Raw genomic sequence first — 115,343 nt, forward strand, 5'->3', positions numbered from 1 at the left:
AGTAGTCGGACCCTCGCTCAGTGTCATGCTGATATTCGGCGGCGCGTAGCCCTGTACGAGCGATATATCGACACAGTCGCACGGGGCCGTATCACACCCGGGCTGTTTACTGCAGTTACTCCCGTTTATAGCGACCTCCGCCAAAGACGGCCCGGTACCCGGGGTAGGACCGCAGGGCTGTGTAACTACCCCTGCGTTAAACGCGAAGTTGATCGAGGTCAGGCATCCCGACTGCACCGGCAGAGTGCATGTGTCGCCCGATGCGATAGGGAAGCTGCATATGGAGGCGTTGGCCGTAACGGTGCACGTGGTGTCTCCTGCGGTTGTGCAGGAAATCGGCGAGCCTGTTGACCAATCACTAATCGTAGTGCAGCTGTCAGAGCTGAATACCGCGAAAACGGTAGTCGCATCCCCCTCGTTAAATACATTCAATGTCGTCGTAGCGCCTCCGCCGTTCAGGTCGTCATCGCCGTCGCCGTTCGCGCCGTTTCCTCCGTTATTGTTGCACCCGCCGCCGGCTCCTAAAGAAATAACAATAACAATTGCAAAAAATACACAGGTACTGAGAAGCTTATTCTTGATCATGGAAATATCCCCCTGTTTAAGCAATTAAAATCTTTGGGCATTATAGCATATTTACGCTAATAATTTCCATTTGATCTGTTTTTAAAATTACCTGAATTATGAGTTACCGAATGTTGTGTTAAATCCGTGGTAAATCCGGTATAGCTTTGATGAGGACTAGATTTACTTCGAACTAGATATACCTGAGCTTGAAGAGAAATAGATGGTGGAGGCGCCGGGAATCGAACCCGGGTCCGAGAAAGAGACTCACTCAGCCTCTACATGCTTAGTCTATCGTTTAATCTCGCGCTGAAGTTACCGATAGACAGGGTTTTCAACGCCAGCCCGGAATGAAGTCTCGTCCTCAGGCGTCCCAGGCATCGCCATCGGACCAGCCCGTTTAGTCGTCGCCTCATTTAAACCCACGGGCAGGGTTTAAGGAGCCGTCGCCGCTCTATTTAGGCAGCGAGTGCAAAGTCATTTTCGGCACTTGTGTGTGCTCCGCCAGTTTAACGAGTTAGTCGGAAGCTCGGCATGCAGCATAAGTTATCCCATTCCCCGTCGAAGCCAGATCGCCCCCATGTCAAAGAACGTATCCCGAATGCAGGTGCCGGAATCAGGGCCGTCTGTATTCTATGGCCTCTTTAAGATCCCGCGCCCTCGAATTAATCCGGGTTTATAAATTGGAACGAAAATAGTTTACCTTATTCGGGAGATCATTTACAGGTATTAATAACGCCTCTTGATTGCCTTTTCCATCTCCCTGTCCGCCTCTCTCCGCTTAATATCTTCCCGTCTGTCGTGCACCTTCTTACCCTTCCCGAGCGCCAGATCGACCTTGGCGAGACCCTTCTTGAAGTAAATCTTGGTAGGTATCAGAGTGTAACCCTTTATCAGTGTCTTTCCCATAAGCCGCTTTATCTCGCCCTTGTTCAGAAGAAGCTTTCGCTCCCTGCGCGGTTCGTGGTTGAATACATTCGCCGATTCGTAAGGGGCTATATAGCTGTTAATCAGAAACACCTCTTCGTTCCTGATCATGGCGAAGCTCTCCTTTATGCTCGCCTGATTTCCCCGCAGGGACTTAACCTCAGAGCCCATAAGCTCGATACCCGCCTCGTAGTTCTCTTCCAGATCGTAGTCTCTCTTGGCCCTCGGATGTGTGCAAACTACCTTTTCCATTCAATTAATATAATGCTTGATTGAGGGAATTCAACGTGTGACGGCTGATCAAACGCCTCCGGCTACCCCTAAGCCGTCATTGCGAAGGGGCGAAGCCCCTGCGGCAATCTCAAATCCGTCATTCTGAACTACGATTTCGAGTACACGAGGAATCGGGTCCATCAGCAAATTGCAAGTAAATAAGTGTTCCACGTATATATCTATCCAAATCCAAAACTTTCAGAATCTCGTCTTTTGTCCTTAATTCCTTTCCCCTAATAGGGGAACGGTTCTGAGTGTATCGAAGAATCGGACGCCTTTACCTATTAAGCACTGATGCTCCTTAACTTCCGGCATAACGCGCCCAAACTCAACACAGGTTAGGATGGGGGTGTCTAACTTTCTTATTTGAATATTACGTTTGCGGACATACTCAAAACTCCCTCTTACTATCCAGCATAAGCGTAACCGGCCCCCAATTTGTTAAGTGTACGTCCATCATGGCGCGGAACCTTCCCGTCTGGACTTTAACCCCGTGTTCTCTAATCTTCGCTACGAATAAATTGTACAGTTCTTCGGCAAGCCCCGGCGGAGCCGCTTTGTCGAACGACGGACGCCTTCCCTTCCTGCAGTCGCCGTAGAGAGTGAATTGTGAGACGACGAGGACTTCCCCGCCTGTATCTGTGACGGACAGGTTCATCTTCCCCTCCGTGTCCTCAAAAATACGCAGGGCCAGAATTTTATCAACGAGATAGGTTACATCCTCCGCCGTATCCTCCTTCCCCGCCCCGAGAAGTACTAGCACCCCCTCCCCTATCCTGCCGACAGCTTCTCCGTCAACCTCAACCCTCGCTTCTTTTACCCTCTGAATTATTGCCCGCATCGTGGATTTTTAAGTTTAATAAGCTGGATAGCATTCTATCATACTTTAAATTAATGGCAGCTTCGACCGAGGGATTTCCATAGTCTTAAAACAGCATATTCGCGATAATAATCCTTTACAATCTGGGAATATAGAGAATATAATTACAAAGGCCGATGAATATGAATCTGTTTAAACCAATAATAATATTCCTGGTGGTTTTGGGATTGGCTGCGCCAATGGCAAACTCTATCGAGTTCCCACCGGAGCCTCCGAAAAAAGTAATCACCCATACGGTCAAGAAGGGCGAGGAGCTTCATCTACTCGCGGGTTACTATTATCTCGACTGCAGGCAGTGGGTCAGGATATACCACTCGAATACGGGCGCTATTGCGAATCCGAATAAGATTTACCCCGGTCAGGTGCTTTACGTATACGTGGATGAGGACTGGGAGCCTCCCTTCGACCTCGACGCGTACGTCGAGAAATGGAGACCTTACCTCTTAAGCGGCACAGTACCCTAAACCAGTTCCCTTAAGTAATCCCCCAGGTAAGAGGAAGCGATTTTATCGAGCGCGGATTTTTCTATCTGCCTGATGCGCTCGCGCGTGACGCCGAACATATCCCCTATCTCGTTAAGGGTGTAGGTAGTCTCGATGCCTATGCCGAAGCGCATTCTGATTATTTCCTGCTCCTTGGACGTAAGCAGCGAAAGTATGTCCTCTATTCTATTCTGAACTGTTTTCTGGAGTATTGCAGAGTCCGGGGGAGGAATCTTGTCATCCTGGACGAATTCAACGTATGTCCTCTGGTCGTCGCTCGAAATCGGGGAGTCGAGGGACTGTACGTTATTCATGACGTCGGCCGCGGTCTGCATGATCCTTTTGACCACCGAAGGCGTTGTATCCAGCTCTTTTGCTATTTCCTCGAATGTGGGCTCCCTTCCAAGCTCCTTTTCAAGCAATTTCGATACCGCTTTAACCTTGCCGGCCCATTCGTAGAGATAAACCGGTATTCGTATGGTCTTGGTTTTTTCAAATGGCGCTCTGAAGACGGCCTGCTGTATCCACCAGCTCGCGTACGTAGAGAATTTGTAGCCGAGAGTGTAGTCGAATTTTTCAACGGCTCTCATCAGCCCCAGGTTTCCCTCCTGAATCAGGTCAGCAAGCGGAAGACCCCGGCCCATATAGTTCTTGGCTATGCTTATTACGAGCTTGAGATTCGATTTTATGAATCTGTTCTTAAGCTCTTCGGATCTCTTTACATACGCGTTTGAGAGCCTATTGAGTCTTTCTATGTAATTGAGCAGGTCGTTCCCGGTGTAAATAGGGTATTTGCGTAATCTGTTCTTTCTTTTGGCCGTGTCTTTGGATATTTCAAGCAGGATTGATCTTATCGCATCGGCCTTATCCTCGCACTTCCTGATATTGGCCGCAATCCTCAGCTCTTCCTGAGGCGAGAGGAGCGACGTCTCATGCTCCAGGTCCCTGAAATACACGTGAAGAAGCCTCAAATGCTCTTCAAGATTCTTTTTGACGGTTTTTTCCCGGCGTTTACGGGGTTTATCCGTATTAAAAGCTGATTCCACCTCATCCGCCTCATACTCAAAGCCCTCTTCAGAATCAAAAGCAGCGATTTGCTGCTCTCCCTCGGAATCCTGAGTTTCAATTTCCCCGATCGTAGAGGGAAGTTTGTCAAAGCCTTTGTTTTTTTTCATATTCCCCTTCGTCGCTTCAGTCAGTGGAGTTACCGTAAAAGAGTCAAAGGTTTACGTTCCTTATAGTATCTGCACAGATATGAGGATACCCGACGGATATTAGATTGCCCTGAAATTTTGATAGCGCCGCAAATTCCCCACGCGTGAATCAGATAGTTTGTGAAATCCGAACCGGCAGGTAAATCGGGAGAGTCGAAAAAACGCTCTCCCGATTTTATACTCTTTACGGTTTAGACCGCGCTATATTTTTATCGAATCCAAAGCTTCGTCGAATATAGAGAAAGCCTTTAATACGTTACTCTTCGTAAATTCGTGGCTTTCCGCAGCTACGCTATCTGAAATACCCTTGATAGTGTCTGCGAAGCTCTTCTGATACTCAAGCACACGGTCCCAGCCTTCATCAAAGGCCCTTGTATCGACTTTGCCGATCGGCAAGTCATCTTTCGGAAGTGTCCCGTAGAATTCCTTAACCGAACTGACGTACTCTTTCTCGGCGTCCAGTATGTAGTCCACCTGCTTGTTGAAGACCTTCTTGTTTTCCTCCGCTATAGAGAGGGAAAAATCAAGCGCGTTTAAGTACGTTTCCTTTACGAGCCTGGAAAATTCCTTTGCCGGCTCGGTAAAATCTTTTACATCATGTGTTTTCTTTTTGGTAGCCATTTTCTGACCTCCTTTTATCTTTGTTGACATTAATATAACAATGCGAGAACCGTTTGTCAAGGGAAAATCTTCGCAGATGCGAAGATTTTTATAGGTCTAATTAGCCGTAATAATTATATTTTCTAAAATCAGGCTAAAATTATCTTATGCACATGCTAATTTAATCCACCGACTGCATGTACACGGGCTACAGCTATTTGACCGGGTGATTTACCCAAAATTCCGCCCGCCCGGGCGAAATAATACGGATGGAGCCTTTACATATATATATGCAAGTGGGAATAAGCCGATTTTGAGGAAAAAACTTAAAATAGCCGGATGTACTATTTTTTACTTATTATATCCTGGAACATTGACGTCGTTGTTTTGAACTGTTCCATCCATTTTTCCTGGACCTTTTGCATGCTCCGGACATAGTCTGAAAACTGGTCCGCCGGCAAACCAGCGCCAACCCCCGCCCCCCCGGTATATTTCATAGGGTTGTCCGTCATTACCTTCAGCATTTTTCTGACAGTCTCCATGATATTCTCCATGAGCACCTTCTGAAGCTCGATTGATTCCTCAAAGAGCCTCTGCTGATACTCAAGGACGGGCTTGGACATCTCCTGCGCTTTTGCCTGGCTTTCGAGAAGCTGCCCGGAAATCTTCTCCAGCTCTTTTTTCTGTACCTCCATAATCTTCATAAACTCGGAAAAAGGGTTTTGCGTGCTTTCTGCCATTTACGTTCTCCTCACTAGTAATATGACTATTATAATTCCAGCGCGTACTTGTCAAGGTACATCCCGGATCGGGCGTTATGAATCCGGAACCAATATAAGGGAAGTATCAATAATCGGTAATCGCGGTTATCCACGAACGGGGAGCGGGGTTAATTCTTAATTATTCCCCGGCGCTATTTACCGGAAAAATTAAATTCCGTCTCTTTTGATTACTAAATAATAAATACTTCTGGCGGCGGAATGTCCGCTCCCCCCGTTATTATCGTCCGTAGCACGGACCGAGACCTGCTCAGCCCTCTAAAATAAACGTAATCCTTACGTGCGCCCTGTACTCGGAGACCTGACCGTTCTCACCGATAGCGGCGTTCATTTTTGTAACCTCTATTCCCGTGAGACCGCGCAGCGTCTGATTCGCTCTGTCGAGGGCGTTCTTAACAGCGTCGTCCCATGATTTCTCCGATGATCCGATTATCTCAGTGATTCTAGCTACAGCCATAACTTGTACCTCCTTAAGTGTGTTTTACGTCATACCTTTTACTACTATAATAAAAATATTAAAAAAAAGTCAAGATAAATATTAGGGATGACTTTGGATTTTGTTACACAAAATTTATAATCATGCTATAATCAAACACACAAAAAAAATGAAGCTGTTGAAGTACATAAAATTTATGTTGCAAGGAGGGACCTATGCCTATCGATTTTGAATTCACGGAAGAACAACAAATGTTCAGGGATACCATCAGAGACTTCGGTGAAAACGAAATAGCGCCCCTTGTTGAGGATGCGGAAAAGAACGAGAAATTCCCCAGGGAAATTTTCCCGAAACTGGGTGAAATGGGATTTTTGGGTATTTCTTTCCCCGAAGAGTACGGCGGAGTGGGCCTTGATAAAGTCACAGAGTGTATATTCGCCGAGGAGATGGGAAGAATAAACGCGGGTATTGCGATGTGCGTGAACGCGCATACCAGCCTGTCCTGCGTGCCGATTGAGAAATTCGGGACCGAGGAGCAGAAGAAGAAATATCTGGTTCCCGGTATCGAGGGCAAGATAATCGGCGCATTGGGTTTGACCGAGCCCGACGCCGGGTCCGACGCCAGGAACATAAGGGCTACCGCGACAAAAAAGAACGGCAATTATATCCTGAACGGCACGAAAACCTGGATCACAAACGGCACTATGGCCGACTTCGTGATCGTAGCCGCTTATACGGATAAAACAAAGAAAGGAACCGGTATAAGCCTGTTTGTAATTGACAGCGACGCCCCCGGGTTCACGGAAAAAAACAAGATACACAAGCTCGGACACCGCTCGGCTGACACAGCGGAGCTTGTATTCGAGAACTGCGAAGTGCCCGAAGAGAATCTTCTCGTCGGGGAAGGCGGATTCAACGGCGCCATGGCTACCTTGTTGGGCGCACGTATAACACACGCTGCGAAATCCGTAGGGCTTTCACAGGCGGCTTTCGAGTTCGCTCTTAATTATTCAAAGGAGAGGGAGGCATTCGGAAGGCGAATATCGAAGTTCCAGGCCATCAGCTTCAAACTGGCTGAAATGGCAGTCAAGATAGAGACGGCAAGACTTCTCGTGTACAAGGCGGCCTGGCTCTACAGCAACGACAAGAAGGCGCTCAAGGAAGCGTCCATGGCCAAGCTCTACGCGGCGGAGGTCGTGCAGTGGGTGGCCACCGAGGCTGTTCAGGTTCTGGGCGGCTACGGCTACGGAGTGGAGTTCCCCGTAGAGAGGTACTACAGGGACGCGAAGCTCGCCTCAATTACGGAAGGAACATCCGAAATACAGCACATCGTAATCGCGCGCGAGCTGGGTATTTAAACCTTCAAACGTAAATAAAACCGAAATCAAATTCAAACAAAAGCCTGAAAATAAAAAACGGGGAAGCATCTCGGGATGCAACCCCGTTTCTTTTTTAATCTGACAATTTTATTCTATTGTAAGATCCAATTTGCCCTTCGCAGAGCCTATGTCCAGGATGCCGACATATCCTCTGACTCGGGGTCTCTGAACTTCAGCCACTTGGATGAATCATAGTGAGCCGAAGCGTAGCAAAGTATGGCCGTCGTAGCTATAAGCTGCTCCGCTGTAGACTTTGTCGTCTCGGCCCTTTTCTTAATAATATCTAAAATTGGATCCGGTATCTGAATCGTTACTTCTGCCATGTTTTAGAACCTCCGTTATTTTCTTAATCAGTTTCCTTGATACCTCTTTCCTTCTTGTACTGATCGAGGACTTCTCTCTTGACCGTCGGATGAAGCTGGAAGTCGCTATCGGGCGCTCCTTCAGCAGAAGCTTTCACCTCTTCCTCACTAAGGGGCTCAACTTTTTTATCAATTGCCATATTCGGGTCATCAAGCTGAGACGGGGTCAGCTTCCAGTCGGTAAGGCTGTCGTCTCCAAGTCCGAATCTCTTTGTAAGCCTGTTGATTTCCTCGAGTCTTCCGGGCGTCGGTCCGGGCTGCTGAATCATTTTGAGCTCTTTCAAAAGCTCTATGGTAGCAGCGTCCCTTTCGAAAGGTTGTCCCACTTTTCCCTTGAAGAACATAGTCTCAAACGGCGGTCTTCCTCTGGTTCCGCCTCCGTTAAGGTTTTCGGCGGGATAGCCGACAGTCATGAGCCAGCAGAATACATATGAAGGGGGAAGATTGAACTTATCCTTCACGTTCCTTCTAGCGCCGCCGCTCGCGCCGTTAAGACACGTACCGAGTCCTAAAGATGTAGCGGTCAGAATTGCGTTTTGAATCGCGTTACCCAGATCGATGCAGGCGAGCCTGTGCAGAATGAAATCCGGCAGGATTGCGGGTAGCGGGAAGAGCCTGTTAACACGCTCGTATTCCCATCCGTGAGCCTTATCGAGAGCGCCTGTTCTCATAAGGTCGTGAAGCTGCTGTCCCTGTACATCATATGCGGACAAGTCATAACACCAGAAAATCAGTATCGGTGCCATCTGTGTCGTTATCTGACTCCAGTCAGAGATAAATTCCCAAATTTCGGGGTCTTCGTCCCTGTAAACAACTATTCCCCTCTGCCCGTTAAAGTTTCCCGCGGACGGGGCTACCCTCGAAGCTTCGAGCATAGCCTGCACTTTCCACTTCTCTACAGGCTTATTGGGTTCATACCATCTTATTGATCTCCTCAAACCGATTGATTCAAACGTATCAAGAGGTTTTACTTCACTAGCTTGAGGAAGACCATCAATTACTAATTCACTCATTTCGGCCTCCTTGTCAAAAATATTTTTTTCTTACCAGACAATCAACCATATTATTAAAATCGGCAAAAAAAGTCAAGTAATTCGTGTTATAAACGTCCCGTACGCTCAAAAATTTCATGATTTCACGCCCTGTATTCCCGGAGGAAATAGTTTTACCCCGATTCCCGGGAGAAGAAACAGCCCTGTTTATATATGCCTAATTTATCACAATAGACCTGAATTGTTTAATAAATCGGGGTTGAATTCGGAGGTTTCATTACTATTATTAAAGTAAAAACAACGATCAGGAGAAAAAAAACAAAATGAAATTCGACAAGCTGACAATAAAAGCGCAGGAAGCCCTCGCCGAGGCGCAGTCCCTGGCCCGCGAAGGGAGCAATCAGGTAATCGACATACCCCACGCGCTGCTCGCGCTGCTTCAGGAGGGGGGGATTCCGGGGCAGATACTGGGAAAGCTCGGAGTTAACGAGAATATAGTCAGAGAGCTTGCTCAGAAGGAGGTCAATAAGCTCCCCAGGGTTCAGGGTGAGTCGGACCAGGTATATCTAAGCCGTGAGCTCAGCAAGGCTTTCAATACCGCGGAGAAGGAAGCCAAATCGCTCGGGGACGAGTACATAAGCACGGAGCATCTGCTGCTCGGTATCGCCCAGGACTCGACCGGCGAGCTGAAGAACGAGCTCAAAAGATTGGGTGTAACCAGAGACAGCGTATTAAAGGTACTGAAAGACATAAGGGGCGGACAGAATGTAACGAGCCAGTCCCCGGAGGATACCCTCCAGTCGCTTAAACAGTACGGCAAGGATTTCACCGAGCTTGCGCGGCAGGGAAAGATTGACCCCGTTATAGGAAGGGACGACGAGATAAGGCGCGTCATTCAGGTGCTCTCGCGCCGGACGAAAAATAACCCCGTGCTCATAGGCGAGCCCGGCGTGGGTAAGACCGCGATAGTAGAGGGGCTTGCCCAGCGAATGGTAAACGGAGACGTGCCCGAGGGGCTGAAGAACAAAAAGCTCGTGGCCCTGGACATAGGCTCTCTCCTCGCTGGCGCTAAATACAGGGGTCAGTTCGAGGAGAGATTAAAAGCGGTGCTGAAGGAAGTAACCGAATCCGAAGGGGAGATAATCCTCTTCATCGACGAGATACATACTGTTGTGGGCGCGGGGGCCGCCGACGGCGCGATGGACGCGTCCAATATGCTGAAGCCCGCCCTTGCGCGCGGGGAGCTCCACTGTATAGGGGCCACCACGCTCGACGAATACAGAAAGTACATAGAAAAGGACGCCGCGCTGGAAAGGCGTTTCCAGCAGGTCTACGTCGAGGAGCCGTCGGTAGAGGAGACAATATCCATACTCCGAGGCCTGAAGGAGAAATACGAAGTCCACCACGGCGTGAAGATAAAGGACGAGGCCCTCATAGCGGCGGGCGTTCTGTCCAACCGCTACATCACGGGGAGGTTCCTGCCGGACAAGGCTGTCGACCTCATAGACGAGGCCGCGGCAAGGCTCAAGATGGAGATAGAATCCATGCCTACCGAGATAGACGAGGTCGAGAGGCGCATAATGCAGCTCGAAATCGAAAGGGAGGCGCTTAAAAAGGAAAAGGACGAGGCGTCCAGGGAAAAGCTCCAGGCGATAGAAAAAAGCATAGCCAACCTCAAGGAAGACTCCAATACGCTCAAGGCGCAGTGGACGAGGGAGAAAGACCACATCGCCGGGATACGAAAGACGAAAGAGGAGATCGATCAGCTCAAGTCCACGGCAGAGAAGGCACAGAGGGAGGGAGACCTGTCGAAGGCCTCGGAGCTAATGTACGGAACCCTGCCCGACCTTAACCAGAAGCTCGAAGAGCTGAGCAAGGAGCTCACTGAAATACAAAAAACCGGAATGATGCTTAAAGAAGAAGTTGACGCTGAGGATATCGCCGCGATCGTCTCCAAATGGACGGGAGTCCCTGTTTCAAGACTGCTTGAAGGCGAAGTAGAGAAGCTGATACATATGGAAGACAGGCTCCATGTTAGAGTCATAGGTCAGGACGACGCGATACACGCCGTATCGAACGCGCTCAGGCGCTCGCGCGCGGGGCTCTCGGACCCGAACAGGCCCATAGGGTCGTTTCTGTTCCTGGGACCTACCGGAGTCGGAAAGACCGAGCTCGCCAGAGCGCTTGCCGAGTTCATGTTCGACGACGAGCACGCCGTCGTGCGCATAGACATGAGCGAGTACATGGAGAAGCACACGGTGGCGAGGCTTCTGGGCGCGCCTCCGGGATACATCGGTTACGAGGAGGGCGGACAGTTGTCCGAAGCGGTAAGGAGACGCCCCTACTCCGTCATTCTGTTCGACGAGATAGAAAAGGCCCATCCGGACGTTTTCAACGTCCTGCTTCAGATACTCGACGACGGGCGTTTGACCGACGGTCAGGGACGCACAGTCGATTTCAAGAACACTATAATCATCATGACCTCGAACCTCGGAAGCCAGTACATTCAGGAGTACATAGACAGGCCCGAGACTATGGAGGAGAGGGTCATGGAAGTGCTCAGGGACACGTTCAAGCCCGAGTTCCTGAACAGAATAGACGAGACGATTATATTCAGGACTCTCGGACTCGCGCAGATAAAAGAGATAGTGGACATACAGATAGAGCATCTGAGGAAGAGACTTCTTGAGAGAAAGATAGAACTCGACCTCACGGACGAAGCCAAGGAAGCGGTGGCCGAGAAGGGTTACGACCCCGTTTACGGCGCGAGACCGCTAAAGAGGACTATACAGAAGCTCATACAGGACCCGCTCGCTACCGAGATACTGAAAGGGACTTACAAAGAAGGCGACCACGTTGTAGTCGATGTCGATAAGAACAAGAACCTCATTCTGACCAGTGAGGTAAAACCCTCTAAAAAGGCGAAAGAAGAAAAGAAAGCCAAAGCAGCTAACGAATAATCACAAACCGGCACTCTCTGATCATAGGGAGTGCCTATAATATAAACTGTCACAAATTATATAAGTTGTATATAATAAATCCTATACAGTAGTGGATACTCATATTATAATTATTCTTGTAGCAATACTTGGAGTAGTTGGCGCGCTGGTAGGGGCACTGAGCTCGATAGCTGGAGTTCTGATAGGTTCATTCTTTTCCTTTTTAACCTCAAGACGTCAATTTCAATCAACTGTAATATCAAATAAAAGACAAGAATGGATTAACACACTAAGAGATACCATTTCAGAATTCCAAAGTGTATTAGTCAGCTTAAATTTTTTTATTGATACTACGGGCAAGTTTAATGAAGAAAAACAAAAAGAGTATCAAGTTATCATTCAAAAAGTCGCATTTTTACGCTCAAAAATAAATCTACTAATTAATCCAGTTGAAAATGATCATAAAGAACTATCTGACTTAACTCGTAATGCTTTGGACATGGTAACGAAAAGAGATATGAAAAAGCTCGATGAATGTATGACTGGTCTCACCAGCGTTGGCCAAAGAATATTAAAACATGAATGGGAACGTGTAAAAGAAGGTAAGTGATTGCTTCATTTCTGTGAGAAAGAATTATTTAGTGCTAATCGACCCCACAACCCCATCAGGGTCATCGGCCTCAGTGATTGCAGGGCAAAAAGCCGTCACCCTGAACTTGTTTCAGGGTCTCAAAAGATTTATTTTATGCTTATGTCTTATATTTATATTATGAGTAACGCTGGCCTAAGCACTCTTTACATAGGTGTAACGAACAACTTGGAGAGAAGAGTCTTGGAGCATAAACTCGGTATTGGATCGGACTTTACCAAGAGATATAAACTAAATCGGTTGTTATATTTTGAGGAAGGTGAATTGATTGAAGACGCAATTGCCAGGGAAAAACAGCTAAAAAGATGGCACAGAGAATGGAAATGGAATTTAATAAAATCAATGAACCCTGATTTGGATGATTTGTCGGAAAGTTGGTATGATGAAGAACTGCTTAAAGAATTAGACCCTGAAACAAGTTCAGGGTGACTACTAACTACAAACCCTCCCTAACCATCCTTTTCCAAAGGAAGGAATTTAAAGACTCGAAATCGACTCCACAATCCCCTCCACAACCGCATCCGGGTCGTCAGCCTCGGTGATTGCCCGGCCTATGACGAGGTAATCGGCTCCGCTGTTGAAGCCTTATCAGGGGTAGCAACTGATTCAAAAATCTGTATAATTCATCTAAAAGAGGACTCAATTGGTACATACGACAAATCATTGCTATATCGTTAAAGACGACCAAATCCTGAGCGGCGAGCCTATTATAAGGAACACACGGACCCCGGTGCGCGCCATAGTAGAAATATGGAGGATGGGGGTTTCGCCGGAAGAAATACCGGAGCGCCTCCCTCACCTGAAACTTTCTCAAGTGTTCGACGCCCTAAGCTACTATTCCGATAATCAGGACGAAATAAACGCTTATATTGAGCGTAATCGTATCTCAGAACACGAAATAGACCCCTTAGTTCAAAATAACGGCTCTGGTAAAGAAATCTGAGAACAAACAGTATCTCCCTGTTAAGAATCAGCAATTAAGAAAGTTTTTCGAGAAAACTTGACACGCTTTTTTAAGGCTGTACCTAATCTTCTTATGAATAAGCTTTTCTCTGAGCTTTATCTTGATGAAGATGTTGACGTTCTAGTTGCCAGATTGATTGAAGCACATGGTTTTTCCGTTATAACTACAAGAGATGCCGGTCAATTGGGTAATACAGATATAGAGCAACTCAATTTTGCAGTAAATAATGGTAAAACTTTGTTAACCCACAATCGGGTTGATTTTGAATTGCTCGCTAAAAATTTTGCTGATATAAGTAGAGAGCATTCGGGAATAATAATAGCTTCACGTAATTCACCATATGAAATTGTCAGGAGATTACTGTTAATTCTTAATCAGGTAACTGCCGATGAAATGAAAAACCAGGTTCGTCATATTTAACTCGAAAAATTGATCGATTGATCACGAAATCGACCCCACAATCCCCTCCACCACCGCGTCAGGGTCGTCAGCTTCGGTTATTGCCCGGCCTATGACTAGGTAATCGGCACCGCTTGATATTGCTTCGGCGGGTGTCACCACCCTCTTCTGGTCATGAGCTTCCCCCGCGGGCCTTATGCCCGGCACTACAAGCGTAAACCTGTCCCCGAACTCCTTCCTCAGCATCTCCACTTCCCGTCCTGAACAGACAAGCCCGTCAACTCCCGCTTTGTCCGCGAGTGATGCGAGAGTCAGTACGACATCTTTTGCCAGTGAGTTAATGCCTATCTTTTTCAGGCTATCGTCATCGTGGCTCGTAAGAACGGTTACAGCGAGTACTAGCGGTTTATCCCGGTGCAGCTTTTCCGCTTCCCCGGTTACCGCGTCAGCGACGGCTCTCATCATGTCCAGGCCGCCGAGTGAGTGAATTGTAAACATCGAAACGCCGTAGCCCACAATCTGCCTGGCCGTTTTCTCCACTGTCGAGGGAATGTCGTGGAGCTTGAGGTCGAGGAATATCTCCGCCCCCATGTCGCGGAATTCCCTCAGACCTATCGGCCACGCGTCGAGGAATAGTATGGGTCCTACCTTAAAGGTCTTTATTCTCCCCCTTAGCCCCTCGACCCAGAACCTGGCAATGCGAAGCTCGGGGAAATCGAGAGCGAGGATTATACGTTCGTGGGGTTTTAGTTCCGGTCTTGCCATGAGAGTATTATTACATATTTTCTTAGCAGCCATCCTGAACTACGATTGCGAGCAAGTAAGCAATCGGGTCAATTTGTTGAATGCAACAGAGTAAGTATTCCCCGGTTATACCTGTATTAACCCTAAACATTCAGGATCTCGTCTTTAAGAGAGCAGTGTCTCCACTTCCTTCACAACGTCTTCGAGCCTCACGTTTTTCGAGATACCGCCCTTCCTGAGCTTTACCTCAGCCTCCCCTTCCTTTATCGTCCTCGGCCCTACCGCTACCTGTACGGGGATTCCGATCAGCTCGGCGTCCTTGAACTTGAATCCCGGGCCTACGTCCCTGTCGTCTATAATCACCTCGTATCCCCTGCCGGTTAATTCTTCGTATATCTTTTCAGAAGCGGACATTATGTCCTCGTCCTTTATCTTGAGCGGCAATACAGTCACCTGAAAAGGGGCGAGAGATTTCGGTAAAATCATCCCGTTCTCGTCGTGGTTCTGCTCTATCGCCGCCGCTACAGTGCGCCCGATGCCTATACCGTAACATCCCATGATAAACGGCTTCTCCTTCCCGTCGGAATCGACGAACGTCGCGTTCATGGCCTCTGAGTATTTCGTGCCCAGCATAAATACGTGCCCCACCTCTATACCCCTTGTCGAGGTCAATACGCCATCGCATTTGGGGCATTTGTCCCCGTCGGAGGCTACCCTGATGTCGTAGAACCCCTTAACTTCGTAATCCCTTCCGAGACTCACGTTTATTATGTGATAATCCGCTTTATTCGCCCCCGTGACGGAGCTTCCCATCCCTGCTACGGCCTTGTCAGCGACGGTTCTGACTTTTAGCCCCACAGGGCCGCTGAAACCCATCGGGCCGCCCGTCACGTTTTGTATAATCTCAGCCGAGGCAAGCTCCACTATCTCGGCCCCTATCGCTTTCCTGAGCTTTGTCAGACTAAGCTCGTGGTCGCCTCTCACGAGAGCTGCTATTGGCTTTCCATCAGCCTCGACTATCATTGTTTTGATTAGATTAGAGGGAGTTACATTTAATACTTGAGCAACTTCTTCAACTGTTTTCAGCTCAGGCGTATGAACCTCTTCTACCGGATCAGCCCCCCCTTGGTCCCCTTCCGGGGAACCTTCGGTCCCTCCTATCTCGGCCAGCTCCAGGTTTGCCGCATAATCGCACTTGGCGCAGCTCATGATTACGTCTTCCCCCGTAGGCGCGAGAACCATAAACTCGTGCGAGAAGCTCCCGCCTATGTTTCCCGTGTCGGCCAGCACGGCCCTGAATTCGAGACCGCACCTCTCGAATATACGGTTATACGCCTTGTACATCGCCCAGTAAGACCTCTCCGCCCCCTCTACGTCAGCGTCAAAGCTGTAAGCGTCCTTCATTATAAACTCCCGCGCGCGCATCACGCCGAACCGCGGGCGTATCTCGTCCCTGAACTTCGTCTGTATCTGGTAGAGGTTTACGGGTAATTGCTTGTAAGACTTGATGTCCCGCCTTACTATATCGGTAATTATCTCTTCATGAGTAGGGCCGATGCAGAACTCCCTATCGACCCTGTCCTTGAAACGCAGAAGCTCCTTCCCGTAATATTCCCACCTTCCGCTCTCTATCCATAACTCAGCGGGCAGAACCGCGGGCATAAGCAGCTCTATGGCCCCTGCCCTGTCCATCTCCTCGCGGACGATATTCTCGACTTTACTTATAGAACGGAGGCCGAGAGGCAGGTAGTTGTAAATTCCGGCGGCGAGCTTCCTTATCATCCCGGCCCTTAGCATAAGCTTGTGGCTCACTACCTCGGCGTCCGCCGGGTCTTCTTTGAGTGTCGGTATAAAGTATGTAGAATATCTCACAGTAGGGGTATAAATTACCGATTTCACAGTTAAATGCAATATTCGCTTAAACTGCTTTTTCGCCGTTCAACAGGGCTCTTAAAATTTAATTGACCTCAGAGAACACCGGGTTATCCTATTGAACTAAACTGGCCGCAGACAGAGACCTTGAGTTTGCTCATCACGTAAATAATCAGATTCCCATACGGAGGGACCGATGGATTTCAACAATGGAATATTCGAAATGATCAGCAAGGGCGGATTTTTCATATATCCGATCATCCTGTGCTCGGTGGTGGGCCTGGCCATATTCCTGCAGAAGATGTTTGTCCTGAGACCCAAGAAGGTGATACCCGACTATTTTCTGGGACATCTCTACAGGCTGCTCTCTCAGGGGAAGATGAGGGAAGCTCAGGTTTACGCGAGGGCGAACGATTCCTCTATCTCAAGAGTCGCCATAGCGGGGCTGGAAAACGCGGGCAGGCACAAAGAGGAGCTCAAGGAGGAAATCGAGGAAGCGGGCAGAAAAGAGGCGCTCGATCTAACGAGGTATATAGAGGGACTGGGCGCCATCAGTAACGTCGCCACGCTGCTCGGACTTCTGGGGACTATTTCGGGTATGATCAAGATATTCAGGGTTATTGCGGATAAACCCATCGTAAACCCGCCCGAGCTTGCGGGCGGTATATCCGAAGCTCTCTATACTACGGCCCTCGGGCTTCTCATAGCAATCCCCGCGTTCATAGCCTACAAGTACATTGCGGGCAGAGCCGACGAGCTTATATCGCTCATGGAAGAGGAAGGGAGGAAGATACTCGAATACGTAACGCTCGCCAATGATAAAGACTCCCAAAGAAAAGAGGAAGCAAGGGACGTATCGGTATGAGGTTCAGACCAGTCAAGAAAACCAAAAACGGTATAGGGAGCACGCTCGATCTCACGCCTATCGTGGACGTGGTGTTCAACCTGCTCATATTCTTCGCGCTTTCGCTTAATTTCGCGGCGACTTCAGGGGGCATCAACGTAAAGCTCCCTTCCGCCACCTCCGCCGAGCCTGTAAAGACCGAGCAGGTTACAATTAACATGACCAAAGACGGCAAGCTGTTCTATAACGATAAAACTATCGACATAGAGGGACTCAGGGAAAGGCTGAAAGGGATAGAGGACAAGGACTCCATTGTAATTATAAGGGCCGATGATTCCGTGCCGCACGGTAAAGTCGTGGAGGTCATGGATATAGCGAAATCGGAAGGTCTCTCCAGACTCGCAATAGCGGTGCAGCAGTCCGCATCGACGGGCGCCGAGGAAAACGGCGAATAATCCCTTCACAACCCCCGGGACGCCGCCCGCTCTGATTGACACGATTTCAAAACTAATGTAGCTTTTGCCACCAATCATATTACCTCTTATTATGAGCCTCTCTTGAAATACTTGAGTTCGATAAACAGCGCCGTAACCAGCTACTTCACTTTCTGGATTATCATTTTATCGGTTGTCGCCTACCTGGCCCCCGCGCCGCTTGCGGGCTTGACCTATCTCATAGTTCCGGTTCTGGGAATCATAATGTTCGGGATGGGAATGACGCTCACCGCAGGCGACTTCAAGAGAATACTCGAAAGTCCCAAAGACGTAGCGGTGGGCGTAGCGGCTCAGTACGGAATTATGCCCTTTTTGGGTTTCGCGCTCGCCGAGATATTCGGCCTCGGCTCAGTGCTTGCAGCGGGCGTAGTGCTGGTCGGCTCATGCCCCGGGGGGACGGCCTCTAACGTTATCACCTATCTTGCAAAAGGGGACCTTGCGCTCTCGGTTACGATGACCTCAGTTTCGACCCTACTCTCGCCCCTCATGATCCCCTTTCTTATGTACGTCTATGCGGGGCAGTGGATTGACGTCCCGGTCCTCCAGCTGTTTGTCTCTACGCTGCAGATTATTATCCTTCCCGTCGCGCTCGGCCTCGGGATCAGAACGGTCCTCGGGGACAGGATAAGATACGCCCTGCCCGTTATGCCCGCTGTGTCGTCAGTGTCTATAATTTTTATAGTCGCAGTAATAGTGGCGGCAAACGCCGGCTCCATAGCGGAAGTCGGTCTAAGCATTGGAGCCGTTGTTATACTACACAACACGCTCGGTTTATCGATAGGCTACTTTGGCGCGAGGATTTTCGGAATGGACAAGACAAGGGCGCGAGCCGTATCCATAGAGGTGGGCATGCAGAACTCGGGGCTTGCCGTCGCGCTCGCCAATGCACATTTCGGCGCGCTCACTGCTCTGCCTGGCGCCGTGTTCAGTGTATGGGCTAACATTTCGGGCAGCGCTCTTGCGTGGTGGTGGAGAAGAAATATTTCAAACGCAGGCGATTGAGCATATATCATGGCAAAAGAAATATCTGCTAATTCAAGTGAAGACAGATTTCCGCTTAAGGGATATCTCTTCCTTGTGGGTACAGCTCTATTCACGGCGATTTCCTACGCCCTTGGGAGAGCGGTGGACAGGAGTCTTACGCCCGAGGCCATAACGTTTTTCTGGTTTCTGGGTGCATTCCTCTGCGCGTTCCTGGTTGTAATGTCAGTACCCTCCCAAAGAGCCGAGATAAAGAATCTGAGAAAATACACGAGAATTTTTATATACAGCTCGATACTTACCGCGATCGGGGCCGCCCTCTGGATCTCCGCCATTAAGACAATAGGAATACCCCTCACCTCCTTTCTTATGAAGGCTCAGACCCTTTTCTCCCTTATGCTCGGTATGATATTCCTGGGTGAGAGGCTCAACAGGGGGGAGAGCGTCGGTATCGTGATAACTGTAGCCGGGGGGGTAGTGGTGGCTTATCAGAGCGACATATCTCTTCTGATCGGCACATTCATGGCGTTAGGCGCGGCTTTTTTCTATTCGACGTTGGCTTTCGCCGTAAAGAAAGTCGCGCAAAACCTTAATATGCTTACCGTGGCTACGCTCAGGGCGCTCGGAGTATCACTTGTCCTGATTATATATCTAATAGTGACAGGAACACTCGAGATGCCCGAGCCTGTAGACTTAATCTACATGGCCTTCGGTGGGATAACGGGGGCTTTTATAGCAAAGGGGTGCCAGTTTCAGGCGATCAAGCTCATTGACGTCTCGAGGACTACCGCCGTAATGCCCATGGAGTCCCTGTTCGTCGTGCTGCTGTCCTATTTCATATTCGACGAGATACCGTCTGTCTTAAGGCTCCTAGGCGGGGCGGCGATAATCACCGGCGTGATATTCCTGGTTATATACAGGGATGTTAAGCCGATTGACCTCGGCGAGGGAGAGTGAGGCAGTGTGTTCAGGGATTTAATTCAGGGAAATCGAGCGACTACAGACAGGGTCCTATGCCGCCTGAATGCCCAGAATACTTAAGAACGCATACACCCCGCAGGCAAGTATGAAGATTCCGGTTATCTTGTTTACATAGGAAAGACCCCTCTCGCCTATCCTTCCTCTCAGGTTCGCAACCACCCAGCATAGCGCGGTCCATAGAAAAAGACACCCGGCGAAAATACCCAGTACAAGTATTGAGGCAGCTCTGTAATAGTCACCCTGCTTTGTGACGCCCAGTATGGCGAAGAGAGCGAGTATCGAGAGTATGACTATCGGGTTTGAGAGCGTAAGCAGGAATGCGGAGCCGAATGTGCCGAAATGATTTACGTCGCTGTCAGGCTCCGAATAGGAAGGCGGCCTCGAGGAGTACACACGCACGCCGAAGACGAGGAGAATTATGCCGCCTATAACCCGCACCCAGACTTCGTTTTCGGCAATCAGTCCCGATATGAATGTGAGGCCGAACGCGGCTATTACCGCATAAACGGCGTCCCCTACTGATGCTCCTACCCCGGATACCATGCCCGAGAACCTGCCGTTATTTATCGTGCGCTGGACTATAAGCGCGCCTACCGGTCCTACCGGGGCGGTGATTACTATTCCTACTACGAATCCTTTAATGAAATAAGTTAAATCCATTCTTGAAAGCTCAGACAACAATATACCAGAATAGGAATCGGTTTACGTAATTTACAAAAATTAACACTTTCTTTATAAATTCCGATAACTCAACCGGGAAATGCTTTTTAATTGTTTATAGTCCGTCTATTTCATCTATGTGGCGTTTCTTTTCCACCTCGTCAAGAAAGGATGCGGTGAAGCTGTTTTTGGCGATTTGAGCGAGCTGCCGGCTGCCGAGTCCGAGGGCTTGCTCCACCGCTAGATAATTCTCTTCAACATAGCCTCCGAAATAGGCGGGGTCATCCGAGTTTATCGTAACCCTGATTCCGCGCTCCAGCAGGCGCTTAATGTTGTGATCTTTCATCTCGTCGAAAACGCGGAGCTTTACATTGGATAGAGGACATACCGTTAGCGGCAATTGCGTATCGGCCAGATACTGCATTAATTTCTCATCGCCGCTACACCTGACGCCGTGATCGATCCGCGATACCTTGAGCAAATCGATAGCCTCCCATATATACCCGGGCGGCCCCTCCTCACCGGCGTGAGCGACGGTCAGGAAACCTTCACTCCGGGCTCTATCGAAGACTTCTTTAAATTTGCCGGGGGGATTGTCGGCTTCGGCGGAATCGAGACCCACGGCGATAATACCGTCCTTATACGGCAGCGCTTGATGAAGCGTAGACATAGCCGACTCCGCGCTCAGGTCGCGTAAAAAGCAGAGGATAAGCCCCGAGTTTATGCCCAGGCTGAGGCGTCCATACTCTAGGGCGCCTGTTATGCCCTCAACCACTGCACCGAGAGGAACACCGCGCCTTGCATGGGCTTGAGGATCGAAGAAAATCTCGGCGTGCCGTACGTTTTGCGACGCGGCTTTTCGCAAATAGGCCACAGTGAGATCGTAAAAATCCTGCTCATTGAACAACACGTTTGAGGAGTTGTAGTAGATATTGAGGAAATTCTGCAAATTATTGAATTTGTAGGCTTGACCGACCTCTTCAACCGAGGCGTAAGGCAGTTTGACAGAGTTTCGTTCCGCGAGCTCAAACATCATTTCCGGCTCAAGCGTGCCTTCAATATGGAGGTGAAGCTCGGCCTTAGGCAGCAGGTGGATGTAGGTTTTGAGTCCTTGCTCCATTGAACTCACGCTCAGCTTTTATACGTTTTCAGTATGACTACAAAAGTTTAAGCCTATTTGAGCAATCGGCATATGGGCGCATACTTGTTTAAGGTTTTAAAAGACTTATTGCTTCAGTTCCCGGATACGATCTCGGCAACGAACTCCGGAGGGAATTTCTCTCCCCAGTTTTTTACGACTTCGTTAGTCGCGTAGTCCTTTATTTCCGATTCTGTTTTCAGCTTAAGGCAATTTTTTGTTATCTCCCTCGATTCCTTTTCGGTAATCGTGTTGAGGAGCTTTTTCACTTTGGGTATGGAATGGGTGTTCATGCTGAGCTCATCCACGCCCATTCCGACAAGCAGCGGCACACAGGAGAGCTGGCTCGCCATCTCGCCGCATACGCTTACGGGAATGCCTTTCTCATGCGCGGATTCGACGATGCCCCTTATAAGACGCAGGATCGCAGGATGAAACGGTGTGTAGAGGTAGGAAACATGATCGTTTATTCTGTCCACGGCCAGAGTATATTGAATGAGATCGTTTGTTCCTATACTTAAAAAATCCACCTCTTCGGCGATATCGGAGGTCAATATAGCGGCTGAAGGCGTCTCAATCATAACGCCTATTTCCCACGAGCCGTCCGTACCGGTCTCCCGGGCAATCTCGGATATAATCCTTTTTGAATCTCTGATTTCTCCGAGCGTGGAAACCATAGGAATTAATATCCTTACCTTGCCGCCGCGGGATGCCCCGAGGATTGCTCTTATCTGTGTGCGGAACGTACCCTCGTCCTGAAGTGAGTATCTTATCCCCCTCAAGCCGAGAGCGGGGTTTAAGCGGTTCGTGGGCTCCATACCGGCGGGGAATTTGTCGCCGCCTATATCAAGGGTTCTTATCGTTACCAGGGGTGAATTAAGAGCCGACATCACTTTTCTATAACTTTCCAGCTGCTCTTCTTCGTTCGGGAAATAAACGGATTTCGTGAAAAGGAATTCCGTACGGTACATCCCTATCCCCTCAGCCCCGTAGCACACAGCGTGATTGAGCTCTTCTATTATTTCTATATTCGCGTTTACTTTTATTTCCTTCCCGTCAAGGGTCCTGCCCGGGAGCTTCGCATAATCCAGAAGCTTCTTCTCAAGCGCGATGTAGTCGCTCCTCCTGCTCCTGAACCCCTCCCTCTCCCCCTCGTCGGGAGTGAGAATTACAGCGCCTTTGTATCCGTCTATGAAAATTGTGTCTCCCGGGGACGCCCTGAGAGTTATATCCTCAAGTCCCATCACCGTGGGGATACCGAGCGATCTGGCGACGATCGCGCTGTGGGAAGTGGGGGCCCCGATATCGGTCGCAATACCGGTTATATGGTGCTTGGCGTAACCCACGACATCTACGGCGGAGATGTCATGAGCGACGAGAACGGAATCGTGCGCCAGCTCGGGCAACTCATCACTTACCCCGTGAAGGTTCCGTAGAATCCTCTCGCCCATGTAGTAAATATCCGCAAGTCTCTCTTTCATATATACGTCTTCAACGTTTTTAAATGCTTCGCTCTTCTTCGACAGCACGGAGTTCACCGCCCACTCTGCGTTCACCAGCTCGGCCTCGATGAACCTCATCACCTCGTCCGAGAACAGCTCGTCCTCGAGCATCATAATGTTGATATTCAGTATTTGCAGGTGCTCACCCGTGTCGGACGACTCGAGTCTTTCCCTGATGGAAACAAGCTGTTCCTTGGATTGTCCGACAGCGGTGAGAAACCTCTCTTTCTCCGACTCTATATGCTCCGCGTCTATCGTCGTCCGCTCCACGATCATCCTGGAACGGTCGAGAAGCACCACCTTGCCAAGAGCTATCCCGGTCGATATCGGAATTCCTTTTCTTTCGACCCTCATACGCCTTCTCCGAAACCGCTTTCGATGAGATCCTCGATTTCCTTCATGGCTGCAGCCGCGTCATCCCCCCTGGTGACAACCCTTACTTCGCTTCCCTTCGTAGCAGCCAGCGACAGCACCCCAAGTATGCTTTTACCGTCGACTTCGTATCCGTCTTTGCTCAGCTTTACGTCGGAGCTGAATTTGCCCGACAGCCTGACGAAAACGGCCGCCGCACGGGCATGCAGACCCAGTTTGTTCTTAACTGTAAATTCTTTGACAACCTCTATTTCGGACACAGAGCAGCAACCTCGGGCGATGTGTGAAATATACAGTCTTTTCCCGGATCAGTATGAGCGCGATTTGTCATTAGATTTTAATTATAGTTTTCTGACGCGTGAATTTCAAATTAACGTTTTATGTGGATGGCTTGAATAATCTGCCGTCAACGTTTTTATTCAGTTCAACGTCGGGCTCGTACACAATATTTATGGATAGTTCGCCTGTCTTGAAATCTATCTCTTTCGGAAAGTAATGGCCGTCCACGAGCTCCCCGAAGTAATCATATCTTATCATGGCCCTTTTTCCGTTTGCCAGTGAGAAATCCGCTTTTTCGACGCGGTAATTCTCAGGATTGACCCATATGTGGTTCTCCGACCCGGTGCCCGCGTCTTTGTACGTAAGCTTTATATGACCGGAATCGGCGGTAAGCACAGGACTGACCGGAGAGTCGTAAATTTTGTAGGGAAGACGTCCCATCACCAGGTTTACGAGGCTATCGGCAGTTATCCTGAGGTCGAGTCCGGGGTAGACATATGAGAGATCGAACTCCTCGCGGGAATCGTAAACATCCCTTTCCGATGATGAAATAATATAAATATTTTCACCGTCGGATGAAATAAAACCGACAGTGCTTCCGAAGGGATTGAGGGCTTCAAGCCTCAGCAGATTAGGCTCTCTGGCAACAGTAACCTGAGTGTAGGAGACTTTTTCGAGCGGGGTTTTTATCCTTACCCTGGCAAGCCCTTTGACCGACCTGATAACGCCCTGGAAAAGCTCCACCCTTTTAACGATATCGGCGGCGGAAGCTCTTTGTGTATCGGCATCCGGAACCCTCGGCGCGCAGGACGCGACCAGGATAAAAAAGGACATTATGAAGAAAATTTTATTCATAGGATTTTTCACTGCTAGCTTTCGACGTTTGGATTTTGTGTTATACGATTTATTTTTTCCTGCAGTCTTTCTTTGATTTCATTTTCTTCCTTGCTGCCGGTTCCGTCACTGGCAAGCATTTTTAAACCCTCTCTGTAATATCCAAGAGCGGCGGAGTTATCACCCAGATCGCTGTACACGTCACCCAGGTGCTCGAAAATCGCGGGGTCGCTGGACTCAAGCTCAAGAGCCTCCTTCAGCGCATCTATCGCTTCCCCGTATCTGCCCTGCTTGTAATAGACCCATCCCAGACTGTCCAGTATATACCCTTTATTGGGTGAAATACTGAGGGCTTTCTTGACGAGCGCTTCAGCTTCATCGAGATTTTCCCCCTTTTCCGCATATGAATATCCCACAAAATTGAGGGCGTCGGCGTGATCGGGGTTTATCTCTATCAGCTTTTTCATCGTGGCGATCGACTTATCTTCCCGATCTACCAGATAATATGTGACGCCGAGGGAATAATATATAGTTTCGCTGACCTTGTTTGTATCCAGGAAGTTCTCATAAAGCCTGACGGCATCTTCATCCCTGCCCATTTTCCTGTAAACGCTGCCCAGATAATTCACTATTACTTCGTTATTCGGCTCCCTGGCGTATACCTCCTCCATCATTCTGAGCGATTCTTCCAGGAAACCCTGTTTCTCGAATATAAAGGCCTTTTGTACCAGACTCTCATCATAGAATTCCGAATACGCAGGTACGGAGTTCAGGATTTCTAGCGCCGATTCGTATCTCCCCGTCTCTATATAACCGAGGGCCAGATAGTATTTTGCCCTTTCGTCCTCGGGATTCCCCATGAGTATGAGCTGAAACTCTTCGATAGCTTTGTCGTACTCCCTGTTCTCGATATAAAGGAGCCCCAGCCTGAGCTTGAGGTCAGGGTTTTGAAAGTCCAGCGTTTCCGCCTTCTCGAATTGCTCTCTCGCGTCTTCCATGCGGTTTACCCTGAAAAGGAAATTACCGTAACGGACGTAAGACTCGAGGCTGTTCGGATAAAGCACTATGACATCCTTGTAAATTTTCTCCGACTCTTTAAATCTGCCCTGCTGCTCATACACAATAGCAAGCTCGACAAGGGCAAGGCCGAAGCTGGGATTTATGTTAAGCGCCTCCTTGTAACTCTCCTCCGCCAGGGCATAATCCCCTTTTTCGTAATAAAGTTTTCCCAGAAAAAAATATCCCCTTTCGTTATCCGGGTAGAGCTGGGTGATCTTTTTGAATTTCTTTTCGGCGTTCTCGTAATCCCCGGCCTCTGTATCCATTATCGCGAGGAAAAGCAGGCTTTCGGCGTCATCGGGATTGAGGTCTACGGCGCGTTCGAGAATTCCGACGGATTTCTCCCTTTCTTTCGGATTTGAGGAGGAGGCATAGACTTTGCCGAGAAGTGTATATGAAGAGGCAAAACCGGGGTCTCGCTCTATGGATTCTTCAAGCTTCGTGAGGGCTTCATTCATCCTTCCGGCCGAGATATAAAGGAGAGCCAGGTTGTATTTCAAATAGGCGGAATCCGGGTCAAGCTGCTCGGCAATTTCAAGCTCCTTTAGCGATTCAGTGAACCTGTTATCGAGAAATAGCATCCTTGAGGCCGCAAAATGGTAATAGGCCTCGTCCTTCGGTTTCAACGAGGATTCGATCGGAGAGTCGGCATCCGCCACTGCGTTTGCTTTCACATTTTTCTGCGAGCAGGAAAGAAAAGCCGGCGCAAAAAGGATTAAAGCCGCTACAATGCCGGTTGTTAAATAACTTTTTTGATTCATGTTAAGAGGCTTCAAGAATTCTAAGATTTATTTTACCGACTACTTTCATGATGCGGGAGCTTTTTTCTAAATCTCCTTCTATGAATTTTATGTGTGTCGCGTCCGCCGGTAGCTGACCGAAGGTAGGATCAGCCGCAACCCATTCACCCACGAAAACCTCATTCCAGGCATGATAGTAAAATCTGCCGTCGATGTATAGTGTACCTGAGACGGTTTTGGTTGGAATGCCCGAAGCGCGCGCAAGCGCGGCGAACAGGGCGGAATGTTCGTTACAGTCCCCCTCCCCCGTCCGAAGCACATCCAAAGCGCTCGGAATAGTAGCGGAACCCTTTTTTTTCAAGTTGGCATACACCCAGTCGTTAATCTTTGATGCAGCCCTGAGTGAATCCGTTTCACCGTCAAGAATTTCTCTCGATTTTGATATTATTTTCATGTGCGTGCTCTGAACAAGTTCATCCGCCTTCAGATATTTCCGGAATTTATCGCCTCCGTAGGGAAGCTTGTAGGTGTTTATCCCAGAAGGCTCGCCCGACTTTATCTCTACCGTCCTTCCGTCCCACGACTGCCTGTAGCCGTCGCTGAAATCAAAACCGCCGTCCGAACCGACGCCCTCAATCCTCACCTTCATATAACTCAGGTCTCTCGCATTCCCGAGCCTTGTATCAGAGGGAATAGAAGTGGTAGCGGCGACGTCCCATTCGGAGAGTTCCGTTTCCATAATATTGGATTTTGTATCTTTATACGCCGTCATTGACGGGGGGAAAATTTGTTTAATCGCCTCCCCCTTATCGGTAATCCAGGTCGTGAACTCGATATCCGGCAGGGCGGTTACGACCTTGACGGTCTCAAAGCTGCCGAGAAACGGTACATCTACCATTTCAGCGCCAGCTATGCTATTTACCGCATTCATGCTCTTTTGGCCGGAACCCGTAATTATCAACGCAGGATCGAAAATGAGCGCGTTATACGACTGCCCCGGCTCGGACTTCTGCCCGGCAAGCCACTTGGGAAGCATAGAAGGCGGAATCAGGGGTACCGAAGCCGGAAAATCAAGCTCTCTTTCTTCCGAGACGCTTTTAATTTTTATCTGAAGTTCGCCTCCCCGCCTCACGCCCTCGGCGCGGGTTACGCCTGAGGGGGATTTGAATTCGTATTCGAATTCTTCGATCCGGTAGCCGTCGAGCACATACTCTGCTCTGGTATCGATCTCCTGCGCCGAATCGAGCAGCCTTACCCTGAGCCTCATGATTTCCGTAACTTCAGTAAGCCCGTCAACCTCTTTTTGCGAGCTGTAGGAATAGCCGATCCTCTTGCCGCTCGAATAAACGGCCATCCAGCTTTCTTCGGCTCCCGTATTTTTACCGAAGGAGACTGAAAGGAGGGGCGACAATAGGAGGACGGCCAGAATACAGGCCTTTAAATAATTAGTCATTATGCAGCTATAATTTACCCTCGTTTGGTAAGGCAAACAACGGATACTTCATACGCGACGTAATTAGAGAAAGCCCGGTGAGTTTCAATTATTCGTCAAACCATTTAGGTTTAACAGGGAGAAATTACAGATTGACAGTAAACTTCATTTTAGGTTCACTAAATATGGAATGAATGTAAAAGATATATTCGGCAAGGTATTTGAAGGTGAAAGGATAAGCTCAGATGAAGGGCTTTTCCTTCTGAAAAATGCGGACACAATACAGATGGGCTCGCTTGCCGATTCGGTAAGGAGAAAGTTTCACCCGGAAGGACTGGTAACCTTCGTCGCCGATACAAACCCCAACTATACGAATGTGTGCGACACCGAGTGCCTCTTCTGCGCATTCTGGAGACCGCCGGGCGTTCAGGACGCCTACACACACAGTGTGGACAAGGTAATAGAGATGATGAGGACGTCGTACCACAACGGCGCCACTACGGTTTTGCTTCAGGGCGGGCACAACCCTGAGCTTAAACTGGATTATTACCTCGACATTATAAGGAGAACTACGGAGGAAATACCGGATTTACACCTGCACGCTTTTTCGGCGCCCGAAATCAGCGCCATAGCGAAATACTCCGACCTTACGACCGAGGAAGTGCTGAAGCGGTTCTGGGACGCCGGGCTCAGGACAATCCCCGGGGGCGGGGCCGAGGTGCTTTCAAACCGGGTAAGAAAAAAAATAAGCCCGCTCAAGATAGACGCCGACCAGTGGATGAAGGTCACAAGAGAAGCCCATCTGATCGGGTTTAAAACGACCGCGACAATGATGTTCGGACACTTCGAGGAGGACGGGGACATTCTGGAGCACCTGGAGAGAATAAGAGCGCTTCAGGATGAAACGGGAAATTTTCTCGCCTTCATACCCTGGACCTTCAAGCCCAAAAACACCTTCCTTGAGAGGAAGCTCCCGAACGAAACAAGCGGCGACAGATACCTTAGAGTGCTCGCCCTGTCCCGAATTTACCTCGACAACTTCACGCACATACAGGGCTCCTGGTTTACTCAGGGGAACAAGGTCGGCTCTCTTTCGATGCACTACGGCGCAAGCGATCTCGGCGGAACCCTTTTCGACGAGAACGTTCTGAACTGCGCGGACAATAAATACAGATCAACCGTGGATGAGCTGATTCATATGATCAGGTCTGCGGGATTTGTCCCGGCGCAGCGGGATACATACTACCGCGTGTTGAACCGTTTCTGATCAGGTCAATTTAATCCGATATTTGAGTGATATTAATTATGTCCTATGTCGGTCGGGGAAGCGGGATCTTCTATTTTAATTCTCCACGCGTTTCCGGTGAACTCCGCTATACAATCGAACGAAGAAAGATTCGCGAGCAGAAAATCGAAGAACTCGTATGCGGAGCTGGTATCAACGGGCCTCCCGGTATAGTGACCTACATCGGCTTCTTCGGGGTTCAGGCTCTCGCCGGGGGACAGCTCGAAATCCACCGATTCCTCTCCCGGGCTCCCTTCCGCCTTGCCCAGACTCTCTATCGAGATATTCCCCTGAGAGTCTTTTTTACTCACATTGAATCCGAGCGCTCCGCCTCCTGCTTCGATTAAGCGCTCCGCGAGAAAAGCGTCGATCTCAGAGATATGGATTTCTTTGATAGCACCTTCTTTCACTGTAAAAACATAATATCAGAACTGCGAGTTCAATCCATACTTAGTAATGAACCCTCAGCGCGACGCGAGAGACGACGGGGACGGGCTTATCTCCGCCCCGAGCTCGTTACGTACGATTTATTGTTGAATGATCTTGGCGAAGCGGCCCTGCCACGGGTCTTTACATTGGAGTAGTTATTATTTGTGGCCTTTGTCCCTTTATTGTTATATTTGTGGGGACCTCCGCGTTGAGCCTCTCTATTCACGTTCTTTGCCTGCGCATTATTATTTTTGGGATTGGATCTGTAGGCAGGATTATTGTTCCTGGCGCTCTTATAATTATTCTGCTGTTTCCGGGGGGCTCTGTTTTGCGCCTTTATCTTGTTACCGGGGCCGTTTTTATAGTTGTTGCGAGCATTTTGCTGATTCTTGCCCGCGCTATTCCGATCAACCGTTTGCCGTACCGGTCTTGTCTCTGTCCGACGCGCCCTTACATTAACAGGGTTCATTTCAGGTGGCTTCCGGGACTGGTAAGCCTTCTCCGCATAATTCGCGCCGTTGTTTCCGGGTTTGTAGGAGGGACCATTAGCCCTTGTGCGAATTTGCCTCGAAGGATGCGCCGTATTCCCCTGATACCGGGTGTTCCTTTCAGTCTTGCGGTCCAATACGGGTTTCCTGTTTACCTTCTGTTCCCTGATCGTACCGTAGTCGTTCTTATGGTTGCTGTAACGGGAATTGTTCCTGTTCAGGGTTTCACGCCGTTCTCGAACCGGCCCGCTGTTCAGGCTTTTATTAACTCTGCCGACCCCGGAATTCGAGTTTTTATCGCTGACTTTCGGTCTTAAAGCGCGAGTCTCTCTGACGCCCGTATTTTTGTTTCCGGAGTATCCCCGGTCGAAAGGTGTTTCACCCTTTCTTTTCTCGACTTTGGGCCTGTAAACGTTATAGCTGTTGCCTTTCACCGTATTTACGTCTTTTTTCCCTCTGACGACTGTGAGATCGCGGTCGACCAGATTTAACTTGTTCAGTTTCCTGTTGGTCGTTCTTTCTATATGGCTCCTGTCCGGTCCGTAGTTGATGACCTTGTTATTGACGACTTTTATGTTGGTGACGTTTTTAACATTCCTGATGACGGTAAGGTCATGAGGGCCTTCAAGCGCTGCAAGGCGGGCATTTTTATGCGTAAATTTATGCTCAGGGACGAAAACATAATGATCCCTGCGGGGGTAATAATCATTATCGTAGTAATGATGCCTGTCGTGATGATGGTGGTGGTGATTGCGACCGTAGTAGTAACCGCCGTAACCATAATTGATGAAGCTTATGCCGATTTCGAGAAAGAAATTATTGTCGGGCGGAAGGGGCGACCATCCTACATACCCCGGGCTCTGGTACCACGAGACCCATGCCGGCGCCCATGCGGTTCCGGGTATCCAGACCCAGCCGTAATAGTCGTCGAATATCCATCTGCCGTAGTGGTACGTTGCCCATCCCCAGGGCTCGTATGAAACCCATAGCCAGCCCTGGTCAGACCATTCCCACCTTCCGTCCGTGTAAGGTTTCCAGTAGGGGTCCGCCTGGGCCGGGTACCATGCGTATCCGTAATCCGGCACATCGACCCAATTGCCGTAAACAGCCAGAGAGTCGAAAAAGAGATCGAAGCTTACTGACGTGCGGGCGTGCGCCCGGTCATCCAATGCGGCTCCGAAAAATAACGCTATTAATAATGCCCCGACTGCCAGTCTGTTTCTCATATCACACTTCCTCCATCTGTTTTCAACACTACCATATTAAACTCGCGGAACATACAGAAAGTTTCAGAGGGCCGGATTTGGAAATGAATACATCGGATAACCGTATAAAATAAATGAAGGTTTATGAGCGTTAAGGGGGTGTGAATTCAGCCGTTATTGAGGAGATTCTTGTAAATCTGCGTATACTTTTTGCCCGAACTCCTCCATGAGAGGTCTTCTCTCATGGCCTTTGTAATGAGATGTTTCCATTCATCTTTGTTTTCATAAACGGAGATGGCCCTTATAAGCGCGTCCAGCATACTTACTGTGGAGAATTCATGAAACAAGAACCCGTTCCCGTTCTCTTTGTCCTCCGTATAGTCGCTGACAGTGTCGAGAATCCCCCCAGTGCCCCTCGCAACCGGCACGGAGCCGTATCTGAGCGCTATAATCTGCCCCAGTCCGCAGGGCTCGAATCTCGAAGGCATGAGAAACATATCGGAGCCCGCATATACTTTTCTTTCAAGCTCGTCGTTGTTAACATCCACAGTCACGGAGATGCTGCCGCTGTATTTTCTCATTGCCCTCCTGAGTGAATTTTCAAATTTGCTCGTTCCCGCGCCCACTATAGCCATTTGATATCCGAGATCCAGTATCTGGGCCAACGACTCCGTTATCAGGTCAGTGCCCCTCTGCTCGTCGAGCTTTGAAACCACACCTATGAGCGGTTTATCCTCGGATGAATCGAGCCCCAGTTCCTTTTTCAGTTTTTGTTTGTTTATTTCCTTGTTCTTTAAGTTCCGGACTCCGTAATTCCGGTAAATGCACTCATCCTTCTCCGGGTTCCAGCTTTCATAGTCTATGCCGTTCAGTATGCCTGTCAGATTGTTATGATCGCGGGAAATCCATTTCAATACCGCGTCAAGGCCGTAAGCATACTCTCGCTTTTTTAATTCCTCCGCGTATGTCGGGCTTACGGTGGTTACCAGATCGGAGTAGATTATCCCCCCTTTCAGAAGATTAGCCTTTCCGTAAAGCTCAAGCCCCTGCGAAGTAAATAGAAATTCCGGAAGTCCGAATTTATCGAGAAGCCCTCTTTCGTAGAGCCCCTGATATGATATGTTGTGGATAGTAAAAACCGTTTTTGTGTTCTTGAAAAACTCGTCGTCCTTGACGTGCTTTCTCCATTTAAGGCATATAGGCAAGAGCGCTGTCTGCCAATCGTGACAATGTATTATGTCGGGCTCGAAACCGACCTTTTTAGCTACTTCCAATGCTCCGAGCGATAAAAACCCGAACCTCATGTCGTTGTCTTCATAGTCGCCGTCGTGTGTTGAGTATATGTATCTCCTGTTGTAATACTCGTCGTTTGACAGAAGATACACCGTGACGCCGTCCGACTGAATTTCCTTTATCTCACCCTCGACAGGGAGCCAGTCCATGCACAGTACAACTCTCTCTTTACGGTCTTTGGGTTTGATTCCCAGCCTGGACAGATTGCTTTTGACGCTCCGGTAGTAGGGTATGACCACCCTGACGTCTAAACCGAGCGCGGCGATTCTCCGCGGCAGTGAGCGTATTACATCAGCGATTCCGCCTACTTTGGCAAAAGGCGCCATTTCCGAAGCTACAAAGAGGATCTTCATTGTGCAAATCTTTTATACAGGTCTAATTTAAAACTACCTGATAATTATAATGCCACGGGCGCAATCTCACGGTTTTATCGTGCCTGCTAATCCCGCGACGAATTTTCGCGCGTTTTTAGCTATAACATCGGGGTCTATCTTTTTATCCTCTCCGAGTAGAGCGCTCGAGACCCCTACCGCCGAAGCGCCCGCGTCAAAAAAATCCAGGTAGTTGTCGATTCCCACGCCGCCCGTAGTCATAATTTCTATATCGGGCAGAGGCTCCTTCATGGCCCTCACGTAAGAAGGCCCGCCGACCGAGCTTACCGGGAAAATCTTGACCATATCCACACCGAGCTTCCATGCCCTTACGATCTCGGAAGAGGTGAACGCGCCCTGTATAACCGCCATATTATTCTTCCTCGCGAACGAGACAAGCTCCCGGTCGGTATGGGGGGAAACCAGAAAACGCGCTCCCGCCTCTTTCGCTTTCCGGGCCATATCCGGGTCTAAAACGGTGCCCGCCCCCGTGAGCATCCCTTCCCTCTCGCTCAGCTTCGACATGACCTCTTCAGCGCCGGGGAAAGAAAAAGTAACCTCGATTAGTCTCAACCCGCCCGTTATGCAGCCCTCCGCGAATTGAAGCGCGGCCTCGGCATTATCCGCTCTTATTACAGCTATAACCTTATGTCTTCTGATTGCATCCAGTGGGTTCACCTCAATTAACTTACCGACGTGGGGGCTCCTTGCAAGGGCTATAGCGTTATAATTCGGCAACCCGCTCTTTAATCAGAGATTTCATACTCTCCGCAAACACAAATTCTGGATATTTTTCTAGTTATTATGTAAAATTAACGAAGGAAAAGTTCCACGATGAATTACATAAATAAAGAAATGATAGAACAAAGGGTGCACGAGTTTATCGAGCGCAGCAAGGACCTGGGCCTGAAAGTCACACCCCAGAGGATTGCCATATACAGGGAGCTCGCCAGCACCAACCAGCATCCGAGCACGGAGAATATCTACAAGAAGATAAAAGATTACTACCCTAACATATCTCTGACAACAATTTACAGGACCCTCGAGACGTTCGAGAAACTGGGTTTGATCTCGGTTGTGAACGTTCTTTACAACGCGGCGCGCTACGACGCGAACCTCGACCCGCACCACCACGTCGTCTGTACGGAGTGCAAAAAAGTAGAGGACTTTTACGATGAGTCCCTGTCGAACCTCGATGTATCGGACATGACTATGAATGGCTACCGTATTAAGGGCTATTCGATGCTTCTTAACGGTCTTTGCAAAGACTGCAGGGACGAATAAATTCGCCCGTTCTTGATCAGCAATTTCCATCTCTAGATAAAACCATACTTTTCATTTAGATAATATTTGTGTAATCCTATTCGAAAAACCGTTAAGGAGAACCGTATGAGTATCCCAGAAGGACTTAACGTCGCTCTCAATTTCGGATTTATGGACGCAGTTTTCACGAGGCGCTCCCGAAGGTTCGGACTGGGGATGGAGATAAAGGAGGGGACGCTCAAGCATCAATCCCGGCACGATCCGGTGCCCCTGTCGGAGCTTGAGGAGGCGTTTTTAATATGGGCCGGTACGGGGATGACCGGGCTCTCGCTGGGCGACCTGCCGCGGACGGGGATCTCGTGGCTCTTCCAATGGACTGGGCGGAGCTGGCCCTGCTCCTGCAATTCGCACTCTACGGAGCTTTTCTACACGAATGACGACGGGGTCTATATGGTGAGACTCCACGACATGATGCCGGCGCACGGAGAGACGACGATATTCCACGGACTGACAGAGGACAAGAAGCTGGAAAGGGTGCTCAATCTATTCAGGAAGAGCCTGGTCAGGCTCGAAGACGGAAGGGCCGACCTACCCCAAGGCGAGCCGGGTCTCTTCGACTTTAACGCCTGGAACTGCAACCGGCCGGGCACGACGTTTTTTATTCCGGTCACCAACACCACTGTCGAGTACATGGTTCTCCTGTTTATATATTTCGGCGCGAAGTACGGCTTTAATATAATCGACGAGCTTAACGGGGGGAGGTCCTGCGGGCTCGATAAGTGGATAGACAAGGGTTACATAAGAAAGGACGTCGAGCTTTCATTATTCGACCTCGAGCTCAGGGTGCTGACTACGCTCAACGTGGAGCAGGCGTTTATCTGCCAGAATATGAACCTCGCGCTTCAGACGCTCGGCCTAGGCGGATGGGCGTTCACGGGACTTCTCCCGCATTACGCCCTCGGAGTAAACCCCGAGTACAAGGGCCTGGGGTTCAGATTTACGCGGCCCGAAAAGACGCTCAGGAGCGCGACCCCGCCCGTTCCCGTGGGAAGGGACGGCGTATTCGAGGCGCTCTGCCCGCCATACGTAAATGACATGGGGGAAGCGGTCGATAAATTCCTCATGATGAGGGGAAGGTTCTGGGAGGAGGACAACCCCTACCCATATAAAAACCCGGAGGGTGTGCTTGCCGACGAGTATCATCCGAGTGAAGTGAGAATCGAGATTGTGAAGGATTTCTGCACCTACGTTTACGAGAATTACGGACGCTTCCCGGCGTTTCTGGACCCGATGTTCGCACGGCTGGTATTTCAGGCTCATCATCTGGACCTCGAATTCTATGACAAATATTACTCGGAAGGCGCCTATACGGAAGTCCACAAGAGCCATTTCAAACTATGGCATCCTGATACAAAAGACCCGTTTGGATAGAAATTACTGAGTTTGAATTACTGCTAATTTTGAATGGCTTCTAATAAATCATATACTTTCTTTATCATCAACGATGAAATATCTTTTTGGCAGTCCTCATTTCTAATTAAGTTTTCATCAATCCAAGAACAAATCCATCCATCTTCTTCAATTACTTCTTTTTCTGAGTGCCTGAAAGTGTTAACAATCGTATTATCGTACTCGTTACCATCCACACCATAGCAAAGTGGTTTCCCATATTTTCCCCAGAATTGATACCACACTCCAAAGTAGAGTAACTCTTGGTTGTTATCGTCTTGTATATATATACTGTATTCTTCATTGTTAGATAAAGGTCTCCTAATCTTAATTTTGTTCCCAAACTCAATAGTAAGGTCATCGCGTAGATCGTCAACTATTTTGAATAGTTTTGTAATGACTTGAGGAATTTGATCAGAGAACATAAGTTTCACCTCCGAATTAGTAAATATTATAGGCATTCTCTCAAACCAACTCTTTAAGATGTTTACAAAATCATTGAAGTATTGATTTACACTGGGAAGTTCATGCTTTTCTAGTTGCTCGATTATATCATTCCAATAGAGCTTTTGAGTTTTTACGTTTGAGTTCGGTAATACTATAGGTGTTCTTTTCCGCCATTCTTCTTTTTTAATTTCTCCAGGCATTCCTTTTCCCCACAGCTCTTTATGTCTATAATCTTTGGGGATTAAAAAAACTAGCCATTTCGTATTTTGATTACATTTGTTCAAATATTCAAGATAGCTCTTTGGTTGATTATTCGTGAGAGTGACGCTGCTAATTTTAATTTCAAAAATAATTTCAACATCAACGTTACTAATGATTAGGTCAGGACGCCCATAGCGATAAAGAAATTTCTGTGTATCACAGTCCTCAAACTCAATCTTATCTAATATTTCTTTTTCTAAAAACAATTCGAGAACCGCAGATCTAAACGGTTTGAATTGCAGTAAATTACAAAACAATTCAGTTATAGTATCTTCATTTCTGACTATATTGTGAAATATATTGCGGTATCTATTGTTCATTTTCTTAAAAAACATTTGTGATAGTAATATTTTTTCATCTAATGAGCAATGTTTTCATATATATGACTCATGATTGCTTCGCTAAGACTCTTCCGGTCCTACCATTTCGATTTTAAATTCTATGACAAATATTACTCGGAAAGTGCCTATACGGAAGTCCACAAGAGCCATTTCAAACTATGGCATCCCGGCGCGAAGGACCCGTTTAGCTCTAAATAACGAGTAAGGTCGAATAACTTCACTAAGGTTCGGGTTCACAGAAAACCTTTCGGTTCTTACACCAAAAAAATGTTCATTTAATATGGTTTAGTAACAATTAGTTGTATGCCATACTTTATGTATTATACGAAGCCAAACTTTTCTTCTTGTATCCTGTTAATTCCACATTTACCTTGCTATATTACACTCTTAATAAAATGGTTTAGGTATAGGTCTATATATACAGTACCTACGGATAGATAAACATAGATAACTAAGGTATTTTCTAGGATATGTCGCAGTCAGGAATTCCGTGTAAAGAAAGATATTTGTTTTTATACCTTTTATCGTCCGTTACTTCGGCCCCGAGCCAATCAGGAGGAATAAAGGTTTTACTTTGATCCTCAGTTTTGAATTCAACCTCGGCAACTTTAAGCCCATGCAGATTGCCTGAATATATGTCAAGCTCGATTAAAAATCCCTCATATTCTATCTCATATCGGGTTTTCTCTATCCTTTTACCCTCGGTCATGGGCCAGAGAGCCTCGAATTGATCCCGGCTCAGCTCAATTTCGACCTCTCTTCTGACAAGCCCGCCGTCTGATTTGACCGTTTGATAGTATTGATCCCCCTTTTTACGCAAGCGGACCTCAAGGTCATCCGTAACAGCGATATAGCCCTGCTCTATTCTATGATTCGGATACTTATTTAGTTCCGGAGGCGGCTTAACTACTAAAAATTTTCTCTCTATTTCCCGGTTCATCTTCAGTAAAGTGAGTTTAGAATATGAAAAGCTGCCCCCTATTTTTGGTTCATTATTCCCTTAATTTCATTCCACAGTTCCGTGTATATTCGGGTCGAGGGCGAGCCCGGCTCGGTTGCGGGCACAGGCTCCCTGTAAATTCCCATCTTCTCTATATCCGAGCGGTACGGGATGAGGGTTTTAAGAAAGTTATTGTCGCCGGAGGATAAATTATCGATTATTTCCCTGTGCAGGTTTTTTCTGATTTCCACCATGGAAAAGAACGTATATAAATTCTTTCGCTTGAACCCCTTCTTCTTAAAAAAGCCGAGCAGCTTTTCGTAGGTGAGTACGGACAGGGTTGTCGGGACGAGAGGCACCAGAATATAATTCGCAGCGTCGAATACGTTCTCAGCAATGAGGGATATGCCCGGGGGACAGTCGAGGAACAGGTAATCGTAATCATGACGTACCTCTTTAAATATCCTGCGGAGACGTGTGCCGGATTTCTTCATGTCGTCGAGCGCCAGGTCGAGATTTCGGAAGGATAGCTTTGAAGGAAGGAGGTCTAAGTTAGAATAGTCCGTGCCCCTGATATTTTTAACTATATTCCCCCCTCCCTTGATGAACTTGTTAGAATTAAAGTTCTTTGATGCCTTGATCCGAAAATAAAAAGAGCATGCCCCCTGCGGGTCGAGGTCACAAATGAGAGTGCGAGAGCCTTCAAGCGCGGCCAGATAGGACAGATTCACGGCAGCCGCTGTTTTACCTACCCCGCCTTTCATGCTGTAAAGGGCAATTGTTTTCATAAGACCACTACTCTAATGGCCGGAGAATAATTTTTCAAACAACGCATCAGTCTCTTCATTGCTGAATTCCTCGAATCTTTTTTTGAAGGCCGCTCTTATTCCCTTCTGCCGTCTGTAGAGCTGGGATATAAGCCCGCCGGCAGACGCTATAATATCCCTTTCGGAATCCGTGCCGGAATCAAGCCCGGCTATATAACCCTTCAGCGTTTCCTGCTGGACGTGAAGGTCGTTGTAATCACCCAGGTTATCCTGAAGACCTTTTAATTGTTTAACCGTCTGCCTGATTTCCCTCTCCGGGAAAAGGGATTCGAAAAATTCCAGAAAATACCTGAGCTTTTTACACTCGATGCGCAGGGTATGCAGATCGCTTTCGGGCGAATCGTCGTTTATTTTATTGCCGAGCTTCAGAACCTTTTTATAACGTTTTCGAATGTGCTTGTCCGCAAGCTCTATAACCGGCATAGCCGCATTCTTCGAAGGCCCGTCTGTTTCGTGAGGTTCGTTCAAAAATTTTTCCCAGGACTGGAGAACGTTCCTGCAGGCCGGACTGTTTATGTATTCTACAAACTCCCGGTGGGCCTGCTGTCTTTCCTTCCGAATTATGGCGAATAACCTGTCGAGCCCGGGGCGGAGCTCCGCGGGGAGCATTTCCAAGTATTCGTCTTTTTTAAGAAGATATATATCGAGGTCCCTGAGTAGATTGGTCTTTTTGCCTAGCCCGGCGAAATCCCTCTTGTACCGGGTCTGTATCCTTTTTTGAAAGACGCCCTTTATGAGCGTCAGCACGGAGCGGGTTCTTCTGACCGCCACCCTGAAATCGTGGAGGAACTCGATGTCGATATCCTCCACAATTCCGTCTACATTTACCTTAATTGTATCGAGAAGGCTAAATAGTATTTTTCTGACAGCCTCCGAAGAGGACATATCCGGCTCGAGCTTGACGTTTATTTTGGACGAATATTCCCCCGGTGTTCTTCCCGCCAATTCGAGCGCGAGGGAGAGTAAATTGAGATCTGTTTTTTCAAGGCCGGGACGGTCCAAATACTGCTTCATCCTTTCGAGCTCTTCTACATACCCCCTGACAGGCTCTATATAAATCATATTAGCGGCTTTATTCTCGTGGCCGCCTTCAGTTAACCTTATTTCCTCATGACCGAGGAAAAGCACTGTTTTGTCATCCTTGTTAAGTAGCCTGTATCTGCTTATCAACCTCTCTACGCTCGTGAGAGGTAGGAGTGCCCTCACATCAATACAGGAGCGCAGTTTCTCCCTAAAAGAAGAGTCGGCAAAGTCCCACCAGAATTTAGGTTTCTTTTTCGTTTTGATGATAACCGAATCCACTGTATCGTTACCTTGTGCTTTTATAAGAGCGTACCGGCTGCCCTCTCTCGCGAGCAAAAGACCATTTTTGTAGATTTTGTAATCGAAGGTGTCAAAATAGTTTTCCTCCTTCGTATGAGTCCCTTCTTTCCTCAGTTTGTAATTACTCTTGAGCTGACCAAGTACGGTATTGAAACCGGCCTCGTCATCGATAACAAAATATTCGATATTACTCAAACCCAACTCCATTTGATAAATTATAAATAAAGGGCATTTTATAATTTAACCTACGCCGAATGCTTTACCATACCGGTTACGTTTCAAATCTTGAATGCAGGGAAATGATAAGCCGGGAAGATACCGGCTTTCAACCCGTAATTTCCATTTATTTCTGTGAATTTGTCAAAACCGTGCATCAGGATTGAATTTCAGGCTTAATTGTATTACCGACTGTAATAGTATATCCTTTAAAATTGCATAAGTTTGATAGCTGAAAGGGTCGATAAGCAATCTTTAACATAATATGTTCAAATTCTGTCCGGAAAACTCTTCAGCCAATCCTTTGACGCTTCCTTAATTTCTTTACATCAAACGGGACTCAATTCAACATTTATGTGAGATTTTGTTCTCTGAAAATTTGTCGACCCGGGGTCTCTGCGATTTTATATGAGGACGGAAGCCAAGGGGGCAGGTTGATTTATGTACGAAACAGCGATAAATAAAATATGCAATTCGATGTTCCCGGTCTTCTATACGATTCACCGGAACGGAATTACGACAGTCGGGATTTGCGGGACCGCTTTTTTTATAAACGATATCGGACACTTCATGACCGCGCTCCAGGTGACGAATGATATACCTGCGGGATCAAAATTAATGTATGCGGGCAACCTGCCACACAGCTCGCTTGACCGCCCTATTGAGATTAAAGAGGTCTATCAAAACAAGTTAAAATTTATTTACATCGGCAAAGTGCCCGAATCCGACCTGCGTGGAGTAAACTTCTCTGTAGATTCCTCCAGCATCGGCGCATCCGTATGTATGGGCGGGTATCCGGTGACCGATTTGCCTATCAATACAGACGATACGGTGAATTTAAGCACCGTGAGACAGTACTGGCAGCCTACTACTGTAATTGACGGGATAGAAGCCGCTATTAATCACGGCACTCGAGGCGGATTTGTAACCCTGCACTCACCACTGAACGGAATGAACGGGGGCCCGGTCTTCAATCAGGAGGGGCTTGTATGTGGTATGGATATCACATCTTTTATACGCGAGGTCCCCGAGCCTAACGGGGGAAAAACCTTTGTTAGAAATGGGGTGGTAATAAGCACACTCAACTTAAGAGATCTTGTGCCGGATCATATTCCTCTCAGTTGAGAACTTCTCGATTAATCCCTAAGTCCTGTAGCGATAACCCCTTAAAGCACCAGCACCTTAGCCCCCCTTATCCTGCCTTCCTTTAACTCCAGTAGCGCGCGGTTCGCGTCTTCGAGAGGATATTCTTCCGTATCGGGCTTAATCGGAATCCTTGCCACGAGCTCTAGGAATTCGCTCACGTCCTTTCTGCTTACATTGGCGACACTCTTTATCCCCTTCTCCATCCAGAGGTGTTCCGTATAATCCAGTTTAAGAAGGTAGTCCTTATCGACGTCCTCTTTACGAATTGCGTTAATCACGAGCCTGCCTTCGGTGTTGAGGTTCTTGAGCGCCTCCACTACAGGCTTCCACACGGGGGTGGTGTCAATTACGGCGTCCAGTCTTTCAGGGGAATATTCCTCCGTGTCCCCGGCCCATACGGCGCCCAGCTCCTTTGCGAACTCCCTTTCACCCTCGCTCCTCGCGAATACGAATATTTTAGTGTCCGGGAACATCTCTCTCGCCATCTTTATGACCAGATGCCCGGAGGCTCCGAATCCGGTAAGCCCCAGACGCTGTCCGTTTTCTATCCCGGTTAGCCTGAGCGATCTGTATCCTATAGCTCCAGCGCAGAGAAGCGGGGCGGCTTCGCGGTCGCTAAAGGTTTCAGGTATGGGGTAAGCGTATTTTTCGCTTACTTTCATATACTCCGCATAACCCCCGTCGGCGTCCCTCCCTGTTGCCGTGAAATCCCTGCAGAGATTATCGTTCCCTTCGAGGCAGTATCGGCACTCCCCGCAGGAGGAATATATCCAGGCTACCCCTACCCTATCACCCTTCCTGAATGAGGAAGCGTCCTCTCCGTTTTCCTCCACTGTACCTACGACCTGATGACCCGGAATTACGGGCAGCTCGGGCGGCGGGGTCCTTCCCTCTATTTCGTCAAGCTCAGTATGGCAGACCCCGCAGGCGGTTACGCGTATTAGAATCTCGCCCTCTCCGGGCGCGGGGTCGGGCACGTCTTTGAGCTTGAGAGGGTCCCTTTTATCAATGAGCGACACTATTTCGTTTAAAACCATTGCCTTCAATTCACTTCTCTCCCCTGAATCATGTTATACACTAATTTACAATCAAACCGTCTTCGATTTCAAAGATTTTTTCCCTCGCCATAATTAACGTCACAGAAAACTACATATATACAACCGGCACATTCCATTCAATCACAGAGGCTTGACAGACAATCTTTCGACTAAATTATTGAGAATGATAAATGTCAAATTTTCTTACAACGTACAGGAAAACAATGGTAGTTAACAAACGCGTCAAGAGGCAGCACACCTAAAACATTCCGATGTTTCATATGGCATGAAAATTGTATCTATATCGTATATATAGATCTTAAAACAAGGGGGTAGTAATTATGGCACTGAAAAGATGGACACCGAGAAGCATGGAGAAGTTTTTTCATGAGATGTTTGAGGAGCCTGTCCCGGAGAGATTCCTTAGAAGGTTTCCCGCTCTCAAATGGATGAGGGACTATGAGGAGATATCACCTGCAGTGGATATGTACGACAATAAGGATGAGATCGTCGTAAAGGCCGAAGTCCCCGGAATCGAGAAAGAAAATATCAAGATATCGATTTCAGATAGCGTTCTCACCATCAAGGGCGAGATGAAAAAGGAAGAGGAGACCAAGGAAGAGGATTATTATTACTCCGAGAGGTCTTACGGCAGCTTCCTAAGATCGCTCAATCTTCCGGCAAAGGTAGTGGAGAATAAGGTAAAGGCCGAGTTCAAGGACGGTATACTCGAAATTCACATGCCGAAAGCTGCTGAAGCGAAGCCGAAAGAGATAAAAGTCGAAGTCAGGTAACGGGCAATCGGGAGGAGAGTATCCCTCCCCTGTTTCTCTTTAAACGGAGGCCGGAATGAAAATAGATAAAATCGTTTGGGGGACTGACGGATCGAAAGATTCCATGCATGCACTCAGGCTGGCGGAAATCCTGTCCGCAAAGTTTAAATCCCGTATTCTCGGTATTTCTGTAATTCCCGAATACTACACGGTAGTGAACGCGTTTCCGCCCGCTGAGAAAGCGAAGTTTCACGACTGGGTCGAGCATAATCTGATAACAAGGAATAAAGAGAGCATGGAAAAAATCAAGCGGGAATTATCCAGGAAAGAAATAAAATTCGATTATGAAATTATAAAGGGAATACCTTCAAAATCCATAACGAAATTTGCCGAGAATGAAAACGCCGACCTTATAGTGCTGGGAAGAGGCAGGCTCCCCGAGCAGACGATCCTCGGCGGCACTGCCCTCAAGGTGCTCAGGACATCGAGGATACCGGTCCTGACCGTACGGGATGATAAATTGAAATACACGATAAATAAAATCCTGGTCCCTATAGCTCTGTCCCACGGTTTATCAAAAAATTTCGGCTACGCCATGGACCTGTCCCGCGAGTTCTGCTCAATGGTGGATATTTTGAATGTAGTCGAAGTCGGATACCACCATTACCCACTCGAGCTTGCCGAGCTGCTTAAGGGGTTCGCTCACAGGGAGCTTCAGGGTATCGTCGGAAAATCCAGAATAACGGACAATCTCGACATGCATACCGTTACCGCCGTTAACGGATGGCGGGGAATAGTGGATTTTGCAATACGGAAAAAATCGGATTTAATTGTAATGAGTAGTTACGGGGAAGGGAAATTTAAAAAGGAATTTATAGGGAGTGTCTCGGAGAAGGTAATACAGGAGTCCCGCTGCCCTGTAATCACGATGACTCCCTGAGCACGGAGAGCGGCGGAGCGCTTATGGAAATAACTAAAATCCTCTGGGCTTCTGACGGTTCCAGAGAATCGGATGAAGCGTTTAAAATGGCAATTTATCTGGCGGAAACATTCGGCGCGGAGATACTGTGTCTTTTCGTCAACGAAGTCCACATACCGGTTACGCATCTCTACCCGAGCTACGAAGAAGTTATTCTGGGAGCGACCGAGAAAACCGAGTCCAGATTCAGGAATATGTTCGAGGAGCTGGGTAAAAAAAATCCGGGTATCGAATTCTCATCAAAAATCGTCAGGGAGAACATCGTGGACGGAATAATAAAATCCGCACGCGAAGAGAGCGCCGACCTTATAGTCATGGGGAAAAAGGGTCACGGGCTAATAGGGAGCGCGCTTCTCGGCAGCAATACCCTTAAAGTGCTCAGGAATTCTCCCGTGCCGGTTCTCTCGCTGAAACTCGAGGAAGGCAGGCAGTCTTACCGCGTCGGCAGGATACTCGTCCCGGTTGACATTTCGGACACAGCCGAATCCGCGCTCTGGAGCGCGCTCGGGCTCGCGGAAAAAACGGGGGCCTCCATAACGGCCGTTTATGTTTTCTGGATTAACGGAAATATATACGACCTGAGCCCTTCCCTGGTCGATGAGCTTATAGACCATTCGGCCGCTGAACTGAAATCCAGGGTGAGGCAGGTAAAAGAGGATTATGGACGTGCGCATAATAAAACCCCGGAGAGTGATATAAAAACCGAGGTGCTGAGCGGTGTAAGTCCCGGAGTTACAATAACGAATTACGCCGCGGATAATAATTTTGATCTCATAGCGGTCAGCACCCACGGAAGAAAAGGGTTTGAGAGGCTGATACTCGGAAGCGAGACCGAAAAGGTTATACGAGAGGCCCGTTGCCCGGTTCTGGCCTTAAAGCCCTAGAGAGAGTAATGTAAATCGACCAAACCGCTTCTATTGAGTTTATCGGCGGAGGACGCGCGAGCCTGAAGAGAGCCTTCTCCCGCCGATACCGCGGGAAGATTACGGAAAACTGACAATCCGGCAGAGAATGCCGCCCTGGGCTCCGTAATGTTTCGCGACAAGAAATCTTCTTCATGAAATCATTGTCAAATGCAAAGAGGTGGAAAGCATTATTTTTATTAGGTTATTTAATCGATTAAAATAAGTGCCCTACAAAAGGAGATAAGGAGGATTAAAATTGATTGATAAAATCGTTTGGACATCAGACGGTTCCAGAGACTCGCTCGACGCGCTGAATTACGCCGTGAATCTTGCCCGGATCTTTGGCTCGGAGATAGTGGGTCTCTACGTCATACCGGACTACTTCGAGGTTCCGACTCTCGATGAATTCCCGAGCACCGAGCTCGACCTCCTCGCTAGCTGGATCAAGGAAAAGGAATCAAAGGGCAGCGACAGGCTTAAAAGCATAGCAGAGGACCTGAGCTCGAGGGGAATAAAGTTCAGCACGCGCATTACTCAAGGGGTTCCCTATCTTAAAATTATAGAGACGGCTGAAGAGCTGAACGCCGACCTCATAGTAATGGGCAAAGGCAGGGCCGAGGAAAAAAATATTCTCGGCGCAACAGCCCTGAAAGTTATCAGACGCTCAAGGATTCCCGTACTGGTAGCAAAAATGGATAAGTCTAAGGCGGAGATAAAGAGAATCCTCATTCCAAGCGACATCTACAACATTCGTTCAAGGGATTTGGAGCTGGCGCTTGATTTCTCAAAGGATATGGGGGCCGAGCTTTTCAGTCTCAATGTAGTCGTAACCGGAGAGGGGAAATATCCGCCGGAGGTGATAGAGCGGATGAGGGGAAACGCTTACGACAAGCTCACCCAAACACTTGATGATGAAGGGCTGGGAAAGTTAATAGAGCCTGTAGTCACTACCTCAAAAAACGCGTGGATGGGGATTGTAGATTTTGTTAAGGAAAAGGACGTAGACCTTATTTTCATGAATTCGTATCAGGGAGGCAAATTCCGGAGGGAGGAGTTTATAGGAAGCGTGGCCGAAAGGGTGGTACAGGAGGCTTCATGCCCTGTTATCACCGTAAAACCACTGTGAAATTGACTCCGGTATAACGGGGTAATACGGAAACGTTTGCAAATATTTTTTAAACTGGCGGAAAATGGTTCTAAAATTCAGAAGCAAGCTCCTGCTATCAATATTCCTCATAGTTTTTATCACCGCTGTAGGCACATCAGGATACATGATTATAGAGGGTTGGAATTTCAGAGATTCTCTATACATGACTGTTATAACCCTTACCACCGTCGGATACGGCGAGGTGCATGAGCTCACGCCCGCGGGTGAGATATTCACCATGATAATCCTCATACTGGGTGTGGGGATCATACTCTACCTGCTTGCCGTTGAGGCGAAAATAATTCTGAGCGGGGAGCTTAGAGATATTATCGGGAGGACAAGAATGGAAAAAAGAATAAAGGATCTTCGCAGTCATTATATTATATGCGGCTACGGGAGGATGGGGAAAACCGTAGCGAAGGAGCTGTTGTCAAAAGACGAAAAGTTTATTATTGTCGAGAAATCGTCATCGAAGATACCGGACGACGAAGAGCATATCTTCCTCGAAGGCGACGCCACAATTGACGAGGTGTTAAAAAAAGCCGGTATCGAGAGGGCAAAGGGGCTCGTATCCGTCCTGCCGACAGACGCCGAGAACCTCTTCGTAGTACTCAGCGCCCGTGAGCTGAACCCGAAATTATTGATCGTAACGAGGGCGAGCGAGGAGACCTCCGAAATCAAGATACTCAGGGCGGGAGCCGACAGGGTTGTTTCCCCTTACTACACGGGCGGACTGAAGATAGCGCACATGATACTCAAGCCCGCGGTAGTGGACTTCATCGAGTTCGCGACGAAAAACGGAAACCTGGAAATTCAGATGGAAGAAGTAGCAGTACGTCCGGGGTCGTCACTGGCGGGGGCCGAGCTTGAGGAGACAGGGATCGTGAAAGACCTGGGGATAATAATTATCGCCGTTAAGAAGTCCGACGGAACCATGCAATTCAACCCCGCCTCAAGGGCCGTCATAGAGCAAGGGGATACTTTGATAGCGCTCGGAGAAATAACGAAACTAAACGAGCTCGAAAGGCTTTCCGGAAAAGTGGCGGTATAACCACTAGTCTTCTTCGTAGCCGGCAGTCGAGGCCCTTTTGAGCATATCCCTTACAACGCTCAAAGCCTCCTTTGAGGCGCCGCGCCTATCGTCTTTATGCCCGCTTACGCTCACTATTACCCTGATGCTCCTTATCCTCCCCTTTATTTTTTCCTCCTTTTCAATATATCCTAATGTGGCCTCGGTCGCGTCCCTCTCGCCGTTATATGTAGTATCAATCAGATAAAGGACACCGTAATCAGACATAAAGACCTCCTCCGTCATCAATAAACAGCTTTAGTTTTGCAAATCCGGAGCCAAATTTTATCATGCGGAAAGGAATATGCATTTTTCCGGGCGGCTTCGCTATGAGTGTCAGAAAATCCGACACACGACACAATCACTCTTTAATCCGCCGTGTAAACGGCTTGTTTAGAGTTACAATCAGGGTTTCGCGCAGCGGCATATTTGTTGCTCTATTCTATTACAGCGAATGTCGATCGGTTTGAGCAAAGTCACACGATTTCGGAGATAAATATGAGAGGCAATATAAAGGATGTTCCCGATTTGTTAGATGAGGTCATAAACAGAAACGTCATCACGATTTCCCCTTCTTCCCCCGTCTCGGAGGCGGCCTACATAATGATGAATGAGGATATAGGCGCACTTGTTATAGTATCGGATAATGATACGAGGCCGGTCGGTATAATTACGGACAGGGACCTTGTTATATCCGTCATGGCGGAGAGGAGAAACCCGGATGAAGTGACGGTTGAGGAGGTTATGACCAAAAACCCTGTAATCATCGACGAGAATACCGATATATTCGAGATGCTGAGAAAGTTGTCCGAGCACTCCATAAGAAGGCTCCCGGTAACGAAGCGGGGAAAACTTGCGGGAATCGTGTCTGTCGATGACTTGATTGTGGTTGTGGCTACCGAACTCGTAAACGTGGCAATAGCTATGAGCAGCAAATCGAAGATTCTTTGATATAAGAGAGGAACTAAATATGTTAGACTTATCTGCCTTTGCGCTCAGTTGGAAATAAAATGGAAGCGCGGAAAATAAATAAAACGGGTAGCTGAATATGAAAATAAAAAGAATATTATGGGCGACGGACGGCTCGACGGAAGCCGAGGCGGCGCTTGATTACGCAAAATACCTGGCCGCGCTCACAAAGGCCGAGATTATAGGGGTGCACGTTATACCCCTCCCTGTACAGCTTCTTTTCAAGGAGCTGAGAGAAGAGGACGTCAAGTTTCATGAATGGGAGTCGAGGGCCGAGAAAAGGGTTGCCGACAGATTCAGCGCCATAGGCAAATCCCTCGATAAGGCGGGGATTAAATTCGACGGAGTAATACTGAAGGGAATTCCCGGCGATAAGATACGTGAGTTCTCCCGCTTGAGGAAAGCCGATCTGATCGTCATGGGAAAGCAGGGTCACGGGCTCATTGAAAGCATGATGGTCGGAAGCGAGACCGTAAAGGTCCTTAAGAAATCGCACATACCCGTCCTTGCCGTAAAAGGAGGGGGAGCGGGGAAAAAGGTCGGCATTAAGAAGATTCTTGTTCCGCTCGACCTTTCCGACGACAACGTATCCGCCCTTAACTATGCCATCGGTCTTTCTACTCTAACGGGCGCTGCGGTCACGGTTATCTACGCGCTCAGGCTTGACATGTACGCTCAGGACATGCCCACGGGGGCGCTCGATATAGTGATCAAGCAGTCGGTCCGTGAGATCGAAAACAGGGTGAGCGACATAAAGCAGAAATTTGAAAAATCCGGCGGTACAAAATTAAAAACCGATGTCAGGACGGAAGTTATTCACGGACTGAGCCCGGCAATTTCCATAGCGAACTACGCATCAAGAAATGGCAGCGACCTGATAGTGATAAACACGCACGGGAGGACGGGAATCAAGAGACTCATTCTCGGAAGCGTTACCGAAAGATTGATTCCGGAATCGCCGTGCTCCGTTTTATCACTCAGGCCCTGACAGTACGTCAGCACTTGAACGAATGCTAAACGAAGATAGTGTGAAGAGGTCGGATTTAATCGATTTCCTTCTTAAACCCTCCGCCTACCCTCATAACCCCGACAAAGTAATTCACATACAAACACACGCCTCTGATGTTTTCGTCGTGCCTCCCTACGTGTACAAAGTAAAAAAACCCGTGGACTTCGGATTTCTGGACTTTTCCACTCTGGAAAAAAGAAAGCTGTTTTGCGAAAAAGAAATAGAGCTAAACAGAAGGCTTTGCGGGGAAACATATATAGGAGTGGAGGAAATTAAATTCAAAGACGGCGCATTTGCCTTTTCAGGGGAAGGGGAGACAGTCGAGTACGCCGTTAAAATGAATAAGCTCCCGGAGGAGAAATTTCTTATTAATATCCTCGGAAGGGGGGAAGCGACCGAGGAGAATTTCACAAGACTGGCTCGCAAACTGAGAGATTTTTACAGCGGGCAGACTACCGGGACAGAAGTGCTCGATTACGGGGCGCCCGAGAGGATAAAGGTAAACATTGACGAAGTCCTCTCTATCTCAAGAACATTCACGGACACTACGCTGTCTCCCGCACAGTATAACGCGATCAGCTTTTATAACGGGCAATTCTTCGCAAACAAAACCGGCCTGCTGCTTAAAAGAAAAGACGAAAATTATATTAAGGACTGCCACGGCGATCTGCATCTGGAACATATAAATTTCGCCCCCCCGGAAATCTGTATTTACGACTGTATAGAGTTCAACGAAAGGTTCAGGTACATAGACATCGCCTCCGACATAGCGTTTCTGGCAATGGACCTCGATTACAACGGCTACTACGGCTTCTCCGGCTTCTTCGTTTCCGAAATCCAAAAAGAAATGGATGACAATACAATGGGAGAGGTTATTGACTTTTACAAGTGCTACAGGGCCTGCGTAAGGGGGGAAGTGGAGAGTATAAGGGGGACTGAAAAGGAAGTGCCGGAGGAGGGCAAACGTCTCGCGCTCTCAAGGGCGGAGAAATATTTCAAACTCGCCTTGAGATATGCCCTTTTCGGCTCCCCTCCAGTGGTAATCGTAACCTTCGGGATAATCGGCACGGGAAAATCAACGCTCGCCGGGAAGCTTGGAGAAGAGCTGGGCGCAAATGTAATATCCTCGGATTATATAAGGAAAGAGATAACCGGTATGGCCGCTCAGGAGAAGAAATACGAAGGTTACGACAAGGGTATATATTCCCCGGACATGACGGAAAGGACTTATAGAGAGCTGCTCGCGCGCGGAGGGGAGGAAATAAAAAAACACAATATCGTTATCCTTGACGCGAGTTTTTCAAAGCTTAAATGGAGGGAGCTGCTCGCGCGAGACGCCTGGCTAGAGAGATATGAGGTTTACTACTTCAGAACCGATGCCCCGGAGGCGGTCATACGGGAGAGGCTCATAAAGAGAGAGCTTGAGGGAGCCTCCGTATCCGACGCCCGGGTAGAGATAATGGACAGATTTATGAGGGAGTTCGAGGAGCCGGAGGAGCTTCGGGACAAGAGTTATTTCACCGTAAATACTGTGGGGGATGAAGGCGGGATTATAGATTCCCTCTTTCGGGAAATTATTTCAAGGCAATTCTCTACCGAAGCCGGAGAATAAAAAATGGAAGGAATAGTCAAATCCGAAGCTAAAATCAGCTCCTACCTTTCGGACTTCGTTTTCGGCGGAATCGACGGGGCGGTTACGACCTTTGCAGTGGTAGCGGGGGTGGCGGGTGCTTCCCTTTCGCCCACTATCGTGCTGATTCTCGGATTCGCAAACCTGTTCGCGGACGGATTCTCCATGGCCGTCGGAAACTACCTGAGCACAAAATCGAGGAAGGAGTTCGCCGAGAAGGTGAGGAAATCCGAGGAACACTCGGTCCACAATATCCCCGAGGAAGAAACCGAGGAAATAAGGGATATATTCTCCAGGAAAGGCTTTAAAGGCCGGCAGCTCGAAGAAGCCGTCGAGACGATAACGGGAAACAAGGATATTTGGGTAGATACAATGATGAAGGACGAATTCGGGATATTCGAAGACCACACCTCCCCGGTTAAGAGCGGGGCGGTTACGTTCGTATCATTTAACCTGATAGGGTTCATACCTCTTCTCGCTTATGTCTGGGCATATTTTATCGGGCCCCTAAAAACCGATACCTTCGCAATTTCCGTGGTTCTGACTTCCTGCGCGCTTTTTATAGTCGGTTCGGTAAAGGGAAGAATAATGGAGCACAGGTGGTATTATTCGGGTCTCGAGACCTTCTTTGTCGGGGGCGCGGCCGCCCTCATAGCGTACATCGTCGGCTATCTCTTAAAAGGCCTAGCTCAATTTGGATAGCGTCCGGTCGCATTTTATAGAGCCATACGAATACAGAATCAATTTCCGGGAATTAATGACAATCTATGGATATTAAAGCTCCCTACAGCATCGAGCCAGACGAGCTACTCGGACTTTTAGACGTTTCCGCGGAAACCGGCCTTAACAGCGCGGGCGCCTCGGAGCGGCTTCGTAAATACGGCAAAAATCGCCTGGCCGCCGCAACGCGCCTGAGCGCGTGGACTATCCTGATTAGACAGCTCAAAAGTCTTATAGTCGCGCTTCTGACGGTAGCCGCGATCATCTCTATCCTTTTTGGAGATTGGCCCGAGGGAATAGCGATAATAGCTGTCATCCTTATAAACACCGCAATCGGGTTCTTTACCGAAATCAGGGCGGTAAGATCGATGGAAGCCCTCTACAAGCTCGTACGCATTGATGCCAAGATCAGGCGGGAGGGAAACGTAAAAGTGCTCCCTTCCGAGCAGATCGTCCCGGGGGATATCGTTATCCTCGAAGCGGGCGACATTGTTCCGGCCGACCTCAGGATCATAAAGGCCTCCAACATCGAGTCCAGCGAATCCTCGCTCACAGGGGAATCCGTCCCTGTCGGCAAAAATACGGAAGCTGTATCCGAGGACACGCCCATTGCCGACCGTACAAATATGTTGTTCATGAGCACCCCCATAACAAAAGGCAGAGGGGAAGGAGTGGTTACGGCCACGGGACTCAATACCGAGATAGGGCGCATCAGCGCTCTCGTCCAGGAGGCCGAAGAGGAAAAAACCCCGCTCGAGAAGAGCCTCGACCGTTTAGGGAACAAGCTCATATGGGTAACCATTCTTCTTGCGGTGCTCGTGATCATAACCGGGATTCTCCGGGGCAGGGACATACTGCTCATGGTGGAGACAGGAATCGCACTTGCCGTAGCCGCGATCCCGGAGGGACTTCCCGTTGTGGCTACAATCGCCCTTGCGAGAGGCATGCTCAGGATGGCCGAGCGGAACGCTCTTGTAAACCGCCTGAGCGCCGTCGAGACCCTGGGCTCGACAAACGTAATATGTACGGATAAAACCGGCACGCTCACTGAGAACAAAATGAGCGTTGAGCTGATAGCAACCGATTCGGGAGCTGTCCGGATAGTAGAGGGAGGGAAAGAGGGAGAGGCTGCTTTTCTGGTAGACGGGGTCAAGGAAAATCCCCGTGAGGACGATATTTTAATGAAAGTCCTCGAGACAGGAGTGCTCTGCAACACTGCGTCTTTAAACGGCAGCTCTGAAAAAAACGCAGACGCAATCGGCGACCCTCTCGAAATAGCTCTGTTAATCGCGGGATTAGACGCAGGTATCGATAGAAACGAACTGTTGTCGCGCTATCCCGAGACCGGCGTTGAGCCTTTCGACAGATCCGTAAACATGATGGCGACTTTTCATAAATCGGACGGCGTTTACAGAGTAGCGGTAAAAGGCGCCCCCGACTCGGTCCTTGAATCTTCCACTTCAATTCTCACCGAAAAAGGGGAGATGGAGTTGACAAAAGAGACGAAAGAGGAGTGGAGCGAAAAAAACGAAGAGCTCGCCGGAAGGGGCTACAGAATAATAGCCCACGCGGAAAAAACTGCCGGAAGCCCGGACGAAGAACCATACGCAAATCTCACATTCCTCGGTCTCGTATGCCTTCTCGACCCTCCGCGCTCCGACATAAGGGAGTCGATTGAGAGGTGCCTTGAGGCCGGCATTAAAGTAGTAATGGTAACGGGAGATCAGCCGTCCACGGCGAGAAACATAGCTCATGCGGTAGGCCTTGTGGAAAACGAGGAAGCGAAGGCTATACATGGAAAGGACCTGAGAAATATAGAGGGCCTGTCCGAACGAGATAAAGAGGACATATCCGGGTCGCTAATACTAGCCCGTGTGAGTCCTGAGCAGAAACTCGACGTCATCTCGTTATATCAGGAGAGAGGAAACGTGGTCGCTATGACAGGGGACGGTGTAAACGACGCCCCCGCCCTCAAACAGGCGGATATCGGAATCGCGATGGGCCTGAGAGGGACGCAGGTTGCGAGAGAAGCCGCGGATATAGTTTTAAAAGACGACTCCTTTTCGACGATAGTACACGCAATCGAGCAGGGACGAACCATATTCGGAAATATAAGAAAATTCATTTTCTATCTGATCTCCTGTAACGTAAGTGAAATAATGGTCGTAACCATAGCTTCGTTCGCTTCTATACCATTGCCCATACTCCCTCTTCAGATTCTGTTTCTGAACCTCGTTACAGATGTCTTCCCCGCGCTCGCGCTCGGGATGGGAGAAGGGAACGAAAATATAATGAAAATGCCGCCCAGGGAACCGGGGGAGCCGATAATAACCAGAAGAAGCTGGCTCGGAATCGCCGGATACGGTCTGCTCATAACGGCGGCAGTCCTGGGAGCCCTCCTAATATCCATAAAAGAACTGGGATTCGACGACCAGAGGGCGGTATCCGTCTCATTTCTTACGCTCGCCTTCGTTCAGCTGTTTCACGTATTTAACATGAGAGAAGCCCGTTCCGGCCTTGTTAAAAACGAGGTAACGCGGAATAAATACGTGTGGGGCGCGATCATGCTTTGTGCGGTAATTATCCTTACCGCCGTATATTTCACCCCCGCGGCTCAAGTTTTGAGTGTAGCAAACCCCGGCGCCGACGGATGGACACTCGTTATAGCGATAAGCCTCATTCCACTGGTAATCGGTCAGGCGCTTAAGTACGTATTAAGACCCTGATTATCCGTTATAAACTTATAATCGAGTAAAATCACTTCCGAGTCCCAGCCGCGGTTTTAAGGGGAGCAGGTTTAAAAAACCGCCAGTATAAATTAGAATATATAAAATGAGCTACAGGGAATCCGATCAGTGCGGCAGATTTCTGGCCAAGCTTAGAGCACAGGGCAAGGAAAAAGGCCTAGTTCAGTACACATACAACCCTCCCCTTCAAAGGGTGATGGATATAATCTCAATAGTCATGCTTGTGGCCGCAATACCGGCTGCCTGGTATTTCGGCAAGTGGTATTACGCCCTGATTCTGGGTCTTGCCGCATTGTTCACGTTTTCGATCAGGGAGCTGTTCGTTCAGGACGACAGGACTCTTATCAGGATATACGGGCCGCTGGGCAGAGTACGCTATCTGTTCGAGGACACGTTCAGGGACAAATATCTTCAGTACTTCAACGAGACGAACACAAACGGGAGGCCGATTCCGAGGATAGTCAGGGACTACATATATCAAAAGGCAAAGCGCATAAAGCCGCTTTCGAGCTTCGGAACCGAACTCGACATGTTCGATCTCGAAAACACCGCGCAGTCTCACATACTGCACCGCAACTTTACCGGCGCTCATACCAAGGCAGGCTACGAGGTCATAATCGGGGAGAAAAGACCGGAGGTGAGACCGTTTAAGGTAAGGAATATTCTGAACGTCTCAGCCATGAGTTACGGATCCATAAACTGGAAGGCCGCCGAGTGCATAAGCATAGGCGCCCGGGACGTTGCCTACGTAAACACCGGGGAGGGAGGATACGGCCCGCACGGAGTCGCCGGAAACGACGTAATATTCCAGATCGGCACGGGCAAGTTCGGCGTGGGGAAAAACTTCGAATTGAATGACGGCATGCATACACGTCTTCTGGACGATGCTCTTCTCAAGGAACTCGTCCGGGAGCACGATAATATAGGGATGATTCAGATCAAGATTTCCCAGGGGGCCAAGCCGGGAATGGGCGGTGTGCTGCCCGGCGTAAAGGTTACCCCTGAGATAGCGGCTGTGAGAAAGGTAGAGCCCTGGAAAACCGTCATAAGCCCGCCCCAGCATGCGGAATGTATCGCCTCCACACCGGGAGACTCCGTACTCAAGCTCATGGAATTCATAAAAAGGGTAAGGAAGCTCACCGGGCTTCCTGTCGGTATAAAAATGTGTGTGGGCAGGATCGAGGAGATCGATCTTCTGATAGAGGCAATGAAGCACACCGGAGACGGCCCGGATGCCATACAGATAGACGGGGCCGACGGAGGCACAGGCGCGGGAGAGAACATTTATATGAACTACGTCGGTTACGGGAGCGCGTTCGAGACCACCTACTATCTGGATAAAAAACTGAAAGAGGCAGGGCTCAGGGACAGTGTAACGATAAGCTGCTCGGGAAAGCTGTTCACGCCCGCGCACGCCGCTCTCGCCTTCGCCGTGGGAGCGGACGTAATCGACACGGCAAGGGGCGCCATGCTCGCGCTCGGATGCATACAGTCCTTAAAGTGTCATACCAATGAATGCCCTACTGGAATCACCACTAACAGTAAATGGAGAATACACGGCGTTAACCTGCCTGAAAAATCCACGCGGATACATAATTATCTGACGGGGTTTCACAGGGACATGCTCGACCTTACGGAAGTGCTCGGTCACAGCGACCCGCGCGATATAAACCCCAGTGATATAAGGATCATCAGTTATAAAAACGTTTTTGTCAGGTTTTTCGATGAAGACCCGTTCGGGGTCTATCTGCCTTCTAATCCGGGACTGGAAGAATCGATAGACGATCAGCTTTACAGAAGCCTGAAAAGCTGATTCTTTCCAGGCGGAACCCCTTAGACCCTAACCGCGTAAGGAATAAGTTTCACTACGTCGGATCAGACACAATCTTGTATATTACGCTGTTCCCGCTGTAAAACGGCTGGTAGTAAGCTCCGCCGAAGAGAAAGTACGTCGCGCCGCCGACTTGAGTTTTCTGCGCTCCGTCGGGAAGGTACTGTACCATTGCCCCCACGGGAGGCTCGGCTACCCTGTATCCGTTGCCGGCGCGGGAGTAAAAAGCTCCCCCGCAGTCGAAATATTCGCCCCCTCCGGCATACACTGTACTGCAGCTCGGCGGAAGTGAAACGACCACAGCGTTAACCGGGGGCGGTACCACCACGTATTGATTGTCCTGAGGCGCGTAGTACACGCCGTCGGAGTAATAGAAAGGATTTCCTTCCACGTAAACTGTGTTGTAGGACGGAGGAAGGCTCGCTATCGCCGCGCCGACCGCCAGGCCGCCCGCGAACGCCCAGCCGGAGTAGTAGCCGTTCCATGAGTTCCAATAACCGTGCCAGTAATTGTTGTAGTAGTTATCATTATAAATATTGACGGTGTTGTTATTGAAGTTATCTATGTCGTTACGCCTGTTCTCCTGATTGTTAGAAATGGAGTCCTGTCTGTTCTCTTGATTGTTCCCGATAGAATCCTGTCTGGATGTCTGATTGTCGGATATGGCGCCCTGCCGGGAGCTGATATTTTCCTGCCTGTTCTGACTCCAATTGCCGCTGTCCTGGCCCTGCACGCGGCCTGAGCCGAGATTGCCCGCCTGATAGCCGCCGTAGTTAGAGCCCCTGTCGGAGCCGAGACTGTTCCCTGAGTACCTGACGCTACCCATACCCCTGCCCCCGTACCCTGAACCGCCGAAACCGCCGCCTCCGCCCCGATATCCTCCTCCGCCGAAGCCTCCTCCGCGTCCGCCGCGGGCATACGCATAGGGAGTGAGTATCAGACCGATAAGCACGAGAACAGCTATCACGGTCATAAGAAAATATTGTTTGCCGGATTTTTTGTCTTTATACATTGCTATCCCCCTTCCTGATTTGCTAATTTTATAAAATCGATCCTGGCCGCCCTTTTCGGTATCACGGGTTTGAATATGGATTCGCTTCCCTCCGGACCTAAGTTCCACTCGGAGAACACCGCTGTGTACTGGGGCGAACCCGGTACTGTCTTATAAGTTATTACGAGCTTGCAAGGGAGTTTCTCGACGCCCCCTGAAACCCAAAGCTGCCAGTCTATATATTTCTCTACGAATGCCAGATGGCGGCACTCACTGCCGTTTATACTGCTGTTCCCAACCACAACGCCCGCGCGGACGTTCTTCATTAAGGAGCCGTACGGGTCGCTGAACACTATATCCGCGAGAGGAAGCGTAAAACCGTAGTCTTTCATCAGATAATCCATAGTCTCGTCTAAAGTGGCGGGCACCTTGAGCTGCCCGTAAAAATTGTCGTCCGTATTAAGGACGGTAACTTCATCTCCGCTATACCAGATCTTTCTGCTGTGAAGATCCCCGTTGTACACCGCGTGGAGCAGGTTGGGGCGTTTTACCGTGACGCTTGCTTCACCGCCAAACTGTATCTTCTGACCCGAGGGCAGCAGCTCGTCGAAGGTAATGTTGGCGTTGAAAGAAAGCTCCCCGGCCGACTTGAGCGTATTGCCCATTTCCTTTAGCAGGGCGTCTGCCGAGGGATCGACTATCGGTTTAATATTTGCGGCATCCTGCTCGTTCGACGTCGTACCCTTTTCGTTTTCCTCCGCCGCCGCAGGAATGCCGGGCGTGTAAACCGGAAGTATCGACAATACGGCAAACAGAGCCGCGACAGTGAACACTTGCGGTAAATTCTGCAGGAATTTTATCATCTCGTGTTTCTCCCCGGAGTGATGGTATTACCTAATACTATATCTTTTTTTAATTAAAGAACATACTGATATGGTTAGTCCGTCTCGCGCCTTACTACCAGCACCGGACAAGGAGATGTGAACATCACCCTGTGGCTGGTAGTGCCTACCGAAAGCTCGCCCGTCTCGGTTTTGAGTCCGTGAGAGCCCATTATTATAAGGTCTATATTTTTATCTTTGGCGTATGAGTTTATAACCCTCCACCTCGGACCGATTATTATTTCCGTATGAACGTTCAGGCCCCTTTTCTCGAAAACCTCCTGCTCATGTCTCATTTTCTCCTCGAGCTGGCCTTCGAGGTTCCTGTAAAATTCCTTAATTTCCTGGTCTATCTGATCGTATTCGAGCGGCTCGATGGCATGGAGAAGATAAACAGTCGACTCGAGCGCTTCCGCAAGATAAAGAACATACTCTCTCGCGCTTAGTGATCTGGAAGAAAAATCCGTCGGGAAAAGAATCTTTGCGATCTTCATGAATGGTCTCCTCTAGTGAAGCAAATTCAAAGATTCAGGTCAGGGTGAAAATTTACTTGTCTTTGACCTCGTCGAGCGCCTGAACGAGTCCGTTCAGAATATCGGTTGTCGTCAGAACACCGGTCAGCTCGCCGCCCTCTGAAATCACGGGAAGAGCGTTAAACTTGTTTTTGCTGATCAAACGGGCCGCATCCTTTAGCTCCGCGTTTTCTTTTACGATGACGGGGTCGAGCGTCATTACAGATTTAACCGTCAACGCGGGCTCTGTCTCATACTGAACAAGGGCCATACGGAGATCCCTGTCCGTGATAATCCCCTGAAGCCTGCCGCCCTCTATGACAGGTGCCTGCCTTATGTTGTGGTCGGTCAGTGTGTTGAAGGCGACCTTTATGTCTTCATCGGGTGAAACCGTGAGAGGGTTTTTTGTCATGTGTTCCTTTACAAGCATTACCGTACCTCCATTAAAATAGTACCCAATTTCGGGGAAAAGTAGTTCTACTGCCAAATGCGTCCGTGCAGCGCCGGATATATCGTACCCATTGAAACCAAAATCGCTTTGCATAACGTTCCGTACCGGTGTTATGCCGTATTTCCCCGTCTACTTAAAGAGGACTCTCAGGGCCGATTTTTTTGTTTCCTCTATCAGTTGTTCATAGGGCGGATTCAGTATGCCTTTTTTATGGAATAGTATGGTTCTGGTTATCATTCCGATTATGTGAGCAGCCATAAGGTCTTTTCCGGCTTTTCTGAATTTTCCCTCCCTGATTCCCTCCGCTATAACTTTTACGAACAGGTCCTTGGGTTTTTGCTTTTTAAAGGGCATTTTTTCGAGCTCCGTGTAATGGCCCATCATGATGTACGCATAAGCCTGGGGCTCTCTCTCGGCGAATTCGAAGAAAGATAAGATCATACCGGACAGCTTTTCCTCAGGGAGGGAGCCGTTCCGTGCGCCGTCGGCGAGCTTATCCCGGAACATATCCATATACTGCACAAATAAGTGATAAGCAATATCGTTCTTGCTCCTGAAATAGTTGTATATGGTACCTTCCGAGATACCGGCTTTTTTCGCGATCTCTTTTGTAGTCGTTCCCTTTATGCCCTTTTTTATAAAAAGGCCTAGCGCGGCGTTGCTTATTTTGGTTCTGGGGTTTTTGAGCGCTCTATTCATAGTAATAACATTCGGTCCCGGATCAGGCGTATAGGATAATAAGGGCTCACCTTAATATCAATATACTAACAACTCGTTAACTGAAGAGTACTAATCCCTGTAAGGGTCTTTATCTATGACCACCCTGCCCTATCAATTCGCCGAAACCGCCGAGCTCCCGCCCTTTTTCAAAACCCGGATACGCGAGCAGGGATTCTCTATCACCGAAGGCGATTATACCGTAGCCCATGGGGGTGTTTACATCGCCGCTCCGGAGATAAAACGCCTTTTTCCCGTCGGTCCAGCCCCCGGAGTTAAAGTCCACAACATAAACGGCGGCCAGGTTCGTGATCTCATTTTCATTCTCTCGGAAATGCTCGACCAGGCAACCGAGGTCATCGAACTTTCTGGACTCCCTTCGGGGCAAAAGATACTGGGCCGCGAAATTCTTTTCGCTTATTATCATCTTGCATCTTTCACATACATCTTCTCCGTAATGTATCTCTACCGGCCCTGTTCCGGCTTTATCCCTGCACGAGACGAGCAGAATAACAACCAATAAAACAAAAGAGGCCCTCATAACTCCTCCCTCCTCAATACGCTGAATGAAATATAGGCGAGCGCCAAAGGTATAAAGGTCCACAAAGCCATTATAGAGATGAGCAGAATCATGAGCCCCTCCTTACCAAAAGTTCTTACGGCGTATACCCCCACCGGGCCGAGTATCTCGAACCGGGGGCTGAGAATGAGCACGGACGAAATCTTGAATACCTCTGCGGGATTTATCACAGCGAGAATAAACAGCTGTTTTATCCCCAAATCCATAGCGGCGGCAGTGCCCATGATTCCGAGGTCCCCGAGTATTATGAACACGAGCCAGAGGAAAACGGAAATTCCTATCGCTTTGGAGGACTTTCCGGAGTATACGGAGACTACGAACCCCACGCTCAGAAGCGCGGCTGCCAGAAGCCCCGACATCAGCGCTGTGAGTATGTAGCCCGAAACATTTCCGGCGCCGCCTTTAAGAGCGACGCCGACTCCCGCAAGCCCGAATCCGAGCGAGATCGAAAACCATATCGGAACCAGCACGCCTATGAACTTCCCCGTAAGAACCTCGGCTTTCGTAACCGGATGCGAGAGAAGGTAGTGGAGGGTGCCGTTCTCCCTCTCGTTTGAAATGCCGATAGCCCCCGTGACAAGCGCTATCAGGGGAACGAAGAGCAGTACGAGGTTTATAAGGCTCGCAGCCGTCCTGCCGTATCCTGAGAAACCGGCGATCTCCCCGCCGCCTCCGGCTATGAACAGAATCAGTATCGCCAGCGCCGAGAAAGATACTGTATAAAGCACGAACCACCTGTTCTTGATGGATTCCCTCATCTCTTTACCTGTAATAATCAGTACGTTCCTAATATCCATTTCCACCCTCACTGTCAAGAATGTTCTCCATAGACGGCTCATCCATAGTGAAATCGATTACGGGGATTTTCTGTGTCATAAGCTCATTGAGCGGTTTCATCTTTTCCACCGCGCTCACCTCGACGATAATGCCCCTTCCATTTTTTCCATGAACCCTGACGCCCGCCCGGGCGAGAATGTCAACGGCTTCTCTTATATGCTCCTCCGGGATTTGGATATTCATTCTGAGAGCAAGACCGACTGACTCCGCAAGATTCCCCGGACTGTCTTCAAGGACCAGCTTCCCGTCCCTCAAAAGAGCCGCCCTGTCGGCGAGATAATCCACCTCGTCCAGCCTGTGGGACGAGAACACAACCGTTTTGCCGCCCTTCTTATACTCTCTCACGAGATTCAGAAACTCCCCCCTAGCACGGGCGTCGAGATTTGAAGTAGGCTCATCGAGCAGAAGAACTTCAGGCTCCGAAAGGAGCGCGATCGCGAAAGAGAGCCGCTGTCTCATTCCTCCGGAAAGCTCCGAGGCGTATTTGGATGAGTGTCCGGCAAGACCCACTTCACTCAGCACCCTCTCGCCAATTTTGCCGTCCACTTTCCTCAGGCGGGCGAAAAAACGGATTATATCTATCGTCTTCATATCATAGAAAACCGGCTCCTGCGGGAGGTAGCCGATAAGGGACTTCGCCTTCTTCGAGTGTTTTCTTACGTCTATCCCGTTTACGGCAATCTCACCCGTAAAGTCGAGAATGCCGAGTATGCATTTAATGAGTGTGCTCTTCCCCGCGCCGTTAGATCCTAGTAGAGCGACCGCTTCGCCCCACGCTACTTCGAGGCTCACGGAATCAACCGCCCTGAGCTTGCCGAAACGCTTCGTTACGTTTTTTATCTCTATCAATTTCTATCCATCCTTTAACTCTTGAGTAAATACCCGTAGAAAGAAAGCGGGATCAGAACCATCGATAAAGATAGGACAAGTAAGGCGGGGGAGAGCTTCCGTCTGTCTTTTTTCAGATGTTCCGGCACCCCGGCCCCGACAAGAGGATAATCGTCCGTCAGCTTGGGCGCGGGCTTCATTAGGGGAAAAGCTTCCGACGCGAGCTCGATAGCCTTTGATACGGGGCTGTGCACGAATATCCTGAGCTCGGGTCTGGAATCTATAATGTTCTCAAAAAGGCTCTCCGATTTGTAGGGTATTTCCCCTATCCCGTCGCCGTCTCCGTCATAACCCACGTAATCGCTCCAGTAATTTCCCCTGTTGTGCTCGTTCCATTCGTTTCCCTTGAGCTCTCCCCCTCCCCTGACCTCGACCTGCTCGTGGTTGTCCATAAAACTGTTGGAGACGAAAATATTCCTCTCGATGGAGGGCATCATCGAAATGCCGATGTCGTTATAAGCGATTACGTTGTCGTCAATTTTATTCCAGGAGTCGATGAGGTGGGGCGAGTTGTCCAGGTACATACCGATCCTGTTGTCTATGAAGAGGTTCCCTTCCGCTACTATGTCGTCGAGGTCCTTAAATCCTATGCCGTACCCTGTAGCGGGGCCCTGATTTCGCGCGAATATATTGTTATGGAAGGTTATACCGCTGCTGTACATAAGGAATCCACCCACGTAGTTATCTATGAATACGTTATCCTTGAAAAGGTTGTCGTTACTGTACATGTAGTGAAGTCCGTACCTCCCCTTCTCGACCCTGTTCCCCTCGATCACCGTGTTCCCGGACCACCACATCACGAGGTCTCTCGCGTTTACGACATGGTTGTTCAGTATCTTCGTGCCCGAGCTGTACCAGAGCCTTATACCGTCCCCCCTTTCGGGAAGGGGGAGGTCTTTGCCTCGTATAAAGTTCTTGCTTATTAGACCGTCGGGAGAATTTTTGAGATAAATACCGAACAGGACGTCATCGAGTCGGTTATTTTCTATTACGCTTCGGGGCGCGGAATCGAGCAGTATACCGCCGTGCTCCAGATTAAGGCTCTCCCCGCTGCCCGTAACATTGAAGCCCCTGAACACCGTGCCGGGGGCCTTAATCAGTACGACAACGCCCTTTCCTTCGCCGTCGATTACAGGATAGTCCTCCCCTGTGAGTGTAAGCGTTTTATCGACGACAATGTGCTCTTTGTATTCGCCCGAGCGGACCCGGATCGTGTCGCCTTTCTCCGCCGACTGTATAGCCGCGGAAATCGACGTGTAGGGGCCCTCGGGCGAAACCGTATGAACGGTCACGTTAGAATCTGCGGCTGCCAGATATGCCGACAAAATAAAAACAATTGCCACTATACGCATTATCATGACAAAACGCCCCTCCCGAGGATTACATTAAAGCCGGAACTGCACAGTTTTAATTTCTTGTCCATTTCCGGGACAGAAAGAGTATTTACGCTCAAGCGCTCCGGGCTTCCCGGGAATCCACAATCAGTGGCTTGTATGCCCTCCGGTGAAAATATAAGCCGATGATTATCAGCACGGACGCCGCGATCGACATATAAAGTCCTATCTCCCAGGTAGCGATAGTGCTGAACTGCGCTATCTTCCCCTCTCCGAGTATCGGCGGGACAAACGGTTTTATCGCGCCGCTCAGGGGTGCGTTTCTGTCGAGGTTCATGCCGAAATTCCGCATCCAGAAATAGAGGTCCCCCAGAAAGAACACGGGATAGAGGAGCGCCGGAATACAGAGAAAAAGGGCAACGGGGCTGTGTACATAAACCGCGCCAGCTATGAGAAGCGCAAGGCCGATTATGATGAACACGCTCAGCGTGCGCTCAAGGACAGCCGCCTCGCCCATAGGCTTCATACCTATATAGTGGTTGAGCCCGTCTATCTCATGAACATCCCCCGTGAGCCTGTTGACGTACATGCTGGCCTCAAGGCCGTCCGGATACTGGGGCGCGAAGAGCGTTATTTTCCAGTAAGGCAGAAATATGGATATAAAGAGAATGACCGCCGCAGCGACCAGAATTATCGACGGAAGAAGAAACCTCTTTCTCTCTTTTTCCCATAATTCTTTTGGGATACGGGGGCCGAATATAAGCTCATTTTCTTTCATTAATAACCTCCGGAAGCAGTAGAATAGAATATCGTGCTCCGTCACTCGTTCAGGGGGACTACTCTCGTATGCTGCCTTCCTGGAAGTAATCCCCCATGAATCGGGGAAGCGACTTAACCGGGAATCTTATTGTCCCGTCAAAATTCTTTTGGCGTTCAATCCCGCTGTCGCGGCTTTTACGTAATACTGCCATGCCATGTTGTAGCCGAAATTCGCCTTCTCCCATTCCTGTTTTTCCATGGCTTCATCACCCTGCGCCATATATTTATCCCCCTCGCCAAGCTGAGCCACAGCGTCGGCGATCAGGTCTTTTGCCACAGGGTTATCCTGGTCTCCTGTCTTTTCCAGCTCCCCGTAAACACTCATGACCGCCGCCCTCGTGTCGGTCGCCTGCTCCTGCCACGACCTGGCGGTTTCTTCATTCTCGGCGCCGGTGGCAATACCAGAGACTGCAAACATCATTATCAATCCGAATAATACGCCTAGCTTTCTCATTACGTAACCTCCCTCGGTACATAGTTGATAAATGCACTTCCCGTTGTATCCGCCTTGCCTCCCTCAGCTTTAACTCCGTGCGCAGGGGAGGCAAGGCAATTCGCGGCATTGCTTCAATTACCGTCAGGCTCCACGAGCAGATAACCCATCATCTCCAGGTGGAGAGCCGAGCAGAACTCGGTGCAGTAGAAGGGATATACTCCGGGCTTGTCGGCCACGAACTTGACCGTATTAGCTTCGCCGGGCTCGATACTCAGGTTGACGTTATAACCGTCTATAGCGAAGCCGTGAGTAGCGTCCCTTGCGCGCTCAACATTCGTTATGTGGAGGATAACCTCATCACCCTCGTTAACGGATATATGCTCGGGGTTGAAGTGGCTCCTGATCGCCGACATCCATACTTCCACCTTGCCGTCCTCACGGACGATCTTCTCGTTTCCGGCCGTTGCCGCATTCGGGTCCACGCTCATTGTTCCCGGATTGAACCCTACCTCCGGATAAACGGACCACGGATCGAGTTTGTCAGTCTTTATCATCTGAACGTAATGGGGCTCGCCACTGCCTATGGGCATATCGTAGAGGAGCTGCATTTTATCTCCCGACACGTCAATAAGCTGGAAATTTTGCGGGAGCAAAGGACCGACAGGGGTGAATCTGTCGATAGACCACTTATTCAGCGCGACGCAGTATTTTCCGTCAGGAGAAACGGTATCGCCCTCGGCGCAGACGGTGTGGCCTATATTGTAATGGACCGGTATCTTCTCCGTGAGAGTCCAGGCATCTTCACCCTCGTTGTAAGGGGGGCCCAGCTTCCACTTGGCGAGCGTGCTCTCTATGAATACGCTCGTATAGGCGTTACCCTCATTGTCGAACTGGGTATGTAAAGGCCCGAGCCCGATCTCGAGCTGCGCCGTCACGACGTCGTTGTAATTGAGAATGGGAACGCCGTAAGTGTCTTCTCCTTCAATGAGTTTATCCTTTATCGCTTTTTGAATTTTGTCAAACCCGTAAATTGTCGCGTGAGTATCGAGCTTGCCCGCTACCACTACGTAATCGCCGCCGGGAGCTACATCCACGCCGTGGGGGCTCTTGGGCTCGGGTATGAAGTAAAGCAATCCCTCCGCAATAACAGTTTCCATGGGAATAACGTTTACCCCGCCGATTTCCACGGTTTTCCCGGGCTGTCCCGCAACTTCCGCTGCCTTCTTCCAGTCGATCACGTGCATATAGTCCATGTCCCTTGCCGACACGCCCGCCTCGAAAGGAGGATTTCCCTGCTCTATACCGCCCGTAGCCATTTCGGTGTTTATAGAGTTACAGAAGAGCCAGCCCTCGCTTACTTTCTTTCCGGCGTCGCATAGGTCCTGCCAGTAAGGTGGTACTTCCATCTGGAATGACCCTTCCTCCACGATCCTTCCCTTTTCCCTGTCGAACTTGTGGAACGCAATAATACCGCGGTACTTTTCCTGATACTGGTCGATCGGAGCGTACTCGCCCAGTAGTATGGGAGTCGCGTACTGAGAAGCCTCGATTACGAACTCGGTATTAGGCGTAACGAAAGTAGAGCCGTGATCCGAGATCATATTCGGCGTCTTTATTATCTGCTTTACTTCAAAGTCGCGAAGATCGATCACCGCGACCCTGGCGTTAGCCTTGTCGTTGATGAATAAGAACTGCCCGTCGTAATCGCCGCCCGTCTCGCTCAATGCCGGATGGTGAGTGTCGGCCCACCTGAGCTCTCTATTCTCACCGAACGGCATATTACCCGAATTGAGGATATGCTCGGACTCAACGGAGCCGAACCCGAATCCCTGCCACGGCTCGGGCGTAAATACCGCTATCTCCTTGAGAAGGCGCATGGACGGAACGCCTATAACAAACACCTGTCCGGAATGACCCCCGGAGGCAAACATCAGGTAATCATCATACTTCCCTGTAGGCACATAGGTCTTAAGCGCGGCTTCCACGTCCTGCGGCGTGAGTCCGCGCGCTTCGGCTATCGCCTGCGCTCCATTGCCCACTTGCCCCTCCTGCCTGACCGTCTTCCCGTTTTCATCCTTTTCCACCTCTCCTTTCTCCTGACAACCGGTGAAAAAGGCTATCGAGAGGGCCAGGAGCAACAGCGGTAATACCCCTAATAACCTCTTGGATACTGTCATCTTTCAATACCTCCTTCTGTGTTACTGATTTTATTAAGCTACTTCTCAGCTTTTTTAGAGTCTTCATATTCGAAATACTCGATCAGAATATCAATTTCCTCGTCACTGAGGCCCTGATTGGGCATCGGAACGAGGTATTCCTTTAACATTTCCTTGGCTATAGGGTCCGTATATATCATCGTGTCCGGGGACTTGAGCCATTGTTTAAGCCATTCCTCCTCCCTCCTCTCGGTGACGCCCAGCAGGTCGGGCCCGGTAATTTTGCCCTTGCCTATCGAATGGCACGCAACGCACCCCTTTTCCTTGAAAATAGCCTGCCCTTTTTGCGCAACCCCTTCATCCGCGCCTGCGGCGGAACTGAACGTAATTGCGGCAAAGACCAATACCGGAATCAGCAGTGTAAAAAACCCGAACTGTGAAAAACGCGACAAGAAAAGTGAAATCATATCAATACCTCCTTTCCCCATTTATTTAACAATTTGGGTGCCATTCGTAATCTGCCGTATTTGTTTGATATTACTTATTCAACGGTTGTAAGTTGTCAGAAAACCGTACATTAAAAGTGAGCGCTCACTCACAATGAGGGCGGACAACTATTAAACGACAATTGTGGCGGGGTAATCCGAGGGGGATGAGCACTAAAAACCGGGATAGTATGAATCTCCCGGTATAAAACTGTATTATTGTACGGAAGTCGGTGACTTAAGGATTATTGCCTGGTTTGTAGTTTCTCAAGGCGGAAGATAATACTATCCGAAAATCCGTTTGGCTTTCTGAAGCGCCTTGATTGCGAGGTCTATTTCCTCTCTGGTATTGTAGAGGTAAAAGCTCATCCTGGCCGCGTAATCCATCCCGAGCTCCGCCATGAGCGGCTGCGCGCAGTGATGGCCTGAACGTACTGCTATACCCTCTTCGTCCAGCACACCAGCCACGTCGTGGGGATGCACACCCTCCACGTTAAACGATATTACGCCTACCCTGTGCCCGGTACGCGGGCCGTAAATCTTTATCCACTCAAAAGCGCTCAATCCCTCAATCGCGTGCTCAAGGAGGTCTTCTTCATGGGACATGATATTATCGAGTCCGGCGGCTTTGAGGTAATCGACTGCCGCGCCTAAAGCGATGCCGCCCCCGATATCCGGCGTCCCGGCCTCGAACTTCCACGGAAGCTCGTTCCAGGTGGACTTTTCCATAGTTACCTTCTCTATCATATCGCCGCCGTAGAGAAAGGGATCCATACCGGAAAGAATTTTTTCCCTCGCGTACAGAAAACCCGTCCCCGAGGGGCCCATCATCTTGTGACCGGAAGCCGCGAGGAAGTCGCACCCTATATCGTTAACATCAATCGCCATATGGGGGACTGACTGAGCGGCGTCGATTAGTACGAGCGCCCCCGCTTTCCTGGCCTCTTCCGCTATTCGCTTCACAGGGTTCACCGTACCGAGGACATTTGAGGCATGGACTATTCCCACGAGTTTAGTCTTCTCGGTGAGGAGCTCCGGAAGCTTGTCCAGGTTCAGATTGCCTTCACTGTCCACCCCGAGGTACTTGAGTTTTATTCCCCTCTTGTCCCTCAGCATCTGCCAGGGCACGATATTGGAATGGTGCTCCATGATGGTTATGAGAACCTCGTCCCCTTCGCCGAGATTATTAAGACCCCACGCGTACGCGACAAGGTTTATGGACTCCGTAGCGTTACGGGTGAATATGATATTTCTCCAGTCAGGCGCGCCTATGAAATCCGCTACCTTCTTGTGCGCCTCCTCGTACATGACGGTGGACTCGTAGCTTAGAGTGTGCACGCCTCTGTGTATATTGGAATTATGCTTTTTGTAAAAATTATCCAGTGCCTGTATCACCTGGATCGGCTTCTGTGTCGTAGCCGCGTTATCGAGATAAACGAGCGGCTTCCCGTTAACCTTTCGTTCGAATACGGGAAAATCGCTTTTTACCTTATAAGGGTCAAAGCCCTTCAGTGGTTTGATCGATCTTTGCATGGATACACCGTTTATTTGCCGAAAGCGGCTTTATGCTACTCAACGGCTGTTTTCGCCAGTAACGCTTTTTTGAGAACCTTAAGTCCGAGGAGAGCGCATTTGAATCTTACCGGCGAGATTTGTTTTCCCAGAGACTCCAGCATCTCGTCCTCTTTAAGAGAGAGTATTTCGTTTACGGTTTTGCCGGCCACCTTCTCGGTCAGAATCGATACCGAAGCCTGACTTATCGCGCATCCCTTTCCGGTAAATTTAACGTCCTCAACCCTTCCGCCGTCAAGCTTGAGATCCAATCTGATTACATCGCCGCAGGAAGGAATACCCTCTTCGTGTGAAACGTCCGCGCCTTCTATCGTTCCGTAGTTTCGGGGATTCTTGTAGTGGTCGAGAATGAATTCGTACTGATCTGGTTCCATATTTATTGCCGGTCGCGTTCCTGTTTATATAGTATTTAATTTATTATACCAGAGATTGTATTCGCATCCATGCCGAGCGGGATAAGAGTAATCCCGGGGGATGCATGGAGCTTCGGATCTTGGATTTTTGTTTTAAACGGCTTCCTCTGTCGTCATTTAACTATGAATGGTGCTTACCTTCGTGTTTCCGGCGCGCAGCTCCTTCTCCACTTCGCCGAAATTACAGTTGACTACCCAGAAATAGTAGAGCCTCCGGTTTTCAGGCGCGACACTGAACGAGAGAACCTTTTCCGAATGGTTTTGTATCACGTGGAGCACATCGAAAAGACTGACATCGTCCGGCATCTGGACTTCGAGTCTGAGAGGTTTTTCATGAAAGCCGAGCAGGTTGAGGAACGCGTCGAGAAGGTCGGTTACGCTCAGAATACCGACAAGCTCGTTCCTGCTCGAAACAACCGGCAGCGCGTTGAATTTTCCGCTCCTGATAATTTCAGCGGCCCCCTCGACGGACGCGTAATCAAAAATAGTAATCGGACCCGATGACATTATGTCACGAACCTTCAAATCCTTGTTACTTCCAATATGCGTCCTTATGTCCCGGTCGGTTACTATACCGACCAAATTGCCGTCTTCGACAACGGGGCACTGTCTGAAATTGAGCTTCTTCATCATCTCCAGGGTCTCGCCGGCTCCCGCTTCAGGACTCACGGTAACCGGGTTCGGTGTCATACAGTCTTTGACGATCATTTCAGGCCTCCTGAATCAATGCTCACAAAATTTCGGTTGAATACGGCAACCCTGCTCGATAAAGCTTCATAACTAAAACGCGCAATTATAATACATTTAAAATATACAAATTTCAGCAGATTGTTCAATTCTTGACATTAGCCCCGGGCTTCGGTTTTCTTTTACAAACCGTCATGGTAAAAAAAGGAACTGTTTATCTCATAGGAGCGGGTCCGGGAGACCCCGGTCTTATGACCATCAAAGGGAAAGAGGTACTGGGGTCCGCTGATGTAATCGTATATGACTACCTGGTAAACAGGAGATTGCTGGAGCTCGCCCGGAATGAGGCCGAAACAATATACGTAGGCAAAAAAGCCGGTGTAAAAGAGATGTCTCAGGAAAGGATAAACGCGCTCCTGGTAGAACACGCCGAGAAAGGCAGAGCAGTCGCAAGGCTCAAGGGAGGAGACCCTTTTATATTCGGCCGGGGCGGCGAGGAAGCGGAGGAGCTGGCAAGGAAAGGTATCCCTTTTGAGATCGTACCGGGCGTGACCTCAGCTTCGGCGGTGCCCGCTTACGCCGGTATCCCCCTCACACACAGGGATATCACTTCATCCTTCGCAGTAGTCACCGGTCATGAGGACCCCTCGAAGGCGGAGTCGAGCATTCCCTGGAGAGTGCTTTCGAAGATAGGAACTGTCGTGTTTCTCATGGGTGTAAAAAAACTGGGCGTAAATATGAGAAGGTTAATTGACGCGGGCAAACCTCCTGCCACACCGGCAGCCGTTATAACATGGGGAACATATCCGTCACAGTCAACCGTCACGGGCACCATAGAGAACATTGCCGAGACGGTGCGGAAGAGGAAAGACATAACCTCGCCCGCAATCGTGGTGGTCGGGGAAGTGGTGGCCCTGAGGGATATAATGAACTGGTATGAAAGCAAGCCTCTATTCGGGAAAAAGGTGGTCGTGACCAGAGCGGAGGAGCAGGCTTCAACATTTACCGCCCTGCTCGAGGGAGCGGGGGCTCATGTTGTCCTGTTCCCGGCGATAAAAATAGAGCCCCCGAAAAGCTATAAATCTCTTGACTCGGCTATAGATAAACTGCATAAATACGACTGGATAGTTTTCACGAGCGTGAACGGAGTAAAGAGTTTTTTCGACAGGATGCGGGCGAGGGGAAAGGACCTCAGGGAAATGCACAGAATCCTGATCGCCGCTATAGGGGAAGTTACGGCATCCGACATAGAGAAAAGGGGCATGAACATAGAGCTTGTTCCTCAAGATTACAGGGCCGAGGGTCTGATAAAGCTCTTTCGAAAGAAAAAACTGCAAGGCGCCAAGATACTGATACCCAGGGCAAAGGAGGCGCGCGATATTCTTCCGGCGACCCTTCGCGAGATGGGGGCGGACGTTCAGGTAGCCACGGCGTATGAGACAAAAATGCCGGGAAAGAGAAGAGCGGACAGGATTAGGAAGATGCTCTCTCAAGGGGAAATAGACGTTCTTACATTCACGAGCTCCTCAACGGTAAGGAATTTTCTTTCAGCCGTAGGAGGGCTTGATACCGCGCCCGCGAAGCCCGTTATCGCCTGTATAGGACCCGTCACGGCGAACACTCTTAAGGAAAATGGATACAGGGCCGATATAGTTCCGGGAGAATACACGGTCAATAGGCTGACTGAAGAAATTATTCTTTATTTTAACAGGCCGGGCAATCGGAAGTAGCGTTCTGACAATCATCTTAAAAAAACCGGTTTCATGCTATGATATAATCACCCGAAAGACGCCGGGGCCGGAGACTGAAAAAAGAAATGCCGAGATTCCCGATTTCAGAGAAACAGATAAACGGATCGAAAGCCGTTATCGGAGGCGCAGATTACAGGCATATCGTAAAGGTGCTCAGGCTCAGGACGGGCGATCCCGTGACCCTGTTCGACGACTCCTCGTTTGAGCATTACGGCACTATAGCCGAGATCGGAAGCAGGGAACTCACAGTCAAAATCTCCGAGACCAGGAGAGTAAACACCGATTCCCCCATCCGAATCACTCTTCTCCAAGGCCTCCCCAGGGGAGACAGGATGGATTATATAGTGGAGAAAGCCACCGAGCTCGGGGTGCATACTGTCGTGCCCGTTATTACCGAAAGATCACAGGTGAGAACATCTCAAAAGAAAAGAAGATGGGAGAGGATAGCGGTTGAGGCCTCCAAGCAGTGCGGGCGTACAATACCTACAGTAATAGAAGATACTTTAAACTTTATTGAAGCATTAAATATATATAATGACAATGCGTTAAAGATAATACTTCATGTTAATAGTGAAGCAAGCATGAAAGAATTTCTTAATAATTCTTTACAATTCTCCAAAAATATAATATTATTCATAGGACCGGAAGGTGGATTTTCTGAAACAGAAATTCTCCTTTCCAGTGAATTGGGTTTTACCTCCCTGGGTCTGGGTCCCAGGACTCTTAGAACGGAGACCGCAAGTGTAGCGGTCCTTTCTATAATCCAGTTTCATCATGGAGACTTGTGATCAAAATCGCAGTCTCCGTGTAATCTCCACAAGCTCGGCTTTCTTCGATTCCCTTAGCTTCCTGTACCTTTCCTCTTCAACTCCTCCCGCTTCGAATCTATCGTCAAGTGCGGCAATCTCCCTTATAAGGGAGCTTCGTTTATCGAGGAGAGACTCTCTCGTTACAGGCTTATTCTCCTGACTCTTACTCTTTCCGCCCCTGACCGAGGAGTATATGATCCCCGCTCCCACAAGGAGTACTATAAACCCTAAAGCCGCCCATTTAAGGTATTCGGAATAATCACGCGGATTAATAAAAGTTATGATGATTTCATGTCCGGGTTTCAGATCCGCCCCTGTCCACCTCAGAAACTTCTCATTCTCTATCTCTACCGCTTCCTGTCCAGACAATCCGTCTACCTCTATTTCGCTTCCTGTATCTGAAACAAGCAGGAGAAAGCTCCCGGTCGGGTATTCAATCGTCTTGTCGATGCTGGTATCACCGGAATCAAGCGGCAGGTTATACGCGAAGACCACACGTTTGTCGCCCGGCAGAACCCCTGCGCTATCGGAAAAACCATTTTCGGTCCTGACTACGCTCCCGGGGTCGAGACCGTGTATGAAATTAATGTTTCCAGCTTCCTCTGGCACGCTGAATCTTATCGTTTCTTTCTTCCCCTCGCCGATATCCATGCTGCCCGTATACATTTTGTCGCCCTTATTCTCGAATATGGAAAGGTCGGCTATTGAAAGTCCTTCCTCCATGACCTGTACAATCATGTGGGCTTCTTTCACCGTTATGTCCGCGTCGCTTGTCGTAGGCTCGTAGACGGGAAGCTCAAGGGTCTTCGTATCCTCTCCCGGGTAGAAAACCATCTTGTCGGTCGAATATTCCGCGTCTTTGTGTCTTACGGTAACGGCGTAGCTCCTGTCCCAGGAGAGGTCTCTGAACGCGAACTCTCCGCCGGGTTCTGTTACGGCTTCCGTCTTTCCGGTCTCTTTGTCCCCCATAAAAGAAGTGAGCGTGATATTTATTCCGGACGCGGCCTCATCGTTTGTCTTATTTACTACTTTGCCCGAAATGGCGCCGCCCTCCCCCGCATCGGGCTTTACCTTTACGGTGAGCAGGTAATCCGTGATGGCGCTTGCCGCCATCGGGTGTATTTGCATGGGCGGCATTGGAGGATACCCTTCATTAACCGGCATCTTTCCCGTTGACTGATAAATCTGCTGCGGGTTTTCGATCCATTTGATAATTTCCTCTCGCGAGTATCTTTCACCTACCCCCTTCAGATCGGGGCCGACGAACCTTCCCCTGCCTATCGTATGGCACCTTACGCATCTGTTCTCGATAAAGAGGTCCCTGCCCATGTTCTCCATATCATGGGGGGAGTTCTGGCCGTATGAATCGCGAACCGTAAAGAGAGAAATTATTAATACGGTGAGCGCCGTAATCACGAGTGAGCTAGAAAGTAGTGGCTTGTTTATTTTCAGCATCCCCCTTTATCTTGGCTCCGCACTTCGAGCAGAACAGGTCCCCTTGCACGCCTTCGTTTCCGCATTTCCGGCATACGAGCCTGTCTTTATCCATTTGCCATGCCGCCTCGCGCGCCCTGAGGATTTCTTTCTCAATCTCCTCATCTTCATAATCGGAAAGGAGCAGTTTTCTCTCGGCGCTTATCTCCTTTTCCAGATCCTCGTCGGTCATGATATTGCCGGACTTGCTAATCAGTATATCCATTTCCCTGAGAGCGGAAGCGGCTTCCACCTTGTATTTATCGCGAAGCTCCTCGAAATCCTCCCAGGACAGCTTTCCGAGCCCGTAGTCGAACTCTATATCTTTTATGGCTGATAGAAGGGATTCCTTACGGCCCTCAAGGGTTTTTATTTTCTCCAGCACCGGATCTGGATCGAGACTCCCTTGCTCAGAGCCGGGGTTCTCCCTTCCGGACCCGAGAAAAAACGGTAATGAAATAAAGAGAGCGGCTAAAGCCGCTATAACCAGAGCTGGTATCGTTTCCAAATTAGTTCCTATAGATAAATTTACAGCAAATGACGAAAAGGACTGTTCATGCCTTTACAGTACTGTCCTTCTCACCCAGAGTGTACCTGACGAACGCCCCCTCGCGCTCCTTCCGTCCCTCGGGCCACATGGTAACAATCGCCCCAAGAAGGAGCACCAGGCCTCCGGCCCATATCCAGCTTACCATAGGGTTTATTATGATCCTGAAAGTAGCGGAGCCGTCGTTTGAAAAATTCATCAGAATGACGTAGAGATCATTCGTGAATGTAGACCTGAGCGCAACCTCCGTTTCCTGGTTGATTTCGCGGTTGCCCTCATACTTGTAAACGTTTTTTTCAGGCTCGATCACACCTATATCCTTTCCGCCCTCAAATGCGGCGAGACTCGCTACAGTCGCGTTCTTGGCGTCGGTGGTGTATTGCTCGATGCCCTCATACGTAAAGGTGTAGTCTCTCAAACTGACCGACTCGCCTTTCTCAAGCGTAGCCTGAATCTCCGTAACGAAAACCGAGGAGGATGTAATTCCTATAACTATCAGAACGACTCCTATATGCACTATATAGCCCCCGTACCTTCTCCTGTTTCTCGATACGAGACGCGTGAAAGCGAGAAGGGGATTCTCGCCCCTCCTGCTCCTGACTCTGACACCCCGGAAAAATTCGGTAAACACTGTCATGGAAACGAACGCGCAGAAGGCGTATGACAACAGGGCGTAAATTTCGCGTATGCCCAGTGCTATCAGAACCGCAGCAGTCACCGCAGCGGCTATAACGGGAACCAGGAAATTTTTGGCAAGGTTTTCCCTTGACGCCTTTCTCCATGATATAAGCGGGCCCACTCCCATGAGAAATATTAATAAAAGCCCTATCGGCACGTTTACCCTGTTGAAATAAGGGGAGCCCACGAGAATCTTCTCCCCGGTGACCGCCTCTGAGATGATAGGGAATAGCGTTCCCAGAAAGACTGCGAACGCGGCGCCCAGGAATAAAAGGTTATTGAATATGAAAGCGCTTTCCCTTGAGAGTATGGAATCAAACCTGTTCTCCGATTCCAGATCGCCGAGCCTGTAGAGGAACATGGCGAACGAGAAGAGAAGTATGAACGCGATAAAGCCCAGAAACAGCGGGCCTATGTCGGACTGAGCGAAGGAATGAACAGAAGATATTATGCCGCTTCTGGTAATGAATGTCCCGAATATCGCGAGGAAGAACGTAATAATAATAAGGGACATGTTCCATTTTTTCAGCATGCCCTTTTTTTCCTGGATCATGACGGAATGTACAAACGCCGTTCCTGCAAGCCAGGGCATGAATGCCGCGTTTTCCACCGGGTCCCATGCCCAGTACCCGCCCCATCCGAGCTCCAGATACGCCCAGCGCGCGCCCAGAAGAAGGCCCACGCTGAGGAACGTCCATGCGAAGAGGGTCCATTTGCGCGAGTATCTTATCCACTCGTCCCCCAGTCTCCCGCTCAGAAGAGCGCCCATACCGAACGCGAAGGGCACCGTCACGCCCACGTAGCCCAGATAGAGAGTGACCGGATGAATGGCCATATAGACGTTCTGCAGAATTGGATTTAATCCCCTTCCCTCTTGAGGCACAAAGGCAAGCTTCTCAAACGGATTCTCAACGAAGGCCGTGATGAACAAGAAAAATACGGATACGGCGCCGAGCGTCGCTATTACATAGGGCATGAGCGCCCTGTTCTTGTTTTTCGTCTGCAGAACTACGATGGCCGAATAGATGGAAAGGATGAAAACCCAGAGCAACAGAGAGCCGGCCTGACCCGCCCAGAGCGAGGTAATTCTGTATATAACCGGGAGATCGGTGCTTGTATTAAGCGCAACATACTTCAGACTAAAGTCGAGATTAATGAGTGAATGCAGAAGGGATATTATCGCGATAAAAAGTAGTATAAACACGGCGACGGTCCCGTTCCGCGCGCTTTTTACGAAATCCCTTCTATTGGTTTTCGCTCCGTATACCGAAGCCAGCACGACGTAGATGGAAATAGCAAAAGCAAGTAAAATCGAAATCTTGCCCGTCTCTACCATCAGTAAGATTCGTCCCCTGAATAGTTTTGCTGCTGATACAAGGAATCCGTAGATTCATATTTCGTAGGACATTTGGCAAGGAGCGTATCGGCCTCGAATACGTTTCGCTCTGTATATACGCCTTCAACAACCGCTTCGACATCGTCCTTGAAAATATCGGGAACAACGCCGCCGTAGACGACATCTATATTGTTCCCGTCTTCTGTAATTTGAAACTCGAGCGCGCCGTCAGTATCCTGGTTAATCGTTCCGGGCACCACTGTTCCCGAAACCCTGACCCTCTCGTTATAGACCGAGGGGACTCTCTGTTGAAGCTCCTCCACCGTGAGATAGTAAACCATTGTATCCTTAACCCCGCCGTAGACCAGATAACTTATGCCGAGAGCAATTACCAAGATAGCGATTATAAATTTGAGTTTGCCTTTTAGCATTTCTCCCTGCCTCTTTAGGCTCCTGCGTCCAGGCGCCCTACCGAGCTGCCGTCTCCAGGGACGCCAGCTCCTTTTTTATCCTTCTCTGTTTTCCTATCAAGTTATAAATATATAGTATGAGTATTATCCATACAACAGCGTGCCCCCAAAAAAGATAGTCGATCCTCAGGGGACGGGAGTCGAGCGCTACGTCGTCAATCCACACCTTACCCTTCCCGTCAACGACCAGGCCGAGTAATACCTTTTCCGGCTTGCCCCCCTTATCTACATATAACACCGTCTCCACAGGGGTCCAGTCAGTAGTCCCCGTAGGCGGTATTCTCGGGCCCCGTGAAACAAGCTCCTCCCCGTCCGGGAACAGGACCTTCATCTCCAGATACGCAATCCCCTTCATTTCCCCCTCCCCGCTAAGCCCCTCCGTTCTGATCATCGCCCTGTAAACCGCTCTCGTATTGTCGAGACCGGGGTCCTCGATCTCAAACAGCTCCACAGTTTCGAGCGACTCGGTCCGGAGCATCAAAGAGCCGTTTCCGTCTGAAGAAATTTCCCTGTCGATCTCGACCCCCGTTCGGGTGCTCAGCTCGTCAATGTCAGAGACGGGGAAACGAAGATTTACGGTCCCGCCGTCCCGGGAACCGTAGCATCCTGACACCAGGGGCAATACAGCAAGAGCAAGAAATAGCATAAGAAAGTTTTTCTTCTTCATACGAGTCGGGGCTTTATTAGAATACCTGCCACGGGCACTATTCGAACTATCGCGCCTACATTGATTAAGACGCATAAGCGTGCAAACGGTTGCAGTTGTTTTAATTTTCATAGATTTTACCATACGGGTCAATGATTAATTTTAGTTATAAGCCTTAAACCCGCAGCCGGCAACGGTCATTCAGCCGTTTTTTCCGCCTCCTCCTCTCCCTCGGCAACTCCCTCTGCCTCCTCGCGTCGGAGAAGCAGCGCGTACTGGACGACAAAGCCGAACACGCCGAGACCGAACCAGATTATCGCCATCCTGTAGAGCTGATCCTCTCCCAGGGTATTGAGGAATCCGGGATCAAGCGGGTCGAAGTTCCTGGTCAGCAAATACGCAATACCGGTCACAGCAGCGAATGCTCCGCCGAAGGACGTGGCAAGAATAATCATCGGCTTCCGGAAGAAGACTGCCAGAATCCCCCCTGCCGCCGACGAAGCCGCCACGACCCAATAGACGGGACTTTCATTAAGGAGACCGTAAACGTACGCCGTAATCGCGAAACCGAGAGCGGCTCCAAGAGCAAAAACCCCTATAAAATAGAGCCAGTAAATGAGTAAAGCCCCTATAAAGCCGCCCGCCAGACCTACGATAACTGAAATTAACTCACTCCCTCCGGATAGCTCGAACCCGAGGCTTCCTGCAATAACCGCTCCCGTTATAAAACCTATCACTCCCAGTAGAAACCTGAATATCCTGTAACCGAAGAAGCACTCGATTAAACCTACAGCAGATGCCGCAGCCATGTAGAAGTCGAACATATCGGTATTTATATCCATTACCCGGCACCTGTACCTGAGCAACCAAATCAAACGCTCATACTACGTCATATATACAGAATGTTCGATGTAACATGCCCTACTGTTTATTTAAAAATACAAGTCTGTTATCGACTGCATTACCACAGGGATAATACCGAATTTTAGACCTCTGTCCCGAGTTTTAGCTTTGAAAGCGTGTCATTCATACGCTCAAGGTCCATGCGCTCGAGCAGAAGCACTATAAAAAGAAGAGAGCAAGCTACGAGGTTTATGAGCAGAGCGTGCATCATCTGAGACTCTATCCCTCCCCCTCCGGGACCGAATACCACGGGAGAAATACCCCTCATTACCCTTACGGATATATAGACCAGAGGCAGGTCGATAAACGCGATTATTCCGAATACGGCGGCGAACTTGGCCTTCTTCGTATCGTTTCCGGCAGAAGACCTGAGCACGAGGTAAACGAGATAAAGTATCCAGAGTATGAAGGTGGTCGTGAGCTGCGGGTCCCATGTCCACCAGGTTCCCCATACGGGTTTTGCCCATATGCTTCCGGTGATAATTGTGATGGTCAGGAACAGAACGCCGAGCTCGGCGGAGCAGTAAGCAAGTATGTCCCACTTGCGAGACTGCTTCCAGAGGAACATGATGCTTGAGACAAATACCATTATAAAGGCGACGGTAGCCACCCATACAGTACCCATATGAAAATAGAATATCCTCTGTATGTGGCCCATTTTAGGCTCTGTGGGAGCGTAAATGAACGCCGCGTAGAGTGAAGCAACCATTGCTATAAACGTGAGTATTACGAGTAGTAGTCTCATTTTTTTATGCTGTGCGGATAGCCCCCTCAGGTTTTTATGCTGTGCGGATAGCCCCCTCAGGATTCTTCTATTACGAATTCGAACACCACCGCGCAGGCGGCAATAAAGATTATATCGAAAGCAATGAGGAGTTGTAAAGCGGAAGACCCTTGAGCTATCGATTTCCCGTCCAGAACCTGTCCCGATAATTTTACGGCGCTTACTATAAGAGGGATTATAATCGGGAAGAGCAGTATGGGAAGGAGCACTTCTCTTAGTCTCGTGTTAACGGCCATAGCCGAAAATAGCGTTCCCACGGACACAAACCCGAGGGACCCCAGAAATAGAACGGGCACCAGCGGGATAAGCGTATCCAGGAAGCTGTAATTGAAAAACAGTACGAACATCGGAACTATGACCAGCCCGACCAAAAAGACGAAAACGGTGTTGCTAATCATCTTGCCGAAATAGATAAGGCTTCTGTCGGTGGGTGTGAGCAGAAGACCCAGAACGGCGTTCCCCTCTTTTTCCAGCGCGAAAGAGCGGGAGAGACCGAGAACCCCGGCGAATGTAAAAGTAATCCAGAGCATCGCGGGCGCCGCGAGCCTGACAATCTCGGCAGAAAAACCGAAAGCGAAATTGAATATTACAATCACGAGCAATGCGAAAGTGAGCATGGAGGTAAATATCTCCTTTGTTCTAAGCTCCGTAACTATGTCCTTTCTTACAATCGCCAGCACCTTTTTCAATGCCTGTTCATCCTCCAGATCCTGCTTTTTCCCGGACAGGAATGCTATTATAACAGATTGGGGTATCGAATATAAGATATTAAGGGATTAATGAAAATGGAAATTGTATTTACAGCTTATATATTGTGGATTGTCGGCTAGTTAGAAATAATATTTAATAGCCTCATTTAAAAATAAAAAAGGCGGTGAGGTTAAACTCTTAACTCACCGCCCGAAGAAGCGGAGGGTATTGAGACAATACTTCATAACTATAACATAACTCCTCTTATTTATTAGGATTTTACTGGTTAACAGGAGTCATGATGTTGTGAACCCCGCCTGTAGAGGCGGCGTGGCACATAGCGCACATCGTGTGCTTTCCTCCCGCAACGGAAGTGGTCATCTTTTTCCCGTCCTTTTCCATTTCCATAGTGGCCACAGTGCCATCCGGATTGAATTTAACCCAGAACCAGTCATCCTTGTCGTCGCCTCTCTTGTCCATGACCGTGATAGCAGCAAGCTTCTCATCGGGCATGTAGTTCTCCTTTATAAGTATAGACCCCATGGGAAGCTCCTTAGCGCCCGACTTAAGCGCCTGATCCGCTGTCTCATTAACGTAAGTAGTCAGGAGCATACCGTGAGGCTCGGTCCCTTTGTAGAGTTTTCCCTTCCCTGGAAAGAGAGCCCAGTTATCCTGATACTTAGCGTCCTGAATCGTGCTCCAGAGCTGAGCGGCCTGCTTTTCGGTATCCCCTGCGTAACTCACGCCCGCAAGGACAACGCCAAATAACAATGCAATAACAGACAAACAGATAATCTTCTTCATAGCATACCTCCCTGAAACTGTTTATAAGATAAGATGCGCCTGCAAGTAATCGGTTTCAGAAAGATTGTTCGAGATAAAAATTCGAGATAAAAAATGTATGGTCAGTTACGGATTAAATCTTTTCTACCTTGGATAAATAAAGTTCCTTGAATTCCCGCGCGTCCATGCCGTCACGTGCACCTTCATACACCATGCGCCCGCCGGCCAGTATCCCGACCCTGTCACTCAGGTCGAGACCTTCGTCGATATTGTGAGTGGTCATGAGGATAGTGCGATTATCTGACTTGAGCAATGTGAGCATATTCCCGAAAACGCGCGCGCCGTGCTGATCGAGCCCGGTATAGGGCTCATCGAGGAGGAGAATCGAAGGATCGTGCACAACGGCTCTTGCGACCGCAAGACGCTGCTTCATGCCCCGGCTGAAATTCCTGACGAGGTCGTGCATACGCGTCCCGAGGCCTACCCGATTGATTACATCCCTGGCCTTCCTGTCTATGTCCCAGACTTCGTAGAGCGTCCCGAAGAACTTTATGTTCTCAAACGCGCTCAGGTTTTCGTAGAGAAACGGGTCGTGGGATATTACTCCCGTAATCTTCCTCACACTGTCGGCTTGCTTTTTCGTATCATATCCCGATACGGTAAGCGTTCCCGCGGAGGGTTTTATCAGCGTCGCAAGCAGTTTTATAAAAGTTGTCTTACCGGCGCCGTTAGGGCCGAAGAGTGTAAAGAACTCACCTTTTTTAATATCCAGATCTATGCCGCGGAGCGCTTCGAAATTACCGAACTCCTTTTTTATTCCCTCGGCTTTTATTTCATAGACGGGATTTTTGATCGAGTCAGGCATGTCAGTGGCAGAAAGAAAATTACATTAAAAGCCGTGGGGTTGCAATCATGAGGCATCGTCATTATTCACGCCGGGAAATAAAGGGCGGCGTTTTCAGTACTTTAGCAGCGCATCCGTCCCGCCCAGGAGGTTTACCCAGTCATGCATCTTCCTCATTCCGTCGTCCAAATCGACGGTGGGCTCGTAACCCAGATCTCTCCTCGCTTTCTCGATCGAGTAACTTCTGCTCCCGGCGAGCGCGGCTACAGCGAATCTTGTAAGGACGGGCGGCTTTTCGGACTTGATAAGACGGTAGACAACCTCCATAAACGCCGCACCCGAATATGCCAGCTTGTAAGGTATCGAGAAGCCGGGCTTCCAGTCTATACCCGCCGCCTTGAGCTGCTTCCGGAGAAACTCCATATAACCTATTTTAACGCCGTCGTTTATAAAATAAATGTTCCCGGAGACGTTGCCCTTCTCGGCCGCGAGCAGAAGGGCGTGGGCAAGATTGTCCACATGACACGGGGTTACGGTTCTCTCTCCGCTTCCCATGGGGAAGAGTATTCCCTTCTTCGCAGCCATGGCGACGCGCGGGAGAATCACGGTATCGCCTGCGCCCCAAACGTTCGACGGCCTTATAACTACCGTTTCCAGGCTCTTATTACTGTTAAAACTCAGCACAAGCTTCTCGGCGTCCGCCTTGGAGGCGTTGTAGTTATCATTGTACTTATCCCTGTAGGGAAATGTCTCGTCAATATCCGTGAGGTTGTGTACGTTCCAGAAATCGGATTTCCACACTACGGTGGAAGAGCTCATATGTACGAACCTTTTGACGCCCGAATTAAGGGAGGCTTCGAGAAGCGTCCTTGTGGCGTCCACATTGTACCTGTAGAAATCCTCTCTCTCGCCCCAGTCCGAGACGAGGGCCGCGAGGTGGAATACCACATTCCCGCCTTTCGGAAGCCTCTTTAAGGATTCGGTGTCTCCCAGGTCGCCGTGAACAAGCTCCACCCCAAGCTCCTTAAGAATCTTCACGTCGCTCGTGTCCCTGACGAGGCATCTGACCTTGTAGCCCTTCTCCACAAGCTCCTCGACGAGCCTTCCGCCTATAAAACCCGTACCCCCTGTGACAACCGCTTTCATTTATAAAGCTCTCCCGACGTACAAGGCGTCCACTGCAGCTTCAATTAATATACTCTTAAACCGGGAATGGCGTCAAAAAGAAAGGAAACAATTCATGATTCACGGGGAGGCATGAAAGAAATCGGATATGAGCTTACATCATGCGCCTCAGCACATAACATGTGCTCGCATTCGGGAGCAACGAAACTGACGAGGATGATCGACCAGACCGGGGAGCCAGAAAGAAATCGGATATGAGCGCACATTGTGCGTCAGCGGAGTCGGAACGATACCGCCCCCGCAATTATTAAAAATGAGGAGCTCAGAAGAAATCGTAGAAGCACACCATCATGTGTGCTTGGTCAGTTAGTTGTAAGTAGCGAGCCAGTTTTCCATCCACTCTCTGGTTTTTTCAGCAAGCTCTTTACTCGATGTCGACGAAATCTTGTTTTCATCGAGAAAGACCCCCCAATAAGTAATGGGCGTGTGAAAGTCTCTGATATGAAGCTCCCTATTCATACCGACAGCCTCATGCGAGCAATCGCAAGAAGGTTCCACTGTATATGGGGCGATAGTTATCTCCATTTGTCTTCACCTCGCTATATTTATTTGAAAACCTGCATATCACACATTGCAATTATAATAAGCAATTATCATGCCAATTGACAAATTAAGCATTAATGTCATGAATTCAAGGGCTTATATGGATATTCATATTAATTCAGGAAATAAAATGATTAAAAATGTGCACGAATTTTGCCAAAAAACCTACAAGACCCGGCGCTGATTCTATAAAAATGACGGTATCTCTTAAACAGCTCTCTTCGAGTATTGACATTTCTTCATTTTAGTAGAGAATCTTGGTTTTATTTTACGGAGGTAAAAACCATTGCTGCTACCGAAGAAAGCTTTCATTACGAAAGGCGTGGGAAAACACAGGGAAAAGCTGACGAGCTTTGAGATGGCCCTCAGAAACGCTAAGATAGCCGAGTATAATCTGGTGAAAGTATCGAGTATTTTCCCTCCGAACTGCTCGCTGGTCCCGCGTAATAAAGGCCTCAGACATCTTACACCCGGTCAGATCGTGCACGTTGTGATGAGCGAGAATGCTACAAACGAGCCTAACCGCCTGATTGCCGCCTCGACCGGTATAGCAATCCCTAAAGACCAAGGCAGATACGGTTATATATCCGAGCATCACAGTTACGGACAAAACGATACGGTCGCAGGCGAATATGCCGAAGATTTAGCGGCCTACATGCTTGCCACTACGCTTGGCGCGCCGTTCGATCCTGATAAAAGCTACGACGACCAGAAAGATATATGGGAAATCAGCGGCCATATAGTAAAGACGATGAGCAACACGCAGACCGCGGTGGGTGATAAAAGACGCCTGTGGACGACCGTAGTGGCGGCAGTTGTTTTTGCGGCTTATTAGGCGCTGAAAAAGGTCAGCCGAAAAGCCCCGGGAATTATCTATTAAGAGGTTTGGTCGGTCTTTTCAAAATGAAATTCTCCGGACGCCCCGCCTTTTAGACAATCTTAAAAATATATATACAGAGTGGCTGCGGGAAGCACGGCTTTCTAGTTATTCAGAAGCTCGTGCGCGGCGTCTATAGTCTTCTGAGTGATATTGATCCCGCCCAGCATGCGGGCAAGTTCCTGCACGCGCTCCTCCCGCCCGAGGTTTTTAATCTGAACACGAGTCCTTTTATTCTCGAGCGTCTTTGTGACAACCAGATGAGAGTCGGCGAATTTGGCTACCTGGGGAAGGTGCGTGATGCAGATGACCTGACAGGACTCGGAGAGCCCGCTTATTTTTCTGCCGACTGTCTCCGCGACCGCCCCGCCTATACCGGAGTCAGCCTCGTCGAAAATAATAACCGAGCCCCCTTCTATCTTCGCTATCACTTCCTTGAGTACGAGCATTATGCGGGAAAGCTCCCCCCCTGAAGCGACTCTCGAAAGCGGTTTAGGCTCTTCATCCGGATTCGCTGAAAACAGGAACTTCACCCTGTCAGCGCCGTCAGCCGAGATTTCCTTTTCCTCAAAACTGACCGAAAATCCGGCGCCTTTTATACCGACTTCCCCGAGCTCCTTTTCAATTGAGCGAGCGAGTTTTTTCGAGATATCCTTTCTCTTGACGGATATTTCTTTTGCAATAGCCGTGAGCTCATTTTTCATATCGTGAAACTCCCGCCTGAGCCGGGACAGCTCCTCCTCGTAATTGGCTATGCCGTGAAGCTCCCTCCCAAGCTCTTGTCTTTTATGCAGTATGTCCTCTATTGTCTCTCCGTACTTTCTTTTGAGATCTCTTAGCTCCTGGAGTCTCTGCTCTATTACATCCAGCCTGCCGCTCTCGAATGTAAGCCCGGAGGCGTAGTCCCTGAGCGTAAACGCGGCGTCCCTTATCTGAAGGATAGAATTCTGAAGAGACTCCGCAGCTTCGCTGAGCTGCTGGTCTACCTGGCTCGCGTCCAGAACGTCGGACGAGAGTCTCTTCAGGATTCCAAGCACCGAGGGTTCGTCCTCGTAAAGCGTTTCATAGGCCCCCCGGGCCGCCGAAAGGAGGCGCTCGCTGTTAAGGAGCCTCTTTTTCTCCTCCTCAAGCTCTTCGTCCTCGCCCTCCCGGAGGAGCGCATCGTCGATTTCGGCACACTGAAACTTGAGGAACCCCCCGCGCTCGATGAGGTTCTGCTGGCTTGCCACGAGCCTCTCGATTTCTTTATTCAAGGCTTTATATTTCAGATATAAATCCTTTAAGACGTATAGATCGGCGTTGACCCCGCCTACTTCATCCAGCACTTTCAGGTGATTTTCCTCTTTCAGAAGACTCTGATGCTCATGCTGGCTGAATATGTCTATGATTCCGTCGGTTATTTGCGCCAGAATGGGGAGGGTAGCGATGCCGCCGTTTATAAAAACGCGGCTTCTTCCCTTCCTGTAGATTATGCGTTTTATAAGGAGTTCATCGTCCTCGGAATCGATCCCCGCGGATTCGAGCCTGTCCTTAACGGCGCTAGCGGACGAAATATCAAAGAGGGCTTCGAGATGAGCTTCTTCTTTGCCGGATTTTATATATTCCGGCGCGGCCTTTCCGCCGAGTATAATATTAACCGCGTCTATTATAACGGACTTCCCGGCCCCGGTTTCCCCGGTGATTATATTTAGTCCGGAACCGAAGCTTACGGATATGTCGTCAATAATGGTGAAATTTTTAAGGGTGAGTCCGAGGAGCATCGACTCTACTCGATGAAGCTTTTCAATATCGCCCCCACATCGGAGTCCTCAAGCTTCTCAAGCGCTCTCTTTTCTATCTGCCTTATGCGCTCCCTTGTTAGTCTAAAGTGCTTGCCGATTTCGTCAAGCGTGAGCGTTGTCTCGAACCCGATACCGAACCTCATCTTCAGTATCTGCTCTTCCCGCGGTGTCAGAGTGGAGAGCGCGTCCATTATTTTCGACGTGAGAGTGGCCTTGGCGAAAGCGTAGTCGGGGGTGGAGGAAATATCGTCAGGTATGAAATCCAGCAGAGTGGTTTTCTCTCCGTCAAGAACCGGGGAGTCAAGCTGCACGACTTCCTTAGTGGCCTCGAGCACCCTTTTGACGCCCTCAATGGATATACCGGTCTTTTTTGATATTTCTTCCGGCATCGGCTTTCTGCCCATTTCCTTATTCATCACCGAGCTGATCCTGTGTACTTTGGTAGCCTGCTCCAGGACGTACACCGGCACTCTTATCGTCCTTGTTTGATCGAGCAGCGAGCGTGATATCGCCTGATGTATCCACCATGAGGCATAGGTGGAAAACTTGTATCCCTTCGTATGGTCGAATCTCTCAACCGCTCTCATAAGACCTACATTTCCTTCCTGTATAAGATCGGGCAGCGGAAGCCCGCGGCTCATGTACCTCTTGGCTATACTCACCACGAGTCTCAGATTCGCCTTGATAAACCTTTCTTTAAATCTCCTCGCCCTCGACATATACGCCTTGGACAGGAGGCTTGACCTCCTTATGCTCCTTTTCGCAGCTTCGCCGTCGAGTTTAGCGATTGATGACTTACGAGCGCCGGGGCGCTTTCTACCCCTTGCCGCGCCCTTGGGCTTGAGCCCCTCTACCTGCGAAACCGTGCCTTCGAGAGCCTTGCCGAGTCTTTTCCGGAAAAGATTCTCGAATACGGTTCTCATCTCCGCCGCCTTAGCCTCACACCTCTTTATCTTCGCCGAAACTTCGATTTCTTCTTTCGGAGTCAGTAGCGGCTCCATTCCCATCTCCCTGAAATAAACCTGAAGAAGCCTGAATTCCTCATCAGGGGTAAATTGCTTTTTCTCCTCAGAGCTTTCCTGCTCTTTGGATATATCTTCCTTCATGTCGATTTCAGTCTCGGACAATTCCGAGAGAACCTTTTCATCCACATCAATCAAGAATTCGTCATCCCGCTCCGTACTTTCAGTTTCATCCGAATATTTATCATATCCCGACTTTGTAAATTCAGCGTTCTTCTTTTTCTTTTTGTTCTTGATCGATCCGCTCCTGGATTTCGAGTGATCGGATACAGGATGGGTTTTGCTTTTTAACCTTGCTTTTCTCAATTTCCATCCTCCTCTAATTTAGATGGCACTACTGTCTGATCTGCCCTTCTCCGAAAATAATAAACTTGGTAGTCGTTAGCTCCTCCACACCCATCGGGCCGAACGCATGCAGTTTGGAAGTGCTTATGCCTATCTCCGCTCCGAGACCGAGCTCGAAGCCGTCGCTGAACCTGGTGGACGCGTTCACCATCACCGTCGATGAATTGACACCGTTAATAAACGCCTGTGAATTGCTGTAATTCTCCGTGATAATCGATTCCGTATGCATGGAGCCGTATTTCTCGATATGGTCTATAGCCTCTTCCAAGCCCTTTACGACTTTTACGCTCAATATCAGGTCGAGATATTCCTCGTACCAGTCGGCCTCGTTCGCCGCCTTTACTTCGGGCGCAATTTGCCTCGTCCGGTCGCACCCTCTTACCTCAACCCCTTCCTCGCCGAGGGTTTTTATTACTCGCGGCAGGAATTCGGGCGCAATCTTTTCGTGGACGAGCATCGTCTCCATGGCGTTACATACACCGGGACGCTGGACCTTGGCGTTAACACAAATACTTTCCGCCATACCGAGATCGGCGCTCTCATCGACGAAGATATGGCACACGCCCTTATAATGCTTAAGTACCGGTATCCGGGAATTCTCACTGACAAATCTTATAAGCCCCTCCCCGCCTCTCGGTATTACCAGATCTATGTGCTCTTCGAGCTTGAGCAACTCGAGCACGGCGGCTCTGTCGGTAACGGGTATAATCTGGACGGAATCCTCAGGAAGACCGGAAGCCTTAAGCGATTCCCTCAGGATTTCACCGATCGCGATGTTCGATCTTATTGTTTCCGATCCGCCTCTCAGTATGACTGCATTGCCGGACTTTATACAAAGCCCCGCGGCATCGGCCGTAACATTCGGCCTGGATTCGTAAATAATTGCGACTACCCCCAGCGGGATTCTCATTTTGCCCACGTTAAGACCGTTGGGCCTTTTCCACATCCTTACAACCTCGCCCACAGGGTCCTTAAGACTGGAGACCTCCAGAAGTCCCTGTGAAATCTTTTTAATCCGCTCTTCGGTGAGCGTGAGCCTGTCTATCATGGCTCCTGAAAGCCCCTTCGAACGGGCGCCTTCCACATCCTTTTTATTCTCGTCGATAATGAAACCGGAGCTATTCAGTATGCCTTCCGACATCCTGATCAGAGCGTCGTTCTTAGCGCCGGAACCGGCTCTTCCGAGCTTGTGTGAAGCGTCTTTCGCTTTTTCGGCAATCCCTGTTACGAGCTTTGATAATCGGGTGTGTTGAGTTTTGTTTTTTGCTTTGATATCAGACATTTAGATTGATCTTTAGCCCTACACCTAGTATCTAAATCATAATACATCCCGTAACAAAATGTCAAGCGGTATTTTCGTCTTCAGGGACCCTCTTCATACCAGCCCGGAGACATCACGAAAAGACATATTTTAAAGGATAATCGGTTAACACCCGCGTGCTGAAAGGGGACCTACAAAAGCTCAACCCGGATTCAAATTCCTCTCTGACAGTCTATTTTCGTGAAAGATGATCTTGAAAATATTCTACAGTCCTGAGAAGACCGTTTTCAAGATTGACGAAGGGCTTCCAGTCCAATTTTCGCCCGGCAAGTGAAATGTCGGGCTTTCTCCTCCGTGGATCGTCGTGGGGCAGATCTTTGAAAATAACCTTTGATCGTGAACCTGTTATCTCTATTATCTTTTCCGCAAGCTCCAGAATGGACACCTCATCGGGGTTGCCCGCGTTCACGGGTCCCGTGAAACCTTCGGGCGTATTCATCATGCACAATATCGCCTGCACCATGTCGTCCACGTAGCAGAATGACCTCGTTTGGGAACCGTCGCCGTAGACGGTTATGTCTTCGTTCCCGAGTGCCTGGATAATGAAATTACTCACCACGCGGCCGTCATTCGGGTGCATCCTGGGACCGTAGGTATTAAAAATCCTGAGCACTTTGATGTCTATTCCGTGCTGACGGTGATAGTCGAAAAAAAGCGTCTCGGCGCATCTCTTTCCTTCGTCGTAGCAGGCCCTCGGGCCTATAGGATTTACGTTTCCCCAATACTGCTCTGTCTGGGGATGTACCGCGGGGTCTCCGTAAACCTCGCTCGTCGAGGCCTGGAATATCTTCACCTTGAGCCTTTTGGCAAGCCCGAGCATATTGATAGACCCCGAAACATTGACTTTTGTCGTCTGAACCGGGTCGAATTGATAGTGTACCGGGGACGCGGGGCAGGCGAGGTTGTAAATCTCATCTACCTCCAGATAGAGAGGAAAACAGATATCGTGCCTTACCAGCTCAAAGTAGGGATTTTCGAGGAGGTGCTCGATATTGTGCTTGGTGCCGGTAAAAAAGTTATCTACGCATATCACCTCGTTGCCCTCGGAAAGAAGCCTTTCCGTGAGGTGAGAACCGATAAATCCGGCGCCGCCCGTTACCAGTATTCTCCTGTGCATACATCCTCTTCCTTAGCGGGTACTAAGTATGCGGTAAAAGATTCAATTCGAATTCAATACGTTTTTCTCGTTGAGATAAGAGATGATGCGCTCAACCCCTTCCTCAAGCGATAAATTGTCCGTCTCGATGACTATTTCAGCATTTTCAGGTTCTTCGTATGGGTCGTCTATTCCCGTAAAGCCTTTAATGATGCCTTCTCTGGCCTTCTTGTATAACCCTTTCACGTCCCTCTCTTCACAGACCTCAACAGGACATTTAACGAACACCTCTACGAACTCGCCGTCCTCTACGAGCTCTCTCACGGCGTCCCTGTCCCTACGGTAAGGGGATACGAAAGCCGAGAGCACGATATTTCCCGAGTCAACGAAAAGCCTGGAGACCTCGCCTATGCGCCTTATATTCTCTGCCCTGTCCTCTTCGGAGAATCCCAGGTCCTTGCAAAGCCCTGTCCTTACGTTATCCCCATCGAGTATATATGTCCTTATGCCCGAGCTGATGAGCCTTTTTTCCACCTCGTTCGCGAGCGTGGACTTTCCTGAGCTGGGAAGACCGGTAAACCAGAGAATCAACGAGCCGTGCCCATTAAGTCTCCTCCTGTCGTCCTTGCGTATCTCGTGCTCGTGCGGAATTACAAATCTCTGCATTACTAACCTCCTGTAATTCTAATCGATAATAATTATAGTTTGTCAGATGAAGTGGACAAGAGTTTAAGTGAAATTATGAAAAGGTCAAAATTTTAACGGATGAACCGCTCTGGACCTTAAATCCCGATAGGCTGCCTCAGACGCCTCTTTTGTATCAGCCGGCTTCTATCCCCAAACCCTTGACGCTGTGGGTAATCGGGTCTGCACATGCACCCGGACACGATGGACCGGGTGCATTTTTTTTAGATTTAAAATAGAGTGTATATGAAAGGAGCCACGGCAGAGCCCTGGGCGAAAATGATAAGGAATCCGAAAAGGAGAAGTATAAGAAGCATCGGAGTGATCCACCACCATTTGTTCTGAAGAAAAAACTGAAGGAGCTCCCCGGCTATACCCATTCTGTTGGTTATGCTCTTTAGGAAAGACATACGATAATTTCCTCCGGAAATTACATAAAATTATAACCCCCAGAATTTTATATTATTCCGCGGGTTATGACAATTTCTCCTTGTCAACGAGGTAATTGCCGAGAACGAGCACGTCCATACCGCTCTTGTTAAAGGAGTTAAACGCCTCTTCAGGCGTATTCACTATCGGCTCCCCTTTGAGGTTAAAAGAGGTATTGAGAAGCACCGGAACGCCCGTGGCCTCTCCGAAGGACTCTATGAGCCTGTAGTATTTGGGGTTCAGCTCCTTTCTCACGGTCTGGAGTCTTCCGGTACCGTCCACGTGGGTTATCGCGGGGAGAACGTCCCTCTTGTCTTCCTTCACATCGGTTACGTAAAGCATGAAACGTGCCGGATAGTGTTTTTCGGGCTCATCGATGGAGAAATACTCCCCCGCCCTTTCCATCAGAATCGAGGGGGCGAAAGGGCGGAACGGCTCCCTGAATTTTATCTTGACGTTCACTATATCCTTCATATCCGTCCTTCTTGGGTCGGCGAGTATGCTCCTGTTTCCAAGCGCGCGGGGCCCCCATTCGAAACGTCCCTGATGCCAGCCGATAACCTTTCCCTCCTGGAGAATATCCGTGACTCTCTCTATGAGCCTGTCGTCGTCTTCAATGAGGGTAAAGGGAATATTATTCTCCCGGAGGAACCTCTCGGCGTCAGCCGGGGAGTGCTCCTGTCCCCAGTAAGCGTGCTCCATAACGAATCTCCTGGGCTTCCCGAGAAGGGCGTGATAACCGTAAAGCGCGGCGCCTACAGCTCCGCCGCCGTCACCCGCCGCCGGCTGTATATAAATCTCGTTAAACGGGGTCTCCGTGAGAATTTTCCGGTTAGCCACACTATTGAGAGCCACTCCGCCCGCCATGCACAGCTTGTCCAGACCCGTTTCCCTGTACGCGTAGCCGGCCATCTTGAGCATAATCCGCTCGGTCGCGGCCTGTATGCTCGCTGCTATGTCAGCGTAATACTGGTTCTCTTTTCCAACCTGATCGTAATTATCGGGCTTATCGCCGAAGTAAGAAGGATATCCGGTCGAGGGGGTGAAGAAATGCGCGTCGGGGTCTCTGGGCTTGCCGAAAAGCTCTTCGAATTTCTTGTTAAATGTTTTCTCCGAGGAGTAGTGAAACGAAAAATAGTCCATGTCCAGCTCGAAACCGCCGTCATCGTCAACGTGAACCAGCTCGAAGACCTTGTCCACGTATTTGGGCTCGCCGAAGGGAGCCATTCCCATGACCTTGTACTCACCCTCGTTCACCTCGAACCCTAAAAACGCCGTAAACGCGCTGTATAAAAGTCCGAGAGAATGGGGGAATTTTATCTCTTTAATGAGCCTGATGTCCGTCCCCTTTCCTACACCGAGGGCAGCGGTGGTCCACTCCCCCACTCCGTCAACAGTGAGAATCGCGGCCTCTTCGAAGGGAGAGCAAAAGAAGCTGCTCGCCGCGTGCGAGAGATGGTGCTCGCTGAAAAGTATTTTTGAGGGGGGAATATCGAGCTTTTTCTGAAGCAGATGCTTGATCCAGAGTTTATCGCCGAGCCATGTTATCATAGCCTCCCGGAAGAGCTTCATCGAGCGGGGAAAGGTCTGCATGGTGCAGAGCAGAAGCCTCTCAAACTTGACAAACGGCTTTTCAAAAAACATCACGTAGTCCAGGTCACCGGCCTCGATTCCACCCATATTCAGGCAGAACTCGATGGCGTTTTCTGGAAACTCGAAGTCGTGCTTGATCCGGCTGAATCTCTCTTCCTCGGCAGCCGCGATAAGCTCGCCGTCCCGCAAAAGGGCGGCGGCCGCGTCATGAAAATAACACGAAATTCCAAGAATATTCATTTAATCACCTTACCTGCAGTAAGTACGGACTGATATTGAGAACCCCCGCATTTCAAGAATTACAAAACCGGATATTTAATCCTAGAACTGCCTTTCCGCCCTTTCAAGCGGCGGGATATCATCCTTCTGCTCCCTCGGATGCCACCCCTTGCGGGCCTTTTTCTTGATCTCAAGCGGATCGGTAAACAGCTTTATCAAGAGCGCGAAAGGCATAAGCAATATGAAATAAAAGATCGTAAGTATGACTCTCGCGTTGAAGTCGCCGATCTTACGCGCAATCTTCTTCCACCCCTCCCACGCGCGCCTGAATATACTCTCTTTCTCACCGTCGTTTCTTATCTTCTCCTGAGAGGATTTATGCATCAGGAATTCGTCTCTCCCGTGTATTTATATCCCGCTATATCAGCAAAATTCAAAAGTGTAAACTACCAGAGATTTCATCAATTGAACAGTCGTTTAAATTATGACTCCGGGCGTCTATATTTTGAATAATAAAGGATGGTAAAAATAAATCCCGGAAACAGCGCTAAAAGGGTGAGAGATGATATGTGTGCCGATGTAAACCGGGGTATTAAATCTACCCGCCGATGGTATCAGTTTTCTCTATTTTGTAACTGAGATTAGTAATTTCCCATGTGCCGCCTTTCCAGCTGAGCTGCCAATCGATCGTTCCACGCGAATTTTTCATCGTCCCTGTCCGCTGATCCTTGAATTTGATATAGAAATCGCCGCGTACATACCCGATTTTTTCGCGGAGATTTACATTGTTAACTTTGATATCGTAGCTGATTATATCGAGTGAGGCGAAATTGGATTTGTAGGTATCAATGACACTTGAAATGCTCCTGCCGTTCTCAACTGCGTCCGGCGCAAAAAGGGATTCTATCTTACCCACATCCCTGGTCTTATACGCGGACGCGTACTCGGACACAAAGCTGTAAAGGGAATTTTGATCCGGTTCGGGAGCGGTCCGATAGGGGTTCGCTATATTTTGATTCCCGACCGATACGGCCGTGGCGGAAAGGACCGGCGCATAACCTTTTACCGCCTCTTTCTTTTCAGCAGGTGTCCGGGGGGGACTATCCTTTACCGCTTCCGCCGCAGGCAGGGCGGGATCCTCCTTCTTCTTCGCAGTCTCCTTTTGTCCGGGTTCTATGCGGGTCGCCACCCGGGGAAGCGCCGGGCCTGAAATGATCAATTCCTGCCCGGGCCTGATCTTCTTTCCCGAAAGCTGGTTTAACCTGTCTAACTCATCGGTTGTCGTGTCGAACTTCCGTGCGATCGTCCACAGCGAGTCTCCGTTCCGAACCTCGTACAGCCTGACTGCGCCCGGAGGCTCCTCTTTGTCCGTATCATTATTGATCACAGCGACTTCTGTCGAGGGCTCTTTAGCGACTTCAATTGAGGGTAAGGCACCGCCTGAGACAATCAACTCCTGGCCGGGTTTTATCTTGTTCTCCGAAAGGTTGTTCAGCCTGCTCAGCTCGTCGGTTGTGGTGTCAAACTTCCGTGCGATCGTCCACAGCGAGTCCCCGTTTTGAACCTTGTACAGCCTGACCGCGCCCGGAGGCTCCTCTTTGTCCGTGCCTTTATTAATGACCGCAACTTCTTCCGCCGGATCTCCGGGTTCATTAATATTTATATCGCCCGTATCCTGAACGCTCAACAGAGATGCGAGCTTATCCCCTGCGTCTTCTTCCTCAGTCTCTTTTTCGGGTTCTTCCTTTTCATCAACTGCGGCTAAAGTTTCGCTTTCCTCTTTGGTCTCAGCCCCGGTATCCGGTTCGGCGGTTACAGGTTCGTTTAATGATTCAACAGGAAGATCTTCAGCAATTTCTTCATCATCCGCAGCCTCAAGGACCTTCGCTATAACATCTTCGTCTATTGTAATTACTTCCGAGCCGACCGTATCGCTTTCACTCTCGCTTGATTCAGGCATCTCCGCTACAATGTCTTCGTCATCTGCAGTTTCTTCCGACTCAAATTTATCGTCAATGTTCCTGCTTGATAAAAAATCGGTTATATCTTCCTCCGCAATGCCCGGAGGAGCGCTATCCCTTTTTTCATCCGTTCTTAAAGACTCTCTCTCGTTTTCTGCTATAACCGATTCCATCGGGTCTCCGCGGTACGCGGCATTCGGAAGCCCGGGCTGCTCGATTTTTTTAGCGAACATCTCTTTTTCTTCCTTGGAGCCGAACAAAAGTCCCGAGCCGGCGGCGTATACAATCACGATCAAGAGGAAGACCACGGATGCTCCGTAATAGAAATTCTTATTGAGACCTCCGTCAGATACCATGACGGGTATGAAGGGCAGGTATCTTCGGTCATAAGCGTCCCGTTTCTCCATATTTCCCAATACCGCGTACGCCTCGTTTATCTTTTTAGCCTCGTCCAGCCTATCCGGTCCGGCCTTGTCGGGATGATGGGACTTCATTAGCTCTATCCAGCTACGTCTTATCTCTTCATCCGTCGCGTCGTATCCTACGTTAAGGATTTTGTAATAATTGGTTAGTTCAGCTTGATGGTACGGGACATAAAAATTAAGTACGGATTTGGCCTGTTCTATTATAAAATTTTCGTTCAGTTTCTTTCTACGGGCGATTTTCTTAAGCAGGTTGTAGTTGGGCGAGCGTTTGCCGTCCGAGATATCTTTCAGAATGTTAAAATAGAATATTCTATCAACGGAAAATCTATCAACGAGTTTTCTGATATCGTTGGTGTAAACAAGCTCCGCGACTACTCTGTCGTAAGTGCGTTTATTCAGTCTAATCATCTTAAGTATTTCCCTGGGCGCGACACCCCGTGCGCCCGCTACATAGACTTCGACTTTTTTCCCGCATCAAAAGCACTCAGTATATATATTAATGCCGTATCTACAGATTGCCACAAGGAGAAGTAATGAAATTATATTACCCGGGATCCGTCAGCCTATCAGATATGAAAAGCCGTCGTAGTTGTTCGGGTACGCCACACTCTTTGAAAAACCCCCGTCACCTCTTACGCTCGCACACTGCATACGAAAATGGGATATATATACCGTTTTCATTTTACACTATTTGACGTAACTTACTCAATACCTCAATTGATCTTAAATTTATATTTTTCCGGCGGAAAACTTACAAATATACCAGGCACTCCCGGGAGCGCGTTACAAATCCGTATTAAACTTGTAGAATTTGTAATCGGGGTTTAATTTGACAAAACGAAATTTACGGAAAAAATTAAGGATCAAAAATCACTCGGAGGCGCAAATTGGAACGCACATTATCGATCGTAAAACCCGATGGGGTAGAGAAGAATGTAATTGGAGAAGTAATAGGCAGATTTGAAAAAAAAGGTTTAACGGTTGCCGCGCTGAAAATGATAAAGCTCACGAAAGAGGACGCGGAGGGATTCTACGCCGTGCACAGGGAGAGACCTTTTTTCGGATCGCTTACCGATTTTATGTCACGTGGGCCGGTGGTGATTATGATCCTCGAAGGGGAAAACGCGATATCGAAGGTAAGGGAGATAATGGGCGCCACCAACCCTGAAGAGGCGGATGAAGGCACAATCAGGAAAGATTTCGCGAGTAATATCGAGGAGAATACCGTACACGGCTCGGACTCTCCCGAATCCGCGGACTTCGAGATAAATTACTTCTTCAATGCCCTTGAGATTTGCGGCAGGGAATAGACGGATAGAACGGGGGCCGGTTAAAGTTTAATCAATTACGGATCGGCGAGCCTTTCGGAATGTACTTTAAACACTCGACAGAAACAGCGGACGAAGCGGTCTGAAACAGCTTTCATGTCAAAATCTCTGCCCAGAAGGTTTTTCATGGACGTAACCTCCGCGCCCTCAATTCCGCAGGGTACTATGAGAGAGAAATAGCCTAGATCGGTATTTACGTTGAGCGCGCATCCGTGCATGGTTATGCCGTTTTTGACCGAAACCCCTATGGAGGCTACCTTGCTCCCCTCCGTCCATACCCCGGGGTATCCCTGCCTCCTCTCGCCCCCTATGCCGTATTCAGAAAGCAGCAAGATGAGCGTTTCTTCGAGCGCCCGGACGTAGGATTTGGCGCCTAGTGTAAACTCTCTCAGATTAATTATAGGGTAAGCGACGAGCTGACCCGGCCCGTGAAATGTGACGTCCCCTCCCCTGTCAGTCCTGTAAACCCGGACTCCTTTCTTTTTAATTTCTTCTTCCGGGAGCAGGAAGTTTCCACCCCTGCCGAATCTGCCGTCGGTTATAACCGGGAAATGCTGAAGCAAAAGCAGGAAGCCGTCTCCACCGGAACTTTTCTCTTTCAGCTTCCGGTGATATTCGTTTTGCAGCGTTAACCCGCTTGCATAGTCAATCAGTCCGAGATAATCCCATCCAATCATTTTTTTCCGGACATCTTCCATAGTGATAAAGATTATAATCGATTATACGCGGCTCTCCAGACGACTTGCCCGGCGACTCGGGCTCGAATATACTCCAGATTAAAACTACGTGCGCTCAGGGGGAATGACGAATTACCCCCTCAGGTCAATCTATATGAAGAAAAGGTCTTCCTCCAAAGCCGGTTTCGATGAATTTATGAATGCTCTTGCCTCCGGGGAATTGAGCCCCGTGCTTATTTTTACGGGGGAGCAGTCCTATCTCACGGAAAAGGCTGTCGAAGAGCTTAAAAATTCCTCTCTCGGCCCCGGAGACAACATAAACCTCATTACCTTCCACGGCGACAGCGCATCGGGGAAAGAGATCGCCGATACCGCGAGCACCTACCCGATGTTCTCCAAGATGAAGCTCGTAGTTTTAAAAAACGCCGAGAAGCTTCAGGCCAGGGAGCTGCCCCCGCTCGAAACCTATATAGAGTCGCCTTCTCCTTCCACATACCTCGTGCTAATTTTTACGGACGGGAAAAAACCCGGGCTTGGCGGAAAAAAGAATGTTTCCCGCTACGATTTTACTGTCGAGAAGGGAAACACGGTTTCTGCGGCCATGGAGGAGGCGCGAAAGCTCGGATACGAGCTCACCAGAGCCGGTGCCGAAACGCTTATATCCTTTGTCGGGGAGGACTTGACGGAGATTCATAACGAGCTTCAGAAACTGTCATTATATAAAGGGGATAACAAGAAAATCGGCCCGCAGGAAATCGAGAGCATGACCGTCAAGAATCAATTCGCGGACGTATATCAGCTGATAAATGCGATTTCCAGAAAGGATAAGAAAAACGCCCACAGGGTGCTCGCGGAGCTTGAATCGGCGGGTGAGGAGCCGCTTTCCATACTAGGGATAATAAACTGGCGTTTCAGACTCCTCTGGCGCGCGAAGGAGCTAATCGACAAAAAAACCCCAAGGGCGGAGATATTGAAAACATTGAAGGTGTCTCCGGGGCAGTTTTATTATTTAAGCGAGGACCTGAAGAAATTCTCGTACGACGATATTATACGAATAATGGGTGCGCTATCGGATTGCGACAAGCGGCTCAAATTAAGCTACGTCCCCAAAAACTTCGTTCTTACCAAGCTGGTTCTGGAATTATGCTCTAGGAATTGAGGGGGTTTTTAAGAGGCCGGCTGCGAAGCGCCCTTTGAAAGCCCGGACATTCTTTTAGCCAGTCTCCCGGTCTTTCTAGACGCGGTTTTTTTCTTCAAAACGCCTTTGGAAGCGGCCTTTTTAAGCTTAGACTCCGTTTCCCTAAGGATTTCCTCTGCGGCTTTTAAATCACCGTTTTCCAGCGCCGCGTCAAACTTCTTGAGCTGGGTCTTGAGGTCGGATTTTACAACGGTATTCCTCTCCCTTCTCTTAACATTCTGACGGCGTCTCTTAAGCCCTGATTTAATTCTTAATGCCATAAATAAATCTCCTTCCGCTATTAATCCGGTATATTGTGCAGGTTATAAGCGCTTTGTCAAATAAATACAGCCTGATTAACAGGGGCCGGTCATCCCTATTTTATGGGCATGACAAATTATGGTATATTCCTCGGAAATTCCGTAAAGGGGGCAGTTATGAAATTCTTTCTCGACACGGCGAATATGGACGAAATAAGGGACGCGGCGAGCTACGGAGTGCTGGACGGCGTTACGACCAACCCCACCCTCGTCTCGAAGGAAGGGGAGCAGAAGGGTTTCAAGGAACTCGTGAGGGAGATATGCGAGATAGTGCAGGGGCCGGTGAGCGCCGAGGTTCTTTCAACGGATATAGAGAGGATGCTCGATGAGGCGAGGGAGCTTGCGAAAATTCACAAGCATATCGTCGTGAAAATGCCCCTTACGGAAGACGGAATAAAGGCTACTAAAATCGTGTCGGACGAGGGTATAAACGTAAACGTGACGCTTATCTTTTCACCCTCTCAGGCGCTTATCGCGGCAAAAGCGGGCGCGGCTTACGTGAGCCCCTTTGTCGGGAGGCTCGATGATATATCCGAGTTCGGAATGGAGATGGTTAAGGACATCGTTCAAATTTTCGATAATTATGATATAAAGACCGAAGTACTAGTGGCGAGCGTGAGGCACCCGCTTCACGTGGTGGAAGCGGCTAAAGCAGGAGCGGACGTGGCCACAATGCCGTACAAGGTATTCAAGCAGCTGATCAAGCACCCTCTTACGGACATCGGGCTTGAAAGGTTTCTCGCCGACTGGGGCAAATCAAAGTAACGAAGATTAATCAGCTATTTTTATCCCGCGCCACATTTTTTCACCGCAGCAATCAGGAACTCCCTATTCCCCTCAGCGCCGAGAACCGGTGAGGGAATTACACCATTTATGTCAAAGCCAAGATCCTTCACGAAATTCTCTATTTTTTCGATGACTTTCCTATGTTTTGCCTCGTCCCTGACAATTCCGCCCTTCCCCACTTCGCCCTTTCCGACCTCGAACTGGGGCTTTACGAGGGCAATCAGAACGCCTCCCGGCTTCAGGACGTCAGCCGCCGGGGGAATGATCATTGTGAGAGATATAAACGATACGTCCACAGCGACTAAATCGACCTTCTCTCCTATATCTTCGGGTCTGAGGTAGCGCGCGTTTAATTTCTCGAGCACCACTACGCGGGAATCATTTCTGAGCCTCCAGTCAAGCTGACCGTAACCCACATCGACAGCATAGACTTTCGCGGCCCCCGATTGGAGAAGGCAGTCTGTGAACCCGCCTGTCGATGAGCCGATATCCAGGGCCGTTTTCCCGGACACGTCTATTTCAAATGATTCAAGCGCGGCTTCGAGCTTGAGCCCTCCGCGGCTAACATACCTGAGTGTGGATTCTTTTACCGAAATATCGGCCCCTTCCCCGACAAGCGAGCCGGCCTTGTCTATCCTCTCACCGCCGACATAAACATTTCCCGACATTATCAGGGAGCGGGCTCTGGTCCTTGTCTCCGCCAGTCCCCTCTCCACCAGTAGTATATCGAGTCTCTTTTTGTTTTTTGTACGGCGCTCCCGTACTCTGTCAGTCATCAGTAATTTCTGCAGCCCAGATAAACGGCTATTTCCCTGAGCGCCTCGGCCTCAGGGCCCATATCCCTCAATTGCCTTAACGCATTTTGCGTGAGCTCGGAGACCTTTCTTCTGGATTCTTCAAGACCCACGAGCTCCGGGTAGGTGGACTTCCGGCGTTTCGCGTCCGCCCCTCTCTCTTTTCCGAGCTTCTTTCCTCCTTCTATATCGAGCACGTCGTCAATTATCTGATAGGCAAGGCCTATCGACCGGGCGTATGACTCGAATTTTTCGAGCTGCTCTTCATCGGCTCCCCCTATCCTGGCCCCCGCCGTGACCGAAACCTTTATAATAGCGCCTGTTTTAAGGGCGTGCATCCGCTCCACCTCCCCGACTGCAACCTCGCTTGTCCCCTCAAGCGCAAGATCCATCGCCTGCCCCTCTATCATCCCGGAAGATCCGGCGGCGTGTGACACGTCCATTACGACCTCGCAAATGACCATCGGATCTATCCCGCCTGATAATCCCTCCCTTACCATAAGGTTAAAGGCGTCGGTAAGAAGGGCGTCTCCCGCAAGAATCGCCGTCGCCTCGCCGAATACGTTATGGTTGGTAGGAATCCCCCTCCTGAGGGAGTCATCGTCCATCGAGGGAAGATCGTCATGTATGAGGGAGTAGGTGTGAATCATCTCGACGGCGCAAGCGACGGGCAGAACCTTTTCGGCCTCCCCTCCCACAGCTTCACTTGCCGCGATCATTAGAATAGGACGGAGTCTCTTTCCGCCCGCAAGCGCGCTGTACCTCATGGCCTCAATAAGACCGGGATGTGACGGCCCTCCGCCCTTCAGATAAAAATCTATTTTCCGGTCAATCAGGTTTCTTCTCTCGGTCAGGTAGCTCTCTATATCGAATCTCATTTCGTATCAGTCTTCCGGCTCGAATTCCTCAAGGGTGATATCGCCGTTCTTTTCGACCAGTATCTCAACTTTTTTTCTGATTTTGTTAAGTTTTTTATGCGAAAAAGAGATAAGCTCTGTGCCTTCCTGAAAAAGTTTAATCGCGTCCTCGAGCGGAAGGTTGCCGCTCTCCAGTTTCTGAATAATTTCCTTAAGCTCCTTGACAGCTTCCTCGAATGTTTTCATAAAGTGTATTTTATCCCTGAACGTAGAAGCGCACAAGAATAGCGAACACGAGTCTTGTCCTGATCAAAATGAAAAATAGTCCGGAAAGGGCAAAACAATTAGGATTAAGCAGCAGAAAAAGGAACTGCAAAATATAAGGTAAATAATTACAAAACGGGCGGACATAATCTATGCCCGCCCGTATCGAGTTTCACAATCAAATTATCAATAATCAATCGGAACCGAGGTTCCCAGTTAATTATTACCGCAAATATGATGTGGCTTAATTGCCCATCTGGTCAGCGGCGTCGTCAGCCTTATCCGCGGCGTCGTCCATAGCGTCGCCTGCCGAGTCGGCTGCGTCTTCCGCGCTTTCTTCCACAGCTTCACCGGCTTCTTCCATAGCCTCGCCTGCTTCCTCCATTGCTTCACCACTCGAAGCATCCGTATCGTTTACCTCTATTTCCACATCGCCTTCAGGCGCTTCCTGCTGCGGCGGGCACGCCGTCAGAGCGAACGCCAGAGCGCCGCTGCACAAAAGTATCGACAATTTACTGAATATAGACATTGAACCTATACCTCCTTAAGTATAATTATTGTATGTTACGGGAATTTAATCCCCCAACCTTTCAACACAATACAATATTTAATGTGCCATTTCCACCTATTTTGAAAAAACGCAAAATATATTTAATTAACCTTCAGGGAAGTTTATTATAATTTGACAGAGAATTATATCAAATTAATAACGGAGGGCAGCGGTTTGAAACTCAAGGATAGAGCGGCAATAGTCACCGGCGGAGGGAGCGGCATCGGGCTTGCCATAGCGGAGCTATTCGCGAAGGAGGGAGCGAAAGTAGCGCTGAATGATATCGACGTCGGGAGGGGCGCGTCCGAGGCTTCCAGGATAGACGATAGTTACGGGAGCTGTATTTTTGTTGAAGGCGATATATCAAAACCGGAGAACTGCAAAAACCTGGTGGAAGCGGCTGTAAAGGAGTTCGGGAGCGCCGACATCCTGGTGAATAACGCGGGACTTCAGTACGTATCCCCGATTGACGAGTTTCCCGAGGATAAGTGGGAGCTTCTTCTGGGCGTAATGCTGACCGGGGCTTTTTACTGCACAAAGTACGCATTCCCTCACATGAAACGAAACAAATTCGGCAGGGTGGTGAATATTTCATCGATTCACGGAATGATAGGCGTAAAATTCAAGTCGGCCTATGTAGCCGCCAAGCACGGACTTGTAGGTCTTACCAAAGTGACGGCGCTTGAGGGTGCGGAGCACGGCGTAACCGCAAACGCGGTCTGCCCCACATTTGTGCGCACCCCTCTGGTCGAGAACCAGATAGACGCGCAGGCCGAGGCGCACGGAATACCGAGAGATGAGGTAATCGAAAAGATTATTCTCGCCGAGGCTCCGATGAAGAGGATGCTTGAACCCGTGGAAGTAGCCGAGCTGTGCCTGTATCTCACAGGGGAGGCCGCAAAGAACATAACGGGGGCGACCATACCCATCGACGAAGGGTGGACAGCACAGTGAAATTAAAATAGTATTCAAACCCCTATGAAAACCGCGCGCGATCTGAAGGAAACAATTCAAAGAATTGACGGTAAGGGTTATAAGGCCTACAAGGACATCGGGGGCGAATACGGGTTTGAGGGATTCGTGCTGTATATCGACCATGTGCAGGGGGACCCCTTCGCCTCACCGAGCAGAATGAGGGTAAGGGTTTATCAGGATACGGCCGGTTTCCCGCGTGACACATTTCAGAGCCGGAGCAGAGAAATCGCGCTCAGGGACTTCATAGCGCGCGAATTCCGTTCCGCCGCTCAAAAATTCTCTATCCGCAGCAGGGGGAGCGGTAAAAGCGGCCTAATAGAAATCAGCGGGCCGGGGCAGGAAATACTGGAGCGTTCCTCGATAGCGGTCACACATTTATACGTCGAAGCGCGGTTCGCGATGGGGCTCCCGGCGTTCGGCAGAACGGTTGCCGGGAAGCACGCTGAGGCCATGTTCTTCGGGGAGCTGCCGAAAATAATACGTTTTTCTCTTATGTTCGGGAATCTCGACAGAGAGACCCTCTATGAGCATGTAGAGACCGGAGAGGACGCGGATTTCCTGAGATCGGAGCTGGAAGGGCTGGGCTATATAGCTTTCATCGCCGATGGGAGCATACTGCCAAGGAAAAGCGGCGTAAGTCCCGAGCCCATGAGCGCGGAGGAAGCGGTACCGTTCGAATCCCCTCCCTCGTTGCGGATGGATATAGAGCTTCCGAACAGGGGGCAGGTGTCGGGGATGGGGATACCCAAGGGGGTCACGCTGATTGTAGGGGGAGGCTATCACGGAAAGTCCACACTTCTGCGGGCGATCGAGCAGGGAGTATACAATCATATTCCGGGAGACGGGAGAGAGCTTGCCGTTACCAGCGCTAACGCCGTCAAGATAAGGGCCGAGGACGGGAGGCGAATAGAGAAGGTAAATATCACCCCTTTTATATCGAACCTTCCCTACGGCAGGGACACGGAATCTTTCTCTACCGGGGAGGCGAGCGGGAGCACGTCGCAGGCGGCGAACATACTGGAATCCATCGAAGCGGGGGCGGACGTCTTGCTTATAGACGAAGATACATCGGCAACCAATTTCATGATAAGGGACCACCGGATGCAGGAGCTTGTTTCAAAGGATAAGGAGCCTATAACTCCTTTCATAGACAGGGTGAGGAGCCTCTATACCGATCAGCGCGTATCCACCGTGCTGGTACTGGGTGCGTCCGGCGACTATTTCGACGTCTCGGACCACGTAATATGCATGACCGAATATAGACCGTATGACGTAACCGACGAAGCGCTGAAAATAGCCGGCAGGTTCGCAAGCGGGAGAAAAAGGGAGGCGGACGATTATTTCGGCAGGGTTACGGAGCGTATACCCAAACCGGAAAGCCTGAATCCGAAAAAGGGGAAGAGGGACGTAAAAATCTCCGTAAAAGGGCTTCGCTCGATAGTATACGGTAAAAGCAGGATCGATCTCGGCGCCCTTGAGCAGCTCGTGGATATGTGCCAGACAACAGCGCTTGGCGACGCCATAGAGCACGCGAAGAAGTATATGGACGGCAGGAGGACGCTCAGAGAGGTTGCGAGCCTCGTAATGATGGATATAGGACGGGACGGTCTGGACGTAATAGGCAGGAGCATCTCCGGGAACTATGCGGAGTTCAGGAAGATCGAGCTTGCGGCTGCAATTAACAGGCTCAGAACGCTAAGTGTGGAGCAGAAGTGACAGAAAATTTCTGACACATACAATCCTAACCTGCTCCCAATATTAATATTTATCTAGCGAACATAAGGACAAGAGCCCCTGCCGTTGTATTAATATTACAACAAATTTGATTTTTCTTATAGAATGGTGTATAATATTTACAACGCCATTCAAAGAGGGATATACGTATGAAAAAAAGTTTTGGTGAGTTCTTCAGGCAACTGAGAAAGTCAAACAAAATGAATCTGCGCGAGTTTTCTAGAGAACACGGATTCGATCATGGTAACATCAGCCGTCTTGAAAGAGGCTTACTCAAACCCCCTCAGACACAAGATAGTTTAGAAGAGTATGCGAGAGCACTCAATCTTAAACCTGATACCCCTGAATGGGAACAGTTTTTTGTTCTTGCCGCATTAGAAACCCGAAGAATTCCCCATGATATAGCTGAGAATCCCACACTAGCAGACAAGCTTCCAAAAGTTTTCAGCAAAATAGAAACGAGAAGGAGAACCCCATGGACGAGCGCAACAGAATTAGAAAGATGGGCCGATACATTGGATGCACGTTCGAGTCTTCCACAGTTAATTCGTCGTCTAATTCATGCAACGATTGATTCGATAGACTTCATGGATTTTCCCGCTGGTGAAGATGTAGGACGTCCTGGATGGGATGGAATGATCCGAACTGAAAAAGGTAATGCCTTCGTCCCATATGGACAAAGCTGTTGGGAAATGGGAGTTGACAAAGACATCAAAGGCAAGGCTGATGATGATTTCAAGAAACGAAGCACCAATACGGAAGACTTCAATCAAAAAGAGACAGTATTTGTTTTTGTCACACCTAGAAAATGGACAAGAAAAAACGAATGGGTTAATGAAAAAAAGAAACTTGGCATATGGAAGGATGTGCGTGTATATGATTCGTCGAACATCGAGCAATGGTTAGAAATTGCCCCTGTAGTCGATGCATGGTTCTCGCGTCCAGATGGTGTTACTGATATAGAAGTACATTGGGAAAATCTTAAACTACTTACTGTTCCGACTCTTAGACCCGATATTTTTCTAATCACGCGTGAGAAAAACATAGAAGCATTAAAAAATTGGCTTGTGGGATCTCCATCCCATATGGAGTTTGAGGCATCGTCCCCTGATGAACTTTTCGATTTTGTTGCTGCATTTATCGAGAGTCTGGATGAGAATGAACGCAACAAAGTCAATGCTCACAAGATAGTTATTGTGGGTGCCAAAGAAGCATGGCAGACACTTATCTCATCGGAATATCCGATAGTTCTGATTCCTAGACCGTCTATCGAAGTTGAAGAGGAGCTTATAGCGGAGGCACGGCGTAGAGGTCATTATATGCTCTTATGGAATGAAATTACTAATGATCCAAAAAAGAGAAATAACCGGCTTTCACGAGTATACCGTTTTGAACTAGAAAAAACACTTGAATCATCAGGTCTTAAAAGAGAGGAAGCAAGAAGAATAGCCCGAGAGTCAGGAGGAAGTCTCACTGTATTAAAACGCCGCATAGCCCGTCTTTCTAGTGTTAAGATACCAGAATGGGCAAATCCTGATGCCGCTTCGGAATTAGTTCCGATTCTCCTTCTCGGAGGATGGAATGAGTCACATGAGGCGGACCGAAAGATTATCGAGAAGCTATCTGGCCAGCCTTATGACAGAGTAGAGGAAATTGTCAACCGACGGCAAAAAGGGAAGGACGCACCACTTATGAAAGCACTTGATAATTGGAGATTTGTATCACGTGATGATTCATGGACTCTTCTAGCACCATATCTCACATTGACAAAACTTAAGCAGTTTGAAAAGATAGCAGTTGAAGTACTAGGAGAAGAAAATCCTGAGTTTGAACTTCCGCCTGAGGAAAGATGGCGAGCAGCAATCTATGATAAGACACCTAAGTACTCACACCAGCTACGAAAAGGTATTGCTGAGACACTAGCACTTCTGGGAGTTATACCTCCTACTCACTTACTTACGGATTCACCTCCACCTGAGAGACGAGTTGAAAGTGTAATAGAGAAACTTCTTGCCAAAGACGCTAGATGGCAACGTTGGGCGTCATTGTCCGACCTCTTACCTATTTTAGCTGAAGCAAGTCCAGATGCATTTTTGAAATCATTGGATAGAGATTTAAAAACATCGGACCCTCAAGTGCTAAAACTATTTATTGCTGAGGGTGACCCTTTCTTCTCTTCCCCACCCCATGTAGGGCTTCTTTGGGCACTTGAGGCTCTCGCTTGGAATAGTAGCTATTTGACTAGCGTGAGTGAGATGCTGGCAATATTAGCTCAAGCTACACCTAATGTAAGATCAGGAAATAATCCAATGAACAGTCTACAAGAGATATTTTTACCTTGGTACCCTCAAACTACTGCATCTGTGGATGATCGAATAACAGTTTTAAAGAAAATTACAAAAAAGTTTTCAAGTGTTGGATGGCAACTGTTGCTCAGTCTTTTGCCTGAGTATAGGGGTTTTACGAACTTGACACATCGTCCCATGTGGCACAATTGGTCACTGAATTGGTCAGATCGTGTTCCTATGAAAGATTACTACCAACAAGTAGATGCATGTGCTGAAATACTACTCGGGATTGTTGAGACAGATATTGACAAGTGGCTTCAATTAATTGAAAAGTTTGAACACTTTCCTCCGTCAGCACAGAATCGTTTACTGAATAGTTTGAGAAAGTTCGACTTAATGAAATTCGATGCAAACGCTAAGCAGCTTATTGCTGAAACTCTTCGAGAAAAGGTGTCAAAGCACAGGCGTTTTTCCGATACAAATTGGGCATTACCCGCAAGAACTGTCGAAAGTGTCGAGGAAATACAGAAACGTTTTGAGTCAGAGGATTTACTTACAAAGCACAAATGGCTTTTCGAATATTATCCTCATATACCTGACCAATCCCCCAGGGACTCATTAGACAAGTATGAGGAAGCTGTGTTCAAATCACGGACACAGGCACTAGAGGAAATCCTCACTAAGGAAGGACTACCTCGAATAATTGAACTTGCAAAAGATGTGGATTCGCCGGGAGATATAGGAATTGTTCTAGCAAAATCTAATATGGTACAGAACGATTTGGATATCATACCACAATATCTTTCATCCGAGAATACAAAAATAGCCGATTTTGCTCGGGGATATGTTTTTGGATGCCTCAGGAGAAAGAATAGAGATAATTGGGAGTGGGTTGAGAGGCTACCCATCAACCAGTGGACACCTGAACAAGCAGGTAAGTTTCTGATTTCTCTTCAGCGATTTGATAGAAAAACATGGGATATCATATCCGAACTTAGCCCAGAAGTAAGCGATTACTATTGGAGTCACGTTAGCGAATTTTGCCGAGAAGCCAAAAAAGAGAATGTGGAATATGCTGTCTCTAAGCTAATTGAACATAAACGACCTAACCAAGCTATTGATGTCATAAATATGGCGTTATTTAAGAAATGTGAATTAGATTCATCCCTTATAATGGAAACTCTCGCCCATCTGCAGCAAGGTATTTCAGGTCACTTGGGGTTTGAGATTCAAGAACTGTTCAAGAAGTTACAATCTGATCCAGACATCGATGTGCAGAGATTAGCAAGATTAGAATGGAGGTATCTTAATCTCCTTGATGGGCGAGATGTATTTCCAAAGACTTTGCAGAACTCTTTACAAACTGAACCCGGATTTTTCGCATTCATTCTTTCTAAGATTTACCGTTCCCGTAACGAACAAACAGATTTAGGTGAACCGCCGACTGAAGAACAAAGTGCAATAGCTACTAACGCATACACCTTGCTGTACAACTGGAAAACATTGCCAGGAACCCTTGACAATAATACTATTAACGAACATGAACTTGTTGATTGGGTAAAGAAAGCCCGCGAAATATGTAACGAAACGGGTCATATAGAGGTATGTGATGTTCAAATTGGTGAACTGTTCGCACATGCCCCTGAAGAATGTGACGGCAGTTGGCCGTGTATTCCAGTAAGGAATATTATTGAGGAAATTGCAAGCGAAGAACTCGAAGAAGGTTTTGAGATAGGTATAGTCAATAAAAGAGGTACAGTATGGCGTTCGTTAATTGAGGGAGGAGAAAAGGAAAGAGACCTCGCTAAAAAATACCATGATTACGCAGAAATCTGTGAAATCAAATGGCCGAGAACTGCAGCAACTCTTAGAGCTGTAGCCAAGAGCTACGAAGCAGATGCACATAGAGAGGATGAACGAGCTAAAGAGAGACTCTGAATCAAATTAAGAGTTACAAAATTAATATACGCAAATCACACAACTATCTGCTAACCTTTTTTATAAAGAAATTTTAGCATTGTTAAATATATTTTTGTCCATAATAGCAGCCATAAACCGCCTCAGGACTCTAGAGGTCGAGCAGAAGCGTTGACATCGCAGAACCCTCTCCGAACTTTCAACTTATTCTGAATTGACTAGTCTTCTTTTATCTCTTCCCCTCCGAATAGAATAAATAGAGATCACATTTTTATCTCCTCCCCCCTTGAGGGGGAGGATTAAGGTTGGGGGGGTATGACTGTTAAAAAAAGAGCGGAAGTGTAGCCCTCCCCTTCTGTCAATCTCGGTTTAAATCGGTACAAAGCAAGTTGGAGTCAAATAAAAAAAGGGAGCCGAAGCTCCCACCATAGTTTGTGTATAACTTTTATTCAGTATCTTTTAAGCGCTTACTTTCTTTCTTCTTTCCGCTGACACTTCTGCCTGTACTTATCGTTGACAGCCGACTTCGTTCGTAGCACGTAAGACATATACAACTCGGTTATTTGAAACTTGATCCGACGTTTCTATTTCAAGCAAAACGTTATGTAGTGACTGCAAACAAGTAACACACGGACTGTCAACATCGCATTGTCCCTCTGCTGGTAAGCTAATGGAGTTCAAGCAGTTACCAGCTACTTCGGCTAGTACTACGTCATATGTTGGAGCTTGACCTTTTACCTTCTGTTCACATAGTACTACAGCTGTGTCGTTCTCTGCGGCTTTAGCCACTAAGGTGAGAACAGTTAGTTGTGAGATTATTAAACTTGCAAATAAAATTGACGTTACAATCTTACTTATCATAATAGAACCTCCTTTGATTTATTAATTAACTCTAGATGTCATTATCAAGTACTGTACCCTTATTGTCAAGCCGCATATAAATGTGAATCATGATTACTGTAATACTCTTCTTCTACCTGACCTAGCGTACAGTATCCAAGTATAGAGTGAAGGTAATTTCGGTTGTAATATGAACCTACTTATTCACTTTATGACTGAGCTCTCTGTTACTCTTCCCGAAGCTCCCTATTGTTTGTAAGCAAGGTAATAAGTGACGAAACCAGCTTTGTAAGATAGGCTTAAATTATTCAAAAGAGGTATGAGGAGGAGAAGAAAATGAAAAAATATTTAGTAATATCGAGCTTCATTTTTTGTCTCACCGCTGGGATAGCAATCTCTCAGGAAAATAAGAGCGAAGAAGCACCTCAGCAATCGGAGTCCGTAACCGATCAACCTGAAAGCGAAAAAGATTGTAAAAAAGTATGCGTCAAAAGGGACGGGTACGGAATGTGCACCGAGTTTGAAGAGCGTTGCGAGGAATAACGAACTTTATGAAAGCCTGTTCCGCTACTGAAGTAGAGCAAGTATTTACAAGCTATAACAACCCTGAGGGGAATGCGGATACAGAGAGAATGATAAGAATGATGAAGGAGGAGCATTTTTGGCTAAGTGAGTGGGGGAATGAAAGAGAGCTTAGTCATGAACTCGATAAGTGGGTTGTTTATTACAACGGGAGATACCTTCATTCGGCACATGGATACAGGACACCGATACAGGCGGAAAATGAATATTACACTTTACATACAAACGCTGCTTAACATCAACAGTTTTACCTGACTTGTAATGAACCATTCTTACGGTTTAGACTCTCGGGGTAATAAATCTATGACAGACTAAAGTATTAAAGAGCATAAAATATATTGGACCCGAGTTCTGAAGCATATTAATACTTATGTAATATGGCATGTTTTCTTTAATTATACTATAATCGCTTTAAGACCATTAACTTTGAGGAGGGGTTAGCAATGCACAAATTAGAGGGTTCCAATTGTAAAATCATCAGCCTAAGAAATATGTGCTGTCTTTTTACATTATTAATCGTATCTCTTCTTGTACTGGGATTGATAAGCACAACTGTATCAGCCAATACAATAGGTTATTCATTTAATCCCGAAGAAGTATTCCCACCAGGGACACTTCCACCGAATCTGGCGCAATATGAACAAGATTTAGATACGATACGCCGAATAAATAATAAAATCTCTAAAGCAGGTCTTGAATATGATAGAGTCAAGAATACCAACAGGAACAGAGCCGCAGAGTTGCACGACTATATAAATAAGCTAAAGCAGAGACGACAGCAGATTAGAAGTCAGATGCCTAGGCAGCTGCAACCTACACCTGTGGAGCTTTACGGAGCAGCACAGGAAGAATTTGACAGAGACAAAGCTATCAATTGGCTCAGAGAGGACCCTAATAGAGCTGGAATGACATATTACATGTGGTTAAAAGACGGCAAATGGCAAGGAGGTCAAAACAAACCTACAGATGGTTATGACCCGATCGTACCAATTGGTGGTGGTATTACAGGCGGCGGGGGTGGAACTGGGGGTGGAAGTAGTCTTCCTCCATGTATGTGCAGAGACTCTGCTGGTCGGGGATTCCGTCCAGCTTTAGGTCTTGACTGCGCCTCTGCGACCTCTGATGCAATGAGAGACTATAACTGCAGATAAAATCGGACATAAGAAGAGGGCAGGTGAGAATCTCCGGCCCTCTTCTTATGCAAAGTTGAAATTTATTGTCTTTCTGACAATCAATTAAATTAATTCTACTAGCTTTATGATCACGAAATGAATTCAGACTAACGAATAACAAAAACTCGTTCATCCTGAGCGCACACATCGTGTGCAGTCGAAGGGTGGAACGGGTTTAAGATAATTATTCATATACTATATATAACAAATAGATAGTATATATCTTTAGGTTCATCCTGTCTCCAGCAACCCTGTAATAGTCCCTGCCGTTCCAAACGAGGATATTGGTGAACTCTTGAGGTACTATCAGACTACTATCGGGGCACAGTGATTCACCCCCACGCTGCTCCACGCCTGAATCGACTGAGCTAAAGGAAACTATCCGCCGTAAGCGTCGGCGGTGATCTTCATCACCTCTACATTGCCCTGTTTTCCCGCAGGGCTCGGCACTATGATGGGAAGATCGACCCCGGCTTCCCTGTACGCCTCAAGCCTCTCCCGGCACCTCTCGGGAGGGCCTATGAGAGCCACGGAGTCAAGCATCTCGTCCGTGAACACATCGGCGGGGTTCTCGCCCGCTTTTACCTTATCGATAGCGTCGCCGTACCCGTTGTTTATCATGAGCCTCTGGTAAAACGGGAAGTTCAGATACGGGGAGAAACCGCGTTTACCCGCTTTCCTGGCGAGCTCCAGGTCATCCGATACGACAGAGGGTATTCCGAGCGTGATGTCTATCTCGGAAGGATCTCGTCCGGCGCTCTTCGCGCCCTCGGCGACGTATCCCCTCAATTCTTTTATGTACTCGGGCGTCGACATGTAGGGCATAAGACCGTCGGCAACTTCTCCGGCGAGTGTTGCGGCGCCTTTTGTAAGCCCGGCGATGTATACCGGCACCTTGGGCTGCTCACGCTTGAGTGTGAGCTGAGGAGCGGTCCCGTCCATAAAGGCTTTGACGGACTTAACATAATCCCTCATGCTCTCGACAGGGTCGCCCATGTCGATTTCATAGCGGTCGTTTACGGGCTTGTGGCTTACGCCGAGACCGAGAACCATCCTGCCGCCCGTTATCTCCTGAATCGTAAGCGAAGTGGCCGCGGCCATTACCGCCTGGCGCATATATATGTTGGTAATCCATGTGCCGACCTTGATTTTTGAGGTAGCCTCGGCGAATACCTGCGCATTCGAGAGGGCGTTAAACGGGGGCACCTCGGGTGAGAATATCCCTTCAAAACCCGCATCCTCGGCGGTTTTAGCGAGAGCGCGCAGGTCCTCTACGCTGCATCCCCAAACGGGTGATATGGTTGCGATCCTCGGCATAATAATTCTCCTTATTAAACGAATTTTAGAAACTGTTTCAATACTGATTAATAACGTCCCGGTAGTAATCCGGGCGAAGAAGGGATTCATCCCCGCTGTTGAGCACGGTCCTTATCTGCAGGAGCACTTCTTCCTTGTCCTTCGGGAATTTAGCCTTTATAGGCAGGTAGTTAGAAATATGGTTCGAGAAGAAATAACCGTCCGTAAGCTCCGTGTTGTCCACGAGCACCTCAAGCTCCTTTATCATCTGGAACTTTCCGGGCAGCTCGAATTCCCCCCGCTTCCACTCCTCGTAGAGGGGCGCTCCCGGACGCAGCTGAAGTGATAGAGCGCCTACGTATTCCGGGTCGCAGCCGGTGAGAAGCTTCCCCGTGGCCTCCGCATGCTCGAGGCTCCTTCCAACTCCCCCCATACCCAGAAGCACCATAGCGGAGTTCATAATCCCCGCTTCCTTGAGCATCCCGGACGCCTTTACCGTCTCCTCGTGGTTTGCGCCTTTTTTGATTCTCTCGAGAACTACATCGTCCCCGCTTTCAAAGCCTATATACACCATATCAAGACCGAGGGCTTTCAGCTCCTTAAGATTATCTACCCCTTTCCGGAGAATATCCCCCACGTTCGCGTACATCCTGACCCGATCGAGACGCGGGCACTTTTCACGCAGGTATCCCATTATCTCCACAAGCTTTTTCTGCGATAGAACCAGCGCGTTTCCATCGGCGATAAATACCCGTCCGGTTATCTCACCGTTTTCGTTAGCGGCGTCTATGATCGACTTAATTTCGTCCATAGGACGGACGCGGAACTTCTGCTCCTCCTTCCTGTACATAGCGCAGTAGGTGCACTGGTTGTGGGAGCAGCCGATAGTGGCCTGAAGGATAAAACTCTTCCCCTCGCTGGGGGGTCTGAAGTAAGGTGTTATGTACTCTATCACATTATTAAACTAACAAATATAAAGATATTTTCAAGTTGACGGCGGCCGCTTTACAAAAGCGGATTTGCCGTTATAATTCTGCGGTCATGAGTGAGAAAGAGAACAATAACGAGAGGAACGAGCTTCGGGAGATGTTCGAATTGAACGAGCGCGAGAAGGAAGGCGGCATATATATCGGCGGAGTAGTAGTACTGATAGCGCTTATCGTCATACTTGCCTCGCTTACACATGTTGTTCTTCATCCCTGAGCGTCTAGGATGAAGACACCCACCTGATAAAAAGGGGAACAATCTCGCGGGGTTCTATACGCCCTCCCGAATTGTCCCTGTATTCGATTCCATCCGTACCCACGGAAAATCCGGTTTTGATAAGCTGAATTGCCGGTGATAGTTTCCCGCCATCCGTTTTCCTCTGTTTTCCTATAACGGTTATAAGGGCGGGATCCTCGTCGAAAATTATTACAATCCTGAAAGGCGATACGATCGAAAAACCGCCCCGTCTGCCGGGTATATCGAGGAAAAGGTCGAGGAATTCCGGAGAAAGCTTGTGTATGGAGAGCCTTATCCCCTGAGACTCACGGTTAAATATGCGCACACCTTCTTCCGAAATTTTGAAGAACCGGTCCAATACCGTCACGAATTCCCTATCCGATTCTCCGGCTGGCAGGGAGCCTTGAGAATCCTCCCCTTTTCCTGCACCCATACTTCTTGCTATTTTTTTTATCTCATCGGAAAAATTATCGGTCATCCTTACTCCACTGCCCTTCTTTCCCTTTAATTTTATCAAGAAGCGCGCCCAGATCGGTATCAGGGGCACATAGCTTTTCCTTAAAGCCGTGAGTTCCGTCTCCACTCATCCCGACCAGCTCCTTTATCACGCGGATATCCTTGCCGCCCGGCTTTATAAGAAGCGCTCCCGCGAGACGCCCGCCCCTGAATGAGAAACAAACGCGGGGGTCATCGTTATCCCTTCGCACACAAAACTCTTCGCCGCCATCGGGCGCTCCGATAAACATGAGAGGAGTCCCGAAAATCTCGGTATCGTAACCGGTCACCTGCGCATATTCGACCTTCGCGCCCGCCATGTTCCTTCCGGCTGCCCTCCCCTGCTGAAGGGCGTTCTCTATATGTCCCGTCAGGTGCCTGTATCCGAGGATTATGTCTTCAAATTCGGCTACGTCGCCCGCGGCGTAAACGCCTTCCACATTGGTTTCAAGATATTCGTTCACTATTATTCCCCGCCCGGTTTCTATTCCGGCGCCTTCGAGGTATCCGATGTTGAGCGTGAGGCCGATACCTGCGCAGAACATATCCGCTTTAAACATATTCCCATCTTCCGTGACAACCCACTCGGCGAGCCCGTCCCTTCCGCGAAACTCCGTGACCTTCTGACGCGGGTATATTTCAACTCCGTTCTCAAGCATGAGCTCCGTGAGATATAGGCCCGCTTCTTCGGGTATCAGGCTCTGAAAAATATAATTCTCCATCATGAGGAGCTTTACGGCGAGACCGAGCTCCCTCAGCGCGACGGCGAGCTCAACCCCGATGAAGCTGCCTCCTATGACGACCGCCTCATGCGCGCTTCCCGAGGCCGACCTTATTATCCTGGCATCGTCGAGGGTTCTCAGATAGTAGATTCTTCTCAGGTCCGCTCCCGGCACCCGGAACCTGAAAGGCGAGCCGCCTGTGCATATGAGCAGCTTTTCGTAAGATACCTGTTCGTCGTCCTCAAGCGTTACGATCTTTTTGTCCGTATCGAGAGCCGCCGCCCCGTTACCGCCCATAAAACGTGCATTATTACTTTCGTAAAAATCCTCTTTTACAAGATAGAGCTTTTCCTCGGGGTAACGTCCCTGTATGTATCCCTTTGAGAGCATGGGAAGAAAATAAGCCCTCCTGGGCTCCTTACCTACTATTAATATCCGCCCTTCTTTGTCCTCCTGCCTTATGCCTCTCACCGCCCAGCTTCCCGCGGGACCCGCCCCCAATATCAGGTAATCGGTTTTA

The 115,343-nt window shown here is 48.9% G+C and carries 114 protein-coding genes and 1 other RNA gene (2 of these 115 cut by a window edge); 39 read left to right on the forward strand and 76 right to left on the reverse strand.

What is annotated here, in order from left to right; genetic code table 11:
- The 4 genes from RIG61_06335 to dtd all read right to left on the reverse strand — a co-directional run.
- Positions 1-585: the 5' portion of a hypothetical protein gene (locus RIG61_06335; GenBank protein MEQ9618774.1), read on the reverse strand. The gene continues 219 nt to the left of window position 1, outside the view; 585 of the gene's 804 nt are visible here — the first part of the coding sequence; the start codon lies at positions 583-585; its stop codon lies off the left edge, out of view.
- A 203-nt stretch (positions 586-788) separates the two neighbouring features.
- Positions 789-1,144: a transfer-messenger RNA gene (gene ssrA / locus RIG61_06340) on the reverse strand.
- A 149-nt stretch (positions 1,145-1,293) separates the two neighbouring features.
- Positions 1,294-1,743: an SsrA-binding protein SmpB gene (gene smpB / locus RIG61_06345; GenBank protein MEQ9618775.1), complete on the reverse strand. Its 450-nt coding sequence runs from the start codon at positions 1,741-1,743 to the stop codon at positions 1,294-1,296.
- 412 nt (positions 1,744-2,155) lie between these two features.
- Positions 2,156-2,605, reverse strand: coding sequence for a D-aminoacyl-tRNA deacylase (gene dtd / locus RIG61_06350; GenBank protein ID MEQ9618776.1), 450 nt, complete (start codon positions 2,603-2,605; stop codon positions 2,156-2,158).
- A gap of 161 nt (positions 2,606-2,766) precedes the next feature.
- Here dtd and RIG61_06355 point away from each other — a divergent pair, with 161 nt between their 5' ends.
- The gene (locus RIG61_06355) at positions 2,767-3,108 is read left to right on the forward strand and encodes a hypothetical protein (GenBank protein MEQ9618777.1); all 342 of its coding nucleotides are present in this window, start codon (positions 2,767-2,769) and stop codon (positions 3,106-3,108) included.
- Here the strand turns inward: RIG61_06355 and RIG61_06360 are convergent.
- The 4 genes from RIG61_06360 to RIG61_06375 all read right to left on the reverse strand — a co-directional run bounded on the left by RIG61_06360 (position 3,105) and on the right by RIG61_06375 (position 6,176).
- On the reverse strand, positions 3,105-4,301 hold the full coding sequence (locus tag RIG61_06360) for an RNA polymerase sigma factor RpoD/SigA (protein MEQ9618778.1): 1,197 nt from the start codon (positions 4,299-4,301) through the stop codon (positions 3,105-3,107). The genes RIG61_06355 and RIG61_06360 overlap by 4 nt on opposite strands.
- 240 nt (positions 4,302-4,541) lie before the next feature.
- The gene (locus tag RIG61_06365; protein MEQ9618779.1) at positions 4,542-4,961 is read right to left on the reverse strand and encodes a hypothetical protein; all 420 of its coding nucleotides are present in this window, start codon (positions 4,959-4,961) and stop codon (positions 4,542-4,544) included.
- A 323-nt stretch (positions 4,962-5,284) separates the two neighbouring features.
- Positions 5,285-5,680, reverse strand: coding sequence for a hypothetical protein (locus RIG61_06370; GenBank protein MEQ9618780.1), 396 nt, complete (start codon positions 5,678-5,680; stop codon positions 5,285-5,287).
- A 289-nt stretch (positions 5,681-5,969) separates the two neighbouring features.
- Positions 5,970-6,176, reverse strand: coding sequence for a dodecin family protein (locus RIG61_06375; protein ID MEQ9618781.1), 207 nt, complete (start codon positions 6,174-6,176; stop codon positions 5,970-5,972).
- 194 nt (positions 6,177-6,370) lie between these two features.
- On the opposite strand from RIG61_06375, the gene RIG61_06380 reads away from it, so the two are divergent.
- The gene (locus RIG61_06380; GenBank protein ID MEQ9618782.1) at positions 6,371-7,513 is read left to right on the forward strand and encodes an acyl-CoA dehydrogenase family protein; all 1,143 of its coding nucleotides are present in this window, start codon (positions 6,371-6,373) and stop codon (positions 7,511-7,513) included.
- 146 nt (positions 7,514-7,659) lie between these two features.
- Here RIG61_06380 and RIG61_06385 read toward each other — a convergent pair whose 3' ends face one another.
- Together RIG61_06385 and RIG61_06390 are read right to left on the reverse strand one after the other, a co-directional pair.
- Positions 7,660-7,857 carry a hypothetical protein gene (locus RIG61_06385; GenBank protein ID MEQ9618783.1) on the reverse strand — a complete coding sequence of 66 codons (198 nt, stop codon included), beginning with the start codon at positions 7,855-7,857 and terminating at the stop codon, positions 7,660-7,662.
- Between the two features lie 23 nt (positions 7,858-7,880).
- Entirely contained in the window at positions 7,881-8,909 is a 1,029-nt protein-coding gene (locus RIG61_06390) for a nitroreductase family protein (GenBank protein MEQ9618784.1), read from the reverse strand.
- Between the two features lie 302 nt (positions 8,910-9,211).
- Between RIG61_06390 and clpB the strand changes: the two genes are divergently transcribed.
- The 5 genes from clpB (at position 9,212) to RIG61_06415 (ending at position 13,860) form a co-directional block, all read left to right on the forward strand.
- Positions 9,212-11,848 (forward strand): ATP-dependent chaperone ClpB, encoded by a 2,637-nt coding sequence (gene clpB, locus RIG61_06395; GenBank protein MEQ9618785.1) that lies wholly within the window; start codon positions 9,212-9,214, stop codon positions 11,846-11,848.
- A gap of 91 nt (positions 11,849-11,939) precedes the next feature.
- Positions 11,940-12,437 (forward strand): hypothetical protein, encoded by a 498-nt coding sequence (locus tag RIG61_06400; GenBank protein ID MEQ9618786.1) that lies wholly within the window; start codon positions 11,940-11,942, stop codon positions 12,435-12,437.
- 141 nt (positions 12,438-12,578) lie between these two features.
- On the forward strand, positions 12,579-12,905 hold the full coding sequence (locus RIG61_06405) for a GIY-YIG nuclease family protein (GenBank protein MEQ9618787.1): 327 nt from the start codon (positions 12,579-12,581) through the stop codon (positions 12,903-12,905).
- A gap of 214 nt (positions 12,906-13,119) precedes the next feature.
- On the forward strand, positions 13,120-13,419 hold the full coding sequence (locus RIG61_06410; protein MEQ9618788.1) for a DUF433 domain-containing protein: 300 nt from the start codon (positions 13,120-13,122) through the stop codon (positions 13,417-13,419).
- 93 nt (positions 13,420-13,512) lie between these two features.
- On the forward strand, positions 13,513-13,860 hold the full coding sequence (locus tag RIG61_06415) for a DUF5615 family PIN-like protein (GenBank protein MEQ9618789.1): 348 nt from the start codon (positions 13,513-13,515) through the stop codon (positions 13,858-13,860).
- Positions 13,861-13,881: 21 nt separating this feature from the next.
- Here the strand turns inward: RIG61_06415 and pyrF are convergent, their stop codons facing one another.
- Positions 13,882-14,637: an orotidine-5'-phosphate decarboxylase gene (gene pyrF, locus RIG61_06420; GenBank protein MEQ9618790.1), complete on the reverse strand. Its 756-nt coding sequence runs from the start codon at positions 14,635-14,637 to the stop codon at positions 13,882-13,884.
- Positions 14,638-14,748: 111 nt separating this feature from the next.
- Positions 14,749-16,455, reverse strand: coding sequence for a proline--tRNA ligase (locus RIG61_06425; GenBank protein ID MEQ9618791.1), 1,707 nt, complete (start codon positions 16,453-16,455; stop codon positions 14,749-14,751).
- A 196-nt stretch (positions 16,456-16,651) separates the two neighbouring features.
- Between RIG61_06425 and RIG61_06430 the strand changes: the two genes are divergently transcribed.
- From RIG61_06430 to RIG61_06445, 4 genes are all read left to right on the forward strand, one after another.
- Complete coding sequence (locus RIG61_06430) at positions 16,652-17,320, forward strand: MotA/TolQ/ExbB proton channel family protein (protein ID MEQ9618792.1); 669 nt, start codon at positions 16,652-16,654, stop codon at positions 17,318-17,320.
- Positions 17,317-17,754, forward strand: a complete 438-nt coding sequence (locus tag RIG61_06435; protein MEQ9618793.1) for a biopolymer transporter ExbD — start codon at positions 17,317-17,319, stop codon at positions 17,752-17,754. Before RIG61_06430 ends, RIG61_06435 begins: the two co-directional genes overlap by 4 nt.
- 111 nt (positions 17,755-17,865) lie before the next feature.
- The gene (locus RIG61_06440; GenBank protein ID MEQ9618794.1) at positions 17,866-18,795 is read left to right on the forward strand and encodes a bile acid:sodium symporter family protein; all 930 of its coding nucleotides are present in this window, start codon (positions 17,866-17,868) and stop codon (positions 18,793-18,795) included.
- 9 nt (positions 18,796-18,804) lie between these two features.
- Entirely contained in the window at positions 18,805-19,731 is a 927-nt protein-coding gene (locus RIG61_06445) for a DMT family transporter (protein MEQ9618795.1), read from the forward strand.
- Positions 19,732-19,785: 54 nt separating this feature from the next.
- On the opposite strand, the gene RIG61_06450 is transcribed toward RIG61_06445, so the two are convergent.
- The 7 genes from RIG61_06450 to RIG61_06480 form a co-directional block, all read right to left on the reverse strand.
- Positions 19,786-20,415 carry a LysE family translocator gene (locus tag RIG61_06450; GenBank protein ID MEQ9618796.1) on the reverse strand — a complete coding sequence of 210 codons (630 nt, stop codon included), beginning with the start codon at positions 20,413-20,415 and terminating at the stop codon, positions 19,786-19,788.
- A 115-nt stretch (positions 20,416-20,530) separates the two neighbouring features.
- Positions 20,531-21,535, reverse strand: a complete 1,005-nt coding sequence (locus RIG61_06455; GenBank protein MEQ9618797.1) for an adenosine deaminase — start codon at positions 21,533-21,535, stop codon at positions 20,531-20,533.
- Positions 21,536-21,648: 113 nt separating this feature from the next.
- A complete protein-coding gene (gene ptsP, locus RIG61_06460; protein ID MEQ9618798.1) occupies positions 21,649-23,409 on the reverse strand; it encodes a phosphoenolpyruvate--protein phosphotransferase in 1,761 nt (586 codons plus the stop codon).
- Positions 23,406-23,687, reverse strand: a complete 282-nt coding sequence (locus RIG61_06465; GenBank protein ID MEQ9618799.1) for an HPr family phosphocarrier protein — start codon at positions 23,685-23,687, stop codon at positions 23,406-23,408. The genes ptsP and RIG61_06465 overlap by 4 nt, the downstream gene beginning before the upstream one ends.
- 118 nt (positions 23,688-23,805) lie before the next feature.
- Positions 23,806-24,561, reverse strand: coding sequence for a hypothetical protein (locus tag RIG61_06470; protein MEQ9618800.1), 756 nt, complete (start codon positions 24,559-24,561; stop codon positions 23,806-23,808).
- A gap of 14 nt (positions 24,562-24,575) precedes the next feature.
- Positions 24,576-26,273 carry a tetratricopeptide repeat protein gene (locus tag RIG61_06475; protein ID MEQ9618801.1) on the reverse strand — a complete coding sequence of 566 codons (1,698 nt, stop codon included), beginning with the start codon at positions 26,271-26,273 and terminating at the stop codon, positions 24,576-24,578.
- Between the two features lie 88 nt (positions 26,274-26,361).
- Positions 26,362-27,792, reverse strand: coding sequence for a transglutaminase-like domain-containing protein (locus RIG61_06480; GenBank protein MEQ9618802.1), 1,431 nt, complete (start codon positions 27,790-27,792; stop codon positions 26,362-26,364).
- Between the two features lie 169 nt (positions 27,793-27,961).
- On the opposite strand from RIG61_06480, the gene mqnC reads away from it, so the two are divergent.
- Positions 27,962-29,038 (forward strand): cyclic dehypoxanthinyl futalosine synthase, encoded by a 1,077-nt coding sequence (gene mqnC, locus RIG61_06485; GenBank protein ID MEQ9618803.1) that lies wholly within the window; start codon positions 27,962-27,964, stop codon positions 29,036-29,038.
- Between the two features lie 32 nt (positions 29,039-29,070).
- Here mqnC and RIG61_06490 read toward each other — a convergent pair whose 3' ends face one another.
- The 4 genes from RIG61_06490 to RIG61_06505 form a co-directional block, all read right to left on the reverse strand.
- Positions 29,071-29,466: a hypothetical protein gene (locus RIG61_06490; protein ID MEQ9618804.1), complete on the reverse strand. Its 396-nt coding sequence runs from the start codon at positions 29,464-29,466 to the stop codon at positions 29,071-29,073.
- Positions 29,467-29,552: 86 nt separating this feature from the next.
- Complete coding sequence (locus RIG61_06495; GenBank protein MEQ9618805.1) at positions 29,553-31,199, reverse strand: hypothetical protein; 1,647 nt, start codon at positions 31,197-31,199, stop codon at positions 29,553-29,555.
- A gap of 146 nt (positions 31,200-31,345) precedes the next feature.
- A complete protein-coding gene (glgA, locus tag RIG61_06500; protein ID MEQ9618806.1) occupies positions 31,346-32,824 on the reverse strand; it encodes a glycogen synthase GlgA in 1,479 nt (492 codons plus the stop codon).
- 66 nt (positions 32,825-32,890) lie between these two features.
- Positions 32,891-33,580 (reverse strand): bifunctional 4-hydroxy-2-oxoglutarate aldolase/2-dehydro-3-deoxy-phosphogluconate aldolase, encoded by a 690-nt coding sequence (locus tag RIG61_06505; GenBank protein MEQ9618807.1) that lies wholly within the window; start codon positions 33,578-33,580, stop codon positions 32,891-32,893.
- A gap of 96 nt (positions 33,581-33,676) precedes the next feature.
- On the opposite strand from RIG61_06505, the gene RIG61_06510 reads away from it, so the two are divergent.
- Both RIG61_06510 and RIG61_06515 read left to right on the forward strand, forming a co-directional pair.
- Complete coding sequence (locus RIG61_06510; GenBank protein MEQ9618808.1) at positions 33,677-34,126, forward strand: transcriptional repressor; 450 nt, start codon at positions 33,677-33,679, stop codon at positions 34,124-34,126.
- 105 nt (positions 34,127-34,231) lie between these two features.
- A complete protein-coding gene (locus RIG61_06515; protein MEQ9618809.1) occupies positions 34,232-35,536 on the forward strand; it encodes a hypothetical protein in 1,305 nt (434 codons plus the stop codon).
- 23 nt (positions 35,537-35,559) lie between these two features.
- On the opposite strand, the gene RIG61_06520 is transcribed toward RIG61_06515, so the two are convergent.
- From RIG61_06520 to RIG61_06535, 4 genes are all read right to left on the reverse strand, one after another.
- The gene (locus RIG61_06520) at positions 35,560-36,468 is read right to left on the reverse strand and encodes a hypothetical protein (GenBank protein ID MEQ9618810.1); all 909 of its coding nucleotides are present in this window, start codon (positions 36,466-36,468) and stop codon (positions 35,560-35,562) included.
- Between the two features lie 598 nt (positions 36,469-37,066).
- Positions 37,067-37,543 carry a CYTH domain-containing protein gene (locus tag RIG61_06525; GenBank protein ID MEQ9618811.1) on the reverse strand — a complete coding sequence of 159 codons (477 nt, stop codon included), beginning with the start codon at positions 37,541-37,543 and terminating at the stop codon, positions 37,067-37,069.
- 38 nt (positions 37,544-37,581) lie between these two features.
- Positions 37,582-38,331, reverse strand: a complete 750-nt coding sequence (locus tag RIG61_06530; GenBank protein ID MEQ9618812.1) for an AAA family ATPase — start codon at positions 38,329-38,331, stop codon at positions 37,582-37,584.
- Between the two features lie 12 nt (positions 38,332-38,343).
- Entirely contained in the window at positions 38,344-39,888 is a 1,545-nt protein-coding gene (locus RIG61_06535; protein ID MEQ9618813.1) for a CHAD domain-containing protein, read from the reverse strand.
- A 462-nt stretch (positions 39,889-40,350) separates the two neighbouring features.
- On the opposite strand from RIG61_06535, the gene RIG61_06540 reads away from it, so the two are divergent.
- Complete coding sequence (locus RIG61_06540) at positions 40,351-41,034, forward strand: hypothetical protein (protein MEQ9618814.1); 684 nt, start codon at positions 40,351-40,353, stop codon at positions 41,032-41,034.
- 41 nt (positions 41,035-41,075) lie between these two features.
- On the opposite strand, the gene RIG61_06545 is transcribed toward RIG61_06540, so the two are convergent.
- Positions 41,076-42,101: a zinc-dependent alcohol dehydrogenase family protein gene (locus RIG61_06545; protein MEQ9618815.1), complete on the reverse strand. Its 1,026-nt coding sequence runs from the start codon at positions 42,099-42,101 to the stop codon at positions 41,076-41,078.
- Between the two features lie 332 nt (positions 42,102-42,433).
- Between RIG61_06545 and RIG61_06550 the strand changes: the two genes are divergently transcribed.
- The 5 genes from RIG61_06550 to RIG61_06570 all read left to right on the forward strand — a co-directional run bounded on the left by RIG61_06550 (position 42,434) and on the right by RIG61_06570 (position 46,947).
- Positions 42,434-42,886 (forward strand): Hsp20/alpha crystallin family protein, encoded by a 453-nt coding sequence (locus RIG61_06550; GenBank protein ID MEQ9618816.1) that lies wholly within the window; start codon positions 42,434-42,436, stop codon positions 42,884-42,886.
- 55 nt (positions 42,887-42,941) lie between these two features.
- On the forward strand, positions 42,942-43,805 hold the full coding sequence (locus RIG61_06555) for a universal stress protein (protein MEQ9618817.1): 864 nt from the start codon (positions 42,942-42,944) through the stop codon (positions 43,803-43,805).
- A 23-nt stretch (positions 43,806-43,828) separates the two neighbouring features.
- Positions 43,829-44,728: a universal stress protein gene (locus RIG61_06560; GenBank protein MEQ9618818.1), complete on the forward strand. Its 900-nt coding sequence runs from the start codon at positions 43,829-43,831 to the stop codon at positions 44,726-44,728.
- Between the two features lie 277 nt (positions 44,729-45,005).
- Positions 45,006-45,875, forward strand: a complete 870-nt coding sequence (locus tag RIG61_06565; protein MEQ9618819.1) for a universal stress protein — start codon at positions 45,006-45,008, stop codon at positions 45,873-45,875.
- 64 nt (positions 45,876-45,939) lie between these two features.
- The gene (locus RIG61_06570) at positions 45,940-46,947 is read left to right on the forward strand and encodes a potassium channel protein (GenBank protein MEQ9618820.1); all 1,008 of its coding nucleotides are present in this window, start codon (positions 45,940-45,942) and stop codon (positions 46,945-46,947) included.
- A gap of 3 nt (positions 46,948-46,950) precedes the next feature.
- Here RIG61_06570 and RIG61_06575 read toward each other — a convergent pair whose 3' ends face one another.
- Positions 46,951-47,193, reverse strand: a complete 243-nt coding sequence (locus RIG61_06575; GenBank protein ID MEQ9618821.1) for a hypothetical protein — start codon at positions 47,191-47,193, stop codon at positions 46,951-46,953.
- A gap of 270 nt (positions 47,194-47,463) precedes the next feature.
- Here RIG61_06575 and RIG61_06580 point away from each other — a divergent pair, with 270 nt between their 5' ends.
- The 6 genes from RIG61_06580 (at position 47,464) to RIG61_06605 (ending at position 55,853) form a co-directional block, all read left to right on the forward strand.
- Positions 47,464-47,916, forward strand: a complete 453-nt coding sequence (locus RIG61_06580; protein ID MEQ9618822.1) for a CBS domain-containing protein — start codon at positions 47,464-47,466, stop codon at positions 47,914-47,916.
- Between the two features lie 97 nt (positions 47,917-48,013).
- Positions 48,014-48,922 carry a universal stress protein gene (locus RIG61_06585; GenBank protein ID MEQ9618823.1) on the forward strand — a complete coding sequence of 303 codons (909 nt, stop codon included), beginning with the start codon at positions 48,014-48,016 and terminating at the stop codon, positions 48,920-48,922.
- 22 nt (positions 48,923-48,944) lie between these two features.
- A complete protein-coding gene (locus RIG61_06590) occupies positions 48,945-50,555 on the forward strand; it encodes an AAA family ATPase (GenBank protein ID MEQ9618824.1) in 1,611 nt (536 codons plus the stop codon).
- Between the two features lie 3 nt (positions 50,556-50,558).
- Positions 50,559-51,275: a VIT1/CCC1 transporter family protein gene (locus tag RIG61_06595; protein ID MEQ9618825.1), complete on the forward strand. Its 717-nt coding sequence runs from the start codon at positions 50,559-50,561 to the stop codon at positions 51,273-51,275.
- 65 nt (positions 51,276-51,340) lie between these two features.
- A complete protein-coding gene (locus tag RIG61_06600) occupies positions 51,341-54,019 on the forward strand; it encodes a cation-transporting P-type ATPase (protein ID MEQ9618826.1) in 2,679 nt (892 codons plus the stop codon).
- Positions 54,020-54,125: 106 nt separating this feature from the next.
- Positions 54,126-55,853: an FMN-binding glutamate synthase family protein gene (locus RIG61_06605; GenBank protein ID MEQ9618827.1), complete on the forward strand. Its 1,728-nt coding sequence runs from the start codon at positions 54,126-54,128 to the stop codon at positions 55,851-55,853.
- A 52-nt stretch (positions 55,854-55,905) separates the two neighbouring features.
- On the opposite strand, the gene RIG61_06610 is transcribed toward RIG61_06605, so the two are convergent.
- The 16 genes from RIG61_06610 to RIG61_06685 form a co-directional block, all read right to left on the reverse strand.
- Positions 55,906-56,883 carry a DUF6515 family protein gene (locus RIG61_06610; protein ID MEQ9618828.1) on the reverse strand — a complete coding sequence of 326 codons (978 nt, stop codon included), beginning with the start codon at positions 56,881-56,883 and terminating at the stop codon, positions 55,906-55,908.
- A gap of 2 nt (positions 56,884-56,885) precedes the next feature.
- A complete protein-coding gene (locus RIG61_06615; protein ID MEQ9618829.1) occupies positions 56,886-57,725 on the reverse strand; it encodes a DUF2092 domain-containing protein in 840 nt (279 codons plus the stop codon).
- A gap of 74 nt (positions 57,726-57,799) precedes the next feature.
- Positions 57,800-58,237, reverse strand: coding sequence for a universal stress protein (locus tag RIG61_06620; GenBank protein MEQ9618830.1), 438 nt, complete (start codon positions 58,235-58,237; stop codon positions 57,800-57,802).
- Positions 58,238-58,289: 52 nt separating this feature from the next.
- A complete protein-coding gene (locus RIG61_06625; protein MEQ9618831.1) occupies positions 58,290-58,685 on the reverse strand; it encodes a CBS domain-containing protein in 396 nt (131 codons plus the stop codon).
- A gap of 150 nt (positions 58,686-58,835) precedes the next feature.
- Positions 58,836-59,405, reverse strand: a complete 570-nt coding sequence (locus tag RIG61_06630) for a TetR/AcrR family transcriptional regulator (GenBank protein ID MEQ9618832.1) — start codon at positions 59,403-59,405, stop codon at positions 58,836-58,838.
- A gap of 109 nt (positions 59,406-59,514) precedes the next feature.
- Positions 59,515-59,964, reverse strand: a complete 450-nt coding sequence (locus RIG61_06635) for a nitrous oxide reductase accessory protein NosL (GenBank protein ID MEQ9618833.1) — start codon at positions 59,962-59,964, stop codon at positions 59,515-59,517.
- The gene (locus RIG61_06640) at positions 59,961-60,800 is read right to left on the reverse strand and encodes an ABC transporter permease (GenBank protein MEQ9618834.1); all 840 of its coding nucleotides are present in this window, start codon (positions 60,798-60,800) and stop codon (positions 59,961-59,963) included. The genes RIG61_06635 and RIG61_06640 overlap by 4 nt, the downstream gene beginning before the upstream one ends.
- Positions 60,790-61,689 carry an ABC transporter ATP-binding protein gene (locus tag RIG61_06645; GenBank protein MEQ9618835.1) on the reverse strand — a complete coding sequence of 300 codons (900 nt, stop codon included), beginning with the start codon at positions 61,687-61,689 and terminating at the stop codon, positions 60,790-60,792. Before RIG61_06645 ends, RIG61_06640 begins: the two co-directional genes overlap by 11 nt.
- Before the next feature lie 14 nt (positions 61,690-61,703).
- On the reverse strand, positions 61,704-63,086 hold the full coding sequence (nosD, locus tag RIG61_06650) for a nitrous oxide reductase family maturation protein NosD (protein ID MEQ9618836.1): 1,383 nt from the start codon (positions 63,084-63,086) through the stop codon (positions 61,704-61,706).
- A 91-nt stretch (positions 63,087-63,177) separates the two neighbouring features.
- Entirely contained in the window at positions 63,178-63,840 is a 663-nt protein-coding gene (locus RIG61_06655) for a cytochrome C (GenBank protein ID MEQ9618837.1), read from the reverse strand.
- 126 nt (positions 63,841-63,966) lie between these two features.
- Positions 63,967-64,335 (reverse strand): hypothetical protein, encoded by a 369-nt coding sequence (locus tag RIG61_06660; protein MEQ9618838.1) that lies wholly within the window; start codon positions 64,333-64,335, stop codon positions 63,967-63,969.
- A 113-nt stretch (positions 64,336-64,448) separates the two neighbouring features.
- Positions 64,449-66,494 (reverse strand): Sec-dependent nitrous-oxide reductase, encoded by a 2,046-nt coding sequence (gene nosZ / locus RIG61_06665; GenBank protein MEQ9618839.1) that lies wholly within the window; start codon positions 66,492-66,494, stop codon positions 64,449-64,451.
- A 38-nt stretch (positions 66,495-66,532) separates the two neighbouring features.
- On the reverse strand, positions 66,533-66,940 hold the full coding sequence (locus tag RIG61_06670) for a cytochrome c (protein MEQ9618840.1): 408 nt from the start codon (positions 66,938-66,940) through the stop codon (positions 66,533-66,535).
- A 303-nt stretch (positions 66,941-67,243) separates the two neighbouring features.
- The gene (locus RIG61_06675) at positions 67,244-68,491 is read right to left on the reverse strand and encodes a cysteine desulfurase (protein ID MEQ9618841.1); all 1,248 of its coding nucleotides are present in this window, start codon (positions 68,489-68,491) and stop codon (positions 67,244-67,246) included.
- Positions 68,492-68,526: 35 nt separating this feature from the next.
- Positions 68,527-68,904 (reverse strand): SUF system NifU family Fe-S cluster assembly protein, encoded by a 378-nt coding sequence (locus tag RIG61_06680; protein MEQ9618842.1) that lies wholly within the window; start codon positions 68,902-68,904, stop codon positions 68,527-68,529.
- A 156-nt stretch (positions 68,905-69,060) separates the two neighbouring features.
- Entirely contained in the window at positions 69,061-69,651 is a 591-nt protein-coding gene (locus RIG61_06685; GenBank protein MEQ9618843.1) for a CBS domain-containing protein, read from the reverse strand.
- A 131-nt stretch (positions 69,652-69,782) separates the two neighbouring features.
- Between RIG61_06685 and cobA the strand changes: the two genes are divergently transcribed.
- Both cobA and RIG61_06695 read left to right on the forward strand, forming a co-directional pair.
- On the forward strand, positions 69,783-71,360 hold the full coding sequence (gene cobA, locus RIG61_06690; GenBank protein MEQ9618844.1) for a uroporphyrinogen-III C-methyltransferase: 1,578 nt from the start codon (positions 69,783-69,785) through the stop codon (positions 71,358-71,360).
- An 86-nt stretch (positions 71,361-71,446) separates the two neighbouring features.
- Positions 71,447-72,169, forward strand: coding sequence for a 16S rRNA (uracil(1498)-N(3))-methyltransferase (locus tag RIG61_06695; GenBank protein MEQ9618845.1), 723 nt, complete (start codon positions 71,447-71,449; stop codon positions 72,167-72,169).
- Here the strand turns inward: RIG61_06695 and RIG61_06700 are convergent, their stop codons facing one another.
- The 12 genes from RIG61_06700 to RIG61_06755 form a co-directional block, all read right to left on the reverse strand.
- On the reverse strand, positions 72,170-73,645 hold the full coding sequence (locus RIG61_06700) for a cytochrome c (protein ID MEQ9618846.1): 1,476 nt from the start codon (positions 73,643-73,645) through the stop codon (positions 72,170-72,172).
- Complete coding sequence (locus RIG61_06705) at positions 73,614-74,171, reverse strand: zinc ribbon domain-containing protein (GenBank protein ID MEQ9618847.1); 558 nt, start codon at positions 74,169-74,171, stop codon at positions 73,614-73,616. Before RIG61_06705 ends, RIG61_06700 begins: the two co-directional genes overlap by 32 nt.
- A 46-nt stretch (positions 74,172-74,217) precedes the next feature.
- Complete coding sequence (locus RIG61_06710) at positions 74,218-76,224, reverse strand: heme lyase CcmF/NrfE family subunit (protein MEQ9618848.1); 2,007 nt, start codon at positions 76,222-76,224, stop codon at positions 74,218-74,220.
- Entirely contained in the window at positions 76,224-76,655 is a 432-nt protein-coding gene (locus tag RIG61_06715; GenBank protein MEQ9618849.1) for a cytochrome c maturation protein CcmE, read from the reverse strand. Before RIG61_06715 ends, RIG61_06710 begins: the two co-directional genes overlap by 1 nt.
- Before the next feature lie 37 nt (positions 76,656-76,692).
- Positions 76,693-77,361, reverse strand: a complete 669-nt coding sequence (locus tag RIG61_06720) for a CcmD family protein (GenBank protein MEQ9618850.1) — start codon at positions 77,359-77,361, stop codon at positions 76,693-76,695.
- Between the two features lie 176 nt (positions 77,362-77,537).
- Positions 77,538-78,182, reverse strand: a complete 645-nt coding sequence (locus RIG61_06725) for a DUF4203 domain-containing protein (protein MEQ9618851.1) — start codon at positions 78,180-78,182, stop codon at positions 77,538-77,540.
- Between the two features lie 143 nt (positions 78,183-78,325).
- Positions 78,326-78,988, reverse strand: coding sequence for a cytochrome c biogenesis protein CcsA (gene ccsA, locus RIG61_06730; protein MEQ9618852.1), 663 nt, complete (start codon positions 78,986-78,988; stop codon positions 78,326-78,328).
- Positions 78,989-79,044: 56 nt separating this feature from the next.
- Entirely contained in the window at positions 79,045-79,707 is a 663-nt protein-coding gene (locus RIG61_06735) for a heme exporter protein CcmB (GenBank protein ID MEQ9618853.1), read from the reverse strand.
- 289 nt (positions 79,708-79,996) lie between these two features.
- Positions 79,997-80,521, reverse strand: a complete 525-nt coding sequence (locus tag RIG61_06740) for a hypothetical protein (GenBank protein MEQ9618854.1) — start codon at positions 80,519-80,521, stop codon at positions 79,997-79,999.
- A gap of 112 nt (positions 80,522-80,633) precedes the next feature.
- Positions 80,634-81,365, reverse strand: coding sequence for an ABC transporter ATP-binding protein (locus RIG61_06745; protein ID MEQ9618855.1), 732 nt, complete (start codon positions 81,363-81,365; stop codon positions 80,634-80,636).
- Between the two features lie 93 nt (positions 81,366-81,458).
- Positions 81,459-82,490 carry an NAD-dependent epimerase/dehydratase family protein gene (locus RIG61_06750; GenBank protein MEQ9618856.1) on the reverse strand — a complete coding sequence of 344 codons (1,032 nt, stop codon included), beginning with the start codon at positions 82,488-82,490 and terminating at the stop codon, positions 81,459-81,461.
- A gap of 345 nt (positions 82,491-82,835) precedes the next feature.
- Entirely contained in the window at positions 82,836-82,988 is a 153-nt protein-coding gene (locus RIG61_06755; GenBank protein MEQ9618857.1) for a hypothetical protein, read from the reverse strand.
- A 373-nt stretch (positions 82,989-83,361) separates the two neighbouring features.
- Between RIG61_06755 and RIG61_06760 the strand changes: the two genes are divergently transcribed.
- The gene (locus RIG61_06760; GenBank protein MEQ9618858.1) at positions 83,362-83,907 is read left to right on the forward strand and encodes an arginine decarboxylase, pyruvoyl-dependent; all 546 of its coding nucleotides are present in this window, start codon (positions 83,362-83,364) and stop codon (positions 83,905-83,907) included.
- Between the two features lie 146 nt (positions 83,908-84,053).
- On the opposite strand, the gene recN is transcribed toward RIG61_06760, so the two are convergent.
- From recN to RIG61_06805, 9 genes are all read right to left on the reverse strand, one after another.
- Entirely contained in the window at positions 84,054-85,709 is a 1,656-nt protein-coding gene (recN, locus tag RIG61_06765) for a DNA repair protein RecN (protein ID MEQ9618859.1), read from the reverse strand.
- Between the two features lie 5 nt (positions 85,710-85,714).
- A complete protein-coding gene (locus RIG61_06770; protein ID MEQ9618860.1) occupies positions 85,715-87,058 on the reverse strand; it encodes a sigma-70 family RNA polymerase sigma factor in 1,344 nt (447 codons plus the stop codon).
- A 28-nt stretch (positions 87,059-87,086) separates the two neighbouring features.
- Positions 87,087-88,379 (reverse strand): glutamate-5-semialdehyde dehydrogenase, encoded by a 1,293-nt coding sequence (locus RIG61_06775; protein ID MEQ9618861.1) that lies wholly within the window; start codon positions 88,377-88,379, stop codon positions 87,087-87,089.
- Positions 88,380-88,590: 211 nt separating this feature from the next.
- A complete protein-coding gene (locus RIG61_06780; protein MEQ9618862.1) occupies positions 88,591-89,535 on the reverse strand; it encodes an SDR family oxidoreductase in 945 nt (314 codons plus the stop codon).
- A gap of 42 nt (positions 89,536-89,577) precedes the next feature.
- Complete coding sequence (gene cysC / locus RIG61_06785) at positions 89,578-90,180, reverse strand: adenylyl-sulfate kinase (GenBank protein ID MEQ9618863.1); 603 nt, start codon at positions 90,178-90,180, stop codon at positions 89,578-89,580.
- A gap of 248 nt (positions 90,181-90,428) precedes the next feature.
- On the reverse strand, positions 90,429-90,608 hold the full coding sequence (locus tag RIG61_06790) for a DUF5989 family protein (protein ID MEQ9618864.1): 180 nt from the start codon (positions 90,606-90,608) through the stop codon (positions 90,429-90,431).
- A 64-nt stretch (positions 90,609-90,672) separates the two neighbouring features.
- Positions 90,673-92,460, reverse strand: a complete 1,788-nt coding sequence (locus RIG61_06795; GenBank protein MEQ9618865.1) for a carbamoyltransferase — start codon at positions 92,458-92,460, stop codon at positions 90,673-90,675.
- 81 nt (positions 92,461-92,541) lie between these two features.
- On the reverse strand, positions 92,542-92,823 hold the full coding sequence (locus RIG61_06800) for a hypothetical protein (protein ID MEQ9618866.1): 282 nt from the start codon (positions 92,821-92,823) through the stop codon (positions 92,542-92,544).
- A 214-nt stretch (positions 92,824-93,037) separates the two neighbouring features.
- Positions 93,038-95,233, reverse strand: coding sequence for a LysM peptidoglycan-binding domain-containing protein (locus RIG61_06805; GenBank protein MEQ9618867.1), 2,196 nt, complete (start codon positions 95,231-95,233; stop codon positions 93,038-93,040).
- 479 nt (positions 95,234-95,712) lie between these two features.
- On the opposite strand from RIG61_06805, the gene ndk reads away from it, so the two are divergent.
- Entirely contained in the window at positions 95,713-96,135 is a 423-nt protein-coding gene (gene ndk, locus RIG61_06810) for a nucleoside-diphosphate kinase (protein ID MEQ9618868.1), read from the forward strand.
- A 35-nt stretch (positions 96,136-96,170) separates the two neighbouring features.
- Here ndk and lipB read toward each other — a convergent pair whose 3' ends face one another.
- The gene (gene lipB, locus RIG61_06815; protein ID MEQ9618869.1) at positions 96,171-96,830 is read right to left on the reverse strand and encodes a lipoyl(octanoyl) transferase LipB; all 660 of its coding nucleotides are present in this window, start codon (positions 96,828-96,830) and stop codon (positions 96,171-96,173) included.
- A 124-nt stretch (positions 96,831-96,954) separates the two neighbouring features.
- Between lipB and holA the strand changes: the two genes are divergently transcribed.
- Positions 96,955-97,989 carry a DNA polymerase III subunit delta gene (gene holA, locus RIG61_06820; protein MEQ9618870.1) on the forward strand — a complete coding sequence of 345 codons (1,035 nt, stop codon included), beginning with the start codon at positions 96,955-96,957 and terminating at the stop codon, positions 97,987-97,989.
- Positions 97,990-97,997: 8 nt separating this feature from the next.
- Here the strand turns inward: holA and rpsT are convergent, their stop codons facing one another.
- Positions 97,998-98,288, reverse strand: a complete 291-nt coding sequence (gene rpsT, locus RIG61_06825; protein MEQ9618871.1) for a 30S ribosomal protein S20 — start codon at positions 98,286-98,288, stop codon at positions 97,998-98,000.
- Between the two features lie 156 nt (positions 98,289-98,444).
- Between rpsT and fsa the strand changes: the two genes are divergently transcribed.
- On the forward strand, positions 98,445-99,092 hold the full coding sequence (gene fsa / locus RIG61_06830; protein MEQ9618872.1) for a fructose-6-phosphate aldolase: 648 nt from the start codon (positions 98,445-98,447) through the stop codon (positions 99,090-99,092).
- A 20-nt stretch (positions 99,093-99,112) separates the two neighbouring features.
- Here fsa and RIG61_06835 read toward each other — a convergent pair whose 3' ends face one another.
- The 4 genes from RIG61_06835 to RIG61_06850 form a co-directional block, all read right to left on the reverse strand.
- Positions 99,113-99,889, reverse strand: coding sequence for a TlyA family RNA methyltransferase (locus RIG61_06835; protein MEQ9618873.1), 777 nt, complete (start codon positions 99,887-99,889; stop codon positions 99,113-99,115).
- Positions 99,889-100,785 (reverse strand): polyprenyl synthetase family protein, encoded by an 897-nt coding sequence (locus RIG61_06840; protein MEQ9618874.1) that lies wholly within the window; start codon positions 100,783-100,785, stop codon positions 99,889-99,891. The genes RIG61_06835 and RIG61_06840 overlap by 1 nt, the downstream gene beginning before the upstream one ends.
- A 6-nt stretch (positions 100,786-100,791) precedes the next feature.
- Positions 100,792-101,010 carry an exodeoxyribonuclease VII small subunit gene (xseB, locus tag RIG61_06845; protein ID MEQ9618875.1) on the reverse strand — a complete coding sequence of 73 codons (219 nt, stop codon included), beginning with the start codon at positions 101,008-101,010 and terminating at the stop codon, positions 100,792-100,794.
- 262 nt (positions 101,011-101,272) lie between these two features.
- A complete protein-coding gene (locus RIG61_06850; protein MEQ9618876.1) occupies positions 101,273-101,557 on the reverse strand; it encodes a hypothetical protein in 285 nt (94 codons plus the stop codon).
- A gap of 195 nt (positions 101,558-101,752) precedes the next feature.
- Here RIG61_06850 and RIG61_06855 point away from each other — a divergent pair, with 195 nt between their 5' ends.
- The 6 genes from RIG61_06855 (at position 101,753) to RIG61_06880 (ending at position 111,065) form a co-directional block, all read left to right on the forward strand.
- On the forward strand, positions 101,753-102,532 hold the full coding sequence (locus RIG61_06855; GenBank protein ID MEQ9618877.1) for a 3-hydroxybutyrate dehydrogenase: 780 nt from the start codon (positions 101,753-101,755) through the stop codon (positions 102,530-102,532).
- 24 nt (positions 102,533-102,556) lie between these two features.
- Complete coding sequence (locus RIG61_06860) at positions 102,557-104,269, forward strand: ABC-ATPase domain-containing protein (protein ID MEQ9618878.1); 1,713 nt, start codon at positions 102,557-102,559, stop codon at positions 104,267-104,269.
- Positions 104,270-104,436: 167 nt separating this feature from the next.
- A complete protein-coding gene (locus RIG61_06865) occupies positions 104,437-108,513 on the forward strand; it encodes a helix-turn-helix transcriptional regulator (protein ID MEQ9618879.1) in 4,077 nt (1,358 codons plus the stop codon).
- Between the two features lie 1,155 nt (positions 108,514-109,668).
- Entirely contained in the window at positions 109,669-109,875 is a 207-nt protein-coding gene (locus RIG61_06870; protein MEQ9618880.1) for a hypothetical protein, read from the forward strand.
- Positions 109,876-109,883: 8 nt separating this feature from the next.
- Positions 109,884-110,150 carry an integrase core domain-containing protein gene (locus RIG61_06875; GenBank protein ID MEQ9618881.1) on the forward strand — a complete coding sequence of 89 codons (267 nt, stop codon included), beginning with the start codon at positions 109,884-109,886 and terminating at the stop codon, positions 110,148-110,150.
- Positions 110,151-110,357: 207 nt separating this feature from the next.
- Positions 110,358-111,065 (forward strand): hypothetical protein, encoded by a 708-nt coding sequence (locus RIG61_06880; protein ID MEQ9618882.1) that lies wholly within the window; start codon positions 110,358-110,360, stop codon positions 111,063-111,065.
- A 399-nt stretch (positions 111,066-111,464) separates the two neighbouring features.
- On the opposite strand, the gene RIG61_06885 is transcribed toward RIG61_06880, so the two are convergent.
- Together RIG61_06885 and RIG61_06890 are read right to left on the reverse strand one after the other, a co-directional pair.
- Positions 111,465-112,403 carry an LLM class flavin-dependent oxidoreductase gene (locus RIG61_06885; protein ID MEQ9618883.1) on the reverse strand — a complete coding sequence of 313 codons (939 nt, stop codon included), beginning with the start codon at positions 112,401-112,403 and terminating at the stop codon, positions 111,465-111,467.
- Between the two features lie 37 nt (positions 112,404-112,440).
- Positions 112,441-113,337 carry a radical SAM protein gene (locus RIG61_06890; protein MEQ9618884.1) on the reverse strand — a complete coding sequence of 299 codons (897 nt, stop codon included), beginning with the start codon at positions 113,335-113,337 and terminating at the stop codon, positions 112,441-112,443.
- An 86-nt stretch (positions 113,338-113,423) separates the two neighbouring features.
- Here RIG61_06890 and RIG61_06895 point away from each other — a divergent pair, with 86 nt between their 5' ends.
- Entirely contained in the window at positions 113,424-113,585 is a 162-nt protein-coding gene (locus RIG61_06895) for a hypothetical protein (GenBank protein ID MEQ9618885.1), read from the forward strand.
- Positions 113,586-113,589: 4 nt separating this feature from the next.
- Here the strand turns inward: RIG61_06895 and RIG61_06900 are convergent, their stop codons facing one another.
- The gene (locus RIG61_06900; GenBank protein MEQ9618886.1) at positions 113,590-114,084 is read right to left on the reverse strand and encodes a hypothetical protein; all 495 of its coding nucleotides are present in this window, start codon (positions 114,082-114,084) and stop codon (positions 113,590-113,592) included.
- A protein-coding gene (locus RIG61_06905; protein ID MEQ9618887.1) for an FAD-dependent oxidoreductase crosses the window boundary here: on the reverse strand, positions 114,074-115,343 show its 3' portion. 5 nt of this gene lie beyond the right edge of the window; only the last 1,270 of its 1,275 coding nucleotides appear in the window; its start codon lies beyond the right edge, outside the window; it ends in the stop codon at positions 114,074-114,076. Before RIG61_06905 ends, RIG61_06900 begins: the two co-directional genes overlap by 11 nt.

This window comes from Deltaproteobacteria bacterium, assembly GCA_040223695.1.
Classification (GTDB): Bacteria; Desulfobacterota_D; UBA1144; order Nemesobacterales; family UBA2774; genus JAVKFU01.

Excerpts from the sequence above, each read along its gene's own strand:
- smpB (MEQ9618775.1), bottom strand. The coding sequence starts at position 1,743 with ATGGAAAAGGTAGTTTGCACACATCCGAGGGCCAAGAGAGACTACGAT.
- dtd (MEQ9618776.1), bottom strand. The coding sequence starts at position 2,605 with ATGCGGGCAATAATTCAGAGGGTAAAAGAAGCGAGGGTTGAGGTTGAC.
- RIG61_06355 (MEQ9618777.1), top strand. The coding sequence starts at position 2,767 with ATGAATCTGTTTAAACCAATAATAATATTCCTGGTGGTTTTGGGATTG.
- RIG61_06360 (MEQ9618778.1), bottom strand. The coding sequence starts at position 4,301 with ATGAAAAAAAACAAAGGCTTTGACAAACTTCCCTCTACGATCGGGGAA.
- RIG61_06365 (MEQ9618779.1), bottom strand. The coding sequence starts at position 4,961 with ATGGCTACCAAAAAGAAAACACATGATGTAAAAGATTTTACCGAGCCG.
- RIG61_06370 (MEQ9618780.1), bottom strand. The coding sequence starts at position 5,680 with ATGGCAGAAAGCACGCAAAACCCTTTTTCCGAGTTTATGAAGATTATG.
- RIG61_06375 (MEQ9618781.1), bottom strand. The coding sequence starts at position 6,176 with ATGGCTGTAGCTAGAATCACTGAGATAATCGGATCATCGGAGAAATCA.
- RIG61_06380 (MEQ9618782.1), top strand. The coding sequence starts at position 6,371 with ATGCCTATCGATTTTGAATTCACGGAAGAACAACAAATGTTCAGGGAT.
- RIG61_06385 (MEQ9618783.1), bottom strand. The coding sequence starts at position 7,857 with ATGGCAGAAGTAACGATTCAGATACCGGATCCAATTTTAGATATTATT.
- RIG61_06390 (MEQ9618784.1), bottom strand. The coding sequence starts at position 8,909 with ATGAGTGAATTAGTAATTGATGGTCTTCCTCAAGCTAGTGAAGTAAAA.
- clpB (MEQ9618785.1), top strand. The coding sequence starts at position 9,212 with ATGAAATTCGACAAGCTGACAATAAAAGCGCAGGAAGCCCTCGCCGAG.
- RIG61_06405 (MEQ9618787.1), top strand. The coding sequence starts at position 12,579 with ATGTCTTATATTTATATTATGAGTAACGCTGGCCTAAGCACTCTTTAC.
- RIG61_06415 (MEQ9618789.1), top strand. The coding sequence starts at position 13,513 with ATGAATAAGCTTTTCTCTGAGCTTTATCTTGATGAAGATGTTGACGTT.
- pyrF (MEQ9618790.1), bottom strand. The coding sequence starts at position 14,637 with ATGGCTGCTAAGAAAATATGTAATAATACTCTCATGGCAAGACCGGAA.
- RIG61_06430 (MEQ9618792.1), top strand. The coding sequence starts at position 16,652 with ATGGATTTCAACAATGGAATATTCGAAATGATCAGCAAGGGCGGATTT.
- RIG61_06435 (MEQ9618793.1), top strand. The coding sequence starts at position 17,317 with ATGAGGTTCAGACCAGTCAAGAAAACCAAAAACGGTATAGGGAGCACG.
- RIG61_06445 (MEQ9618795.1), top strand. The coding sequence starts at position 18,805 with ATGGCAAAAGAAATATCTGCTAATTCAAGTGAAGACAGATTTCCGCTT.
- RIG61_06450 (MEQ9618796.1), bottom strand. The coding sequence starts at position 20,415 with ATGGATTTAACTTATTTCATTAAAGGATTCGTAGTAGGAATAGTAATC.
- RIG61_06455 (MEQ9618797.1), bottom strand. The coding sequence starts at position 21,535 with ATGGAGCAAGGACTCAAAACCTACATCCACCTGCTGCCTAAGGCCGAG.
- ptsP (MEQ9618798.1), bottom strand. The coding sequence starts at position 23,409 with ATGAGGGTCGAAAGAAAAGGAATTCCGATATCGACCGGGATAGCTCTT.
- RIG61_06470 (MEQ9618800.1), bottom strand. The coding sequence starts at position 24,561 with ATGAATAAAATTTTCTTCATAATGTCCTTTTTTATCCTGGTCGCGTCC.
- RIG61_06480 (MEQ9618802.1), bottom strand. The coding sequence starts at position 27,792 with ATGACTAATTATTTAAAGGCCTGTATTCTGGCCGTCCTCCTATTGTCG.
- mqnC (MEQ9618803.1), top strand. The coding sequence starts at position 27,962 with ATGAATGTAAAAGATATATTCGGCAAGGTATTTGAAGGTGAAAGGATA.
- RIG61_06495 (MEQ9618805.1), bottom strand. The coding sequence starts at position 31,199 with ATGAGAAACAGACTGGCAGTCGGGGCATTATTAATAGCGTTATTTTTC.
- glgA (MEQ9618806.1), bottom strand. The coding sequence starts at position 32,824 with ATGAAGATCCTCTTTGTAGCTTCGGAAATGGCGCCTTTTGCCAAAGTA.
- RIG61_06510 (MEQ9618808.1), top strand. The coding sequence starts at position 33,677 with ATGAATTACATAAATAAAGAAATGATAGAACAAAGGGTGCACGAGTTT.
- RIG61_06515 (MEQ9618809.1), top strand. The coding sequence starts at position 34,232 with ATGAGTATCCCAGAAGGACTTAACGTCGCTCTCAATTTCGGATTTATG.
- RIG61_06525 (MEQ9618811.1), bottom strand. The coding sequence starts at position 37,543 with ATGAACCGGGAAATAGAGAGAAAATTTTTAGTAGTTAAGCCGCCTCCG.
- RIG61_06530 (MEQ9618812.1), bottom strand. The coding sequence starts at position 38,331 with ATGAAAACAATTGCCCTTTACAGCATGAAAGGCGGGGTAGGTAAAACA.
- RIG61_06540 (MEQ9618814.1), top strand. The coding sequence starts at position 40,351 with ATGTACGAAACAGCGATAAATAAAATATGCAATTCGATGTTCCCGGTC.
- RIG61_06550 (MEQ9618816.1), top strand. The coding sequence starts at position 42,434 with ATGGCACTGAAAAGATGGACACCGAGAAGCATGGAGAAGTTTTTTCAT.
- RIG61_06555 (MEQ9618817.1), top strand. The coding sequence starts at position 42,942 with ATGAAAATAGATAAAATCGTTTGGGGGACTGACGGATCGAAAGATTCC.
- RIG61_06560 (MEQ9618818.1), top strand. The coding sequence starts at position 43,829 with ATGGAAATAACTAAAATCCTCTGGGCTTCTGACGGTTCCAGAGAATCG.
- RIG61_06570 (MEQ9618820.1), top strand. The coding sequence starts at position 45,940 with ATGGTTCTAAAATTCAGAAGCAAGCTCCTGCTATCAATATTCCTCATA.
- RIG61_06575 (MEQ9618821.1), bottom strand. The coding sequence starts at position 47,193 with ATGTCTGATTACGGTGTCCTTTATCTGATTGATACTACATATAACGGC.
- RIG61_06580 (MEQ9618822.1), top strand. The coding sequence starts at position 47,464 with ATGAGAGGCAATATAAAGGATGTTCCCGATTTGTTAGATGAGGTCATA.
- RIG61_06585 (MEQ9618823.1), top strand. The coding sequence starts at position 48,014 with ATGAAAATAAAAAGAATATTATGGGCGACGGACGGCTCGACGGAAGCC.
- RIG61_06590 (MEQ9618824.1), top strand. The coding sequence starts at position 48,945 with ATGCTAAACGAAGATAGTGTGAAGAGGTCGGATTTAATCGATTTCCTT.
- RIG61_06595 (MEQ9618825.1), top strand. The coding sequence starts at position 50,559 with ATGGAAGGAATAGTCAAATCCGAAGCTAAAATCAGCTCCTACCTTTCG.
- RIG61_06600 (MEQ9618826.1), top strand. The coding sequence starts at position 51,341 with ATGGATATTAAAGCTCCCTACAGCATCGAGCCAGACGAGCTACTCGGA.
- RIG61_06605 (MEQ9618827.1), top strand. The coding sequence starts at position 54,126 with ATGAGCTACAGGGAATCCGATCAGTGCGGCAGATTTCTGGCCAAGCTT.
- RIG61_06610 (MEQ9618828.1), bottom strand. The coding sequence starts at position 56,883 with ATGTATAAAGACAAAAAATCCGGCAAACAATATTTTCTTATGACCGTG.
- RIG61_06615 (MEQ9618829.1), bottom strand. The coding sequence starts at position 57,725 with ATGATAAAATTCCTGCAGAATTTACCGCAAGTGTTCACTGTCGCGGCT.
- RIG61_06620 (MEQ9618830.1), bottom strand. The coding sequence starts at position 58,237 with ATGAAGATCGCAAAGATTCTTTTCCCGACGGATTTTTCTTCCAGATCA.
- RIG61_06625 (MEQ9618831.1), bottom strand. The coding sequence starts at position 58,685 with ATGCTTGTAAAGGAACACATGACAAAAAACCCTCTCACGGTTTCACCC.
- RIG61_06630 (MEQ9618832.1), bottom strand. The coding sequence starts at position 59,405 with ATGAATAGAGCGCTCAAAAACCCCAGAACCAAAATAAGCAACGCCGCG.
- RIG61_06635 (MEQ9618833.1), bottom strand. The coding sequence starts at position 59,964 with ATGAGGGCCTCTTTTGTTTTATTGGTTGTTATTCTGCTCGTCTCGTGC.
- RIG61_06640 (MEQ9618834.1), bottom strand. The coding sequence starts at position 60,800 with ATGGATATTAGGAACGTACTGATTATTACAGGTAAAGAGATGAGGGAA.
- nosD (MEQ9618836.1), bottom strand. The coding sequence starts at position 63,086 with ATGATAATGCGTATAGTGGCAATTGTTTTTATTTTGTCGGCATATCTG.
- RIG61_06655 (MEQ9618837.1), bottom strand. The coding sequence starts at position 63,840 with ATGAAAGAAAATGAGCTTATATTCGGCCCCCGTATCCCAAAAGAATTA.
- RIG61_06660 (MEQ9618838.1), bottom strand. The coding sequence starts at position 64,335 with ATGAGAAAGCTAGGCGTATTATTCGGATTGATAATGATGTTTGCAGTC.
- nosZ (MEQ9618839.1), bottom strand. The coding sequence starts at position 66,494 with ATGACAGTATCCAAGAGGTTATTAGGGGTATTACCGCTGTTGCTCCTG.
- RIG61_06670 (MEQ9618840.1), bottom strand. The coding sequence starts at position 66,940 with ATGATTTCACTTTTCTTGTCGCGTTTTTCACAGTTCGGGTTTTTTACA.
- RIG61_06675 (MEQ9618841.1), bottom strand. The coding sequence starts at position 68,491 with ATGCAAAGATCGATCAAACCACTGAAGGGCTTTGACCCTTATAAGGTA.
- RIG61_06680 (MEQ9618842.1), bottom strand. The coding sequence starts at position 68,904 with ATGGAACCAGATCAGTACGAATTCATTCTCGACCACTACAAGAATCCC.
- RIG61_06685 (MEQ9618843.1), bottom strand. The coding sequence starts at position 69,651 with ATGATCGTCAAAGACTGTATGACACCGAACCCGGTTACCGTGAGTCCT.
- RIG61_06695 (MEQ9618845.1), top strand. The coding sequence starts at position 71,447 with ATGCCGAGATTCCCGATTTCAGAGAAACAGATAAACGGATCGAAAGCC.
- RIG61_06700 (MEQ9618846.1), bottom strand. The coding sequence starts at position 73,645 with ATGCTGAAAATAAACAAGCCACTACTTTCTAGCTCACTCGTGATTACG.
- RIG61_06710 (MEQ9618848.1), bottom strand. The coding sequence starts at position 76,224 with ATGGTAGAGACGGGCAAGATTTCGATTTTACTTGCTTTTGCTATTTCC.
- RIG61_06715 (MEQ9618849.1), bottom strand. The coding sequence starts at position 76,655 with ATGCTAAAAGGCAAACTCAAATTTATAATCGCTATCTTGGTAATTGCT.
- RIG61_06720 (MEQ9618850.1), bottom strand. The coding sequence starts at position 77,361 with ATGAAGAAGAAAAACTTTCTTATGCTATTTCTTGCTCTTGCTGTATTG.
- RIG61_06725 (MEQ9618851.1), bottom strand. The coding sequence starts at position 78,182 with ATGGATATAAATACCGATATGTTCGACTTCTACATGGCTGCGGCATCT.
- ccsA (MEQ9618852.1), bottom strand. The coding sequence starts at position 78,988 with ATGAGACTACTACTCGTAATACTCACGTTTATAGCAATGGTTGCTTCA.
- RIG61_06740 (MEQ9618854.1), bottom strand. The coding sequence starts at position 80,521 with ATGAAGAAGATTATCTGTTTGTCTGTTATTGCATTGTTATTTGGCGTT.
- RIG61_06745 (MEQ9618855.1), bottom strand. The coding sequence starts at position 81,365 with ATGCCTGACTCGATCAAAAATCCCGTCTATGAAATAAAAGCCGAGGGA.
- RIG61_06750 (MEQ9618856.1), bottom strand. The coding sequence starts at position 82,490 with ATGAAAGCGGTTGTCACAGGGGGTACGGGTTTTATAGGCGGAAGGCTC.
- RIG61_06755 (MEQ9618857.1), bottom strand. The coding sequence starts at position 82,988 with ATGAATAGGGAGCTTCATATCAGAGACTTTCACACGCCCATTACTTAT.
- recN (MEQ9618859.1), bottom strand. The coding sequence starts at position 85,709 with ATGCTCCTCGGACTCACCCTTAAAAATTTCACCATTATTGACGACATA.
- RIG61_06775 (MEQ9618861.1), bottom strand. The coding sequence starts at position 88,379 with ATGTCTGATATCAAAGCAAAAAACAAAACTCAACACACCCGATTATCA.
- RIG61_06780 (MEQ9618862.1), bottom strand. The coding sequence starts at position 89,535 with ATGCACAGGAGAATACTGGTAACGGGCGGCGCCGGATTTATCGGTTCT.
- cysC (MEQ9618863.1), bottom strand. The coding sequence starts at position 90,180 with ATGCAGAGATTTGTAATTCCGCACGAGCACGAGATACGCAAGGACGAC.
- RIG61_06790 (MEQ9618864.1), bottom strand. The coding sequence starts at position 90,608 with ATGTCTTTCCTAAAGAGCATAACCAACAGAATGGGTATAGCCGGGGAG.
- RIG61_06795 (MEQ9618865.1), bottom strand. The coding sequence starts at position 92,460 with ATGAATATTCTTGGAATTTCGTGTTATTTTCATGACGCGGCCGCCGCC.
- RIG61_06800 (MEQ9618866.1), bottom strand. The coding sequence starts at position 92,823 with ATGCATAAATCCTCTCAGGAGAAGATAAGAAACGACGGTGAGAAAGAG.
- RIG61_06805 (MEQ9618867.1), bottom strand. The coding sequence starts at position 95,233 with ATGATTAGACTGAATAAACGCACTTACGACAGAGTAGTCGCGGAGCTT.
- lipB (MEQ9618869.1), bottom strand. The coding sequence starts at position 96,830 with ATGATTGGATGGGATTATCTCGGACTGATTGACTATGCAAGCGGGTTA.
- holA (MEQ9618870.1), top strand. The coding sequence starts at position 96,955 with ATGACGAATTACCCCCTCAGGTCAATCTATATGAAGAAAAGGTCTTCC.
- rpsT (MEQ9618871.1), bottom strand. The coding sequence starts at position 98,288 with ATGGCATTAAGAATTAAATCAGGGCTTAAGAGACGCCGTCAGAATGTT.
- fsa (MEQ9618872.1), top strand. The coding sequence starts at position 98,445 with ATGAAATTCTTTCTCGACACGGCGAATATGGACGAAATAAGGGACGCG.
- RIG61_06835 (MEQ9618873.1), bottom strand. The coding sequence starts at position 99,889 with ATGACTGACAGAGTACGGGAGCGCCGTACAAAAAACAAAAAGAGACTC.
- RIG61_06840 (MEQ9618874.1), bottom strand. The coding sequence starts at position 100,785 with ATGAGATTCGATATAGAGAGCTACCTGACCGAGAGAAGAAACCTGATT.
- xseB (MEQ9618875.1), bottom strand. The coding sequence starts at position 101,010 with ATGAAAACATTCGAGGAAGCTGTCAAGGAGCTTAAGGAAATTATTCAG.
- RIG61_06850 (MEQ9618876.1), bottom strand. The coding sequence starts at position 101,557 with ATGTCTATATTCAGTAAATTGTCGATACTTTTGTGCAGCGGCGCTCTG.
- RIG61_06860 (MEQ9618878.1), top strand. The coding sequence starts at position 102,557 with ATGAAAACCGCGCGCGATCTGAAGGAAACAATTCAAAGAATTGACGGT.
- RIG61_06865 (MEQ9618879.1), top strand. The coding sequence starts at position 104,437 with ATGAAAAAAAGTTTTGGTGAGTTCTTCAGGCAACTGAGAAAGTCAAAC.
- RIG61_06870 (MEQ9618880.1), top strand. The coding sequence starts at position 109,669 with ATGAAAAAATATTTAGTAATATCGAGCTTCATTTTTTGTCTCACCGCT.
- RIG61_06875 (MEQ9618881.1), top strand. The coding sequence starts at position 109,884 with ATGAAAGCCTGTTCCGCTACTGAAGTAGAGCAAGTATTTACAAGCTAT.
- RIG61_06880 (MEQ9618882.1), top strand. The coding sequence starts at position 110,358 with ATGCACAAATTAGAGGGTTCCAATTGTAAAATCATCAGCCTAAGAAAT.
- RIG61_06885 (MEQ9618883.1), bottom strand. The coding sequence starts at position 112,403 with ATGCCGAGGATCGCAACCATATCACCCGTTTGGGGATGCAGCGTAGAG.
- RIG61_06895 (MEQ9618885.1), top strand. The coding sequence starts at position 113,424 with ATGAGTGAGAAAGAGAACAATAACGAGAGGAACGAGCTTCGGGAGATG.
- RIG61_06900 (MEQ9618886.1), bottom strand. The coding sequence starts at position 114,084 with ATGACCGATAATTTTTCCGATGAGATAAAAAAAATAGCAAGAAGTATG.